Source organism: Comamonas testosteroni (assembly GCF_014076415.1).
GTDB lineage: Bacteria > Pseudomonadota > Gammaproteobacteria > Burkholderiales > Burkholderiaceae_C > Comamonas > Comamonas testosteroni_F.
Window position 1 is genome coordinate 793,169 of record NZ_CP043568.1, and the last position, 111,667, is coordinate 904,835.

Annotated in this window: 108 protein-coding genes and 1 pseudogene (1 of these 109 only partly in view); 59 read left to right on the top strand and 50 right to left on the bottom strand. The window is 62.1% G+C overall.

Annotation, left to right across the window (positions count from 1 at the left end; genetic code table 11):
- The 10 genes from F0P97_RS03540 to gspG all read right to left on the bottom strand — a co-directional run.
- Positions 1–722, bottom strand: partial view of a GspE/PulE family protein gene (locus F0P97_RS03540; protein WP_182285643.1) — the 5' portion only. Its footprint begins 640 nt before the window's first position; the window shows 722 of its 1,362 coding nt (coding positions 1–722); its start codon is at positions 720–722; its stop codon lies beyond the left edge, outside the window.
- A gap of 13 nt (positions 723–735) precedes the next feature.
- Positions 736–3,114: a type II secretion system secretin GspD gene (gene gspD, locus F0P97_RS03545; protein ID WP_182285644.1), complete on the bottom strand. Its 2,379-nt coding sequence runs from the start codon at positions 3,112–3,114 to the stop codon at positions 736–738.
- Between the two features lie 3 nt (positions 3,115–3,117).
- A complete protein-coding gene (gene gspN, locus F0P97_RS03550; RefSeq protein ID WP_182285645.1) occupies positions 3,118–3,948 on the bottom strand; it encodes a type II secretion system protein N in 831 nt (276 codons plus the stop codon).
- 9 nt (positions 3,949–3,957) lie between these two features.
- On the bottom strand, positions 3,958–4,500 hold the full coding sequence (gspM, locus tag F0P97_RS03555; RefSeq protein WP_182285646.1) for a type II secretion system protein GspM: 543 nt from the start codon (positions 4,498–4,500) through the stop codon (positions 3,958–3,960).
- Positions 4,497–5,723, bottom strand: a complete 1,227-nt coding sequence (gene gspL / locus F0P97_RS03560) for a type II secretion system protein GspL (protein WP_182285647.1) — start codon at positions 5,721–5,723, stop codon at positions 4,497–4,499. Before gspL ends, gspM begins: the two co-directional genes overlap by 4 nt.
- A gap of 45 nt (positions 5,724–5,768) precedes the next feature.
- Positions 5,769–6,827, bottom strand: a complete 1,059-nt coding sequence (gene gspK, locus F0P97_RS03565) for a type II secretion system minor pseudopilin GspK (protein WP_232538118.1) — start codon at positions 6,825–6,827, stop codon at positions 5,769–5,771.
- Positions 6,824–7,516: a PulJ/GspJ family protein gene (locus F0P97_RS03570; RefSeq protein WP_182285648.1), complete on the bottom strand. Its 693-nt coding sequence runs from the start codon at positions 7,514–7,516 to the stop codon at positions 6,824–6,826. The genes gspK and F0P97_RS03570 overlap by 4 nt, the downstream gene beginning before the upstream one ends.
- A 3-nt stretch (positions 7,517–7,519) precedes the next feature.
- Positions 7,520–7,885: a type II secretion system minor pseudopilin GspI gene (gene gspI / locus F0P97_RS03575; protein WP_034357356.1), complete on the bottom strand. Its 366-nt coding sequence runs from the start codon at positions 7,883–7,885 to the stop codon at positions 7,520–7,522.
- On the bottom strand, positions 7,882–8,289 hold the full coding sequence (locus F0P97_RS03580; RefSeq protein WP_182285649.1) for a type II secretion system protein GspH: 408 nt from the start codon (positions 8,287–8,289) through the stop codon (positions 7,882–7,884). The genes gspI and F0P97_RS03580 overlap by 4 nt, the downstream gene beginning before the upstream one ends.
- 232 nt (positions 8,290–8,521) lie before the next feature.
- Positions 8,522–8,950, bottom strand: coding sequence for a type II secretion system major pseudopilin GspG (gspG, locus tag F0P97_RS03585; protein ID WP_080554087.1), 429 nt, complete (start codon positions 8,948–8,950; stop codon positions 8,522–8,524).
- Positions 8,951–9,020: 70 nt separating this feature from the next.
- Between gspG and F0P97_RS03590 the strand changes: the two genes are divergently transcribed.
- Entirely contained in the window at positions 9,021–9,491 is a 471-nt protein-coding gene (locus tag F0P97_RS03590) for a general secretion pathway protein C (protein ID WP_182285650.1), read from the top strand.
- Here F0P97_RS03590 and F0P97_RS03595 read toward each other — a convergent pair.
- The 3 genes from F0P97_RS03595 to ilvA all read right to left on the bottom strand — a co-directional run bounded on the left by F0P97_RS03595 (position 9,484) and on the right by ilvA (position 12,535).
- On the bottom strand, positions 9,484–10,047 hold the full coding sequence (locus F0P97_RS03595) for a histidine phosphatase family protein (protein WP_182285651.1): 564 nt from the start codon (positions 10,045–10,047) through the stop codon (positions 9,484–9,486). The genes F0P97_RS03590 and F0P97_RS03595 overlap by 8 nt on opposite strands.
- Positions 10,044–10,877: an adenosylcobinamide-GDP ribazoletransferase gene (locus tag F0P97_RS03600; RefSeq protein WP_182285652.1), complete on the bottom strand. Its 834-nt coding sequence runs from the start codon at positions 10,875–10,877 to the stop codon at positions 10,044–10,046. Before F0P97_RS03600 ends, F0P97_RS03595 begins: the two co-directional genes overlap by 4 nt.
- Positions 10,878–10,981: 104 nt before the next feature.
- Entirely contained in the window at positions 10,982–12,535 is a 1,554-nt protein-coding gene (ilvA, locus tag F0P97_RS03605; RefSeq protein ID WP_182285653.1) for a threonine ammonia-lyase, biosynthetic, read from the bottom strand.
- A 383-nt stretch (positions 12,536–12,918) separates the two neighbouring features.
- Here ilvA and F0P97_RS03610 point away from each other — a divergent pair, with 383 nt between their 5' ends.
- Positions 12,919–13,371, top strand: a complete 453-nt coding sequence (locus tag F0P97_RS03610; RefSeq protein ID WP_012837016.1) for an OsmC family protein — start codon at positions 12,919–12,921, stop codon at positions 13,369–13,371.
- Positions 13,372–13,430: 59 nt separating this feature from the next.
- Here F0P97_RS03610 and coq7 read toward each other — a convergent pair whose 3' ends face one another.
- Positions 13,431–14,048: a 2-polyprenyl-3-methyl-6-methoxy-1,4-benzoquinone monooxygenase gene (coq7, locus tag F0P97_RS03615; protein ID WP_182285654.1), complete on the bottom strand. Its 618-nt coding sequence runs from the start codon at positions 14,046–14,048 to the stop codon at positions 13,431–13,433.
- Between the two features lie 330 nt (positions 14,049–14,378).
- Between coq7 and F0P97_RS03620 the strand changes: the two genes are divergently transcribed.
- The gene (locus tag F0P97_RS03620) at positions 14,379–15,437 is read left to right on the top strand and encodes a porin (protein ID WP_182285655.1); all 1,059 of its coding nucleotides are present in this window, start codon (positions 14,379–14,381) and stop codon (positions 15,435–15,437) included.
- Positions 15,438–15,667: 230 nt separating this feature from the next.
- Positions 15,668–16,837, top strand: coding sequence for a porin (locus F0P97_RS03625; RefSeq protein WP_182285656.1), 1,170 nt, complete (start codon positions 15,668–15,670; stop codon positions 16,835–16,837).
- A 163-nt stretch (positions 16,838–17,000) separates the two neighbouring features.
- Here the strand turns inward: F0P97_RS03625 and groL are convergent, their stop codons facing one another.
- Positions 17,001–18,644, bottom strand: coding sequence for a chaperonin GroEL (groL, locus tag F0P97_RS03630; protein WP_003061955.1), 1,644 nt, complete (start codon positions 18,642–18,644; stop codon positions 17,001–17,003).
- A gap of 94 nt (positions 18,645–18,738) precedes the next feature.
- Positions 18,739–19,029 (bottom strand): co-chaperone GroES, encoded by a 291-nt coding sequence (groES, locus tag F0P97_RS03635; protein ID WP_003058782.1) that lies wholly within the window; start codon positions 19,027–19,029, stop codon positions 18,739–18,741.
- A 261-nt stretch (positions 19,030–19,290) separates the two neighbouring features.
- On the opposite strand from groES, the gene F0P97_RS03640 reads away from it, so the two are divergent.
- Entirely contained in the window at positions 19,291–21,924 is a 2,634-nt protein-coding gene (locus tag F0P97_RS03640) for a chemotaxis protein CheW (protein ID WP_182285657.1), read from the top strand.
- A 14-nt stretch (positions 21,925–21,938) separates the two neighbouring features.
- Here the strand turns inward: F0P97_RS03640 and F0P97_RS03645 are convergent, their stop codons facing one another.
- The 6 genes from F0P97_RS03645 to F0P97_RS03670 form a co-directional block, all read right to left on the bottom strand.
- Complete coding sequence (locus tag F0P97_RS03645; protein WP_182285658.1) at positions 21,939–22,277, bottom strand: H-NS family nucleoid-associated regulatory protein; 339 nt, start codon at positions 22,275–22,277, stop codon at positions 21,939–21,941.
- A 188-nt stretch (positions 22,278–22,465) separates the two neighbouring features.
- Entirely contained in the window at positions 22,466–22,960 is a 495-nt protein-coding gene (locus tag F0P97_RS03650) for a GNAT family N-acetyltransferase (RefSeq protein ID WP_182285659.1), read from the bottom strand.
- A gap of 66 nt (positions 22,961–23,026) precedes the next feature.
- A complete protein-coding gene (locus F0P97_RS03655; protein WP_182285660.1) occupies positions 23,027–24,187 on the bottom strand; it encodes a bifunctional nicotinamide-nucleotide adenylyltransferase/Nudix hydroxylase in 1,161 nt (386 codons plus the stop codon).
- Between the two features lie 218 nt (positions 24,188–24,405).
- Positions 24,406–26,109, bottom strand: coding sequence for an NAD+ synthase (locus F0P97_RS03660; protein WP_182285661.1), 1,704 nt, complete (start codon positions 26,107–26,109; stop codon positions 24,406–24,408).
- Positions 26,110–26,125: 16 nt separating this feature from the next.
- The gene (gene pncB / locus F0P97_RS03665) at positions 26,126–27,331 is read right to left on the bottom strand and encodes a nicotinate phosphoribosyltransferase (protein ID WP_182285662.1); all 1,206 of its coding nucleotides are present in this window, start codon (positions 27,329–27,331) and stop codon (positions 26,126–26,128) included.
- A gap of 67 nt (positions 27,332–27,398) precedes the next feature.
- Positions 27,399–28,247: a cysteine hydrolase gene (locus F0P97_RS03670; RefSeq protein ID WP_182285663.1), complete on the bottom strand. Its 849-nt coding sequence runs from the start codon at positions 28,245–28,247 to the stop codon at positions 27,399–27,401.
- Positions 28,248–28,369: 122 nt separating this feature from the next.
- Here F0P97_RS03670 and F0P97_RS03675 point away from each other — a divergent pair, with 122 nt between their 5' ends.
- The gene (locus F0P97_RS03675) at positions 28,370–29,053 is read left to right on the top strand and encodes an NUDIX hydrolase (RefSeq protein ID WP_182285664.1); all 684 of its coding nucleotides are present in this window, start codon (positions 28,370–28,372) and stop codon (positions 29,051–29,053) included.
- Between the two features lie 90 nt (positions 29,054–29,143).
- On the opposite strand, the gene F0P97_RS03680 is transcribed toward F0P97_RS03675, so the two are convergent.
- Positions 29,144–29,317, bottom strand: coding sequence for a DUF1328 domain-containing protein (locus tag F0P97_RS03680; RefSeq protein WP_003058756.1), 174 nt, complete (start codon positions 29,315–29,317; stop codon positions 29,144–29,146).
- A gap of 187 nt (positions 29,318–29,504) precedes the next feature.
- Entirely contained in the window at positions 29,505–30,692 is a 1,188-nt protein-coding gene (gene metK / locus F0P97_RS03685; RefSeq protein ID WP_034357390.1) for a methionine adenosyltransferase, read from the bottom strand.
- Between the two features lie 126 nt (positions 30,693–30,818).
- Between metK and F0P97_RS03690 the strand changes: the two genes are divergently transcribed.
- Together F0P97_RS03690 and F0P97_RS03695 are read left to right on the top strand one after the other, a co-directional pair.
- Entirely contained in the window at positions 30,819–31,670 is an 852-nt protein-coding gene (locus F0P97_RS03690) for a lysophospholipid acyltransferase family protein (RefSeq protein ID WP_182285665.1), read from the top strand.
- A complete protein-coding gene (locus F0P97_RS03695) occupies positions 31,667–32,548 on the top strand; it encodes a lysophospholipid acyltransferase family protein (protein WP_182285666.1) in 882 nt (293 codons plus the stop codon). Before F0P97_RS03690 ends, F0P97_RS03695 begins: the two co-directional genes overlap by 4 nt.
- A gap of 52 nt (positions 32,549–32,600) precedes the next feature.
- Here F0P97_RS03695 and F0P97_RS03700 read toward each other — a convergent pair whose 3' ends face one another.
- Both F0P97_RS03700 and yihA read right to left on the bottom strand, forming a co-directional pair.
- Positions 32,601–33,515, bottom strand: coding sequence for an alpha/beta fold hydrolase (locus F0P97_RS03700; protein WP_182285667.1), 915 nt, complete (start codon positions 33,513–33,515; stop codon positions 32,601–32,603).
- Between the two features lie 44 nt (positions 33,516–33,559).
- Positions 33,560–34,330, bottom strand: a complete 771-nt coding sequence (gene yihA, locus F0P97_RS03705) for a ribosome biogenesis GTP-binding protein YihA/YsxC (RefSeq protein WP_232538119.1) — start codon at positions 34,328–34,330, stop codon at positions 33,560–33,562.
- A 77-nt stretch (positions 34,331–34,407) separates the two neighbouring features.
- Between yihA and F0P97_RS03710 the strand changes: the two genes are divergently transcribed.
- The 5 genes from F0P97_RS03710 to F0P97_RS03730 all read left to right on the top strand — a co-directional run bounded on the left by F0P97_RS03710 (position 34,408) and on the right by F0P97_RS03730 (position 40,492).
- Positions 34,408–35,031: a c-type cytochrome gene (locus F0P97_RS03710; protein ID WP_182285668.1), complete on the top strand. Its 624-nt coding sequence runs from the start codon at positions 34,408–34,410 to the stop codon at positions 35,029–35,031.
- Positions 35,032–35,161: 130 nt separating this feature from the next.
- Entirely contained in the window at positions 35,162–37,342 is a 2,181-nt protein-coding gene (locus F0P97_RS03715; RefSeq protein WP_182285669.1) for a cytochrome c biogenesis protein ResB, read from the top strand.
- Positions 37,339–38,673 carry a c-type cytochrome biogenesis protein CcsB gene (ccsB, locus tag F0P97_RS03720; RefSeq protein WP_003058739.1) on the top strand — a complete coding sequence of 445 codons (1,335 nt, stop codon included), beginning with the start codon at positions 37,339–37,341 and terminating at the stop codon, positions 38,671–38,673. The genes F0P97_RS03715 and ccsB overlap by 4 nt, the downstream gene beginning before the upstream one ends.
- A gap of 194 nt (positions 38,674–38,867) precedes the next feature.
- The gene (msrP, locus tag F0P97_RS03725; protein ID WP_182285670.1) at positions 38,868–39,860 is read left to right on the top strand and encodes a protein-methionine-sulfoxide reductase catalytic subunit MsrP; all 993 of its coding nucleotides are present in this window, start codon (positions 38,868–38,870) and stop codon (positions 39,858–39,860) included.
- Entirely contained in the window at positions 39,860–40,492 is a 633-nt protein-coding gene (locus F0P97_RS03730) for a sulfite oxidase heme-binding subunit YedZ (protein WP_182285671.1), read from the top strand. The genes msrP and F0P97_RS03730 overlap by 1 nt, the downstream gene beginning before the upstream one ends.
- On the opposite strand, the gene F0P97_RS03735 is transcribed toward F0P97_RS03730, so the two are convergent.
- The gene (locus tag F0P97_RS03735) at positions 40,456–41,283 is read right to left on the bottom strand and encodes an MBL fold metallo-hydrolase (protein ID WP_182285672.1); all 828 of its coding nucleotides are present in this window, start codon (positions 41,281–41,283) and stop codon (positions 40,456–40,458) included. The two genes, F0P97_RS03730 and F0P97_RS03735, sit on opposite strands and share 37 nt — an antisense overlap.
- 54 nt (positions 41,284–41,337) lie before the next feature.
- Between F0P97_RS03735 and F0P97_RS27950 the strand changes: the two genes are divergently transcribed.
- Entirely contained in the window at positions 41,338–41,484 is a 147-nt protein-coding gene (locus tag F0P97_RS27950) for a hypothetical protein (protein ID WP_420093917.1), read from the top strand.
- A 20-nt stretch (positions 41,485–41,504) separates the two neighbouring features.
- Here the strand turns inward: F0P97_RS27950 and lptM are convergent.
- Positions 41,505–41,606: pseudogene (gene lptM / locus F0P97_RS27955) on the bottom strand (LPS translocon maturation chaperone LptM); the annotation flags it as partial.
- 12 nt (positions 41,607–41,618) lie between these two features.
- Between lptM and cyaY the strand changes: the two are divergent.
- Positions 41,619–41,960, top strand: coding sequence for an iron donor protein CyaY (gene cyaY / locus F0P97_RS03745; protein WP_003061987.1), 342 nt, complete (start codon positions 41,619–41,621; stop codon positions 41,958–41,960).
- A 67-nt stretch (positions 41,961–42,027) separates the two neighbouring features.
- Here cyaY and F0P97_RS03750 read toward each other — a convergent pair whose 3' ends face one another.
- Positions 42,028–44,358, bottom strand: a complete 2,331-nt coding sequence (locus F0P97_RS03750) for a penicillin-binding protein 1A (RefSeq protein WP_182285674.1) — start codon at positions 44,356–44,358, stop codon at positions 42,028–42,030.
- Positions 44,359–44,706: 348 nt separating this feature from the next.
- On the opposite strand from F0P97_RS03750, the gene F0P97_RS03755 reads away from it, so the two are divergent.
- From F0P97_RS03755 to F0P97_RS03800, 10 genes are all read left to right on the top strand, one after another.
- Positions 44,707–45,789 (top strand): pilus assembly protein PilM, encoded by a 1,083-nt coding sequence (locus F0P97_RS03755; protein ID WP_371878519.1) that lies wholly within the window; start codon positions 44,707–44,709, stop codon positions 45,787–45,789.
- Positions 45,786–46,397: a PilN domain-containing protein gene (locus F0P97_RS03760; protein ID WP_182285675.1), complete on the top strand. Its 612-nt coding sequence runs from the start codon at positions 45,786–45,788 to the stop codon at positions 46,395–46,397. Before F0P97_RS03755 ends, F0P97_RS03760 begins: the two co-directional genes overlap by 4 nt.
- Positions 46,397–47,071, top strand: a complete 675-nt coding sequence (locus tag F0P97_RS03765; RefSeq protein ID WP_182285676.1) for a type 4a pilus biogenesis protein PilO — start codon at positions 46,397–46,399, stop codon at positions 47,069–47,071. Before F0P97_RS03760 ends, F0P97_RS03765 begins: the two co-directional genes overlap by 1 nt.
- Positions 47,068–47,619: a pilus assembly protein PilP gene (locus tag F0P97_RS03770; protein ID WP_182285677.1), complete on the top strand. Its 552-nt coding sequence runs from the start codon at positions 47,068–47,070 to the stop codon at positions 47,617–47,619. The genes F0P97_RS03765 and F0P97_RS03770 overlap by 4 nt, the downstream gene beginning before the upstream one ends.
- A complete protein-coding gene (gene pilQ / locus F0P97_RS03775; RefSeq protein ID WP_182285678.1) occupies positions 47,616–49,739 on the top strand; it encodes a type IV pilus secretin PilQ in 2,124 nt (707 codons plus the stop codon). Before F0P97_RS03770 ends, pilQ begins: the two co-directional genes overlap by 4 nt.
- A 114-nt stretch (positions 49,740–49,853) precedes the next feature.
- On the top strand, positions 49,854–50,390 hold the full coding sequence (locus F0P97_RS03780; RefSeq protein WP_182287098.1) for a shikimate kinase: 537 nt from the start codon (positions 49,854–49,856) through the stop codon (positions 50,388–50,390).
- A gap of 63 nt (positions 50,391–50,453) precedes the next feature.
- A complete protein-coding gene (gene aroB, locus F0P97_RS03785) occupies positions 50,454–51,551 on the top strand; it encodes a 3-dehydroquinate synthase (RefSeq protein WP_182285679.1) in 1,098 nt (365 codons plus the stop codon).
- A gap of 84 nt (positions 51,552–51,635) precedes the next feature.
- The gene (locus F0P97_RS03790; protein WP_182285680.1) at positions 51,636–52,814 is read left to right on the top strand and encodes a deoxyguanosinetriphosphate triphosphohydrolase; all 1,179 of its coding nucleotides are present in this window, start codon (positions 51,636–51,638) and stop codon (positions 52,812–52,814) included.
- Positions 52,815–52,969: 155 nt separating this feature from the next.
- Positions 52,970–53,587: a DUF1415 domain-containing protein gene (locus F0P97_RS03795; protein ID WP_182285681.1), complete on the top strand. Its 618-nt coding sequence runs from the start codon at positions 52,970–52,972 to the stop codon at positions 53,585–53,587.
- Positions 53,587–54,492: a class I SAM-dependent methyltransferase gene (locus F0P97_RS03800; protein ID WP_182285682.1), complete on the top strand. Its 906-nt coding sequence runs from the start codon at positions 53,587–53,589 to the stop codon at positions 54,490–54,492. Before F0P97_RS03795 ends, F0P97_RS03800 begins: the two co-directional genes overlap by 1 nt.
- Before the next feature lie 45 nt (positions 54,493–54,537).
- Here the strand turns inward: F0P97_RS03800 and pgi are convergent, their stop codons facing one another.
- On the bottom strand, positions 54,538–56,142 hold the full coding sequence (gene pgi / locus F0P97_RS03805) for a glucose-6-phosphate isomerase (protein WP_182285683.1): 1,605 nt from the start codon (positions 56,140–56,142) through the stop codon (positions 54,538–54,540).
- Positions 56,143–56,154: 12 nt separating this feature from the next.
- Positions 56,155–57,120, bottom strand: a complete 966-nt coding sequence (gene tal / locus F0P97_RS03810; RefSeq protein WP_182285684.1) for a transaldolase — start codon at positions 57,118–57,120, stop codon at positions 56,155–56,157.
- 244 nt (positions 57,121–57,364) lie between these two features.
- Between tal and F0P97_RS03815 the strand changes: the two genes are divergently transcribed.
- A complete protein-coding gene (locus F0P97_RS03815) occupies positions 57,365–58,210 on the top strand; it encodes an SIS domain-containing protein (protein ID WP_003058703.1) in 846 nt (281 codons plus the stop codon).
- A 212-nt stretch (positions 58,211–58,422) separates the two neighbouring features.
- On the opposite strand, the gene catC is transcribed toward F0P97_RS03815, so the two are convergent.
- The 10 genes from catC to F0P97_RS03865 all read right to left on the bottom strand — a co-directional run bounded on the left by catC (position 58,423) and on the right by F0P97_RS03865 (position 67,335).
- Positions 58,423–58,707 (bottom strand): muconolactone Delta-isomerase, encoded by a 285-nt coding sequence (gene catC / locus F0P97_RS03820; protein ID WP_003062020.1) that lies wholly within the window; start codon positions 58,705–58,707, stop codon positions 58,423–58,425.
- Positions 58,708–58,757: 50 nt separating this feature from the next.
- Positions 58,758–60,095 carry a short-chain fatty acid transporter gene (locus F0P97_RS03825; protein ID WP_182285685.1) on the bottom strand — a complete coding sequence of 446 codons (1,338 nt, stop codon included), beginning with the start codon at positions 60,093–60,095 and terminating at the stop codon, positions 58,758–58,760.
- A gap of 218 nt (positions 60,096–60,313) precedes the next feature.
- Complete coding sequence (locus tag F0P97_RS03830) at positions 60,314–61,051, bottom strand: SDR family oxidoreductase (RefSeq protein WP_182285686.1); 738 nt, start codon at positions 61,049–61,051, stop codon at positions 60,314–60,316.
- Between the two features lie 52 nt (positions 61,052–61,103).
- Positions 61,104–61,412, bottom strand: a complete 309-nt coding sequence (locus F0P97_RS03835) for a YciI family protein (protein ID WP_182285687.1) — start codon at positions 61,410–61,412, stop codon at positions 61,104–61,106.
- A 19-nt stretch (positions 61,413–61,431) separates the two neighbouring features.
- Complete coding sequence (locus F0P97_RS03840; protein ID WP_182285688.1) at positions 61,432–62,493, bottom strand: cyclase family protein; 1,062 nt, start codon at positions 62,491–62,493, stop codon at positions 61,432–61,434.
- A 68-nt stretch (positions 62,494–62,561) separates the two neighbouring features.
- Positions 62,562–63,359: a 3-oxoadipate enol-lactonase gene (pcaD, locus tag F0P97_RS03845; RefSeq protein WP_182285689.1), complete on the bottom strand. Its 798-nt coding sequence runs from the start codon at positions 63,357–63,359 to the stop codon at positions 62,562–62,564.
- Between the two features lie 156 nt (positions 63,360–63,515).
- Positions 63,516–64,511 (bottom strand): Bug family tripartite tricarboxylate transporter substrate binding protein, encoded by a 996-nt coding sequence (locus F0P97_RS03850; protein WP_182285690.1) that lies wholly within the window; start codon positions 64,509–64,511, stop codon positions 63,516–63,518.
- Between the two features lie 166 nt (positions 64,512–64,677).
- Entirely contained in the window at positions 64,678–65,889 is a 1,212-nt protein-coding gene (pcaF, locus tag F0P97_RS03855; RefSeq protein WP_182285691.1) for a 3-oxoadipyl-CoA thiolase, read from the bottom strand.
- A 71-nt stretch (positions 65,890–65,960) separates the two neighbouring features.
- The gene (locus tag F0P97_RS03860) at positions 65,961–66,602 is read right to left on the bottom strand and encodes a 3-oxoacid CoA-transferase subunit B (protein WP_182285692.1); all 642 of its coding nucleotides are present in this window, start codon (positions 66,600–66,602) and stop codon (positions 65,961–65,963) included.
- Positions 66,603–66,633: 31 nt separating this feature from the next.
- A complete protein-coding gene (locus F0P97_RS03865) occupies positions 66,634–67,335 on the bottom strand; it encodes a 3-oxoacid CoA-transferase subunit A (protein ID WP_003058692.1) in 702 nt (233 codons plus the stop codon).
- Positions 67,336–67,438: 103 nt separating this feature from the next.
- Between F0P97_RS03865 and F0P97_RS03870 the strand changes: the two genes are divergently transcribed.
- The 4 genes from F0P97_RS03870 to F0P97_RS03885 all read left to right on the top strand — a co-directional run bounded on the left by F0P97_RS03870 (position 67,439) and on the right by F0P97_RS03885 (position 75,539).
- Entirely contained in the window at positions 67,439–68,275 is an 837-nt protein-coding gene (locus F0P97_RS03870) for an IclR family transcriptional regulator (protein ID WP_182285693.1), read from the top strand.
- A gap of 88 nt (positions 68,276–68,363) precedes the next feature.
- A complete protein-coding gene (locus F0P97_RS03875; protein ID WP_182285694.1) occupies positions 68,364–69,071 on the top strand; it encodes a transposase in 708 nt (235 codons plus the stop codon).
- 182 nt (positions 69,072–69,253) lie between these two features.
- A complete protein-coding gene (locus F0P97_RS03880) occupies positions 69,254–73,990 on the top strand; it encodes a glutamate synthase-related protein (RefSeq protein WP_182285695.1) in 4,737 nt (1,578 codons plus the stop codon).
- A gap of 73 nt (positions 73,991–74,063) precedes the next feature.
- Positions 74,064–75,539, top strand: a complete 1,476-nt coding sequence (locus F0P97_RS03885) for a glutamate synthase subunit beta (RefSeq protein WP_012837053.1) — start codon at positions 74,064–74,066, stop codon at positions 75,537–75,539.
- Between the two features lie 144 nt (positions 75,540–75,683).
- Here the strand turns inward: F0P97_RS03885 and F0P97_RS03890 are convergent, their stop codons facing one another.
- The gene (locus F0P97_RS03890) at positions 75,684–76,133 is read right to left on the bottom strand and encodes a DUF3293 domain-containing protein (RefSeq protein WP_182285696.1); all 450 of its coding nucleotides are present in this window, start codon (positions 76,131–76,133) and stop codon (positions 75,684–75,686) included.
- A gap of 266 nt (positions 76,134–76,399) precedes the next feature.
- Between F0P97_RS03890 and F0P97_RS03895 the strand changes: the two genes are divergently transcribed.
- The 16 genes from F0P97_RS03895 to F0P97_RS03970 all read left to right on the top strand — a co-directional run bounded on the left by F0P97_RS03895 (position 76,400) and on the right by F0P97_RS03970 (position 89,430).
- Complete coding sequence (locus tag F0P97_RS03895; RefSeq protein WP_182285697.1) at positions 76,400–77,209, top strand: amino acid ABC transporter substrate-binding protein; 810 nt, start codon at positions 76,400–76,402, stop codon at positions 77,207–77,209.
- Between the two features lie 143 nt (positions 77,210–77,352).
- Complete coding sequence (locus tag F0P97_RS03900) at positions 77,353–78,006, top strand: amino acid ABC transporter permease (RefSeq protein WP_182285698.1); 654 nt, start codon at positions 77,353–77,355, stop codon at positions 78,004–78,006.
- Positions 77,987–78,763: an amino acid ABC transporter ATP-binding protein gene (locus F0P97_RS03905; protein WP_420093895.1), complete on the top strand. Its 777-nt coding sequence runs from the start codon at positions 77,987–77,989 to the stop codon at positions 78,761–78,763. Before F0P97_RS03900 ends, F0P97_RS03905 begins: the two co-directional genes overlap by 20 nt.
- A 221-nt stretch (positions 78,764–78,984) precedes the next feature.
- On the top strand, positions 78,985–79,797 hold the full coding sequence (locus F0P97_RS03910) for an ABC transporter ATP-binding protein (RefSeq protein ID WP_182285699.1): 813 nt from the start codon (positions 78,985–78,987) through the stop codon (positions 79,795–79,797).
- A complete protein-coding gene (gene mlaE / locus F0P97_RS03915; protein ID WP_182285700.1) occupies positions 79,794–80,570 on the top strand; it encodes a lipid asymmetry maintenance ABC transporter permease subunit MlaE in 777 nt (258 codons plus the stop codon). The genes F0P97_RS03910 and mlaE overlap by 4 nt, the downstream gene beginning before the upstream one ends.
- Before the next feature lie 29 nt (positions 80,571–80,599).
- On the top strand, positions 80,600–81,100 hold the full coding sequence (gene mlaD / locus F0P97_RS03920) for an outer membrane lipid asymmetry maintenance protein MlaD (RefSeq protein WP_182285701.1): 501 nt from the start codon (positions 80,600–80,602) through the stop codon (positions 81,098–81,100).
- Positions 81,097–81,900 carry a VacJ family lipoprotein gene (locus tag F0P97_RS03925; RefSeq protein ID WP_182285702.1) on the top strand — a complete coding sequence of 268 codons (804 nt, stop codon included), beginning with the start codon at positions 81,097–81,099 and terminating at the stop codon, positions 81,898–81,900. The genes mlaD and F0P97_RS03925 overlap by 4 nt, the downstream gene beginning before the upstream one ends.
- A gap of 80 nt (positions 81,901–81,980) precedes the next feature.
- A complete protein-coding gene (locus F0P97_RS03930) occupies positions 81,981–82,613 on the top strand; it encodes an MlaC/ttg2D family ABC transporter substrate-binding protein (protein ID WP_182285703.1) in 633 nt (210 codons plus the stop codon).
- A 19-nt stretch (positions 82,614–82,632) separates the two neighbouring features.
- Positions 82,633–82,959, top strand: coding sequence for an STAS domain-containing protein (locus F0P97_RS03935; protein WP_182285704.1), 327 nt, complete (start codon positions 82,633–82,635; stop codon positions 82,957–82,959).
- A gap of 74 nt (positions 82,960–83,033) precedes the next feature.
- On the top strand, positions 83,034–83,969 hold the full coding sequence (locus F0P97_RS03940; protein WP_182285705.1) for an ABC transporter ATP-binding protein: 936 nt from the start codon (positions 83,034–83,036) through the stop codon (positions 83,967–83,969).
- Positions 83,966–84,721 carry an ABC transporter permease gene (locus tag F0P97_RS03945; protein WP_003058656.1) on the top strand — a complete coding sequence of 252 codons (756 nt, stop codon included), beginning with the start codon at positions 83,966–83,968 and terminating at the stop codon, positions 84,719–84,721. The genes F0P97_RS03940 and F0P97_RS03945 overlap by 4 nt, the downstream gene beginning before the upstream one ends.
- A 73-nt stretch (positions 84,722–84,794) precedes the next feature.
- Positions 84,795–85,037: a BolA family protein gene (locus tag F0P97_RS03950; RefSeq protein WP_003062090.1), complete on the top strand. Its 243-nt coding sequence runs from the start codon at positions 84,795–84,797 to the stop codon at positions 85,035–85,037.
- Between the two features lie 91 nt (positions 85,038–85,128).
- The gene (murA, locus tag F0P97_RS03955; RefSeq protein WP_182285706.1) at positions 85,129–86,400 is read left to right on the top strand and encodes a UDP-N-acetylglucosamine 1-carboxyvinyltransferase; all 1,272 of its coding nucleotides are present in this window, start codon (positions 85,129–85,131) and stop codon (positions 86,398–86,400) included.
- Positions 86,397–87,059 (top strand): ATP phosphoribosyltransferase, encoded by a 663-nt coding sequence (gene hisG, locus F0P97_RS03960; protein WP_034364421.1) that lies wholly within the window; start codon positions 86,397–86,399, stop codon positions 87,057–87,059. Before murA ends, hisG begins: the two co-directional genes overlap by 4 nt.
- A 21-nt stretch (positions 87,060–87,080) precedes the next feature.
- A complete protein-coding gene (hisD, locus tag F0P97_RS03965; protein WP_182285707.1) occupies positions 87,081–88,397 on the top strand; it encodes a histidinol dehydrogenase in 1,317 nt (438 codons plus the stop codon).
- A 100-nt stretch (positions 88,398–88,497) separates the two neighbouring features.
- A complete protein-coding gene (locus tag F0P97_RS03970; protein ID WP_182285708.1) occupies positions 88,498–89,430 on the top strand; it encodes a hypothetical protein in 933 nt (310 codons plus the stop codon).
- 36 nt (positions 89,431–89,466) lie between these two features.
- On the opposite strand, the gene F0P97_RS03975 is transcribed toward F0P97_RS03970, so the two are convergent.
- Positions 89,467–91,032: a serine hydrolase gene (locus F0P97_RS03975; protein ID WP_182285709.1), complete on the bottom strand. Its 1,566-nt coding sequence runs from the start codon at positions 91,030–91,032 to the stop codon at positions 89,467–89,469.
- Positions 91,033–91,188: 156 nt separating this feature from the next.
- On the opposite strand from F0P97_RS03975, the gene F0P97_RS27430 reads away from it, so the two are divergent.
- The 7 genes from F0P97_RS27430 to F0P97_RS04005 all read left to right on the top strand — a co-directional run bounded on the left by F0P97_RS27430 (position 91,189) and on the right by F0P97_RS04005 (position 96,117).
- Positions 91,189–91,461 (top strand): hypothetical protein, encoded by a 273-nt coding sequence (locus F0P97_RS27430; protein WP_232538121.1) that lies wholly within the window; start codon positions 91,189–91,191, stop codon positions 91,459–91,461.
- A gap of 5 nt (positions 91,462–91,466) precedes the next feature.
- Positions 91,467–91,898 (top strand): PIN domain-containing protein, encoded by a 432-nt coding sequence (locus F0P97_RS27435; RefSeq protein WP_232538123.1) that lies wholly within the window; start codon positions 91,467–91,469, stop codon positions 91,896–91,898.
- A gap of 69 nt (positions 91,899–91,967) precedes the next feature.
- Positions 91,968–93,086, top strand: coding sequence for a histidinol-phosphate transaminase (gene hisC, locus F0P97_RS03985; RefSeq protein ID WP_182285710.1), 1,119 nt, complete (start codon positions 91,968–91,970; stop codon positions 93,084–93,086).
- Positions 93,083–93,706: an imidazoleglycerol-phosphate dehydratase HisB gene (gene hisB, locus F0P97_RS03990; RefSeq protein ID WP_003058637.1), complete on the top strand. Its 624-nt coding sequence runs from the start codon at positions 93,083–93,085 to the stop codon at positions 93,704–93,706. Before hisC ends, hisB begins: the two co-directional genes overlap by 4 nt.
- Before the next feature lie 81 nt (positions 93,707–93,787).
- Complete coding sequence (gene hisH / locus F0P97_RS03995; RefSeq protein ID WP_182285711.1) at positions 93,788–94,456, top strand: imidazole glycerol phosphate synthase subunit HisH; 669 nt, start codon at positions 93,788–93,790, stop codon at positions 94,454–94,456.
- Between the two features lie 58 nt (positions 94,457–94,514).
- Positions 94,515–95,258 carry a 1-(5-phosphoribosyl)-5-[(5-phosphoribosylamino)methylideneamino]imidazole-4-carboxamide isomerase gene (gene hisA, locus F0P97_RS04000; RefSeq protein ID WP_182285712.1) on the top strand — a complete coding sequence of 248 codons (744 nt, stop codon included), beginning with the start codon at positions 94,515–94,517 and terminating at the stop codon, positions 95,256–95,258.
- Positions 95,251–96,117: a D-hexose-6-phosphate mutarotase gene (locus F0P97_RS04005; protein ID WP_182285713.1), complete on the top strand. Its 867-nt coding sequence runs from the start codon at positions 95,251–95,253 to the stop codon at positions 96,115–96,117. Before hisA ends, F0P97_RS04005 begins: the two co-directional genes overlap by 8 nt.
- A gap of 134 nt (positions 96,118–96,251) precedes the next feature.
- Here F0P97_RS04005 and F0P97_RS04010 read toward each other — a convergent pair whose 3' ends face one another.
- The 7 genes from F0P97_RS04010 to glmM all read right to left on the bottom strand — a co-directional run bounded on the left by F0P97_RS04010 (position 96,252) and on the right by glmM (position 106,910).
- On the bottom strand, positions 96,252–97,121 hold the full coding sequence (locus tag F0P97_RS04010) for a DUF4434 domain-containing protein (RefSeq protein ID WP_232538124.1): 870 nt from the start codon (positions 97,119–97,121) through the stop codon (positions 96,252–96,254).
- Between the two features lie 47 nt (positions 97,122–97,168).
- Entirely contained in the window at positions 97,169–98,803 is a 1,635-nt protein-coding gene (locus tag F0P97_RS04015) for a DUF2334 domain-containing protein (protein WP_182285715.1), read from the bottom strand.
- 38 nt (positions 98,804–98,841) lie between these two features.
- Positions 98,842–99,159 (bottom strand): hypothetical protein, encoded by a 318-nt coding sequence (locus F0P97_RS04020; protein ID WP_182285716.1) that lies wholly within the window; start codon positions 99,157–99,159, stop codon positions 98,842–98,844.
- A gap of 102 nt (positions 99,160–99,261) precedes the next feature.
- Positions 99,262–102,012: an NfrA family protein gene (locus F0P97_RS04025; RefSeq protein ID WP_182285717.1), complete on the bottom strand. Its 2,751-nt coding sequence runs from the start codon at positions 102,010–102,012 to the stop codon at positions 99,262–99,264.
- Positions 102,013–102,022: 10 nt separating this feature from the next.
- Positions 102,023–104,245 carry a cyclic di-3',5'-guanylate-activated glycosyltransferase NrfB gene (gene nrfB, locus F0P97_RS04030; protein ID WP_182285718.1) on the bottom strand — a complete coding sequence of 741 codons (2,223 nt, stop codon included), beginning with the start codon at positions 104,243–104,245 and terminating at the stop codon, positions 102,023–102,025.
- On the bottom strand, positions 104,232–105,413 hold the full coding sequence (gene wecB, locus F0P97_RS04035) for a non-hydrolyzing UDP-N-acetylglucosamine 2-epimerase (RefSeq protein ID WP_182285719.1): 1,182 nt from the start codon (positions 105,411–105,413) through the stop codon (positions 104,232–104,234). Before wecB ends, nrfB begins: the two co-directional genes overlap by 14 nt.
- Before the next feature lie 162 nt (positions 105,414–105,575).
- Complete coding sequence (gene glmM, locus F0P97_RS04040) at positions 105,576–106,910, bottom strand: phosphoglucosamine mutase (protein ID WP_182287100.1); 1,335 nt, start codon at positions 106,908–106,910, stop codon at positions 105,576–105,578.
- A gap of 802 nt (positions 106,911–107,712) precedes the next feature.
- Between glmM and hisF the strand changes: the two genes are divergently transcribed.
- The 6 genes from hisF to F0P97_RS04070 all read left to right on the top strand — a co-directional run bounded on the left by hisF (position 107,713) and on the right by F0P97_RS04070 (position 111,588).
- Complete coding sequence (hisF, locus tag F0P97_RS04045; RefSeq protein WP_003058607.1) at positions 107,713–108,513, top strand: imidazole glycerol phosphate synthase subunit HisF; 801 nt, start codon at positions 107,713–107,715, stop codon at positions 108,511–108,513.
- 70 nt (positions 108,514–108,583) lie between these two features.
- A complete protein-coding gene (gene hisI / locus F0P97_RS04050; RefSeq protein WP_255538961.1) occupies positions 108,584–109,012 on the top strand; it encodes a phosphoribosyl-AMP cyclohydrolase in 429 nt (142 codons plus the stop codon).
- A 4-nt stretch (positions 109,013–109,016) separates the two neighbouring features.
- Positions 109,017–109,415 carry a phosphoribosyl-ATP diphosphatase gene (locus F0P97_RS04055; RefSeq protein ID WP_003062137.1) on the top strand — a complete coding sequence of 133 codons (399 nt, stop codon included), beginning with the start codon at positions 109,017–109,019 and terminating at the stop codon, positions 109,413–109,415.
- 11 nt (positions 109,416–109,426) lie between these two features.
- The gene (locus F0P97_RS04060) at positions 109,427–109,825 is read left to right on the top strand and encodes a DUF4870 family protein (protein ID WP_182285720.1); all 399 of its coding nucleotides are present in this window, start codon (positions 109,427–109,429) and stop codon (positions 109,823–109,825) included.
- Between the two features lie 252 nt (positions 109,826–110,077).
- On the top strand, positions 110,078–111,121 hold the full coding sequence (locus tag F0P97_RS04065) for a patatin-like phospholipase family protein (RefSeq protein WP_182285721.1): 1,044 nt from the start codon (positions 110,078–110,080) through the stop codon (positions 111,119–111,121).
- Between the two features lie 98 nt (positions 111,122–111,219).
- Positions 111,220–111,588, top strand: coding sequence for a histidine triad nucleotide-binding protein (locus F0P97_RS04070; RefSeq protein ID WP_182285722.1), 369 nt, complete (start codon positions 111,220–111,222; stop codon positions 111,586–111,588).
- The last annotated feature ends 79 nt before the right edge of the window (positions 111,589–111,667 follow it).

Below are 111,667 nucleotides of genomic sequence, written 5' to 3' on the forward strand. Positions count from 1 at the left end.
TGCGGCTGCGCCGTGAGATGGGTGAAGCGCCTGAGCGTCTCGCCGCCCATGCCCACGGCTTCCAGGCTGAGCTTGCTCTCGCTCTTGTCCAGCAGACGCAGCACGGCGCGCTCGCCGTGGGCACTGGGCAGAGTGGAGACGCGCACGTCAATGGCTCGCGTGCCCAGGCGCAGGCTGATGCGGCCGTCCTGGGGCAGGCGTTTCTCGGCAATGTCCAGGTCGGCCATGATCTTCAGGCGGCTGATCAGGGCGGCGTGCAGGGCGCGATTGGGTTGCACCACCTCACGCAGATCGCCGTCCACGCGAAAGCGCACGCTGGAATGGCGCTCGTAGGGCTCGATGTGGATGTCCGAAGCACCGTCGCGCGCCGCCTGCGTGAGCAGGGCGTTGAGCATGCGGATGATGGGGGCGTCGTCCGCGGTTTCCAGCAAGTCTTCCACGGCTGGCAGCTCCTGCATCATGCGTGTCAGATCGGCATCGGACTCGACTTCGCTGACCACCATGGCCGCGCTGGAGTCGCTTTGTGCATAGGCCGCGCTGATGCGGTGGGCCAGCGCGCCGCTGTCCAGTAGTTGCCAACGCTGCACCGCATGCTTGCGCTGCACTTCGGAGATGGCCGACCAGTCGGGTTGCGGACCATGCCAGAGCACGGGCTCCTGGCCGTCATCCTCGATCAGCAACTGGCTGCTGCGGGCAAAGCCATAGGGCAGGGGGTAGCGCATGCGTGGCCTTCGCTTACAGAGTGCCTGGAGGCAGGGTGGCGGGCGTCGCAGGCGTCACGGTCACGGGCTGGCCGTTCACCGTGGGCTGGCCCGGGCGCGTGAAGTCCACGATCTCGGGCTTGGCTCCGGGAACGATGGCCACATTGGACGCGCTTGACTGTGCAGCGCCGCTGGATGCGGGCAGCAAGGGCGCTGCATTGACATTGCGCATCAGCAGATTGGGGTCGGGCTGCACGGTTTGCTGCATGCCGCGAATGGACTCATAGCGGTCCTGCGAAAGCTGGCTGGTGGAGTTGGCGTCGCGCAGCACGGTGGGGCGCAGAAACACCATCAGATTGGTTTTCTTGCGCGCGCGGCTGGTGTTGCGGAACAGATTGCCCAGCAAGGGAATGTCGCCCAGCAGCGGCACGCGTTCCTGGCTCTGGCTGTATTCGTCGGCAATCAGGCCGCCCAGCACCACGATGGCACCGTCCTCGACCAGTACGTTCGACTCGATGGAACGCTTGGTGGTGGTGGCGCCGGACTGGGCGTTGGCTGTGCCCTGCTTGACTGCCGAGTTCTCCTGGTAGACGGCCATCTTGATGGTGCCGTTCTCGTTGATCTGCGGACGAATCTTGAGCAGCGTACCCACGTCCTTGCGTTCATAGGTGGTAAAGGGATTGACCGAGCCCGAGGTGCCCGCAGTGTTGGTATAGGAGCCCGTGGGGAAGGGGACGTTCTCGCCCACCATGATGCTGGCCTCCTCGTTGTCCAGCGTCATCAGATTGGGGGTGGAGAGGATGTTGGTGTCGCCGTCGCCCTGCATCAGGTTGACCAGGGCGCCCAGGCTGGTGTTGCCGTTGACGTTCTGGGTGAAGCCCAGGTTCATCCCCTTCATGCCGCCGATCGCCGAGGCCTGGCTGTCGGTCAGGGGCGTGCCGTTGACCAGATTGCCAACGGCCCCCGACAGGCCGAAGATGTTGGAGATGCCGCTGATGGAGGTGCCGTTGCCGAGCACGCCCAGCACGCGGCCGTTGTTGCGGATCACCGAGCTCCATTGCACGCCGAGCTGGGCCGCCTTGTCGGCGGAGACTTCGACAATCAGGGCTTCGATCAGCACCTGTGCGCGGCGGCCGTCGAGCTTGTCGATGACGGTGCGCAACTGACGGTACAGCGGGCCGGGGGCGGTGATGATCAGCGAGTTGGTCGTGGGGTCGGCCTGGATCATGCCGCCCGTGGAGGGTTGCTGGGCGGTGCCGAAACGGGAGCTGGGGCCGCTGTTGCCGCCGCCCAGGCCTACGGTTGCGCTGCCGTCCGTGCCGCGTGAAATCACGGGCTGGGAGCTTGCTGCATTGGTGGTCGAGCCGGCGGCTGCCGTCATGCCCGGCTGGCCACCCAGTGCGGTGCTGGCACTGGTCTGGGCATTGATGGCGGCACGCAGCGTGGCGGCCAGAGACACTGCGTCGGCGTTCTTGAGATACACCACATGGATATTGCCGTCGTCACCATTGCCCGTCATGGCCGGCTGGTCCAGACGCGCGATCAGCGAGCGGATCAGCGACAGCTTGGCCGGGTTGGCCGCACGGATCAGCACCGAGTTGCTGCGCGGCTCGGCCAGTATGGAGGTGCGGAAACTGGTGTCCGCCTGGCCTGTTGCCGCGCCGGCTCCTGCCTGGATCACGCCGCCGGCGGTGGCAGAGCCACCTTCCATCAGGCGATTGACCAGGGCCACCATATCGGCGGCCACGGCATGGCGCAGCGAGATGACTTCCACATCGGTGGCGTTGGAGACATCGGTGCTGGCGATGATGCGCGAGATGCGCTGCAGATTGTCGGCGTAGTCGGTGATGATCAGCGAGTTGTTGCCGGGGTTGACGTTGATGGTGTTGTTGGGGCTGATCAGCGGCCGCAGCACGGGCACCAGATTGTTGGCGTTCTCGTAGTTGAGCTTGAAGATCTGAGTGACGATCTGTCCGCCGCCCTGGCTGGCGCGTCCGCCCTGTCCCACGGAGACCTCGCTGGACTGTAGCTTGGCATCGGCTTCTGGAATCACCTTGAACAGTCCTGCCGACTCCGTCACCGTGAAGCCCTGCATGCGCAGCGCCGCCAGATATTGCTGGTAGGCCGTGGCAGGCGAGACGGCCTTGTCGGTCAGCAGCGTGATCTGGCCCTTGACGCGCGGATCCACCACCACGTTGCGATTGGTGATAGCGGCCATGGCGCGCGACACGGCCTCGATATCGGCATTGGTGAAGTTCAGCGTGACCGGCTCGCCGGGTCGCAAACTAGGAGTGGCATTCGCTTGTCCACTCTGGGTTTGAGCATGAATTGGTGCTGAAATGCAGACGGCAAGCGAGGCAACAGCTATCGAATGCAGTGTGTTTTGCCAGGCGGTGCGTGAACGCTGAGTCATGGGTCAACCAAAGGTGATGATGGAGCGCGCACCCTGGCGGCGCCCCAAGATATTGAGCAAATTCGACAGAGCGGCTTCGCGCTCGGGGCTGGCAGAGGCTTCGCCCCTGAAGTGCAGGCGCGAGCCCACCCATTGGCCCTGGCCGCTGAGCTGCAGGTCGCCGCCCAGCGTGGTCAGATTCAGCTGGGCATTGTCTCCGCCCTGTATATCGAGGCGGTAGCTGCCCAGGGGCTTGAGCGACGACAGTCTTGACGATACGGCCAATGCTTCCAGCCGCGTCAGGCCCTGGCTGGTGGCCCGGCCGGCGCGATATTGCAGTGTCAGCCCGACCGTGGACAGGCGCAACTGACCCTGCAGGGCCACTGTGTTCCAGGGCGTGCCAAGGCCGGCCAGCAGGTCGGCGGGCAGCTGCAGCACGCTGTCCTTGACGTGCACCGTCATGGCGTTCCAGCCCGGCTGCAGCTGCGCCAGCATCGGGGTGCTGGTGCAGCAATCGCTTTGAAGGCTGATGCTGGCGCCGCTCAGGCTGGGGCGCAGTGTCCAGTTCAGACGCGTGGGCAGGCTGCTCTGGTCCTGGCTGTCCTTGCCTCCCGTGAGCACCAGCCTGGCCGAGCCACGCCAGAGCGTGCCGCGCGGCTCCTGCAGCTGTACCTGGTTGGCGGTGATCGATTGCACGCCTGTGGCCAGCCAGGCCGCCGGAGCCTGGACCAGCACCGTCAGCAGAGCGCCCAGCAAGGCACCGCCCACTGCCCAGCGGCGCGGCGAACGCGGATCGCCCGCCTGGCGCGGTCTGCGCAGGGCTTGGCTGGCTGGGTGTGACCGGGACAGTTTCATGGCCTAGGCTCAGTTCTGCCCACCCGCGTTGCCGGGCAAATCGAGCAGCAGATTGCCGCTCCAGCGTGTAACGGCAGCGCCGTCGACACTTTCACCGAGGATGCGGTTGAGCTTCATCTCGGCCACCGAGGCATGGCTGTTATCACGCACCTGTGCCAGCCAGCGGGCCAGGGCGGGAGCGGCGGCATTGCTCAGGCTGACCTGGGCACGGTTGCCCAGCCACTGCAGCTGTGCGCTGCTGCCGAGTTCGGTCTTGAGCGACTGCTCCAGCTGCGTGCGTGTATCGGTGCTATTCCCCTGAGGCTGCTGGCGCAGCAGCTCGGCCTGGGCCTGCATCTGCAGCATGTTCTGCAGCTCGCGCTCCGCTGCCGCATGGCGCGCGGGGGCCGTGCGCAGGCTGTGCAGGGCCGGAGCCAGTGCCACCCACCAGAGCAGGGCCAGCAACACGACGCTGGCGGCGAGCAGCAACAGATTCTGTTCGCGCTGGGCCAGGGCACTCCAGCGCTGGCGCAGCGGAGCCAATGCGGTTTTCAAGGCGTTTTTCTGCTTCATGGGCTAGCCTTTGCACTCAGCACCAGATCTGTTCCTTCCGGTTGCAGCATATAGCCGTTGGCCTGCAGGCTTTGCTGTGCGTCGCCCAGTGCTTCGGGGCTCAGCTCCAGACCCGAGATGCGCAACTGCTTGTCCTGGTACTGCAGGCTCTTGGCATTCTGCACGCCCTGGATGCCGGCACTTGCTGCCAGAAGGGCCTCGAGGTCGTTGGCGGACAGTGCGCCGGAGTTGCTGCGCAGCAGATCCAGTTCGCGCTGCATCTGTACCGGAGCATCGATGATGACGGGCACGTGAGGGAAGGTGGTCTGAAGTACCTGCTTGGCCTGCTGCTGGCGCAGTTCGATGGCACGGTTTTCCCTGAAGGCCCAGGCGTTGAGCCCGGCCAGCTGGGCAAGGACGGCAATGCCTGCTGCCCAGCGCGCAGCGCGCCATTGCGGGGCCTTGGCAAAACCATACCAGGCATCGATCAGGCGGCGCTTGGCGCGGGTGCTGCCGCCCAGGTCCAGGTCGAACTGGGCCAGGTCGCCTGCGTAGCCATGACTTTGCAGCAGTCGCTGGGCGGCGGTGAAGATGCCGACCGGGCGCTGCAGCGCTTCCGCGCTGCGTGCCAGATGGGGTTCGGCCAGCACTGGCAGATCCTCGGGCAGGCGAGCCAGCAGTGGCTGCAACAGGCCGGCATCGGCATGCTGGGGCAGGACGACGAGGCAGGCCTGTGCATCCAGTCCGGTGGCGCTCAACTGGGGCAGCGTGCTGTCGCCCGACAGAAGCAGCTGGGCCTTGCTGCTGGGCCATTGTTCGGGCACCAGGCGGCTGGCGGCATGACCATGCTGCTCCAGGGCCTGGAGATGGGATTGCAGCCAGCCCTTGTCGCAGGCGGCTACCCAGCAGGTCTGACCTGCCGCCGAGCCAGCGTCCAGAGCCAGGTGCATGGCGGCCGGCTCATCGAGCAGCTTTTCTTCCAGCAAACCCTCGAGCACGGCGCGCAGACGCTGCTGACGCCGGCTTTGCACATTCAGTCCCAAAGGCAAGGTGACGGCATGCCAGGACAACTGAGCTGCCGGGATGACGGCAGTGACCTGGGTCGTACGGCCTGTGGCCGGCAGCAGGGATGCAGCAGCCTGGCCGCTGCGCTGAATGCTTTGACCATCGTCACTGAGGACGTAGAGATATTCCGTGGCGGAGTTGGCGGGCTTCGCCGACAGCTGTATTAGCAATGTGCTCATGAGGGAAGATGCAGCATTCTATGGGGGCAGTGTGACATCAGGGTGTCAGGGTCTGGCAACCGCGGGCATACCCCAGTCGGCATGCTCCTGCCACAGGGTAGTCACGTTCATGTCCTTGCGCTGAATCAGTGAGCGCTGACTCAAGACATTGTCCCCGAGGCGCAGGCGGCCGCGGGCTTCGAAATAGCTGGTGGTCACGGAGTGCATGGCACTGTTGAAGACGCCGCTCAGGCCTATGGCCGCAGCCGCTGCATTCAGGGACTTGAAAGGCGAGGCGTCGCGCAACTGCACCAGCTGGTTGGCGCGGGCCCAGTCCAGATCCTCGGTGCTGGCCCAGATGACCTCGGCGCTGGCCGTGTTGAGATTGACCATGGTGCGCTCGGGCAACAGCGAGACATAGGGTTCGATGCGGGCGATGATGCGCGGATCAATGCCCAGCCAGCCCAGTTGCCTGACGGTGCGAGGCATCAGCGGCGCAGTCTGGCTCTTGCCGCGCATGGCTTGCTGCAAGGCCGTGGCGATCTGCATGACGGAGCTGCCGGGCAGACCCAGGCGCTCGAACAGGCGCAGAAAAGGCTTGAGGTTTTCCTCCTTCACGCTGGAATCGGCCCCGCTGAGCAGATTGCGCAGATTCAGGCGCGACTGCAGATCCACGATCTCGCCCGAGAGAAAAGCGTCCTGCATGTCGGCAAGACCGTCATCGACCTGACTGACATTGTTCTTGGCTGCCAGAAATGTGGACAGGCGAGCCTCCTTCAGCGGCACCGCCCAGGGCTCACCCAGATGATCGACCGGGTTGCTGCGGTTGGCGCGCGAGTCCTCCTGCAGCACCACGCGCGACCAGTCCAGCGCACCCAGCAGCAACCAGTTGGCCTGAACTCTATTGCGTTCGGCGGTCTCGATTTCCACATCGCGCCATTGCTGCCAGAGCGCGGCCGAGGCCAGGGTGGCGACCAGCACCACCGTCAGCATGGCCGCCAGCAGCGCTGCACCGCGCTGGCGCCTGTGTCTGAAACTGGCGCTCCCCAAGCCGGCAGTCCCGAGCAAGGGCCGCCCCGCAGCGATGGGGTGGGAAGGCGCGAAGCGACTCTGGGGGGATTTCATGATCGTGAGTTGGAGCGCAGCGGGTTGACCCAGTCCACCGTCATCACGCCATTGAGCGCGCGGCCGGGCGGCAGGGTCAGCTCGATGCGTATGCCGTCGGGCACCGTGGGCAGCACGGGATTGCCGTCGCTGCCGACGCTGCTGCCGTCATCGCCGCCCTGATCGCTGGACTGGGGGTTGGTCCAGGCGTTGCTGCGGTAGTAGTAGACGCGCCACAGGTCGAGCGGTATCAGCACGGTTTCGCGGCGCATCTGGTCGCTGGAGGGATTGCGGCCCCATTGGGCCGCCTGGTTCCAGGCATCGTTCCATTCGCTGACCGTGCGTGCGGGCAGCGATTGCCAGCGCACCCATTGGAAGCGGCCATCCACATTGCGACGGCTCCAGGCCACGATGAGTGCCCCGTTGTCGACGGCTGCACTGGTCTTGCGCGTCAGGCGCAGCACCTGACCGTCCCAGTCCAGCACCTGGCGTCCCTGCAGCGGCATCAGCGCGTTGAGGTCGGCATTCCACTGAGCCAGCACGGTCTGCATGACGGCGTGTTGCTCACCTTGCTCGCGCGTCACTTCCTGCGCGCGCAGCATGCCGTCGATGCCGCGCCAGCTCATGATGGAAAGCAGGGCCATGGCGGCCAGGGCCACCAGCAGCTCGATCAGTGTGAAACCTTGGTTTCTGTTGCGCATGCTGATCATGATTCAGTAGCGACCGACGATGGTGGAGACGCGCAGCACCGCAGCAGCCTCGGAAAACACCTGGGCATCCACGCGCCTGAAGCTGGGGTTGGGCGTGGGGCGCACGCTGAGCTGTACCTGCATCTGTCTGCCGGCCTGCTGGCACTGGATGGTGGTGTCCCCGACGGCAGGCATCTGATTGAACAGCCGCAGTCGCACCAGTTCGTTCTGCGCGCAGAGCTGGGCCAGGATGACGTCGGACTGGCGCTGGGCATTGCGCGTCAGGGCGCTGCTGGCCTGAAGTCCAGCCAGCAGGGTGACGCCGACGATACCGACCGCGACCAGTACCTCGATCAGCGTGAAGCCGCGCTGCAGCAGGGCGGGCTTCATGGCGTCTCCTGCAGATTTTGAATGCTGAACGGGCGCAGCCCGTCGGTGGCCAGCCGCACTGGCGCGGAGCTGCTGCCGGGCAGCGACAAGGTAATGCTCTGCCTTGGAATCAGCGGCTCCGGCCCCAGCACCACGGGTGTATTGGGCTGCACCAGCACAGGAGTCTGCAGCCATTGCGTGGGCATCTTGACGTTGGGTGGCAGACCTTCAAACCGGAAGCCCTGCGGCATCGGGCGCCAGACCACCAGGGCGCCATTGGTACGGGCCTGGGCGCGTGCGGATTCGAGCAGCGTGGCCAGACGCTGGGCCTCGCGTTCGAGCTGCTGCTCGCCGCTGTCGCGTATGGCCAGGCTCACACCCGCCGTCGCCAGCGCCATGATTGAAATCACCACCAGCAACTCCAAGAGTGTGAATCCCCCCTGAAGCGCTGCGCGCCTTCCCCCCCGGGGGACGACAGCCTGTGCTGCGGGGCGGCCCTTGCTGGCTGTCCCTGTGACAGAGCGCACCAGTTTTACAGGCATTTGATGCGTTCGGGGTTGCCGCCGGGCCGCCCCAAGGCAAACCCCGGCGCCAGCCGCTCAGGGCCCCCTCGGGGGGCAGCGACCACACACAGTGAGGGAGCGTGGGGGCTCATTTCTATTGCCAGGAGCCAATATCCGCATCCTTGCCTTCGCCGCCGGCCTTGCCGTCAGCGCCTAACGACATGATGTCGATGGGGCCCTTCACGCCGGGGTTCAGGTATTGATAAGGATTGCCCCAGGGGTCATTGGGCAGCTTTTCCAGGTAGGGCTTCCAGTTCTGCGGAGCGGGGCCGGTGGTTGGTTTGACCACCAGCGCCTGCAGGCCCTGTTCGGCCGTTGGATAGCGCTGGTTGTCGAGGCGGTAGAGCTTGAGTGCCTGGTTGATATTGGCGATATCGGTCTTGGCCGCGGTCACGCGCGCATCGTCGGCGCGGTCCAGCACATTGGGCACGATAAGCGCTGCCAGCACGCCAATGATGACCAGCACCACCATCAACTCGATCAGGGTGAAGCCGCGTGATGCGGCGTGGCGAATAGCAGACATCGGATGACGGCAGTTGGTGCTCATTGGAAACTGTAGGAAAAATGCAGTATTGCACCATCATAATCGTCGAATGCGACTGCAATCTTTCAATACCGGTCAGGGCCTTTCCATGCCGGTCAAACTCACGACCCTGCTGCTGTGGGCGATTGCCGCTGCGGTGGTGGTGTTCTGGACACTCCGGTTCGTCGGCAGTGCCAGTGAGCAGTTACCCTTGGTCGTACCTGCTCAGCCGGTACAGGCCAATGCCCAGGCCATGGCCAAGGCTTTGGGGGCGGTCGCAGCGCCTGCCGCCGCCGTGGCCGCACCAGTGGCCAGCCGCTATGCGCTGCTGGGGGTTCTGGCAGGGCACGAAACAGGTGGCGGCGCCGCCGTGATTGCCGTGGAAGGCAAGGGCAGCAAGGCCGTGCGTGTAGGTGAAGCCGTGGAGGATGGTGTGATTCTGCAATCGCTGGCGGCGCGCGAAGCGCGACTGGGTCCTGCCAACGGGCCGACCAGCACGGTGCTGCAATTGCCCAGGCCGCCTATGGCCAGCTTCAACTGAGCTCTAGCTGCAGCCACCGCCCATAGGCGGGCGCCGGCAAGGTCCACTCATGGCTTTGCGGCAGCCGGTGGCCATGCTGCAGCAGCCATTGCGCGCAGCGTGCCACGCCGGCATGGCAGATCCACACCATATGCTCGCTGTGGCCGCTGAGCGCGTCCTGCAGAACCTCGTGGACGCGCTGCAGCATCTGAGCCAGGGATTCGCCGTCGCCGGGCGCGTGCAGCGCCAGATCCTGCGCCCAGGCGCTGATGGCGGCTTCGCCGATGTCATTCCAGCGCAGGCCTTCCCAATGTCCGAAGTCCATCTCCAGCAATCTGCCGTCGGGGGTGGAGACGAAATCCGGCTCCAGTACCTGCAGATCCAACGCCAGCTGTCTGCATCTCTGCAGCGGTGAATGCCGGATCTGCAGCTTGCCATGCAGGGGCTGCAGAGATTGCTGCAAGGCCTGGGCGGCTTGCTGTGTGGCCTCTGCATCAGCGGCGATATCGAGGCGGCCGTAACAGCGCTCGGTGTCGATCAAGGGACGTGCGTGGCGCACCAGCCATAGTGTTTTCATGCCTGAAGCAACTGGCGCAGATAGATGCAGCTGGCCAGCAGCAGGGCCAGTTCATTGAGCTGCTGGCAGGCGCCCAGGCAGTCGCCCGTCATGCCGCCCAGACGCTTGCGCAGCCAGCGCTGCAGCAGCCAGGTGGTGAGCAGCATGGCCGTCAGCAGGCTGGGCACAAAGCTCCAGACGCCGAGCCAGCCCAGAAGGCCCAGTGCCGGCAGGCACCAGAGGCCGCCGGTCAGCAGCTCTTGCCAGCCCAGTTGCCTGCCCGCGATATGCAGGGTCTTGCTGCTCGCGGCCAGGCCGACGTGGGGCAGGCTGCGCATCAGCACCAGCGGCGCAAAGCGCGACAGCACATGAATGCAGCACACGAGGATGAGCACCGGCACCGGCCCCCAGAACGGCTGTATCACGGACAGCAGCAGGGCGATCAGCACGACCTTGGTCAGCAGGGCCATGAGCAGTGCCATCACGCCATAGGCGCCGATGCGCGAGTCCTTCATGATCTCCAGCGCCCGCTCGGCTGGCACCAGGCCGCCCAGTCCGTCGGCAACGTCGGCCAGGCCGTCCTCATGGAAACCGCCGGTCAGCCAGACCGTGCCGGCGGTGCTGATGAGCGCCGCCGCCAGCGGCGACCAGGGGCTTGCCGGCAGCAGCCATAGCAAGGCTCCCAGCAGCAGCGCGGCCCACAGGCCCACCAGCCAGCCCACGCCCGGCAGATGCGCGGCGCTGGCGCGCTGCATCTCGGGGCTCCAGCCCACCCAGGCCGCCAGGCGTCCGGCCACGGGGATGCGGCTGAAAAACTGGACGGCCAGCAGATAGTGGCGCAGGGCTTGCATGGTGTTGTGAATAAAAAAGGAGCTGCTTTCGCTTTCTGTTCCTTGGTTTTAGATACTTTTCTATCTGAAATCAATGCTGGGAAAGCGGTAGCAGCTCCTGTTTTTTACTTCAGGAACAGCTGATACGCAGGATTGTCGGTTTCCTCCACCCAGGGATAGCCGAGGTTCTTGAGGAAGCTGTCGAACTTCTTGTGGTCCTTGGCCGGCACCTGCATGCCGACCAGAATGCGGCCGTAGTCGGCCCCCTGGTTGCGGTAGTGGAACAGGGAGATATTCCAGGTCGGCGCCATCAGGCTCAGGAACTTGAACAGCGCGCCGGGACGCTCGGGAAAGACAAAGCGCAGCAGGCGCTCGTCCTGTGCCAGCGGCGAGTGGCCGCCCACCATATGGCGCAGATGCTCCTTGGCCATCTCGTCAAAGGTCAGATCCAGCGCCTCGAAGCCGTTCTTCTGGAAGTTCTTGCAGATCTTCTCGGACTCGCCCTTGGTCGGCGTGGTCAGGCCCACAAACACATGGGCCTTGCTGTCGTGGCTGATGCGGTAGTTGAACTCGGTCACGTTGCGCGGGCCGCCGGGCAGCTTGCCCACCACCTCGCAGAAATGCCTGAAGCTGCCGCGTTCCTCGGGGATGGTGACGGCGAACAGGGCTTCGCGCTCCTCGCCGACTTCGGCGCGCTCGGCCACAAAGCGCAGGCGGTCGAAGTTCATATTGGCGCCGCTCAGTATGGCGGCGTAGGTCTCGCCCTTGGTCTTGTGCCTGGCCACGTACTGCTTGATGGCCGCAACGCCGAGGGCGCCCGATGGCTCGACGATGGAGCGGGTGTCGGTAAAGATGTCCTTGATGGCGGCGCAGACGGCATCGGTGTCCACGGTCACATAGTCATCCACCAGGCCCTGGGTGACGCGGAAGGTTTCCGCCCCCACCAGCTTCACGGCCGTGCCGTCGGCGAACAGGCCCACATCGGCCAGTTCCACACGCTCGCCCGCCTGCACGGACTGCATCATGGCGTTCGAATCCTTGGTGTGCACCCCGATCACCTTCACCTCGGGGCGCACGGCCTTGATGTAGTTGGCAATGCCGGCAATCAGGCCGCCGCCGCCGATGGGCACGAAGATGGCATCCAGGCGCTGGCTGCCCAGTTTTTGCAGCTGGCGCAGCAACTCCATGGCGATGGTGCCCTGCCCGGCAATCACATCGGGGTCGTCAAAGGGGTGGACAAAGGTCAGGCCCTCGGACTTTTGCAGCTTGACGGCGTGCTTGTAGGCGTCGGAGTAGCTTTCTCCGGCCAGCACCGCCTCGCCGCCCAGGGCGATCACGGCATCGATCTTCACCTGGGGTGTGGTGGTGGGCATCACGATCACGGCGCGGCAGCCCAGCTTCTTGGCGCTCATCGCCGTACCCTGGGCATGGTTGCCCGCGCTGGCGCAGATCACGCCCTTTTGCAGCTGCTCGGCCGTCAGATTGGCCATCTTGTTATAGGCGCCGCGCAACTTGAAGCTGAAGACAGGCTGCTGGTCCTCGCGCTTCAGCAGCACTTTGTTGTGCAGGCGGCGGCTGAGGTTCTTGGCAATGTCCAGATCGGACTCCACGGCCACGTCATAGACGCGTGCATTGAGGATGCGAGTCAGATAATCGGCAGGGGTCAGGGCTTGAGTCATGGTGCAAATCGAAAGCAGAGCACCAGAGCCAGGGTCATCAGCCTGCCGGGTGCATGGAAGCCGACCATGATAGGCGCTTGCTTGCCGTGCTGCAGTACTCGCTCAAGAGGTGCATGCTGTCGCTCTGAGAAGCGGGATGGGCAGGTACGAAAAAAAGCCCCTAGCTCAGGAGCTAGGGGCTGAATCCACCATTAGAGGAGGTGGAGGAGACAATCGGTGCGATACAGATCGGTGTTAACCAGTAATCTGCAGTCTGCCTGCGGGTTTGACCTCACAGGTAACGCTTGAGTTGTATTGTATGAGGCTTGTGTTTTCTGTGCATCAAAAGATTCGGGTTTTTATGTATTTGATGCAAAATTGCAACAGTTTCGAGAGGAAAAACAATGGAATGCACAGTTAGTTGGACAGGCGCGGCCACCGGAACGCGCTCGGGCATGGGTTTTGTGGCAGAGACCGGCAGCGGCCATGTGGTCAATATGGATGGCGCGCCGGACGAGAAGAACCCGGCCAACGGCGGTCGCAACCAGGCACCGCGCCCCATGGAGATGCTGCTGGCCGGTGCCGGCGGCTGCACGGCCTACGACGTGGTGCTCATCCTCAAGCGTGGCCGCCACGATGTGAAGGGCTGCAGCGTGCAGCTGACTTCCGAGCGCGCCGAGACCGACCCCAAGGTGTTCACCAAGATCCACATGCAGTTCACGGTCAGCGGCAAGAACCTGCCTGCCGGCGCCGTCGAACGCGCCATCGCCATGAGCCACGACAAATACTGCTCGGCCACCATCATGCTGGGCAAGACGGCAGAAATCACTACGGGTTTCGACATCGTCGAAGCCTGAACTGGACGTTCGGTCGAAAAACGGGCCTCAACGGCCCGTTTTTGTTGAACAGGCGCCAATCAGATGCGATGCGCTGTAATCGTCATGACTTTGGCTGCTGCACGCATCAGCCCCTGGGCAATCGGCGGCAGTTGGATTGCGCCTTCATCGATCGCTGCCGCGGCATGACGCTCTTCGTCATCCTTCATGCGTTCGACCACGGCACGCGAAGCCTCGTCCTCTTCGGGCAGGCGACCCAGATGGCTCGCCAGGTGGGCAGAAACCTGATTTTCTGTCTCGACCACAAAACCCAGGCTGGCGGCATCGCTGAATTTGGCGGCAATCGTGCCAATGGCAAAGGCGCCAGCAAACCACAGCGGGTTCAGCAATGAAGGTCTGTCACCCAGGGCATGCAGGCGCTCGCGGGTCCAGGCCAGGTGGTCCATTTCCTCGCGAGCGGCATGCAGCAGATGCTCGCGCAACTCCATGTCCTTGGTCACCATGGCCTGGGCGTTGTACAGGGCCTGCGCACAGACCTCGCCCACATGATTGACGCGCATCAAGGCTGCGGAGAGCCTGCGCTGTTCATCGCTCAGGTCGGCTTCGGCGATCCCTGCTGCAGGCGAGCGCTCTGCGGCCACCGGGTCGGCAAACAAAGTGCGAAGAGCTGCATCGGCAGCGGTCAGAAACTTGTCCATGGCTAAAAAGAACTCAGTGCGGCGCCTGTCTGGCGTCAATGCACATAAGGTACACCAGAGTGGCTCATCCGCAACTTGCGCTGGGGCAATCCTAGGCCGAAACCCCTAAGGGTGTGCCCGCTAGTGCGGCTTGGTGTTTGTTGCGGTGGTGCAACGAAAACGCGCCGAATCGAGCAGTTTTGGGTGAATTCCTTTGCGCTGGGCTCGGTGGTCTGGTGCAATAGACCCAACTTCCCCACCAGGAGGTTGGCGCGGGAAACCGGTGGAGCTCGAGGCTCAAGTCTCTCTCCCATAGAACCGGCGCCCTTCTAAACCTTGGAGTAACTCGTAATGAAAAAATCTCTGATCGCCCTGGCAGTGCTGGCCGCTTCCGGCGCCGCAATGGCTCAATCTTCCGTGACTCTGTTCGGTATCGTTGACACTGGCGTGTCTTACGTGGACAACGCTGATGGCAAGGATGCAAAGTACGGTGTTGGTACAAGCGGTAACGCTACCAGCCGTCTGGGCCTGCGCGGTACTGAAGACCTGGGTGGCGGTCTGAAGGCTGGCTTCTGGCTGGAAGGCGAAATCTTCGGCGACACCGGCAACGCTAACGGCTTCGACTTCAAGCGCGAATCCACCGTGCGTCTGTCCGGCAACTTCGGTGAAGTTCGCCTGGGTCGTGAAACAACCCCCACTTTCCGTGCTGGTCTGAAGTATGACCTGTTCGGCGCTACCGGTATCGGCCAAAACATGGGCTACAGCCGTTGGTCTACCGTTGGTGGTTTCGCCAATTCTGGCGACACAAACACCATCCGTGCCAACAACATGGTGTCCTACTCTTCGCCTAACTTCAACGGCTTCACTGGCAACATCAGCTACGCTTTCGACGAGAAGGCTGTTGCTGGTACTAAGTCTGGCCGCTACGCCGGTGGTAACGTTGGCTACGACAACGGTCCTCTGAGCGTGACTGCTGCATACGGCAACCTGAAGGGTGCTGCTGGCGACCGTGATGAAATGTCCATCGGCGCTTCTTACAACTTTGGCGTGGCCAAGGTGACAGGTCTGGCACAACAGATCAAGTACAAGCCCGATGCTGGCTCCAGCGCCAAGTTCCGTAACTACCTGCTGGGCGTGTCCGCTCCCGTGGGTGGCGTGGGTGAAGTGAAGGCTCAGTACGCTTACTACGACCAACAAGGTCCTGCCAAGGCTCACCAGCTGTCGCTGGGCTATGTGCACAACCTGTCCAAGCGCACTGCCCTGTACGGCACTGTGGCTTACCTGAAGAACCAAGACGGTTCCTCTATGGCTCTGGCTGCCAAGGGTGTGAGCGACACCGTTGGCATGAAGGCTAATGGTACTGGCATGAACCAAGCTGGCGTGCAAGTGGGTATCCGCCACGCTTTCTAATCAATTGCTGGCGTAAGCCAGTAACTGCTTAAAAGCCAAAGGCCTGTCGAAAGACAGGCCTTTTTTGTTTTTCCGGGTTAGACCTTAAAGGGTGATTGCTGAGAGGTTTGCCCCCCAGAGGGAAAGGCCTGTGTTGCGCTTGTGCCAATGCTCGCGCGGTTGAGGAAAGCATTTCTAGAATGAATTTTCCACCAACTGTTTGTGAATTGAATTAAGAGAGAGGCAACACAATGACATCTTCATTTGTGAAAAAAACATTGGCTTTGGCTGTGCTGGGTTCTCTGGGAACAATGGCTTATGCACAAAGCAGCGTGCAACTGTATGGCATTGTGGATGCAGCGATTCGTCACACGACTAATGAGGGTCCGAATAAAAGCGGTCTGACCAAAATGATCGGTGGTGGCATGTCCGAGAGCCGCTGGGGTATCAATATCAAGGAAGATTTGGGCGGCGGCCTGTCGGCGATTGCCAACCTGGAAAATCGTTTCTGGACGGATTCGGGTACGCCCAGCACTGCTCAGCCTTACTTTGCGCAGTCCTGGGTGGGCTTGCGCAGCACCAGTTTTGGTCAGGTGACCATGGGGCGCCAATACAACGTGCTGTTTGATCTGGTGACCTCTACCTATGCATCGTTCCCATATTCCCCTTATATGGATGCCTACAAGCCTGAAATCGGCATGTCTCTGGGCGCGCGTGCAAACAATATGCTCAAGTACGTTGCCGAGTTTGGGCCGGTTCGTGCGGGGTTGCAGTATTCTTTTGACGAGGGCAATACCTTTGCCAAGAAAGGCGGAAGTATTGATATGACACCAGGCGGTCTGGCATTGAAAACCGCGGGCGGCTATCTGCGATATTCTGCCAACGGCATTTCTGTGGGCGGTGCTTTCCAGCGCTCGACCTTGCCCGCCGGCACCGATGTGGATGCCTGGACACTGGGTGGCTCCTATCGCACCGGGCCTCTGTATCTGATGGCTGGCTACGGCCAGAACAAGGTCAAGGATAGTCTCGGTGCTGCAGGGGCTGGTGCCATTTTTGACGCCGGCCTGCTCAATGCATATTGGACAGGCTCTTCCAATGGTGGCTTTATCGCGGGTAATGCGCCCGGGAATTTTGCCAACAAGCGTGAGATGTTCAAGGTCGGCTTTGGCTACCAGGTCACGCCGCAGCTCAATGCAGGCATGCATTACTACCATGCCAAGCAATCGGGATCGGCGACTGGTGCTTTTAACGGCAAGGCAGACTTTATCGTTGCCGTTGCCGACTATGCCTTCTCCAAGCGTACCGATGCCTATTTCGCGGTGGATCACACCAAGACCAAAGGCGGTGCGGGCGTGATGCTCGATTCCAATGGCGCGAAAAAGCGTACCGGCATCACCATCGGTCTGCGTCATCGTTTCTAAGGCGAATCCTTGGACAAAAAAGCCAGCCAATATCGGCTGGCTTTTTTGTGTCCGAAGCCGAGCAGCTAGTGAAGCGCGACGCACAAAAGAAAAGGCCGCATCTGCGGCCTTTTCTTTTGTGCAAAACCGGATGGTGCAAACCACCCGGTCAGCAGCAGAGCAATTACATGCCCATGCCGCCCATGCCGCCCATACCACCCATATCGGGCATGGCAGGAGCTGCGTCAGCCTTGGGGGCTTCGGCGATCATGCACTCGGTAGTCAGCAGCAGGGAAGCCACGGAAGCGGCGTTTTGCAGAGCAGTGCGAGTCACCTTGGTGGGGTCCAGAATGCCCATTTCCAGCATGTCGCCGTAGGTGTCGTTGGCAGCGTTGAAGCCGTAGTTGCCCGAGCCGTTCAGCACGGCGTTCACGACCACCGAGGGCTCGCCACCGGCGTTGGCCACGATTTCGCGCAGAGGAGCTTCGATAGCCTTGAGCACCAGCTTGATGCCGGCGTCTTGTTCGGCATTGCCGGTAGCCAGGGCGCCAACGGCTTGCTTGGCGCGCAGCAGGGCCACGCCACCGCCGGCCACGATGCCTTCTTCCACAGCAGCGCGGGTAGCGTGCAGGGCGTCTTCCACGCGGGCCTTCTTTTCCTTCATTTCGACTTCGGTGGCAGCGCCAACCTTGATCACGGCAACACCGCCGGCCAGCTTGGCCACGCGCTCTTGCAGCTTTTCACGGTCGTAGTCGGAAGTGGCTTCTTCGATCTGGATGCGGATTTGCTTCACGCGGGCTTCGATTTCGTCAGCAGCGCCAGCACCGTCGATGATGGTGGTGTTTTCCTTGCCGATTTCGACGCGAGCAGCCTGGCCCAGATCTTCCAGAGTCACCTTGTCCAGAGACAGGCCCACTTCTTCAGCGATGACCTTGCCGCCAGTCAGGATGGCGATGTCTTCCAGCATGGCCTTGCGACGGTCGCCGAAGCCGGGAGCCTTCACAGCCACAACCTTCAGGATGCCGCGGATGGTGTTCACCACCAGAGTCGCCAGGGCTTCGCCTTCGACGTCTTCGGCAATGATCAGCAGGGGACGGCCGGCCTTGGCAACAGCTTCCAGCGTGGGCAGCAGGTCGCGGATGTTGCTGATCTTCTTGTCGAACAGCAGCACGAAGGGGTTGTCCAGAATTGCAGCTTGCTTTTCGGGGTTGTTGATGAAGTAGGGCGACAGGTAGCCGCGGTCGAACTGCATGCCTTCGACGACATCCAGTTCGTTGGCCAGGCTCTTGCCTTCTTCAACCGTGATCACGCCTTCCTTGCCGACCTTGTCCATGGCTTGAGCGATGATCTCGCCCACGTCGGAGTCGGAGTTGGCGGAGATCGTGCCCACTTGAGCGATTTCCTTGGAAGTGGTGGTGGCCTTGGATTGCTTCTTCAGCTCTTCCACCAGGGCGGCGACAGCCTTGTCGATGCCGCGCTTCAGGTCCATGGGGTTCAGGCCGGCGGCCACGTACTTGGAGCCTTCGCGCACGATGGCTTGGGCCAGCACGGTAGCGGTGGTCGTGCCGTCACCAGCGATGTCGTTGGTCTTGGAGGCCACTTCCTTCACGAGCTGGGCGCCCATGTTCTGCAGCTTGTCCTTGAGTTCGATTTCCTTGGCCACGGACACGCCGTCCTTGGTCACGGTGGGGGCGCCGAAGGAGCGCTCCAGCACCACGTTGCGACCCTTGGGGCCCAGGGTAACCTTGACTGCGTTAGCCAGGATGTTCACGCCTTCAACCATGCGTGCACGTGCTTCACCGCCGAAAACTACGTCTTTTGCTGCCATTTTTGGCTCCTAAAGAATGGGGTTCAAATGTTCTGCCGGCGCTTATCGATCAGTCGCCAGCAGTTGTATGAATAGGGGATGTGTTCGGGAAGGATTACTTCTCGACGACTGCGAACAGGTCGTCTTCCTTCATGACCAGCAGCTCGTCGCCGTGGATCTTCACGGTTTGGCCAGAGTACTTGCCGAACAGAACGCGGTCGCCGACCTTCACGTTCAGAGCGATCAGTTCGCCCTTGTCGTTGCGCTTGCCGGGACCCACAGCCAGCACTTCGCCTTGGTCAGGCTTCTCGGTGGCAGCATCAGGGAGCACGATGCCCGAGGCTGTCTTGGTTTCGTTTTCGAGGCGCTTGACGATCACGCGATCGTGCAGGGGACGCAGGTTCATACCAACTCCTAAATACATCAACAAAGTTGAAACAAGACTTGCCAGCCATCCTGGCCGACATTCGGAATATCTAGGGTCAAGCTGTTAGCACTCAACCCTATCGAGTGCTAATAATAAGGCAATTTCCTGAGCTTTCAAGACCTCTCCCCAGCCGATCAGAGGGCAAATTGGTCAAGGAGCAGGGTTTGTTCTGAGTCATATGTAACGTGTTTTTACAAATAGGCCTGGCTTTTGCTCTGCCAAAACATGCCTCCAGAAACCATGACTGCCCCGGCGCAGCGCGCCCAAGACCTGCTGCAGACAGATGTCTTCATTCCCCATATGCGCCAGGTCGGGCGCTGCGAGAGTTCGCTCGGGGAGCTGAATCTGATGTGGCGGCTCATAGAGTCCTCCGCCAAGATGAATTGCCCACAGGAAGCGCAGGCCTTGCTGCCCATGATGGCCGCCACGCGTGGCGGCTTCGAGCGCCTGGAGCAGGACCTGGTGCAGTCCATGGTGATGCAGGCTGTGACGGGGGTGACGGCGGGGCTGGCCAGTCAGGCACAGCATCTGATCGATACCCTGGTGCGCAATCTCTACGAGCGCACGGCCGACGTGGGGTTTCTGGCGACCGACGCCATGCTGTGCCAGTTCATGGCCGCAGCGGATGGCGACGGGGCGGCCATCACCCAGCGTCTGCGTGCCTACCGCAGCAAGTACACGGTCTACACGGACATTCTGCTGCTGGATGCCGAAGGCCAGGTGCGAGCGAGTGCGCGCGAGAGGAGTCAGGCCACAGATCAGCCATGCCGGGATGCATTGATTGCCCGCGCTCTGCAAAGCCCGGGTTTTGTGCAGAGTTTCGGCGCCACCGACCTGCTGCCGGGGCATGGCAGCGCGTTGATCTATGCGCATCGCATGCTGCACGCCGGCAACCGCCAGCCTATTGGCGTGCTGTGCCTGTGTTTTGACTTTGATGGCGAGATGCAAGGTATCTGGAGCAGCCGGGACCGGATAGACGGTAGCGGCGTGCCCGACGCTCAGACCAGCATCGCCCTGTTGCTCGATGATCAGGGACTGGTGCTGGCCAGCAGCGATCTGCACTGGATTGGTGTGGGGGCGAAGCTGCAGGCTCACCGTGATGGTGCGGGTCCGCTGTATGTACATGGCGGACGCACCTATCTGGTGCAATCGGCGGCCTCGGCAGGCTATCAAGGCTATATGGGCCCCCATGGCTGGCGGGCGCAGATCATGACACCGCTGGAGCTGGCCTTCGGGCTCCAGCAGCAGGCCGGACTGGATGGGCTGGACGCTGCCGTGGCCCAGGGCCTGCTGGCGCATGCACATCGCTTCTGCCCGCCCCTGCACGCCATACGCAGCGCAGCGGATACCATACGCCGCGTGGTCTGGAACGGCCGCGTCATGACGGCAGGCAAGCAGATGGACAGCACGCGGCTGCAGGCCGTCCTGGAGCAGATTGGCGAGACCGGGGCCAGGACCAACGAGGTCTTCTCCCGGTCCATCGATGCGCTCTACGGCACGGTGCTCAATACCGCACTGAGAGACAACAGCCTCTTGAGCAGTCTGCTGGTGGATCTGCTTGATCGCAATCTCTACGAGCGTGCCAACGACTGCCGCTGGTGGGCCTTGACGCCGCAGCTGTCCGAATTGCTCGAGGACCAGGCCTTGGGCGAGACGGCCCCAGATCAGGTGAGCGAGGCCTGTGCGCTGCTCACCGCCATTCACGACCTGTATACGGTCTACCAGCAAATCATGGTCTATGACGTCCGAGGCAGGGTCGTGGCCGTCAGTCAGCGAGGGCGCTCCGATGCAGAGGTCCGTGGGCTGCTGGATACCTATATAGAGACGGACAGCCTGCAGCAGGTTCTGGCGCTGGGCGGGACCCAGGCCTATCACGTCTCGCCATGGCGCCCTTGTGTTCAGCATGAGGAGGACGGCTCGACCTATGTCTATCACGCGGCCATACGCAACGCTGACGGGGTGGTGCTGGGCGGGATCGGCCTGGTGTTTCATGCACAGCGTGAGTTCACGGCCATGCTGGAAAGCGTGACCGGCGTGCAGGCAGGAGGCGCAAGCAGCAGACAGGTGGCCTACCTGAACCGTGCGGGCATGGTCATGTCCTCGTCGGATGTGCAACTGCAGCCGGGCATGCGGCTGGATCTGCCGCCGCAAATGCTGGCCCTGGCGCCAGGCCAGAGCATGGCCCGTGCCATGGTGTATCAGGGGCAGTATTGCGTGGTGGCGATCACGGCGGGCAGCGGCTACCGGGAGTTCAAGCGCAGCGACGGCTATCGCGAAGAGTTGCTTGCGCTGTCCGTGCAGGCTTTTGGTGCCGTGCAGGACGATGCCCAGGCGGCTGTCTGTCGCCGCAATACCAGGGTGCAGAGCCTGGCTGCGGCCAGCCGGGGCAGCGCGTACGGCATGGAGATGGCGACTTTTTTTGTCGGGCGCAGCGTGCTTGCCGTCGATGCGGCCTGCGTGCTCGAGGCCCAGAGTGCCTCGGCCATCGCTCCCGTTTCGGCCGGACGCTTGCCGCACTGCGTGGGAACGCTGGCGCGGCGCAGCCAGGGAGTCGTGGCCGGCTATGTCTGGGTCTTCGATCTGGGAGCGCTGCTCTTTGGCAAGCCCGTGACCAGGACGGCGCAAAGCCAGGTGATCGTGCTGGAGCACCAGGGGCTCAAGCCGGGCGTGCTGGTCAGCGATCTCGAGGGCGTGGTGCGCTTCGAGAGCGGGCAGTTGCGACTGGCCCCTGCAATGGCAGGTGCGGCAGGTCAGCTGGTGGACCGCTTGATCCGCGCCAATGACGGAGATCTGCTCATCCAGTGCCTGAACGTGACGGCACTGGTGCGCATGCTCAAGGCGCCACTGCCGACGGAGCAGGCTGCTGGCGGCTGAACGGGCCGGGGCGCTTACTGAACCGGGAACGGATTCTTTTCGTCGCGAGGGGCGTTGAAGTCCACGGTAGGCGTGGTCTTGATTTCGTACTGGCTGCGGTCCTTGCCTTCGATCCACTTCGGGGGCTTGCCGCGGCCAGTCCAGGTCGCGCCGCTTTCGGGGTCGTAGTACCTGGCCTCGATCTTTTTCTTTTCTTCAGGCCTCCAGGGGAAGACCTGCTGAGAGGTAAAGCCGAATGTGGCGATCAGTTGCTTGACGGTGGCCAGGGCTTCCTTGGCTTCGGTGCTGCGCGCTTCTTCGATGCGCTTGTCCAGCGCATTTTTCTGAGCGATGAGTTCTTGATAGCTTGGCATTCTGGATTCCAGAGATAGTGTGAAAGGTCAGCACTGATTGCCGCCTTTGTTATTGTTTTGCAAAACCATTCATTTTGGCGCAAGCGCGAACGCGCCGCATTGTTGATGTTGCGTACTCTCAATCTGCAAAGGGACGCACATCACTTCGAAGGGCTTCACACATCACTCTGGATGATCCGGATTGTGGCTCAAGCCTGTTTGTCACCCGTGGCCATGGCCTGCAGGGCTGAGCCCGTCATGCGATAGCGGATCCACTCGGTCTGCGGCAGGGCGCCCAGGCTGTCATAGAACTTGATGGAGGGGGTGTTCCAGTCCAGGCAGCTCCATTCAAAGCGACCGCAGTCCTTTTCCATGGCAATCCGGGCCAGATGCTGGAGCAGGGCCTTGCCGGCGCCGTGGCCGCGTGCGTCGGGCGTGATGTACAGGTCTTCCAGGTACAGGCCGTGCTGGCCCTGCCAGGTGGAATAGTTGAAGAAATACACGGCAAAGCCCACGGCCTTGCCCTCGATCTCGCAGATCAGGCCGAAGACGGCTGGGTTGGTGCAGAACAGCGTGCGGCGCACATGGTCTGGCGTGGCCTTGACCTCGTGCTCGGCCTTTTCATAGATGGCGAGTTCGCGCACAAAGTGCAGGATCAGGTCGATGTCTTGCTCGGTGGCGGGGCGGATATGGAGCTGGCTCATTAAATATCAGGAAAAAGTGGCTCCAGCGCTTGATGAGCAAGCGCTTGCAGCTATGGTTTTGATGTATCAGGCGACCTGACGCTCAGGCTCGCTCTGAGCCAGAGTCACGGGCAGGAACTGGCACAGGATCTGGAAATGGTCCTCGAAGAACTCGGCCTCCATGCGGGGCAGATCGGCAATCGGTACCCAGCGGGCCAGGGCGGCGTCGTCCGCGCCCTGTACCGGAGGCAGGCTGGGCTGTACGCCCAGATCCAGATAGTGCACATGGGTAATGGTACGCCCGCGCAGGCTGCGGTCCGGGTGATCGAAGACCTGCACGGCCTGCAGGGCTGCGAGCAGATCCGCCTCGCTGATGGAGGAGCAGGTTTCTTCACGCAGCTCGCGCATGCAGGATTGCCAGAGGCTGTCACGCTGCTCGAGAAAGCCGCCGGGCAGCGCCCACAGGCCCTGGCCCGGAGCATGGCCGCGCTGGATCAGCAGCACCTGGTCCTGGCCCTTGGCACGGCAGCGCAGCAGCGCATCCACGGTGACGAACACCGGTGCATAAGGTGCCTTGGCCCAGGCCCGCCTGTAGTCCTGCAGCATATGCCACTCTTTTTGCAGGCGCAGATACAGCGGTGTCTGGGCCCAGCGGCGCAAAAAGTCCAGCGTGCTCTCGGGCATCTGGGAGGAAAGCCTGGTCAGAGCGGCATCCATGGTCTCGGGCGATGCGCCTCCTTCACCGAAGAAGATTTCGCGCAGCGGAGTGGCATCGAACTGGCCCAGGCGAGGCAGGCTGATCAGCTCCCAGCCCGGAAAGCGGGCCAGATAGCTGCTGCTGGAGTCCTTGAAGTGCCCGACCAGGGCCACGCTAGCGCCTTCGGGTACATGGGCCTGCACGGCTTCGCGCACGGCATGTACCCACAGCGGCTCGTTGTAATAGTCGCGCACGGGCACGCAGCGCACGCGCTCGGCATCCTCTTTCGATAGCGCATTGCGCAACATTTGCGCGCGCTCCTGCCAGCTGAATGGGTTTTTGGGATTGGGGGCCTGCCAGGCGCTGCCCAGTACCACCACGACCTGGCGAGCCCGCTCCAGTGCAGCATGCAGCAAGGCCATATGGCCGTTGTGCAGTGGCTGAAAGCGGCCGATCAGCACAGCGGTATGCAGGGGCATGGAGGTGGGCAGAGTCTCGGGTGCGGCGGCGATGACACGCTTGCTGGAAGTGTTGGGACTGGCTTGAGGCATGAGAGCGAAACCCGTACAGAAATCGGTGCCCGCAAGGGCGAATATGGGTAAAAAACGCGCTAGACGCTTACTGGGTAAGCGGAAGTAGCTCACTTTTTAAATGGTAACCAGGCCCGGCACAGCCAAAATCGGCATTCGAGACAGGCCGCCAAGCGCTTTGCAGCACCCAAGATGCGGCAGGGCTTTGCCACCATGTCTCAAGCGGGTGTCGGGCATTGCTACTCGTAGTGTGCCGCAATCGGCATCTGCCGGCCCGTGCCAAAGGCCCGTGGGCGTACTCTGAGCATGGGCGGAGCCTGGCGGCGCTTGTATTCGCTGCGGAACACCAGCTTTTGCACGCGGGCAATGGTTTCGGGGCCGCCGGCTTCGGTGCGCAGCTTGGCCACAAAGGCTGCGGCCTGCGCATATTCCTTGCTGGACAGATGCTGGCCCTCGATATGCCATTTGAGAATCTCGTCGAGCACGGCATAGGGCGGCAGGCTGTCCTCGTCCTTCTGGCCGGGAGCCAGCTCGGCCGAGGGCGGCTTGTCGATGATGGCCTGCGGGATCAGCTCGCGGCCCGCATGGCGGTTGATATGGCGTGACAGCTCGAAGACCTCGGTCTTGTACAGATCGCCGAGCAGGCCCAGACCGCCGTTGGTGTCGCCATACAGGGTGCAATAGCCCACCGAGACTTCGGACTTGTTGCCCGTGGTCAGCAGCAGATGACCGAAGGCATTGGAAAACTCCATCAGCGTGGTGCCGCGTGCGCGGGCCTGCAGATTCTCCAGCGCCAGACCCTTGAGTGGTTCGCCAAAGCTGGCCTCGAACTGGCGTGCATAGGTGGTGACCAGCTCCTTGATGGGGTGCTCGTACAGTCTGATGTCCAGATTGCGGCACAGCTGCACCGAGTCGTCGACCGAGCCAGCCGAGGAGTAGCTGGACGGCATGGTGATGCCGACCACGTTGTCTGCTCCCAGGGCATCGACGGCCAGGGCCAGCGTCAGTGCCGAATCGATGCCGCCCGAGCTGCCCACCACCACCTGCTTGAAACCGCAGCGGCGCGCATAGTCGCGCAGGCCCAGCACGATCTGCTGGCGGTAGAACTCCATGGTGGGCAGGCCTTGCGCCGGCACGGTAGGCAAGGCCGTGCCGTCGCGGGCCTGAAACCGGCCCTGCGCATTCAGCTCCAGTGTGCAGACATCTTCTTCGAAGCGTCTGGCTTCAAACACCAGGCCGGCCTCGGGCTCCACGGCAAACGAGGCGCCGTCGAACACGATCTGGTCCTGGCCGCCGATCTGGTTGATGTAGAGGATGGCCAGCTTGTGGCGTGCCGCCGCCTGGGTGAATATCTCATGACGCTGCTCGCGCTTGCCCAGGTGGCTGGGGCTGGCGTTGATGCTGATGACCAGGTCGGGGGCCGCATCGCCCATGCGTACAAAGGGGTTGGTGGCGTAGTCGGCGCCCTGGTCGTTCCAGCCGTCCTCGCAGACCAGAAAGCCCACCTGGCAGTTGCCCACGCGCAGCACCTTGGCCGTGTCGGCTCCAGGCTCGAAATGGCGGCGCTCGTCAAAGATGTTGTACGTGGGCAGCAACTGCTTGTCGTACTGCAGGCGGATTTGTCCGTTCTTGAGCACCAGCAGGCTGTTGTGCAGCGGTTTGCCGGGGCCATCGTGGCGCGTGGGGGCGCCCACGACCCAGTGCAGATCGGGAAACTGGCGCGTGGCCTGCAGCAGCTCCTGAAGACCTGCATCCAGTCTTTGGAGAAAGCTGGGCTCGTCCAGCAGGTCGCCGGGGTAGTAGCCGCACAGCGACAGTTCGGAAAATACCACCAGGTCGGCCTGCTCGGCTGCGGCCCTGGTTGCGGCCTCTCTCATGCGGCGGATATTGCCGCTGATGTCGCCCACCATGTAGTTGAGCTGGGCGAGGGTGACTTTCAGCATGGTTGCCTCCGAAGATTCAAGCTGCCTTGGCAGCAGGCTCAGGGATGTTGAAGACCTGGCGCAGATAGGCCAGATAGGTCTCGTCGTTGCACAGCGTCTTGCCGGGCGAGTCCGAAATCTTGGCCACGGGCTGGCCGTTGGCATGAGTCAGCTTCATCACGATATTGATCGTGGTCAGTCCCATGTCATTGGTCAATCGCGTGCCTATGCCGAAGCCGCACTGGATGCGGTCGGCAAAGCGGTGGTAGAGCGCCAGGGCCATGTCCAGATCCAGTCCGTCCGAGAACACCAGACGCTTGCTCTGCGGGGCAATGCGCAGCTTGTCATAGTGGGCAATGGCCTTCTCGCCCCATTCGAACGGATCGCCGGAGTCATGGCGCAGGCCGTCGAAAAGCTTGGCAAAGTACATGTCGAAGTCGGCCAGAAAGGCGTCCATGCCCACGGTATCGGTCAGGGCGATACCGAGGTCGCCGCGGTATTCCTGCACCCAGTCCTCGAGGGCGGCTACCTGGAAGTCGCGCAGGCGCACTCCCAGGGCCTGATAGGTCTGCAGATACTCATGGGCCATGGTTCCAATAGGCACCAGATTCAGGTCGCGCGCCAGCAGCACATTGGACGTGCCCTTGAACCACTGCGCGGTTTCCTGCGCAAAAGCCTGCACCACCTCGCGTTGCCAGGCTCCCGAGAAGCGGCGACGCACGCCGAAGTCAAACAGCTCGAAGGGATTGTGCAGCTTGGCCTCGACAGCCAGGTGCTTGAGCTGGGCCAGCTTGACCTGCAGGCGCTTGCGGCCTTCGAGCAGGGCGGCCTCGGCATCGAAGCGGCGGAAGTACAGCTCGTTGACGATGGCCAGCACATAGATCTCGAAGCCCATCACATGGACTTGCGGGCCCCTGGCCACGATATGCAGCCGGTCGCCTTCGGCCCAGGCGCGGATGAAGGCACGCTGGAACTGGAAGATACGCAGAAAGTCGATGAAGTCGCTCTTCATGAAGCGCAGACCGGCCAGATAGTCCAGCTCGCCCTTGTCAAAGCGCAGACTGCACAGGGCGTCCAGCTCGCGCTCTACCTCGGGCAGCAACTCGGCCAGCGGGAAGGCCGTGGGCGTGCGACAGACAAATTCGTACTCGGCCTCGGTCTGGGGGTGGCGGTGCAGCATGGCCTGCCACATGGTGAACTTGTAGAGGTCGGTGTCCAGCAGGCTGGTGATGATGGGCTTCATGCCGTTCTTCTTTTCAAAAATATGAGCTGCTAGCGCTTTATCCATAAGTGCTAGAGGCTGATTTGTCTCATAAGCCAAAGCTGGCGCTGGTTTCGCAGCGTACACCGGTTGCACGCATGCGTTGCAGGAAGTCGTGGTGCGCGGCCTCGAATCCGGCGACCGGGCTCATGCAGTCCGTCAGCAGCACGATGCGCGAGTAGTCGCTGCTGCACCAGTGCTCCACGATGTGCTCGGTGGTGGCGCGCACGCAGTGGCTGCTGGCCTCGCCCGCGATCACCAGGGTGCTGCTCTGGCGCAACCGGGCCAGCAAGGCGGTGTTCAGGCCGGTCTCGCCATCCTGCGGATCGGGAACCTCGGCACGAATGGCGCTGTAGTGCTCGGTCCAGGGGTTCATGCCCTTGAAGACATGGCGGGTGGCACGGTGCTGCAGCTCCTGCCACTGGCGGCAGGCCGCGAGCACGCCGGCATGGATGCCATGGCCCCAGCTGCCTATCTCGCAGTGCAGCGGCCAGACCATCAGGGTGTAGCTGCCCTGGGCCTCCAGCTGGCCCAGGTATTGCAGCGTTCGTTCGCGCTCGCCAGCGTTGCGCGGCGCATAGTCGCCGGCACGCACCTGCGCCGCCGTGATCGGGGTGAATGGCAGGACGGCACGGCCATCGCGCTGCTGCCAGAAGGCGGGGTGGGCAATGTCATAAGCCTGGTGCGAGTCCAGAGTGATGGTGATCTGGTCCAGCTTGTCTGCCTGGGCTGCCATCCAGCTGCTCAGGCGCTGCATATCGGCATGAGCACCTGTCACCGGAAGGCTGGGTGCTATCAGCTGATTGTTGTCTGGTGAGCGGGGGCACCAGTCGGCAGGCAGATCGCAGAAGTCGTTTTGCGGGTCAATGATGAGCAGCTGGGCTTGTGGATGACTCATGGTGTTCAGCTTTCATGCTAGATGCAATGTCTGCAGTCTAAAACACTTAAAATATTTTTGCAACTAAGTATTTTTGAGTTGATGTGAAATAATCAGGCAAGAAAAACGAAGTTGGTAAAAAAATGAATCAAAGCGATGAGCGCAGGGAAGCGGTGCAGGTCAGTGTGGATGTGGTGCTGCTGACTCTGGTGGAGCAGCAGCTGCATGCCGTGCTGCTGCGTCGTCAGGCTGCGCCTTTTGCCGGGGTGTGGGCCTTGCCCGGCGGCTTTATTCATACCGATGAGGATGCGGACGCCAAGGCCAGTGCGGCGCGCGTGCTCAGAACCAAGGTGGGCATAGAAGGTGCGTATCTGGAGCAGCTGGCCACTTTCAGCGGCCCGGCACGCGATCCGCGCGGCTGGTCGGTGGCAATCGCCTATTGCGCTCTGCTGCCCGTGCAGAACCTGCCGCCCGATCGCGCCGACATCAGCGTGGTGCCGCTCTCGGCCCTGCCGCAGCTGCCGTTCGATCACCGTGCCATTCTGGACTCCGCCTTGGAGCGCGTGCGCAGCAAAAGCCTGTATTCCTCCTTGCCCGTGCATTTGTGCGGCGAAACCTTCACACTGCCGCAGCTGCAGCAGGTCTATGAAAACATTCTGGGCGAGCCGCTGAACAAGGTCAGCTTCAGGCGCAAGATGGACGAGATGGACTGGCTGGAGCCAGTGCCTGGGGCCATGCAGGGTGGCGGGGCGCACCGGCCCGCCCAGCTTTACCGCGCCAAGCCCGGCTTCAGCCAGACGCTGGCGCTGACTGCCCGGGGGCTTTGAGCTCGTAAGCGCGTTCCCAGGTCGGCCTGCATGAAAAATGCCTGCACAAGGCAGGCATTCGGGTTGGTGTTTCGGGTCGGGCCGCGTCGACTAGCTGACTGCGCCAATGCCCAGCAGGGCCAGAACCACGAAGATCACGGCAACGGCAATGAAAATAAAGAACAGGATCTTGGCTATGCCGGCTGCGCCTGCGGCTACGCCGGTAAAGCCGAAAACACCGGCTACCAGGGAAATGATGGCAAAAATAATGGCCCACTTGAGCATCGGAACTCCTTTGTCTGAAGTGATGTCTCAAGCCTAAGCCGCCGGGCGCAGGCTTGCGGTGCTCATTTGGGGAAAATCCTTGTCGGCTTGATCCGACAACAAAAAAAGCCACCGCAAATTCTTGCGGTGGCTTTTTCATGAAGGTCCGATGACTCGGGCGCTCAGTCCCGCCTGGCGGGCATGCTAATCACTTCAGACCGGCGGCGGCACGCAGCAGAGCTGCCTTGTCGGTGCGTTCCCAGGTGAACTCGGGCTCTTCGCGGCCGAAGTGACCGTAAGCCGCAGTCTTGCTGTAGATGGGGCGCAGCAGATCCAGCATCTGGATGATGCCCTTGGGGCGCAGGTCGAAATGCGCGGCCACCAGCTTGGCGATTTCCGCATCGGGAATCACGCCCGTGCCTTCGGTGTACACGGTGATGTTCATGGGGCGGGCCACGCCGATGGCGTAAGCGACCTGTACCTGGCACTGGCGCGCCAGACCGGCGGCCACCACGTTCTTGGCCACATAGCGGGCGGCGTAGGCGGCCGAGCGGTCCACCTTGGTTGGATCCTTGCCGGAGAAGGCGCCGCCGCCATGGGGGCAGGCACCGCCGTAGGTGTCCACGATGATCTTGCGGCCGGTCAGGCCGCAGTCACCCTGAGGGCCGCCCACGACAAAGCGACCCGTGGGGTTGATCAGGTACTTGGTCTCTTGCAGCCAGGCCGAAGGCAGCACGGGCTTGATGATTTCCTCAATGATGGCTTCGGTGAAAGATGCCTTCATCTTGGTTGCCGTTTCCGACTGATCGGGGCTGTGCTGGGTGGACAGCACCACGGTGTCGATGCTGTGGGGCTTGCCGTCCACATAGCGCAGGGTCACCTGGCTCTTGGCGTCGGGGCGCAGAAAGGGCAGGCGGCCATCCTTGCGCAACTGGGCCTGGCGTTCCATCAGACGGTGTGCGTAATAGATGGGCGCGGGCATCAGCTCGGGCGTTTCGTCGCAGGCGTAGCCGAACATCAGGCCCTGGTCGCCAGCGCCGGTGTTCAGCTCGTCATCGCTGGCCTTGTCCACGCCCTGGGCGATGTCCTGGCTTTGCTTGTCGTAGGCGACGAGCACCGAGCAACCCTTGTAGTCGATACCGTATTCGGTGTTGTCGTAGCCGATGCGCTTGATGGTGTCGCGTGCGACCTGGATGTAGTCCACATTCGCACCGGTGGTGATTTCACCGGCCAATACCACCAGACCGGTGTTGGTCAGTGTCTCGGCAGCCACGCGGCTGTGCGGGTCTTGGGTGAAAATAGCGTCCAGAATCGCGTCAGAGATCTGGTCGGCAACCTTGTCGGGGTGGCCTTCAGAAACCGATTCCGAGGTAAACAGAAAATCGCTGTTCGCCATTGATATAACTCCTTGTAGCTTGGGCAATTGCGTTGCCCGAGCTTCGAAGTCTGGCGAACGCTTTAGCAGTTTTGTTTTTACGTCGCCCTGCAAGTTGCTCTTTAACTCAGCGACCCCGCTATTCTAATGCCTTCCCTGTTTCGACTGTTTGCTGCACTGCCTTTATGGCTATTGCATGGCCTTGGCGCTGCCATGGGGTGGGTGACCTGGGCGCTATCTCCCACCTATCGGCGCCGATTTGCAGCCAATGCGGCGCAGGCTGGCTATGCCTTTGCTCAGGTCAGGGCAGCCGTGGGACATGCAGGTCGCATGGTGTTCGAGATGCCGCGCATCTGGCTGGGCCGTTTGCCGGATTGCGACATCGTCAATGGCGAATGCGCCGAACAGGCATATGCCAAGGGCAAGGGCATTGTCTTTCTCACGCCACATCTGGGTTGCTTCGAGATGTCCGTGCAGGCCGCAGCGCGGCGCTGGTCGGATCGGCATGGCGCAATTACCGTGCTCTATCGCCCCGCACGCCAGGGCTGGTTGGCCGAAATTCTGGAAACCGCGCGCAATCGTCCTGGCGTTCAGGCCGTTCCCACCACCCTGGCAGGCGTGCGTCAGATGATCAAGGCGCTGCGTCAGGGGGCAGCCGTGGGGCTGCTGCCCGATCAGGTGCCGCCCAATGGTCTGGGTATCTGGTCGCCTTTTTTCGGTCGTGATGCGTATACGATGACATTGGCAGCACGCCTGGTGCTGCAAACCGGGGCCACGGTGATCGTGGCGCGGTGCGAGCGCAAGTCCTGGGGGCGGGGCTACACGCTGTATCTAGAGGAATTGCCTGTGCCCGAATCTCAATCGCTGGAAGCCACCGTGGCGCTTATCAATCGCGCCATGGAAACCACCATTCGTCAGTCTCCGCAGCAATATCTGTGGGGCTATGGCCGCTACAAGCAGCCACGTGAAGACAAGCAACTCTCGGGGGAGAAGGCATGAGCGCCAGCAAGATCGCCATTGCCGGCATGCATGTGCTGGCCAAGCTGCCGCTGCCCGTGCTGCGTGGCCTGGGCAAGTTTGTGGGACGGGTGCTGTTTGTAGTGGCGGGCCAGCGCCGGCGCATTGCGCTGCGCAATTTCGAACTGTGCTTTCCCGATGTGCCTGAGGTGCAGCGCAAAGCCTGGGCGAAGGAGTCTTTTGAAGTCTTTTGCCAGACTTTTCTCGACAGAAGCTGGCTGTGGTTCGGCTCGGAGGAACTGGTGCGCAGCCGTGTCAAGCTGATCGGAGCCACGCATGAACTGGAGGGCGATACGCCCACCATCGTCTTTGCGCCGCATTTCTACAGCATGGATGCCGGCGGCCTGGCCCTGCCGCTCAATACCGGGCGCGAGTTCACCTCCATCTTTGCCACCAATCCCGATCCGGACCTGGATGCCTGGTTCATGAATGGCCGTCAGCGCTTCGGCAACGTGAAGATGCTCAATCGCGCCGATGGCGTCAAACCCATCATCCAGTGCCTGCGCAAGGGCGGGCTGCTGTATCTGCTGCCCGATATGGACTATGGCAAGAACGATTCGGTGTTCGTTCCCTTTTTTGCGGTGCAGAACACGGCCACGATTCCCTCGCTTTCGCGCTTTGCGCGCCTGGGCAAGGCCAAGGTGGTGGCACTCTACAACCGCATGACGCCCGAAGGCTATGTGGCCGAGCTGACGCCGGCCTGGGAGAACTTCCCGACTGACGACCATGTGGCCGACACTGCGCGCATGAACCGTGAGCTGCAGGCTGCCATCATGACCATGGTTCCGCAGTATTACTGGGTGCACAAGCGCTTCAAGACGCGGCCCGATGGCGAGCCATCGCTGTATTCCAAAGAATAAACATCAAGGCGGCTTGAAAGCCCAGGTGGAAGGAGGCCGGCTGCTTCTTTTTTCAGGAGCGACCTGGCGTCAGAAACTCCGTCAATGCGCGCTGCACGGCCTCAGGCCTCTCATGGACCACCCAGTGGCTGCAGCCTTGCAGATGCTCTATCTCAAGCTGCGACACCCATTGCTCCAGCCCATGCAGCAGAGCAGGTTGCAGTGCCAGGTCGCTATCCCCCCAGAGAATGCGCACCGGCACAGGGATGTGCAGCATTTCAGCGGGCAGACTGAGCTCGCGAATGTCCTGCAGCTCATCGGCGCTGCCGCCGGGCCGAGGCGGCACAAGCGGGCTGGCAGCGTAGAACATGCAGGCACCGTGTACGCCCAGGTCCCAATGCTCGCGGTATTGCTGCTGACGCTCGGGCGTCAGCCATGCGGGCGTGCTGCCGTCGGGGTTCTGAAAGAATCCCAGCATGCGCTGCCAGCCGTTTTCGGCCAGCAGCTCGGGCGCATCGGGCCGGCGCAGAAAATGCATGTACTGGCTGGCGGACTGCTGCACAGGGTTGGACTGAAGCTCGCGCAAGAAGCTGCCGGGATGCGGGGAATTCAGTATGAGCAGCCGCTCAAGCTGTTGGGGATAGCGGTTGGCCAGGCCCCAGGCCACGGCGCCGCCCCAGTCATGGGCAATCACGCAGGCAGCGCGCTTGTCACGGCTCTCCAGCGCAATCAAGGCCGCAAGATCCTCCACCAGATATTTGGCGCGGTAGTCGCTGATGGCCGTGGGCTGGCTGGAGCGGCCGTAGCCGCGCAGATTGGGCGCCACGCAGCGGTAGCGGCTGCCAAACTGCGCAAGCAGCCCATCCCAGATGAAGGCCCCTTCGGGAAAGCCGTGCAGAAACAGCAACAGGGGCTGACCCGGCTCGCCGCTGGTGCGGCATTCCAGTTCAACCCCTGTGGACAGGGTATGCATGCAAGTCGTGACCATGAAGCTCTCCTTTTTGTAGCTTCTGGCGCTTGCAAGATAAGCGCCTATGGCTGATTTTGCGCAGGTGTCTCGTCCGCGGGCGTCGCTTGGGTGACGGGAGCAGCCTGGGGCAATCCCGCCTGGGGCAAACCTGCCTGGGGCAACCCCTCGGGGTGGCACCAGTGCCACAGCAGCTGAGCCACATCGTCCACGCCCTGCTTTTTGAGGGCGGAGAACAGGCGCACCTCGCCACCGCCCGCATTGAGCTTGGTGATGGACAGGATCTTGGCCTGCTCGGCGCGGGTCAGCTTGTCGGCCTTGGTCAGCACGATGAGGAACTTCAGACCTTGCTCCACGCGTGGGCGGATGGCATCCAGCAGGGCTTCGTCGAGTTCGGTCAGGCCCAGACGCGGGTCGCACAGCAGCACCACGGCCGAGAGGCTTTCGCGGCTCATCAGATAGTTGAGCATGACGCGCTGCCAGCGCTCCTTGTCGGTGCGGGAGACGGCCGCGTAGCCATAGCCGGGCAAGTCGGCCAGCACGGCATCGGTCACGCCCTGCTTGCCCAGTGCGAACAGGTTGATGTGCTGGGTGCGGCCGGGCTTCTTGGAAGCGAAGGCCAGCTGCTTTTGCTGGGTCAGCGTATTGATGGCAGTGGACTTGCCGGCGTTGGAGCGGCCGACGAAGGCAATCTCGGGAACGTCAACCTTGGGCAGCTGGTTGAGCTGGGCCGCGGTCGTGAAAAAGCGTGCGGTGTGCATCCAGCCCATCGCAAGCTTGCTGTCGATCAAAGAAAGTGTTTTTCCGGTAGTGGTATCCGGGGAAGCATGGGTCATGACGGTAACTATTTCAGGGAGGCCCATTGTAGAATTTGACGGATTCGCGCTCTCAACAATAGACCCAGCCCCTTGATATGAAGTTGCTTGCCTCTTTGCTGACTGCTGCCATTTTCGCAGCACCTGCCTTCCCCGCATTTTCGGCGGGAGAAACACCTGTGAAGGCGGATGCTGCCAAAGGGCAAGCCAGTTATGGGGCGGTTTGCGCCGCCTGTCATGCCGCAGACGGCAATTCCACCATTCCCCTGCAGCCCAAGCTGGCCGGCCAGCACCCCGAGTATCTGGTCAAACAGCTGCGCGAGTTCAAGGATGGCAAGCGCAATGACCCGGTGATGAAGGGCTTCGCCGCCACGCTCAGCGATGGCGATATGCAGAACATTGCGGCCTGGCTGCATACCCAGGCACCCAAGAACGGCTTCTCCAAGGACAAGGACTCCATTGCCCTGGGCGAACGCATTTACCGCGGCGGCATTCAGGAGCGCCAGATTGCCGCCTGCGCGAGCTGCCACAGTCCCAACGGCTCCGGCATCCCGGCACAGTACCCGCGTCTGTCGGGGCAGCATGCGGAATACACCATGAAGTCGTTGACGGATTTCCGCGACGGCAAGCGCAGCAATAGCATTCCCATGGCCCAGGTTGCTGCCAAGCTTAATGATCGCGAAATCAAGGCCGTGGCAGACTATATAGCTGGCTTGCGTTAAAAATCCTTTTCATCAGATGCGCGGGTGACTCCGGGAACTTTCAGGCATCTGGCACCCCCCAAGTCAGGCGGGCCCATCGGCTAGTTCAGCAGATGGCCCGCCTTTTTGCGTTCGGCTCTATCTCATCCTCATGTCAGACCTTCCACTTCGCGATCGTGACTCCTCTCGCTCACAGGCAGTGCGCGCGACTCTGGAGTTGCTGGCCTCCATGCGCTTTGCGATTTCACTGCTCACGGTGATCTGCATCGCATCGGTCATCGGCACGGTGCTCAAGCAACATGAACCGCTGGTCAACTATGTCAACCAGTTCGGTCCCTTCTGGGCGCAGCTGTTTCTGGCACTCAAGCTCAATGCGGTCTATAGCGCCTGGTGGTTTCTGCTGATTCTGGCCTTCCTGGTCATCAGCACCTCGTTGTGCGTGAGCCGCCATGCACCCAAATATCTGGCCGATATCCGCAATTACAAGGAGAACCTCCGCGAGCAAAGCCTCAAGGCTTTCCACCATCGCGCCGAGGCCGATGTGGCTGGCAGCACCGAAGAGGCGGCCAAGCGCATCGGCCAGCAACTGGTGTCTGGCGGCTGGAAGGTCAAGATGCAGCAGCGCGACACGGCGGCCGGGCCCGGTACCGGCTGGATGCTGGCAGCCAAGGCCGGCGCGGCCAACAAGCTGGGCTATATCGCCGCGCATTGCGCGATCGTGCTGATCTGTATTGGCGGTCTGTTTGACGGCGATCTCATCGTGCGGGCCCAGATGCTGCTGGGCGGCAAAACGCCTTATACCGGTGGCGGCATGATCTCGGATGTGGCACCGGAGCATCGTCTGTCGATCAAGAATCCGACCTTCCGGGGCAACCTCATGGTGTCCGAAGGCACGCAGTCCGGTACTGCCATCCTGAATCAATCGGATGGCATCTTGCTGCAAGATCTGCCATTTTCGGTAGAGCTCAAGAAATTCATCGTGGAGTACTACTCCACCGGCATGCCCAAGCTGTTTGCCAGCGATATAGTGATTCACGACCGCGCCACGGGCGAGAAGCTGGAAAAGCGCGTGGAAGTGAACCATCCGGCCAGCTACAAGGGCATCGAGATCTACCAGAGCAGCTTCGATGACGGCGGCTCCAGCGTCAAGCTCCATGCCGTGCCCATGGATGGCGTCTCCCAGCCCTTCGACGTGGAGGGCGTGATCGGCAACTCCACCGAGTTCGTGCGCAAGCTGGCCGATGGCCAGCAGGACAAGGTGACGCTGGAGTACACGGCGCTGCGCACCATCAATGTGGAGAACTTCGGCGGCCAGGACAAGGGCGGCGCCGGCACCGATGTGCGCAAGGTCGACCTGAAGCAGGCCATCGACGAGCGTCTGGGCGCAGCCCACAAGACCACGGACAAAAAGGATTTGCGCAATATCGGCCCCAGCGTGGGCTACAAGCTGCGCGATGCCTCGGGTCAGGCGCGCGAGTTCCAGAACTATATGCTGCCCGTGGACACGGGCGAGGGCCAGCCCGTCTTCCTGCTTGGCGTGCGTGAGAACCAGGCCGACCAGATGCGCTATCTGCGCGTGCCTGCCGATCCTGAAGGCACGATGAACACCTTTATGCAGCTGCGTCAGGCCATGCAGAACAAGGCCCAGGCCGAGAAGGCGGCGCGCGCCTATGTGCAGCGTGCGGTCGATGTCTCCAGGCCCGAGCTGGCCGAGCCGCTGACGCAGTCCGCGCTCAAGGCGCTGGAGCTGTTCGCCGGTCAGGACCGCAAGCTCAAGGGTCCTGACGGCCGCCAGCTGGGTGGTCTGCAGGCGATATCGGACTTCATGGACAGCAATGTGCCCGAGGCCGAGCGCGAGCGCGCCGGCGAGGTGCTGGTGCGGATTCTGAATGGCGTGCTGTTCGAGCTGGCCCAGCAGGTGCGCCAGCAGGCGGGGCTCAAGCCTTTCGAGAACGACGAAAAGACCCAGGCCTTCATGACGCAATCGGTGTTCTCGCTCAGCGACGCGCAGTTCTACCCGGCGCCCGTGGTCTTCATGCTGCAGGACTTCAAGCAGGTCCAGGCCAGCGTGTTCCAGGTGGCGCGTGCCCCTGGTAAAAACATTGTTTACCTGGGTTGCCTCTTCCTGATCATCGGCGTTTTTGCCATGCTGTACGTGCGTGACCGCCGCATCTGGATCTGGCTGACCCCAGCGAACGGTGGCAGCCATGCGAACATGGCCTTGTCCACCAACCGCAAGACCATGGATGGCGACCGCGAGTTCGTCATGCTTGCCGACAAGCTGATCGGGGCCAAGCCCTTACAAAAGAAGACTCCCGGAGGTTCTGTATGAACACCGCAACCACGACATTGACTCTGAACGAAGGCTATTTTGCCCGCCGCAACTGGTTTGACTGGTTGTTCGCGGTTGTGGTGGCCGTGGGCCTGGGCTATGCGCTGCAGCGCTACGCCGCCTATATGGATGTGTATGAGAAGGGCATTTTGCTGGCGACCATCCCGGCCATGATCTGGATGGGCTGGTTCTGGCGCCCGCTGGCGGTGCTGATGCTGACCGTGGCCGGCTTCTCGCTGATGGCCATCGGTCTGTACCAGGGAGGAGATGGCGGCGAACTGGCACGATCGGAGACCGTCTTCGGCCTGAAGTACTTCCTCTCCAGCCAGTCCGCCATCCTCTGGATGAGCATGGTGTTCTTCATCAGCACGGCGTTCTACTGGATAGGCGTGTTTGCCAAGGGCGAGCGCTCGGTGATGTCGCTGCTGGGCTCGCGCCTGGCCTGGCTGGCCGTCGCCATGGCGCTGATCGGCACCATGGTGCGCTGGTACGAGAGCTATCTGCTGGGTCCGGACATCGGCCATATCCCTGTCAGCAATCTCTACGAAGTGTTCGTCATGTTCTGCTGGATGACGGCCATCTTCTATCTGTACTATGAGCAGCATTACGACACGCGTGCCCTGGGCGGCTTTGTGATGCTGGTGGTCAGCGCGGCCGTGGGCTTTCTGCTCTGGTACACGCTGGTGCGCCAGGCCCATGAGATTCAGCCCCTGGTGCCTGCTCTCAAGAGCTGGTGGATGAAGCTGCATGTGCCCGCCAACTTCATAGGCTACGGCACGTTCGCGCTGTCGGCCATGGTGGCGTTTGCCTATCTGATCAAGCAGCAGGCCACCGAGACCAAGTGGTACAAGCTTGCGCCGCTGTGGCTGCTGGGCGTGGTCCTGTGCTTCGAGCCCATCGTCTTTCGCAAGGGTGCGACCGAGAACGGCGGCAGCTACTGGATGGTGTACTTCGGCATCTCGGCCCTGATCGTGGCCGGCATCCTGCTCTCGCGCAAGCGTATTGCGGCCCGCCTGCCTTCGTTCGAGATCCTGGACGACGTGATGTACAAGGCCATCGCCGTGGGCTTTGCCTTTTTCACCATCGCCACCGTGCTCGGCGCTCTGTGGGCGGCCGAGGCCTGGGGCGGCTACTGGAGCTGGGACCCCAAGGAAACCTGGGCGCTGATCGTCTGGCTCAACTACGCCGCCTGGCTGCATATGCGCCTGATGAAGGGCCTGCGCGGCACGGTGTCCGCCTGGTGGGCGCTGGCGGGTCTGGCCGTCACCACCTTTGCTTTCCTGGGCGTGAACATGTTTCTGTCGGGGCTGCATAGCTACGGCGAGCTGTAGGCTTCGCACCAGGCGCTCCAAAATACAGGAGCTGCTTGCGCTGACTGAATAAGGATTTCAAGTTGAAAACAATCTGAAATCTTTGATCATCAAGCGTGAGCAGCTCCTTTTTTATTAAGAAGTTCGGAGGAACTTTGCTGACGCAGGGAGCGTCCAAATCGCACTACTCTTGATCGTCGTTTGGGAGCATTCCTATGCTGATACGTCACCGCAACCAAGGCTTCGAGCATCCACTGGGCAGCGAGATCACGCCTCGGACCCAATACCTGCAGCGTCGGGACTTTCTGCAGACCCTGGCCATGGGGGCGGCGGGTGCGACCCTGGCCGGCTGGGCCGGCCGTGACGCGCTGGCTGCGGCCGATCGCGTGCATCTGCCAGCCCTGAAGGGCGTGGCCAGCAAGGTGGCCGGCGCCATGACCGTGGAGGCGACCACCAGCTACCAGGATGTGACCAGCTACAACAACTACTACGAGTTCGGTCTGGACAAGGACGAGCCCGCACGCAATGCGCACACGCTCAAGACCCGGCCCTGGACGGTGCGCATAGAAGGTCTGGTGCAGAAGCCGCAGACCCTGGACATCGACAGCCTGCTCAAGCTCGCGCCCATGGAAGAGCGCATCTACCGCCTGCGCTGCGTGGAGGGCTGGTCCATGGTCATCCCCTGGGTGGGCTACTCGCTGTCCGAGCTGCTGAAGAAAGTGCAGCCGCTCTCAGGCGCCAAGTATGTGGAATTCGTCACCCTGGCCGACAAGGCCCAGATGCCCGGACTCAGAAGCGGTGTGCTGGACTGGCCGTATACCGAAGGCTTGCGGCTGGATGAGGCCATGCACCCGCTGACGCTGCTGGCCTTCGGCATGTATGGCGAGGTTCTGCCCAATCAGAATGGTGCGCCGCTGCGCCTGGTCGTGCCCTGGAAATATGGTTTCAAGAGTGCCAAGTCGCTGGTGGCGATCCGCCTGACCGACAAGGAGCCGGGCACGGCCTGGAACAAGGCGGCACGCAACGAGTACGGCTTTTATTCCAATGTGAATCCCGAGGTCGATCATCCGCGCTGGAGCCAGGCCACCGAGCGGCGCATCGGCGAGGGCGGGCTGTTCGCCAAGCGCCGCAAGACCCTGCTGTTCAACGGCTATGGCGATCAGGTGGCGTCGCTGTATGCGGGCATGGACCTGAAGAAGTTCTACTGATGCAGGCCTGGTTGCTCAGGCCCTGGGCCAAGCCGCTGGTCTTCACGCTGTGCCTGCTGCCTTGCGCATGGCTGTTCTATGCGGCGTTCACCGACGGGCTGGGGGCCAATCCGGCCGAAGCCCTGTTGCGCAGCACGGGTGACTGGACCCTGCGTTTTCTCTGCATCGTGCTGGCGGTGACGCCGCTGCGGCAGATCAGCGGCTGGAATCTGCTGGTGCGCTACCGGCGCATGCTGGGCTTGTACGTATTCTTCTACGCCTGCCTGCACCTGCTTTGCTATGCCTGGTTCGACATGGGGCTGGACTGGGGCGATATCGTGGCCGATATTCCCAAGCGTCCATTCATTCTGGTGGGTTTCAGCACCTGGCTGCTGCTGCTGGTGCTGGCCGTCACCTCGCCCAGGTTCATGCTCAGGGCTCTGGGCGGCAAGCGCTGGCAGTGGCTGCACCGCGCCATCTATGTGGCGGTGCCGCTGGCCTTGCTGCATTTTTTCTGGATGCGCGCCGGCAAGAACAACTTTGCCGAGGTGGCCGTCTATGCGGCCATTCTCGCTAGCTTGCTTGGCTGGCGAGTGCTGCGTGCACTCAGAGGCAATCAACCGGCCACGGCGCGCAAGGGCGGACGTACCTGACGCGATACCGGGTCGATCTCCGCTGAAGGCAGCTGGTAAGCGCGCTGGTCGAACAGGTCGATTCCGCATTGCAGGCCTTCGAGCCAGTTGAACAGATCGCCAATCGCCTGTTTGCCCATGATGGGTGCGCCATGCTGGGGCACGATCATGTCTATGGGCAACTGTCGTGCCATCTGCACCCACAGCCTCAGAATCTTGTTGGAGACCATGTAGCGACGGTGAAAGCCTTCCATGCGCGAGATATGGGGAGCGAGGTCGGTGACGGGCTTCTGCGCTTCTGCTCCGGTGGTCAGTGAGACGCCCAGATCGCCCGTGAACAGAATCTTGCTGATGGGGTCGTAGAAGTGGAAGTTGCCCTCGGCATGGAGAAAATGCGCGGGCAGCAGCACCAGCTCGGTATTGCCCAAGGGCAGGCGTCCGCCCGAGTCCGGTACGCCGATGACGCGGTTTTCCGTCTTGCCCACCTTGGTGAAGTGCGGTGCAAAGCGCTCCCAGATGCGCGAGATGACCAGTTGTGCGCGGGTGCTGCTCATCCAGCGATCCAGCGAGGCAATGATGTCCGGATCGGCATGCGAGGCAATCAGATAGGCCAGCTTCTGCGGTGGGAAATGCCGCGACATGCCCATGAACAGCTCGTTGAAAGCCAGGTTGCCACCGGGATCAATGATGGCGCCCGTGCCGTTGTCCACGATCAGGAACTGGTTGGCCTGAATGGCCTGACCGTCCTCCTCGATGAGGTCGGTGAACATCAGACAGACGTGGTTTTTGTCGCGATAGAGCTCAATGGACATGGCAGTTTGTCAAAGGACAAGATGCCATCACTCTAGAGAGTAAGTCCGGAGACCATGTTGACGTGCATCAAGCCTCAGGGCTTGGCATCGGTCTGGGGCATTTCGTCAGCCTCGATCGGCGTGGCTTTCGCTGCGGGTTTTGCGGCACTGGAAGGCTTGGTGGAAATGCCCAGTGTCTCGGGCAGCGTGGCGCGACCCTGAGCCGCAGGATCTGTAGGCAGATAGAGCGGGCCTTTTTGCCCGCAGGCGGAAAGTGCTGCCAGGGACGCCGCACAAGCCGCAAGGGCAATGCTCCTGACTAAAATTTGGTTGGCTTTCAACATGGGCAAATTGTAATGACTGACCTTGAATATCTGGACCGCGCCGACCAACTTCTGCTGGCTGTGGAGCAATGCTGTGATCGCATCAATGACGAAACCGATGCCGACCTTGATGCCCAGCGCGTGGGTGGCATGGTGACTTTGGTGTTTGCCAATCGCAGCCAGATTGTCATCAACCAGCAAAAGCCCCTGCATGAAATCTGGCTGGCGGCCAAGGCTGGCGGCTTTCACTATCGTTTTGACGAAGACAAGAAAGTCTGGCTGGACACCAAGGGGGCTGGCGAGTTCTTTGCCAATCTGACGCAATATGCGAGCGAGCAGTCGGGCATGGCTCTGGAGTTCAAGGCCCTGGCCTGAACATTCAGGGTGCTGGAATAAAAAAAGCCTGCCTCGATGAGAGGCAGGCTTTTTGTTGTTGGAGGACTTAGTTTCTGAACAGGTCCAGAATGCGGCTGCGCTCCTCTGCGGCCGGAGGCTGGGTGGCACCCGGGCCAGCGTTGCCAGGATCGGAGACGCCTTCCATGCCGAGGCTGGAGACGCCGCCGTTGCGAGCGTTCTCTTCGTAATACCAGTCGCCGCCCATATTGACCACGCCAGGCGGGGTTTGTACTTCGGCGACGGGGACGCCCTTGAGCGCATGCTGCATGAAATTGATCCAGATGGGCAGGCTCAGGCCGCCACCGGTTTCGCGCGAGCCCAGGTTGCGCGGGGTGTCGTAGCCAATCCAGGAGACAGCGGCAATGCTGGGCTGGTAGCCAGCAAACCAGGCGTCCACCGAGTCATTGGTGGTGCCGGTCTTGCCATACAGGTCGGGGCGCTTGAGTGTGGCCTGCGCACGTGCAGCCGTACCCACGCGTGCCACATCGTTGAGCAGCGTTCCGGTGAGGAAGGCATTGCGCTCGGGAATGGCCTGGGGCAGCTCTTTGACCGCAGGTGGAGTGAACTCGGAGAGGATGCGACCCTTGTGGTCGGTCACGCGGGCAATCAGCCAGGGGTTGATTCGATGGCCTCCGTTGGCAAACACCGAATAGGCTCCCGCCATCTGCAGCGGCGTGACCGAGCCGGCGCCAAGGGCCATGGTCAGGTAGGCGGGCTGCTTGGCGGCGTCGAAGCCAAAGCGCGTCGCCCATTCCTGCCCGGTCTTGGGGCCGATGGCCTGCAGCAAGCGGATGGAGATCATGTTCTTGGACTTGTTCAAGCCCGTGCGCATGGTCATGGGGCCGTCGTAGCGGCCGTCGTAGTTCTTGGGCTCCCAGGGCTGACCACCGGTGGTTGCTGCACTGAAGAAGATCGGTGCGTCGTTGATCATGGTGGAAGGCGAGAAGCCGTGTTCCAGCGCCGCAGAGTAGATGAAGGGCTTGAAGCTGGAGCCGGGCTGGCGCCAGGCCTGGGTCACGTGGTTGAACTTGTTCTTTTCGAAGTCGAAACCACCGATTAGCGCGCGGATGGCGCCGGTTTGCGTGGACATGGCCACAAAAGCGCCCTCGACTTCGGGTAGCTGGGTGATTTCCCAGGCTCCCTTGGAGTTCTTGATGGCGCGGATCACGGCGCCGGGGCGGATCTTGATATTGGGCGGTGCCTTGGGGCTGAGGCCTGATTCTGCGGGCTTGAGGTTGTCGCCGGTGATCTCGAAATGGGTACCGTCCGCACGGGCCGCGACGATCTTGCGAGGCGATGCTTCCAGCACCACGGCCGCAACCACATCGCCGTTGTCGGGATGGTTGGCCAGGGCATCGTCGATGGCGTCTTCCAGCTCCTGAGCGTTGCTGGGCAGAGTGATGAACTTCTCGGGGCCGCGGTACTTCTGGCGGCGTTCGTAGTTCATGATGCCTTCGCGCAAAGCCTTGTAGGCGGCCTCTTGTTCACCGGCATTGAGGGTGGTGTAGACGTTCAGGCCGCGGGTATAGGCATCGCTGCCGTATTGGGCAAAGATCAGTTGACGGGCCATTTCGGCCACGTACTCTGCATGCACGCGAGTCGAATTGGCGGCAGTACGCAGCTTGAGAGGCTCTTCGCGGGCCTGCTTGGCCTGCTCTGCGGTGATGAAACCGTTTTCCTCCATGCGCTCGATGATGTAGAGCTGGCGGATGCGAGCGCGTTTGGGGTTGCTGATCGGGTTGTAGGCCGATGGAGCCTTGGGCAGGCCGGCCAGCATGGCGGCTTCGGCCACCGTGATGTCCTTGAGCGGATGGCCGAAGTAGGCTTCGCAGGCAGCTGCAAAGCCATAGGCACGGTTGCCAAGGAAAATCTGGTTCATGTAGATCTCGAGGATCTGCTCCTTGGTGAGCAAGTGCTCAAGCTTGAAGGTCAGCAGGATTTCGTAGATCTTGCGGGTGTAGGTCTTCTCGGAAGAGAGGTAGACATTGCGCGCGACCTGCATGGTGATGGTGGAGGCCCCCTGGCTCTTGACCTTGCCCAGGTTGGCCAGCGCAGCACGCAGCATGCCCTTGTAGTCCACGCCGCCATGCTCGAAGAAGCGCGTGTCTTCGATGGCCAGCACCGCATCCGTCATGACCTTGGGGATCTCGTTGATGGGGGTCAGGGTGCGGCGCTCTTCTCCGAATTCGCCAAGCAGTGCTCCTTCGCTGGAATACACGCGCAGCGGCAGCTTGGGGCGGTAGTCTGCGAGCTCGGAGACATCGGGGAGGTTGGGATAGGCCATGGCCAGTGCCACGGCCACGGCCAGCAACACCGCCAGGGCCGCGGCGACGGCAAGTCCGATCAGCCAGAAAATGGAGCGCGGCAACCAGTGCATGCGTTTTTTAGGAGTTTGGGAGCCAGGCGCAGGAGCCTGGTGGGCAGAATGTTCTGATGGCGGCATTTCGCAGTATTGGCAAGGGGTAGGGCATTATAGAAATGCCGCCCAGAAAAGCATCGTGGCGGCCGGGTGGAGGCCGCGCTTTGGTCGAATCCTAAGTCACAGGGTAAGTACCACTGGGGGCAAAGGGTAGCTTTCTTGTTGTTTGACGTTACACAAGTTTGTCTTTTTTTGACCACGAAATATGGTGCAAAGCGCTGCTGCAAAGCATGTGCTGCTATAGCTTGCTGCTAGGATCCCAGGGTATTGCTGGCTTTTGTTTCCATTCTTACAAACCTGGGGGGCATGTTGATTGCTCTGAGTTCTTTATTCAGCCGTCAGCCTGCACCTTTGCTTGGCATTGATGTCAGCTCCTCCAGCGTGAAGCTGGTCGAGCTGGCCAAAAGCAAATCCGGCGAGTGGCAATTGGAGCGTTGTGCGATCGAGCCGCTTGAAAAAGGCTGGATCACCGACGGCAATATTGAGAAATTCGATGAAGTGGCTGAGGCGGTGCGCCGCCTGGTCAAGAAAAGCGGAACGCGTACCAAGCAGGTCGCCATGGCCTTGCCCGCCGCAGCCGTGATCACCAAGAAGATCACCCTGCCATCCGGTTTGACCGAGCTGGAAATGGAGGTCCAGGTCGAGTCCGAAGCCAACCAGTACATTCCGTTCTCGCTCGACGAAGTGAGTCTGGATTTCTGCGTCATAGGGCCTTCGCTGGTGTCGCCCGGCGACGTGGATGTGCTGATCGCTGCATCGCGCAAGGAAAAAGTGCAGGACCGCCAGGGCCTGGCCGAGGCGGCCGGTCTCAAGCCCATCGTGATCGATATCGAGCCCTATGCCGCCCGGATGGCTGCCACGCGTCTGGTGTCGCGTTTGCCCAATGCCGGGCGTGACGCCATTGTTGCGTTGTTCGAAGTGGGGGCCATGACCACCAGCATGCAGGTGCTTCGCAACGAGGAGGTGCTGTATGAGCGAGATCAGGCATTTGGCGGCGCGCAACTGACACAGCTGATTGCACGCCAGTATGGGTTTTCTCCGGAAGAAGCAGAGGCCAAGAAGCGCAGCGGCGAATTGCCGGACGACTACGCGGCTGGTGTGCTCAAGCCCTTCGTGCAAAGCCTGACCCAGGAGGTGGCGCGAGCATTGCAGTTCTTCTTCACGAGTACTCCCTATAACCGCGTCGATCATGTTTTGCTGGCAGGTGGATCGTCGTCCCTGCCGGGGCTGGTGGAGGCCGTCAGCCAGCAGACCGGATGTGCCTGCAGTCTTGCCAATCCTTTCGAAGGCATGGAAATTGGCAGCGGCGTGCGTCTGAAGAAGATGGCACGTGAAGCGCCGTCCTATCTGACCTCTTGCGGTTTGGCCATGCGGAGGTTTCAAGAGTGATACTGATTAACCTTTTACCGCACCGCGAAGCAGCCAAGAAGCGCCGTAAAGAAGCGTTTCAGGTGAATATGGTGCTGGGCGCACTGGGTGGACTGCTGATCGCAGCACTGATTTACTGGTACTTCCAGATGATGATCGAGGGCCAGCAGAACAAGAACAATCTGCTGCGCTCCGAAATCAAGGTCCTGGAAACACAGATCAAGGAAATCGAGGGGCTCGAGGCCGAAATCACCGCTCTGCGTGCACGACAGAAGGCGGTGGAGGATCTCCAGTCCGACCGCAATCTGCCGGTATACATGCTCAATGAGCTGGTCAAGCAACTGCCGGACGGTGTCTACATCAGCAGCATCAAGCAAGAAGGCCTGTCGGTGACCATGCAGGGAACTGCGCAGTCGAATGAGCGTATTTCCGAGATGCTGCGCAATCTTACGGATGGCTCGTCCTGGTTCTCCAAGCCTGAGTTGATGGAAATTGTGGCCAAGACGGTTGATGTGACTGCCAAGGATAAGCGCCGTGCAGCTGCATTCACATTGCGCTTCAATCTGACCAGGGCCAGCGATGCGGAGAAAAATCTGCTTGCTGCAAGCTCTTCTGTGAAGGCGCAGTAATGGCAAAAAAGAAGAAATCTCTGGACATCGACTTCGCTGCACTGCAAGAGAGAATTCAGCGCCAATTCCGGAATCTGGATCCCAATGACCCTTCGGTCTGGCCAGCCTTGCCCAAGGCACTGCTGTATGTTGCCGTTGCAGTCGCTGTCGCTGCCTTGCTGTGGTTCGTCATCCTGAAGGATTACGAAGCAGAGCTTGACGCCGAGCGTGCGACCGAGGTGACTCTGCGCGAAGACTATTCCAAGAAAATGGTCAAGGCAGTGAGCCTGGAGGGCTTGAAGAAGCAGCGCGAGCAGGTGCAGCAGTATGTGACGCAGCTGGAAAAGCAACTGCCCAGCAAGGCGGAGATGGCAGCTCTGCTTTCCGATATCAACCAGGCTGGCTTGGGACGTAGTCTGCAGTTTGAGGTATTCCGCCCTGGTGCCATGGTTACCAAGGAGTACTACGCCGAGCTGCCCATCACCCTGAAGGTGACGGGGCGTTATCACGACATCGGTGCTTTTGCCTCGGATATCGCTTTCCTGTCCCGTATCGTGACCTTGAACAATCTGTCCATCGCTCCGGGAAGCAAGGACACGGATGTGCTGTCCATGGATGCCACGGCACGCACATTCCGATATCTGGATGCGGACGAAGTCAAGGCGCAGCGCGACGCGGCCAAGAGGAAGAAATGAGCAGAGCATTCTTGAACCCTGTCTGGCTGGTCCTGATGAGCAGTGCTTTGCTGGCGGGCTGCACCTCCTCCGAGGAGGAGCAACTGCGTGAGTGGATGGCCCAGGAGCGAGCCAATGCCAGGCCTCGTGTGACTCCTCTGGAGGAGCCCAAGCCTTTCAAGCCTCAGGCCTATACAGGGGCTGATGGTATGGACCCCTTCAATCCTCTCAAGCTGATCCAGGTGCTGCGCAAGGAGTCTGCGCAATCCAACATCAGCACGGCTTTGCTCACGCCAGAGCTGAATCGCCGCAAGGAGCCGCTGGAGGCCGAGCCGCTGGACACCATGACCATGGTGGGCAGTCTCGACAAAAAGAACGTACCCACGGCCTTGGTCAAAGTCGGCGGTCTGCTCTATCAGGTGCGTGTCGGCAACTATCTGGGGCAGAACTACGGAAAGATCACCAAGATTACGGAAAACTCCATCCAGCTGAGAGAAATTGTCCAGGATGGCGGTGGTGACTGGATTGAAAGAACAAGCACTTTGGAGTTGCAGGAGGTTGGCAAATGATGGGTATTAATCGCAGCACTATGGCGAAGGCCCGTTGGGGTCTGACCCTGAGCGGCCTTTTGCTTTCTTCGGCAGCTTGGGCACAAGCCCGCATTGAGGCTGTTACAGGTGCTTTGCATTCAGGCTCCGAGGTCGTCCGTGTTGAGCTGTCCGAACCGCTGGCTGCAGACCCGACCGGATTCGTGGTTCAGTCTCCGGCGCGTATCGCTCTGGATTTTCCGGGTGTGAGCAATGGTTCGGGCAAGTCGTCGCTTGAATTCAATCAGGGCAATCTGCGTTCGGCAAATCTGGTGGAAGCATCGGGTCGCTCACGTCTGGTATTGAACCTGAAGACGGCTACGACCTATCGCTTGCAGCGCCAGGGCAAATCTCTGTTGATCTTGCTTGATCCCGCGGGTGCCGCGACAACTGCTGCAGCTGCGGCTCCTGTCATGGCTCCGGTGTTCGAGAACAAGACGGCCGCCTCTGATGCAGCTCCGATTCGCGGTATCGATTTTCGCCGTGGTAGCGACGGTTCCGGCCGGGTTGTTGTCAGCCTTGGCAGCAGCCAGGTGGGGGTGGATCTGCGACAGGAGGGCAAGGGCCTGACGGTGGATTTCCTGCGTACGGCCCTGCCTGAAGATTTGCGCAAGAAGCTCGATGTGGGAGATTTCGGTACGCCTGTGCAAACGATCTCGACCACCCAGCAAGGTGATCGTGTTCGGATGCGCATTGACCCTGTGGGTGACTGGGAGCACAGCGCTTACCAAAGTGACAATCAGTTCGTGGTGGAGGTGCGCCAGAAAAAGGTCGACACCAGCAAGTTGACCCAAGGCCCGGGCTACAGCGGCGAAAAGCTATCGCTCAATTTTCAGAATATCGAAGTGCGCTCTTTGCTGCAGGTCATTGCGGACTTCACCAACTTCAATATCGTCACCTCGGATACGGTGACAGGTGCCTTGACCCTGCGCCTGAAGGATGTGCCTTGGGACCAGGCACTTCAGATCATCATGGATGCCAAGGGGCTGGGCATGCGCAAGTCCGGCTCCGTGCTCTGGATCGCTCCCAAGGACGAGATTGACGCGCGTACCAAGCGTGACTATGAAGCGGCCATGGAAATCCAGAAGCTGGAGCCTTTGCGCACGCAAGGCTTTCAGCTCAACTATGCAAAAGCCGCAGACATTCTGCAGCAGATCACGACTTCGACAGGCGGCGGTGGTGCAGGCGGTACAGGATCCAGCACGCGCTTTCTGTCGTCGCGCGGCTCGGCCATTTCCGAGCCACGAACCAATCAGCTATTCGTGACGGACACGCCGACCAAGCTGGAAGAAATGAAGGCTTTGCTGGCAACGCTGGATGTGCCGGTACGCCAGGTCATGATCGAGGCCCGCATTGTCGAGGCGCGCGATACCTTTGGCCGTTCGCTGGGTGTGAAGTTCGGCGGAGGGGCTGTTGGCAGCAATGCCTCCATGACATCGTCTCAGTTTCTGCCTGGTAGTACTGGTAGTGGATCGGGATCAAGCACCAGATTCCCCAGTGGCAATTTTGTCAATTTGCCGGCCAGTATTTCAGGAATCAACACTGTGGGTCAGGTTGCATTCTCTGTCTTCAATAGCTCCATGTCGCGTTTTCTGTCCCTGGAGCTGTCCGCTCTGGAAGCCGAAGGCGATGGCAAGATCATCTCCAACCCCCGGCTGGTGACGGCAGACCAGAACAAGGCCTTGATCGAGCAAGGCACGGAATACCCATACTCCGTGACTGCGCCGAATGGCGCCACGACCATCTCGTTCAAGAAGGCCGTACTGAAACTGGAAGTGACTCCGCAGATCACTCCTGAAGGCGACATCATTCTGGATCTGGATGTGAACAAGGACAGCCGCGGCGAGACCACGACTCAGGGCGTCGCCATCGATACCAAGCATGTCAAGACCCAGGTGCTGGTCGAAAATGGCGGCACGGTGGTGATTGGCGGTATCTTTGAGATGGAGGAGACCAACCAGCTCAACAAGGTGCCGCTGTTCGGAGATCTGCCGGTATTGGGGCATTTGTTCCGCAGCAACACCAAGGCTTCGAGCAAGCGCGAAATGCTGGTTTTCATCACTCCCAAGATGCTGAGCCAGGTGCGCAGCACCAGCAAATAACTGTTATCAGTTTTTACATAGGGCCCGCACGAGTTGATGCGGGCCTTTTCATTTGTAATATCTGCGGGCTGCGAGAATCATGGGCTGGCCAGATTGGCGGATGACGGTAACGCGATGACTGTTCTAAAGAAATTTCATATTGCCCTTGTGGGCTTGCCAGGCTCCGGCAAATCCACCATCGGACGCTATTTGGCCAAGCGTTGGTCTATGCCTTTTGTGGATGTGGATACTGCCATTGAAGAGCATATTGGCTGCACGATCCGCGACTTTTTTGCCAAGGAAGGCGAGTCCAGATTCAGGGATGTAGAGCAGGAGGTGCTGGCGGCGCTGCTGGCGCGATCTGATAAAACGGTGGTTGCCACAGGTGGCGGAGCTGTGCTGAAGGCCGAGAACCGGCAAGCGCTGGCCGAGCATGCACAGGTGGTCTATCTGAGTGCATCACCGCATGAAATTGCCAAGCGCCTGCAGCGAGACACCCAGCGCCCCTTGCTGCAGGTGGACAATCCTTTGCAGCGCTTGCTGGATTTGCACGCCATCCGGGATCCGCTCTACAAGGAAGTGGCGGATTTTGTGGTGGCGGGCAGCGGCCTGTCCGCTACGCAGGTGGCTCAGCGAGTGGCCATGCAGATCGAGCTCGGTCAGCATTCCTGATTCCGTTGAAAGCTTGTTGTCCGGTGCACCGTATGCACTGCCTGCTATGTATTTTGAGAGAGATTGAACGTGGAAACAGTGCATATTGATCTGGATGAACGCAGCTATCCCATCGTGATTGCAGAGGGCTTGCTGGCCCAGAGCTCCACTTGGCGGACACTGCCCAAGGCTGCTGCGGCTCTGGTCGTGACGAATGATGTCGTGGCTCCGCTTTATCTGTCTGCGCTCAAGCAGGCCTTGAGCGGTCAATACGCGCAGGTTCACGAGGTGGTGCTGCCCGATGGTGAAGCCCATAAAGACTGGCAGACTCTGAACCTGATTTTTGATGCCCTGCTGCAACACGGCTGCGACCGCAAGACGGTGCTGTTTGCGCTGGGCGGTGGCGTGGTGGGAGATATGACGGGCTTTGCTGCCGCCAGCTATATGCGTGGCGTGCCTTTTGTGCAGGTGCCGACCACGCTGCTGTCCCAGGTCGATTCCTCGGTGGGGGGCAAGACTGCCATCAACCACCCACTGGGCAAGAACATGATTGGGGCCTTTTACCAGCCGCAGCTGGTGCTCTGCGATCTGGCCACGCTGGATACCCTGCCCGAGCGCGAGTTGAGCGCAGGTCTGGGGGAAATCATCAAATACGGCCCTATTGCCGATATGCAGTTCTTTGACTGGCTTGAACAGAACATGGATGGCCTGCTGCGCCGCGACCGCGACCTGCTCGCCCATGCCGTCAAGCGAAGTGTGGAGATCAAGGCCTGGGTCGTGGGGCAGGACGAGAAGGAAGCGGGTCTGCGCGCGATTCTCAATTTTGGTCATACCTTCGGTCATGCGATCGAGGCCGGCATGGGCTATGGCAACTGGCTGCACGGTGAAGGCGTGGCTGCAGGCATGGTGATGGCAGCGGAGCTGTCCCAACGTCTTGGCCTGGTGGAGGCGGGCTTTGTCTCGCGTCTGCGCAAGCTGATCGAGCGAGCGGGCTTGCCGGTGCGCGCAGCGGTCATCGATGCCCAGGACAATGCGGGTCGCTATCTGGAACTGATGCGGGTTGACAAGAAATCCGAAGCCGGTGAAATCCGCTTCGTGCTGATCGATGGTCCCGGCAAGGCCGTGATGAGGTCGGCACCCGACGCACTGGTGCGTGAAGTGATCGAGAGTTGCTGCGCTTGATGCATGGCGCTATGTGAGCAGACCCTGGGGGAAGCGAGTCCATAGCTGTTAGAGTCATTGCATCGAGTTGTTGAGGCGATTTGCATGACCGCTCTGGCTTCCTATGCCTGCCATCCCCAGCAAAGCCGCGGGCGTCGCTTTGCTGAGCCCCAGGCTCCCACGCGTAGCGACTTTCAGCGCGATCGGGATCGCATTGTTCACTCCTCGGCCTTCAGGCGACTGGTTTACAAGACCCAGGTCTTTGTGAACCATGAGGGCGATCTGTTCCGAACCCGGCTCACGCACTCTCTGGAAGTGGCGCAACTGGGGCGCTCCATCGCGCGTTCTTTGCGGCTGGATGAAGACCTCGTTGAAGCCATCTGTCTGGCGCATGATCTGGGGCATACACCTTTTGGACATGCGGGGCAGGATGCGCTCAATGAGTGCATGAAGCCCCATGGCGGTTTTGAGCACAATCTGCAAAGTCTGCGTGTAGTGGATAGGTTGGAGGAGCGTTATCCTGCCTTTGACGGTCTGAACCTGACTTTTGAAACACGCGAGGGAATTCTCAAGCATTGCTCGCTCAGCAATGCGCAATGGCTGAATGCACGTGAGCCCGGCGGCGTGGCTCAGCGTTTTCTGGACGGTACTCAGCCTTCTCTGGAGGCGCAGCTATGCAATCTGGCGGATGCGATTGCCTATAACGCCCATGATGTGGACGACGGCGTTCGATCGGGCTTGATCACCATGACCCAGTTGCGTGAAGCCGTGCCTTTGTTCGCCCGCTATTACACCTCGACATTGGCGGATTGGCCCGATCTGGCTCTGCCGGATGCTCAGCGCAAGCTGCTCTATGAAAGCATTCGCCGCATGCTCAGTGATCAGGTCTATGACGTCATCCGTCACTCACAGGCCGGTATTGAGCAGGCGGCTGTGCGCTCGGTGCAGGAGGTTCGCCAGCACGGGCGGACGCTGATCGGTTTCAGCGAAGAGATGAAAGCGCAGTCCCAGGTGCTAAAGCAGTTCTTGTTCAGGCAGCTCTATCGGCACCCTCGAGTCATGCAGACCATGGACAGTGCTCAGCAAGTCGTGAAAGAGCTGTTTGCCGCCTATATGGTGGAACCTGAGCGCATGAAGCCGCGCTTTGTTCAGCGTGCCCATATCGTCACTACCCTGCATGAACGTGCGCGAGTGGTGGCGGACTTTATTGCGGGTATGACGGATCGTTATGCGGCGCGCGAGCATGAACGCATCACCGGGTTGAGGCTGCTGGGCGAGGCCTGAGGGAAGCTCGCCAACGGTCTTGCTGCCAGTGGCGAGCATGGCACAGGCCGGATCGCTAAAATAGCGATTCTGTGTATCTAGAGCCGGAATATTTCCCGCCCAGTGCGCATTCTTTGGGGGCGATGGCCCCCGTTTGCATTTTGGAGGGCCCTGTCATGACCGAAACTTCAACCATCGCCGATCAGGCTTTCCCGCCAGAGCTTGTGATTGCGGATACCGTGCGCTGGCTGGAAAAGGCCGTGATAGGTCTCAACCTATGCCCTTTCGCCAAAGGCGTGCATGTCAAAGCTCAGATCCACTATGCCGTCAGCGATGCGACCGATGCGGAGGCTGTTGCCGAGGCCCTGCATCGCGAGCTTGAGGCCCTGGCCGAAGCCAGTGCGGAAAAACGTGACACCACACTGCTGATCCTGCCCCATGCCCTGCAGGATTTCCTGGACTTCAATGACTTCCTTGAAGTGGCCGATGCCATGGTCGAGGAGCTTGATCTGGGCGGTATTTTGCAGGTCGCCTCATTTCATCCTCAATTTCAGTTTGAGGGCACTGATGTGGACGACGTTACCAACTGCACCAACCGCTCTCCCTATCCCATATTGCACTTGCTGCGCGAAGACAGCATCGACAAGGCTGTGGAGGTGTTTCCGGAAGCCGAGACGATATACGAGCGCAATATGGAAACGCTGGAAAAGATCGGTATCGAGGGCTGGCTGGACCTGGATGTCGGGGCCCGCTGCCCCGTGACCGGCCATGCTCAGACGAAGGCAGAGAAGTGATGGGCAAGACCGATAAAAAGCAGAACCTGCAAAAGCCCGCCAAAACAGGGACGTCAGATATCGCCGAGCAACTGGGGCTCAAGCCCGGCCAGAGCCTTGAGCTGCTCAAGGCCCTGCATATTCTGACGCGCGAGGGCAAGCTCAACCAGGATTCGCGCCGCAAGCTCAAGCAGGTCTATCACCTCTATCAGTTCATCGAGCCTTTGCTGACAGAGCTATCCAAGGATGGGCATGCCGTGACACTGGCCGACCATGGCGCAGGCAAGTCCTATCTGGGGTTCATTCTTTACGACCTGTATTTCAAGGCCCTGGACCAGGGACGGATTTACGGCATCGAGACGCGTGCGCCGCTGGTCGAGGCATCTCAGAAGCTGGCGACTGAACTTGGCTTCGAGCGCATGGAGTTTCTCAATATGTCGGTGGCCGAGTCCACGCGAGCAGACTTCATGCCTTCGCAGTTCGATGTGGTCACGGCCTTGCATGCCTGTGATACGGCGACTGATGATGCGATCGCCTTCGGGCTGGAAAAGCAGGCCCGGGCCATGGTGCTGGTGCCTTGCTGTCAGGCCGAGGTGGCCGCATGTCTGCGCCAGACCAAGGCCATGAGCCTGGCGCGCACTCCGCTGGCCGAGTTGTGGCGTCACCCGATCCACACTCGCGAGATGGGCAGTCAGATTACCAATGTGCTGCGCTGCCTGTATCTGGAGGCTTGTGGTTACCAGGTCACGGTCACCGAGTTGGTGGGCTGGGAGCACAGCATGAAAAACGAATTGATTGTGGCCCGTTATACGGGACAGAAAAAGCGCAGTGCGGCGCAACGCCTGCGTCAGCTGCTCGCCGAGTTTGGACTGGAAGGTCTGGCGGGTGCACGCTATCCCCATTTGCCGGAAACCAGCGCGGTCTGAGCAGGCTTGAAGCATGAGCCCTGCCGGGCCCGCTGCTTGTGATGCTCAGTGACTTTCCATCAGGCGCTTCATCAGCTCCTGCGTCGACGCGTCCACTCCTGCCCAGTCATTGCGGTTCTGGCGAGCATGCAGCTGCTTTGCCAGCTTCTTGCCCAGCTCCACACCCCACTGGTCGAAGCTGTTGATGTCCCATATGGCGCCAGAGACAAAAATGCGATGTTCATACAGCGCAATCAAGGCGCCCAGAGAGGCCGGATCCAGTCTTTCAAGCATCAAGAAACTGCTGGGGCGATTGCCGGGACAGTCTTTTTCCAGACCTTCTCCACAGCGCCCCACCATCAGCGCCTGGGCCTGGGCAATCGCGTTGACCACCAGGCTTTGATGGTGCTCTCCCAGGTATTTGCCCCCGTCGCGCAGGACAATGAATTCGACCGGTATGACATCTTGCCCCTGATGCAGCATCTGAAAGAAGGCATGTTGCCCATTGGTGCCGGGTTCGCCCCAGATCACCGGCGCAGTGGGGACGGAGAGCCGAACGCCATTCTTGTTGATGCGTTTGCCGTTGCTCTCCATCTCCAGCTGCTGCAGATAGGCTGTCAGGCGGCGCAGCCCATGGCTGTAAGGCGCGATGCAGCGGCTGGAAAACTGGCAGAAATTGCGATACCAGATGTCCAGCAGGCCCAGGCGCACCGGGAGATTGTTCTCCAGAGGGGCTGTGAAAAAGTGGGCATCCATCGCGTGCGCGCCGCTCAGCAGCGCCCTGAATTGCGCCGAGCCTATGGCGATGGCAATGGGCAGCCCGATGGCGGACCACAGCGAAAAGCGTCCGCCCACCCAGTCCCAGAAGCCCAGAGTGCGCTGTATGCCGAACTCTGCGGCCGCCTGGGTATTGGTGGTTAGGGCCACGAAATGCCGGTCAATCGAGCATGGGGCCTGCGGATCTGCGCTGCCCCCATGGTCGAGAAACCACTGTCTGGCCGAGCGTGCATTCAGCATGGTCTCGGCCGTGGTGAAGGATTTGGAGGCAATCAGGAACAGCGTGCTTTCCGGTTTGACCCGGCGCAGCACATGCCCCAGTTCGTGCCCGTCCACATTGGAGACAAAGTGAAAGTTCTTGTCCTTGTCTATCCAGTCCTCAAGGGCATTGACCACGACTTCAGGACCCAGATGCGAGCCGCCGATGCCGATATTGACGATATCGGTGATCTGTTGACTGCCCCTGATCTGATCGGCCAGGGCGAGCATGCTATCCAGCGTGTCGTGAACGCCACGCAGAGCCGAATGCATGTCCTGGGGCCAGGACCGAAGCACAGGTGACTGGGCGAGCTGCCCGCCGTCTGCAGGAGTGCGCAGCAGCCAGTGCATCGCGCTGCGCTGCTCGCTGGGATTGATGACTGCGCCGGCCAGCATGGCATCGCGCTTGCTTGCGAGCTGGCTATCGACGGCAAGCTGTCTCAGCAAGGCCTCGGTCTCGCTAGTCCATAGGTTCTTCGACAGATCGGCGAATACATGCGGTGCCTGCATGCTCAGTGCATCAAGACGTTGTGGGTCTTGTGCAAAAGCCTGGCGCAAATCCAGATGCTGGATCTGCGACCGGTAGTGGGTTTGCAAAGCCTGCCAGGCAGGCAGCTCGTGACAAAGAGGGGTCAAAGGAAATGTCCGTCAATCTGCAGCCGCTTGCTGCATCAATGCTTCCAGCTTCAGGGTGTCTGCGGTGAAAGCGCGAATGCCCTCGGCCAGCTTTTCGGTGGCCATGGCATCTTCGTTCAGCGCAAAGCGAAACGAGGCCTGGTCATACAGAACGCGTTCCTGTGGCTGGGCTCTGGCCTTGTTCGGGTCCAGGGCGCGGGTCAAAGGCATGTCATCGTCCTGCTGTGCGCGGAGCTGGGCCAGCAGCTCAGGTGCAATGGTAAGCAGATCGCAGCCCGCCAGAGCCAGAATCTGGCCGGTATTACGAAAGCTTGCACCCATGACCTCGGTGGAAACATCGAAGTGCTTGTAATAGTCGTAGATTTTCTGTACGGAGCGCACGCCCGGATCATTGGTCCCGGCCATGGCGGCCTCATCCCACTGCGCGCCGGCCTGCTTTTTGTACCAGTCGTAGATGCGGCCCACAAAGGGTGAGATGAGCTGGACCTTGGCCTGACCGCAGGCAACGGCCTGGCAGAAGGAGAACAGCAGCGTCAGATTGGTGTGAATGCCGCGCTGCTCGAGAATGCGGGCCGCTTCAATCCCTTCCCAGGTGGCGGCGATCTTGATGAGCACGCGCTCGGTGTGGATGCCTGCGGCCTGATACAGCTCGATCAGTCGCTCGGCGCGCGTGACCGTGGCCACGGTGTCGAAAGACAGGCGGGCATCAACCTCGGTGGAGACACGACCGGGTATGGTGCTCAGAATCTCGCAGCCGAAGCGCACCAGCGTCCGGTCCATGATTTCGTCCAGCCCTCTGTCTTTGAATTGCGCCACGGTGGCGCGCATCAGCGGCGCATATTCGGTCTTTTGAACCGCTTTGAGAATCAGGGATGGATTGGTGGTGGCATCTTGCGGTTGAAACTGCGCCAGTTGATGAAAATCACCGGTGTCCGCGACCACGGTCGTGAATTGCTTGAGCGCCTCCAACTGATTCATGTCCATCCTTTGCTGTGTTTCAAACTAACCAGCAAGTGTAGAGCGTGAATCCCTGATTGAGAATGAGCTTGCAGATGCTCCGTTTGATGATGCATCAAGGCAAACCCTGTTGAATATGCGCGCTCGCCTATTTATTTGCGGAAATATGCAAGTTTTGCTGTCATTTTGCGAGGCGTGAGGCGCTTCGGTCTTATGCTCGCCTTTTTCTGCACTCATTCATTGCCTACACCTCATCTGCGCCAATATGCTTGATCGGATTACTGCCTCCCTTCCGTCCCTGGCGCCTGCAGAGCAGCGTGTTGCACGCCTGGTACTGGCCGATCCGCGGGCCTTCGCGCATCTGCCGGTGCGAGAGCTGGCAGTGCGGGCACATGTCAGCAAACCCACGGTGGTGCGCTTTTGTCGCAGCATGGGCTATGACGGCCTGGCGGACTTCAAGCTCAAGCTCGCGGGCAGCGTCAGCGAAGGCGTGCCCTTCATCCATCGCAGTGTGGACAGCGATGACAAGACCAGCGATGTCATGGTCAAGGTGGTGGACAACGCGGTTGCCGCTTTTCTGCAGTACCGCAATGCAGCCAGCACGGCGGCCATAGAGCAGGCTGCGCAGGCGATTGCAGCGACCTGGCAGACGGGCAAGCGCATCGAGTTCTACGGCGCCGGGAACTCGGGCATCGTGGCGCTGGATGCCCAGCACAAGTTCTTCCGCCTCGGTGTGACCAGCCTGGCCACCAGCGATGGCCATATGCAGGTCATGAGCGCCACCTTGCTGGGGCCGGGGGACTGCGTGGTCATTATTTCGAACTCCGGCCGAACGCGGGATCTGATGGATGCGGCGGATATCGCCCGCAAGAACGGGGCCACCACGATTGCCATCACGGCCAGCGGCTCTCCTCTGGCCTCGGCCTGCCAGGTGCATCTGGCGGCCGATCACCCCGAAGGCTACGACCGCTACAGCCCCATGGTGTCGCGGCTGCTGCACCTGCTCATCATCGATGTGCTGGCGACCTGTGTGGCTTTGCGCATCGGGCCTGCGCTGCAGCCGGCGCTGGAGCAGATGAAGAACAATCTGCGCGCCAAGCGCTATACCTGAAGACCTGCAAAGACGCGGCTTGGGGCAGGCAGCAGCGAAGGTGTGAATGCTCTTTTAATAGGAGCTTATACCGCTTTGCTGATAATGATTTCAGATATAAAACATATTGAAATCTTTTTTGAATAGTCGGCGATAGCTATCAAAAAAAGCCCATGCGGCCAGAGACTGCATGGGCTTTGTTGCGGACGGGCGCTGGCCCGCCGCTGTCGTGCTTACTCCTGCACGATGGAGGAGGGGTGGTTGGCCAGGGGCTTTACCTTGATCTGCATATAGGGGAACAGTGGCAGGCCGCTGAGCAGGCTGTGCAGTTCGTCATTGCTCTGGACGTCGAAGATGCTGACGTTGGCGTATTCGCCCACCACGCGCCAGATATGGCGCCACTTGCCTTCGCGCTGCAGCTTTTGCGAGTATTCCTTCTCGTCCTGCTTGATCTGCGCGACCAGTGCGGGGTCCAGCGAGTGGGGGATCTGGACAATCATTTCGACCATGTACAGCATGGGGTTCTCCTAGGTGAGGATGTGAACGGAAAAAGTACGCTGGCGCTCTGTTACAGATGAGGCCAGATCAGCATGGTGGTCGCGTAGATGACGCCGACCAGCATCATGGAAACCACGGTATAGCCCATGATGTCCTTGAGCTTGAGCTTGGACAAGGCCAGGGCCGGCAGGATCCAGAAGGGCTGGACCAGGTCGTTCCAGCCATTGCCCAGCATCACCGACATGGCGGTCTGGGCTTGCGAGGCCCCCAGAGTCTTGGCCGCGTCAATCATGAACGGGCCCTGCAGCACCCAGTGGCCGCCGCCCGAGGGCGCGAAGAAGTTGATCGCGAAGGAGCTGACCAGGCCCCACAGCGGCAGCGTGTGCTCGCTGGCGACGCTCACGAAGATGTGGGCGATGGACTCCACCAGGCCAGAGCCATGCATGATGGCCATGATGCCCGCGTAGAAGGGGAACTGCAGGATGATGCCGCCGATGGTCTTGACGCCTTCGTTGACCTTTTCCACGTAGAGCATGGGTGTTCTGAGCAGCAGCACGCCCAGGAACAGGATGAAGAAGTTGATCATGTTCAGGTCGAGGTTGCCGCCCTTGACGAAATGCAGCACCACATAGGCCATGCCGCACAGGCCGATCAGCAGATTGAGCACGCGGCTGTTGTTCAGGCGGTAGGCCAGGGTCTTCTGGTCGCCCAGCAGGTCGTGGCCTGCGCCGCCCTTGCCTTCGTCGGCGGCCACGGCGGGGTCCAGTTCCACGATCTTCTCGCCGGCCTTGGGATGCATGGCGGCATTGAGCAGCGGCAGGGCAATGAGCACGGCCAGACTGGTCAGCAGCATGGGTGCGGAGAAGATGGTCTGCGTCAGCGGGATCAGGCCCATGCTGCTCTCGAAGGTGTGGCCCTTGGTCGAGATCAGCACCGGAATCGTGGCCGAGAAGCCCAGGCTGTACATGGTGAAGCCGGTATAGGCCGAGGCGATGATCAGCGGATAGTGAACGCCCTTGACCTTGAGCGCCAGCTTGCGCGCCATGATGCCACCGATCACCAGGCCGAAGCCCCAGTTCAGGTAGCTGCCCACGCAGCCCACGATGGTGGCCACGATGATGGCCTGGCGCGGTGTGTGCACGTGGCTGGCGATGCGGTCCAGGAAGCGGTTGACCAGGGGCGCAGCCGCCAGCACATAGCCCATGACCAGGATCACGGCCATCTGCGTGGTGAAGGCCAGCAGGCTCCAGAAGCCCTTGCCCCAGTCCTCGACCACGAGGTTGACGGGCCGGCTTTCCACGGCAAAGGCCAGGACCATGGTCAGCAGGGTCAGCAGGATGGCAAAGACAAAGGGGTCGGGCAGATACTTGCGCATCAGCTCGGTGAAGAAGGCGGTGATTTTCGACATGGGTGCCGGTCTCCGGGGGTGGAATGATTTATGGGGAGAGGAAGGCGCCTGCGCCGCGGGGGCGCAGGGCAGGAACGTGGCTTTGCGGAAGTGGCCGGCAGGGCTCGCGTCAGAGACGCCGAGCCAGGGCCGTCCCGCAGCGAGGGCGTCGTCCCCTCCTGCGCAGCGAGAGAGGGCGCCGTGCATGCAGGCAAGCCGCAGCGCGGCTCAGGAGGCGTTTATACGGACGCCACGCCGACGGTCATCCCGCCGCAGACATAGAGCACCTGTCCGGTCACAAAGCCACTGCGCTCGTCGAGCATGTAGGACACGGCATGGGCCACATCCTCGGGAGTGCCCACGCGCTTGACGGGGACTGACTGGATGATCTTCTGCGTGCGCGGTGCATCGGGCGGGTTGGCCTTGTCGAACAGCTCGGTGCGGATGGGGCCGGGGCCTATGGCGTTGGCCGTGATGCCCCACTGTCCCAGCTCCAGCGCCCAGACGCGCGTCATGCCGATCAGGCCGGCCTTGGTGGCAGCGTAGGCGGTGCGCAAGTCCTTGCCCAGCGCGGCGCGCGAGGACATGTTGACGATGCGCCCGAAGCCCGCCTCCTTCATGCCGGGCAGCAGGGACTGCATGCACTGGAAGGCGCAGCGCAGGTTCAGCGAGACGGCCAGGTCGAACTCGGCCAGGGTCTGGGACGCGGCATCATTGGGCACGACCACGCCCACGTTGTTGACCAGGCGTGTGATGGGGCCGCCTTCCAGAGCCTGACGCAGGGCGCGGGCTGTGTCCTCGGTATTGCTGAGGTCAGCCTGGATGCCGCCCGGAACGTGATCGACCACGCGGTCGATGATGATGGGCTCGTAGCCATCGGCGCGGCAGCGCTCTGCAGCGGCGGCGCCGATGCCGGCACCGCCGCCGGTGATCAGCACACGGGGGCGGACGGGAAGGGAAGCGTTCTGGGAAGACATGGCAATACTTTCGGACGGAATGCGGGGAAAGGGCTGGGCTGCCGGGCGGGAGCTAGGCCGCCGCAGGCAGGTGGCTGGCGCCGGCCACATAGGCTTTGCGCCAGCGGGTGATGGACACGCGCTCGAACAGGCCGGCGGCGAAGAAGGGGTCGGACTCTATGAAGGACCGGGCTGCTTCGCGCGTGTCCAGTTCCACCACGTACAGGCCGCCGCCGAGGTCGCTGCCGTCGTCGGCCAGCTTGGCGCCGCAGGCCAGCAGCAGGTGCTTGTGGGTGTCCAGGAAGCCCAGGTGCGCGGGGCGATGGGCCTGGCGCACGGCCTGGTGGCCGGGCTTGTCGAAGGTTTCGATGATGAAGGGCATAAAGGCTCCGGCGTTGGGCTCAGACCGTGGCGACGGGCGTGACCGGCGAGGCGATGGCGCCCGGCAGGTTCAGCGGCGGTGCCGTGAGCAGGAAGCGGTGGCGACCGTGCTCGCGCAGCCAGTGCGCCAGCGGCGTCAGGTGCCACAGCTCGCCCAGGTGCACGCCCAGCTTGAACAGGCAATGCTCGTGCAGCGGCAGGGCCGCGCAGCAGGCAGCGCCGGGGCGCGCCGGGAAGGCCTCGACCGCGTAGTTGTCGGTGGCGATGACGGCGATCTGGCTGTCGGTGATCCACTGCAGCAGGCGCGCATCGCGCCCGTCGAGCACGGCGCAGGCGTGTTCCAGCACCTCGGGGTCGGGGTTTTTGTGCATGTCCAGCACCCGCTGGGCAAAACCCGTGTGCAGGCACAGCATGTCGCCGGGCTCGATTTGCACGCCGTCGGCGGCGATGGCCTGCATCAGCTGCTCGTAGCCGACCACGGTGCGGGCGTCGCCGAAGTGGGCGCGCAGGTCCACCATCACCCCGCGGCCCTGCACGCCGTTGCGGGCCATGCCTTCAATGCCCAGGGCTTTGGCGCAGCTGGTGCTGGCGTTGTCGTCCAGGTGCGCGGGAATGCCGGTGCCGCTCAGCTCGGCGGGGCCCACGATGTCGATACCCGCAGCAAAGCCGTTGTAGTACAGCGGCTCGGGCAGACCGTCGCCATTGGCATCGAACAGGGCGCCCACATGGGCCAGGCCGTCCCACTGCGTGGAGTACTGCAGCGACAGGATGACCATGTCGTCCGAGAGCACGTCGGTACGTCCCGGCTCCAGCTCCTGCAGCAGGCAGTTGAAATTGACGCGGCCCTTGCGCTGCAGCGGACGCAGCACCGGGGGCTTGCGGTTGGGATTGAGGGCGCTGCCGCCCGGGTAGTCCAGGGGCAGGCTCAGCGCAAAGCGCTGGCCGGTCTGCACTTCGGCCACGCCTTGGCGGACTTTTTCGGGGGTCAGCAGGTTCAGGCGGCCGAGCTGGTCGTCTTCACCGAAATCGCCCCAGGTCGAGCCTTCGGGGCGATGTCTCCAGCGGCGGAAGAGTGTGGGCATGGCGGTCTCCGTGTCACAGGCCGTGACGGCCGCTGCCACAGAAGGGCAGCCGGTCGTCGCGGCGTCGGTCAGTGCTGGCGTGCAAAGCCGGCCAGGGCTTGTTCGAAGGCCTCGGGCGCCTCCAGATTGGACAGGTGCGAGGCCTGCAGCTCGACCAGCTGCGAGCCGGCGATGGCGGCCTGCATGGCCTGGGCATCGGCCACCGTGGTCACGGGGTCATGCGCGCCGGCCACCAGCAGCGTGGGCGTGGCGATGGCGGCAATTGCTGCGCGCAGGTCCTCGCGGGCCAGTGCTTCACAGCAGCTGGCATAGCCTTCGGGCGCGATGCCGGCGATCCATCCCTGGGCGCGTTGCACCACGGCCGGCTGGGCAGCCGCAAAACCGGGCGTGAACCAGCGGCCCGGCGACGATTCGGCCAGGACCTGCATGCCGGCTGCGCCGTTGGCGCGCACCTGGGCGGCTCGCTCCAGCCAGGCCGACTCCACGCCGATCCTGGCGGCGCTGTTGGCCACGGTGAGACTGCGCAGGCGCTGGCCGGCATTGACACCCAGCCACAGGCCGGTCAGGCCGCCCATGGAGATGCCGCAGAAATGCGCCTGCTGTACCTGCAGCGCGTCGAGTATGGCCAGCACATCGTGGCCCAGCTGGTCAAAGTTGTAGGGGCCGTCGCTGCAGACGCTGGCGCCATGGCCGCGCGTGTCGTAGCGCAGCACGCGAAATTCGCTGCGCAGGGCAGTTGCCTGTGCATCCCACATCTCCAGCGTGGTGCCCAGGGAGTTGGACAGCACCAGCACGGGGGCGTCGTCAGGGCCTTGCAGATCAATGCGGAAATCGCCGCTGGCGGTGGAGAGCAGGGAGGTGGTCATACAGGCTCGTAAAAGGGGTGGAAAGAAGCGCGCCGCAGTGGTGCGTCCTGGGTCAGGGGGCAGCCGAGCAGGGGCCTTGCTGCCCGCAGCGACGGCTACGAGAGCGCGCCGTGCCACGGGGGAAGCCGCGCAGCGGCTCAGGGGGAGTGTTGGATCTCAAACGCTGGCGCCGGAGTCCTTGACCACCTTGCCCCACTTCTTGGCTTCGGCGTCGATGAACTTGGCAAAGCCTTCCTGGGTGTCGATCACGACTTCACCGCCCTGGTCGTTGATCTTCTTGATCACGGCGGGATCCTTGAGCACCTTGGCAATGGCGGCATGCAGCTTTTGCTGGATGTCGGCAGGTGTCTTGACAGGAACGAAGAGACCGAACCAGGAAGTGGCCTCGTAGCCGGGCACGCCGGCTTCGGCCACCGTGGGTACATCGGGCAGTTCGGGCGAGCGCTTGGCGGTGGTCACGGCGATGGGGCGCAGCTTGCCCGAACGCACATGCTGGATGGCCGAGGGCATGTTGTCGAACATGATGGCGATCTGGTTGCCCAGCAGATCGGTGATGGCCGGCGCACTGCCCTTGTAGGGCACATGCACCATGTCCAGATGGGTCATGGACTTGAACAGTTCGCCTGACAGGTGGATGGAGCTGCCCGAGCCCGAGGAGCCGAAGTTCAGCTTGCCGGGATTGGCCTTGGCGTAGGCCATCATTTCCTTGACGGTCTTGAATGGCTGGCTGGGGTGGGCCACCAGCAGATTCGGCACATTGGCAACCCGGGTCAGAGGGGCGAAGTCCTTGACGGGGTCGAAGGGCATCTTCTTGTACAGGGCTTCGTTGATGGCGTGCGTGCCCACAGTTCCCATGAACAGGGTGTAGCCGTCGCCGGCTGCACGGGCTGCTGCCTGGCCGCCGATATTGCCGCCCGCACCGGGACGGTTGTCGATGATGATGCTCTGGCCCAGTTCGGTGCTCAGGGCCTGACCCACCACGCGCGCCAGGATGTCGGTCGTGCCGCCGGCCGAGAAGGGCACGATCATGGTGATGGGCTTGCTGGGATAGGGCGTCTGGGCCATGGCGGGAGCCGTGCCCAGAGCGAACAGGGCGGTTGCTGCCAGGGTCTGCAGGCTGCGGCGGCGAGACAGGGAAAGGGAATTGGACATTGAGGTCTCCGGAAAAAGGCAAGACACCGCCGGCCAGTGGCCGGGGCGCGGGCTGCCGCGGTGGCACACCTGCGAGAGAAGGTGCACGCCAGCGGTCGTTGTTTTTGAGCAAGAGGCAAGGGGGCGGCAGCAGGCCGGGCGGGGCCCGTCTCTGCCGCAGTCGGGATCAGACGCGTTCGAGCACCACGGCAATGCCCTGGCCCACGCCGATGCACATGGTGCACAGCGCATAGCGGCCGCCCAGGGCATGGAGCTGGTTCACGGCCGTGGTGGCCAGGCGGGCGCCCGATGCGCCCAGGGGGTGACCCAGGGCGATGGCGCCGCCCCACTGGTTGACGCGGCGGTCGTCGTCGGCAATGCCCAGATCGCGCAGCACGGCCAGGCCTTGTGCGGCAAAGGCTTCGTTGAGCTCGATGACATCCATCTGCTCAAGAGTCAGCCCGGTCTGGGCCAGCACCTTGCGCACGGCGGGAGCCGGGCCGAAGCCCATGATGCGCGGCGCGACGCCGGCCACGGCCATGCCGACCACACGGGCGCGCGGCACCAGGCCGTACTGCTTGGCCGCTTCCTCGTTGGCCAGCAGCAGGGCGCAGGCGCCGTCGTTGACGCCGCTGGCATTGCCGGCCGTGACCGTGCCATCGGGGCGTACCACGCCCTTGAGCTTGCCCAGCGCCTCGATGGTGGTGGCGCGGGGGTGTTCGTCCTGACTCACGACAATGGGGTCGCCCTTCTTCTGGGCGATGGACACGGGCACGATCTCGCGTGCCAGATGGCCGGCGGCAATCGCTGCCGCTGCCTTTTCCTGGCTGGCCAGGGCCATTCGGTCCTGGGCTTCGCGTTCGATCCCGAAGTCGTCGGCCACGTTTTCGGCGGTCTCGGGCATGGAGTCCACGCCGTACTGGGCTTTCATCAGCTTGTTGACAAAGCGCCAGCCGATGGTGGTGTCGTAGACGGCATTGCTGCGGCTGAAGGCGGACTCGGCCTTGGGCATGACGAAGGGCGCGCGGCTCATGCTTTCCACGCCGCCGGCAATCATCAGGCGTGCTTCGCCGGACTTGATGGCACGTGCGGCGGTGCCGACAGCGTCCAGGCCCGAGCCGCACAGGCGGTTGATGGTGGCGCCGGGCACATCGATGGGCAGGCCGGCCAGCAGCGCCGACATGCGGGCCACATTGCGGTTGTCCTCGCCGGCCTGGTTGGCGCAGCCGTAGAGCACATCGGCCACGGCGGTCCAGTCCACATTGGGGTTGCGCTGCATCAGCGCCCTGATGGGCAGGGCGCCCAGATCATCGGTGCGCACGCCGGACAGCGCACCGCCGTAGCGACCGAAGGGGGTGCGGATGGCGTCGCAGATAAAGGCTTGGTTCTGGTTGCTCATGGCATGTCTCCGTTATGAAAATTGAGCTTGGGGTCTAGGCCGGATTGGCAAGAAAGCCGTCAGCGGGCCGTTCAGGCCGCGATGGGCAGGCCCACGATGCGTTCGAGTTCGGCGTGCTCCAGTCCTTCGACCTTGTCGATCAGGCGCAGCCCTTCGGCAGTGCAGGCCAGGGTGCACAGATCGGTGTAGATGCGTTTGACGCAGCCCAGGCCGGTCAGCGGGTAGCTGCACCGGGCCACGACCTTGCTCTCGCCCTTCTTGGTGAGCAGATCCATCATCACCCAGGTCTGCTTGGCGCCAATGGCCAGGTCCATGGCTCCGCCCACGGCGGGTATGGCGCCGGGCTCGCCTGTGCTCCAGTTGGCCAGGTCGCCCGTGGCCGAAACCTGGAAGGCTCCGAGCACGCAGATGTCCAGATGGCCGCCGCGCATCATGGCGAAGCTGTCGGCGTGGTGGAAATAGCTGCCGCCGGGCAGCAGGGTCACGGGCTGCTTGCCGGCATTGGTCAGGTCGTAGTCTTCGGAGCCGGCCGCCGGTGCCGGGCCCATGCCCAGAATGCCGTTCTCGCTTTGCAGCACGATCTCGCGTCCTGCGGGGATGTGGTTGGCCACCAGGGTGGGCTGGCCTATGCCCAGATTGACATAGGCTCCGTCATGAATGTCCTGGGCCACGCGCAGGGCCAGTTCGTCCTTGCTTCGTTTTTGATAGCTCACGCTTGTATCTCCTTGCTGGACCTTGGCTGGCTCAGGCCGCCTTCTTGAAGCCGCCGGCCTGGGTGGCCACGCGCTCGATCTTCACCACCTGGCTCACATAGATGCCCGGGGTGACCACGGATTCGGGGTCAAGCTGGCCGAGTTCCACGATGTCATGCACGGTGGCCACGGTGAACTTGGCGGCCGAGGCCATCACGGGGCCGAAGTTGCGCGCCGACATGCGGTAGGTCAGGTTGCCCCAGCGGTCGCCCTTTTCCGCCTTGATCAAGGCCACATCGCCATGGATCGGGTACTCCAGCACATAGTGCTTGCCGTTGATCTCGCGCGTTTCCTTGCCTTTGGCAAGTTCGGTACCGTAGGCCGTGGGGCAGAAGAAAGCGCCTATGCCTGCAGCAGCGGCGCGCATGCGCTCGGCCAGATTGCCCTGGGCCACCAGCTCGAGTTCGATCTTGCCGCTGCGGTACAGCTCGTCGAAGACCCAGCTGTCCACCTGGCGCGGGAAGCTGCAGATGATCTTGCGCACCTGGCCGGTCTTGAGCAGGGCGGCCAGACCGGTGTCGCCATTGCCGGCATTGTTGTTGACCACGGTAAGCTCGCGAGCACCCTGGGCGATCAGGCCGTCGATCAGCTCGCCGGGGATGCCCGAGGTGCCGAAGCCGCCGATGAGCACGGTGGAGCCGTCTTGAATGCCGGACAGGGCCTGAGCGACCGAGTCGGCGATCTTGTTGATCATGGGTGTCTCCAATTTTCTATACAAAGACTTGCGCCATTGGCGCTAAAATGTTCGCATATAGAACATTTGTTCGCTAAAAGAATTGTAGGAAAGGATGAAGAAAATGGAGACTGTAAAAACCACATCAGGGAAAACCCCTGTTGAGATCGATGCAGCCCCGCTCAAGCCCGGCGACAGCTATGTGCAGTCCTTTGCCCGCGGACTGGAAGTCATTCGTTCGTTCAGTGCCAGGGCGCCGGAGCAGACGCTCAGCGAGGTGGCTGCCGCCACGGGTCTGACACGTGCCGGTGCAAGGCGCATCCTGCTGACGCTGCAGACGCTGGGCTATGTGCGCAGCGACGGCAAGTACTACGCACTCACTCCGCGCATCCTGGATCTGGGCTTTGCCTATCTGAGCTCCACGCCGCTGTGGAATCTGGCCGAGCCGGCCATGGAGGCGCTGGTGGACGAGGTCAAGGAGTCATGCTCGGCCGCCGTGCTCGAAGGTCTGGACGTGGTCTATGTGCTGCGCGTTCACACGCACAAGATCATGAGCACCAATCTGGGCGTGGGCTCGCGACTGCCCGCCTTCTGGACATCCATGGGCCGGGTGCTGCTGGCGGCACTGCCCCCTGATGAGCTGCGGGCGCTGATGGCCCGGCGCGAACAGCGCGCCTTCACGCGCCACACGCTGACTGGCGACGACGAACTGTATGCCGAGATTGCACGTGTGCGTGAGCAGGGCTGGGCCCTGCTCAACCAGGAGCTGGAGGAGGGGCTGATCTCGATTGCGGCCCCCATACGCAATGCACGCGGCCAGACGGTGGCGGCGCTCAACATCAGTGGTCAGGCCAACCGCACCAGCGAGCAGATGATGCGCGAGAGGCTGCTGCCGCAGTTGCTGGCCGCTACGCGCCACATCAGCCAGTTGCTGAGTGCTTCGGGCCGCATGCATCTGTGATGTCTGGCGTTTGAGAGCGTGTCGGCTCTGGCGCGACGCTTCATAATGACCGAACGCCTTCCCTGTCGCCCCTGTCCAAGTCCGCTCCATGGCCCGTCTTCCCCGTCTCACGCTGGCAAACATGCCGCACCACATCATCCAGCGTGGCAACAACAGCGGCGAGATCTTTGTGGACGCGCAGGATCGCCTGGTCATGCTGGATCTGATGCGCGAGATGGCGCGGCGCTTCGATGTCGATGTGCATGCCTATGTGCTCATGCCCAATCACTTCCATCTGCTGCTGACGCCCAGGACGGAGCAGGGCGTGCCCCGGTTCATGCAGGCCGTGGGGCGCAGCTATGTGCGTTACTTCAACAACCGGCACGGGCGTACCGGCACCTTGTGGGAGGGACGTTACCGCTGTACCGTGCTGCAGGCCGAGCAGTGGCTGATGGCCACCATGGTCTCCATGGATCTCAACCCCGTGCGCGACGGGCTGGTGCAGCGCGCGGTGGACTGGCCCTGGTCCAGCTATGCGCACAACGCAGGCCTGCAAAGCGATGCGCTCATCAGCCCGCACGCGCTTTTCTGGGCCCTGGGCAACACGCCGTTTGCCAGAGATGCTGCTTATGTCAGGGCCGTGGAGGCCGGTCTGGATGCCGATACCCAGGCGCAGATCAGTCATGCAGCCCTGCGTGGCTGGGCTCTGGGCGAGCCCGATTTCATTGAAAATTTGCAACAAAAAACCGAGCGGCGCGTGAAGCGGCAGAAGGCCGGCAGGCCTGCAGCACGCACAGCTTCGGTGCACGAGGACTAGGCGGCTTTTCCAACTCCTTGTTTTTATTGGAAGACTTTGCTTGATTTTTATATGTCCCTAATTAAATGCAAATAAAAAAAGTTGGGAATTAATTAGAATCTGACCCCAATTAATACTTATTGCATAACTTCATGTCATGTCGTAATCTTGCGTTCCCCGCGATTGATATAAGAGGATTCCCCATGACGACTGCTGCCGAGATCAAGTATCTCCAGGACCACGGTCTGTACTCCAAGAGCAACGAACACGATGCCTGCGGTCTGGGCTTTGTGGCCCATATCAAGGGTCAGAAGCGCCATGACATCGTGCTGGGGGCACTGAAGATCCTCGAGAACATCGACCATCGCGGTGCCGTGGGTGCGGATCCCCTGATGGGCGACGGCGCCGGTATCCTGATCCAGATTCCCGACCAGCTCTACCGTGAAGAAATGGCCAAGCAGGGCGTGGCACTGCCTCCTGCAGGCGAGTATGGCGTGGGCATGATCTTCCTGCCCAAGGAACATGCTTCGCGCCTGGCTTGCCAGCAGGAGATGGAGCGAGCCATCAAGGCCGAAGGTCAGGTGCTGCTGGGCTGGCGCGATGTGCCGGTGAACCGCGATATGCCCATGTCGCCTACCGTGCAGGAAAAGGAACCCATCCTGCGCCAGGTCTTCATCGGCCGTGGTGCCGATGTCATCGTGCAGGACGCGCTGGAGCGCAAGCTGTACGTGATCCGCAAGACGGCCTCGGCCGCCATCCAGAACCTGGGCCTCAAGCACAGCAAGGAATACTACGTTCCCAGCATGAGCAGCCGCACCGTGGTCTACAAGGGCCTGCTGCTGGCCGACCAGGTGGGGGTGTACTACCGTGACCTGGCAGACGAGCGCTGCGTCTCGGCCATCGGCCTGGTGCACCAGCGCTTCTCCACCAACACCTTCCCCGAGTGGCCTCTGGCTCACCCCTATCGCTATGTGGCCCACAACGGTGAAATCAACACCGTGCGCGGCAACTACAACTGGATGCTGGCGCGCGAAGGCGTGATGGCCTCTCCCGTGCTGGGCGAAGACCTGCAGAAGCTCTATCCCATCAGCTTTGCCGGCCAGTCCGACACCGCCACCTTCGACAACTGCCTGGAGCTGCTGACCATGGCCGGCTACCCCATCAGCCAGGCCGTGATGATGATGATTCCCGAGCCCTGGGAGCAGCACGAAGCCATGGACGAGCGCCGCCGCGCCTTCTATGAATACCACGCTGCGATGATCGAGCCCTGGGACGGTCCCGCCTCCATCGTGTTCACCGATGGCCGCCAGATCGGCGCCACGCTGGACCGCAACGGTCTGCGTCCCTCGCGCTACTGCATCACCGATGACGACATGGTGATCCTGGCTTCCGAAGCCGGCGTGCTGCCCGTGCCCGATAGCAAGATCGTGCGCAAGTGGCGCCTGCAGCCCGGCAAGATGCTGCTGATCGACCTGGAGCAGGGTCGCATGATCGAAGACGAAGAGCTCAAGGCCAACGTCGTCAACACCAAGCCCTACAAGCAGTGGATCGAGAACCTGCGCATCAAGCTCGACGAGGTGGAAATCCCCGCCGATTTCAAGGCACCCGCAGCCAAGACCGAGCTGTCCCTGCTGGACCGCCAGCAAGCCTTCGGTTTCACGCAGGAAGACATCAAGTTCCTGCTGACCCCGATGGCTGAAAAGGGCGAGGAAGGCATTGGCTCCATGGGCAATGACAGCCCGCTGGCCGTGCTGTCCGACAAGAACAAGCCGCTGTACAACTACTTCCGTCAGATGTTCGCCCAGGTGACGAACCCTCCCATCGATCCGATCCGCGAAGCGATCGTGATGTCGCTGGTGTCGTTCGTGGGTCCCAAGCCCAACCTGCTGGACATCAACCAGGTCAACCCGCCCATGCGCCTGGAGCTGCAGCAGCCCGTGCTCGACTTCGAAGGCATGGCCAGGTTGCGTGATATCGAAAAGCACACCAACGGCAAGTTCAAGAGCTCGACGATCGACATCACCTACCCGCTGTCCTGGGGCAAGCAGGGTGTGGAAGCCAAGCTGGCTTCGCTGTGCGCCCACGCCGTGGACGAGATCAAGGGCGGTGCCAACATCCTGATCATCAGCGACCGCAACATGAGCGCCACGCAAGTGGCCATCCCCGCGCTGCTGGCGCTGTCCGCCATCCACCAGCATCTGGTGCGTGAAGGCCTGCGCACTACAGCCGGTCTGGTGGTGGAAACCGGCACGGCCCGCGAAGTGCATCACTTCGCCGTGCTGGCCGGCTACGGTGCCGAAGCCGTGCACCCCTATCTGGCGATGGAGACCCTGGTCGACATCTTCAGCCGCGAAGCTGCCCCCATCACTGCCGACAAGGCCATCTATCACTATGTGAAGGCCATCGGCAAGGGTCTGTCCAAGATCATGTCCAAGATGGGCGTGTCCACCTATATGTCCTACTGCGGCGCCCAGCTGTTCGAAGCCGTGGGCCTGAACAGCGAGACCGTGGACAAGTACTTCACGGGCACTGCCAGCCGCGTGGAAGGTATCGGCGTCTTCGAGATTGCCGAGGAAACCATCCGCAACCACGAGGCTGCCTTCAGCGACGACCCCGTGCTGGAAACCATGCTGGATGCCGGTGGCGAGTACGCCTGGCGTGCCCGTGGCGAAGAGCATATGTGGACGCCTGACGTGATCGCCAAGCTGCAGCACTCCACACGTGCCAACAACTTCAGCACCTACAAGGAATACGCTCAGCTGATCAACGACCAGACCAAGCGCCACATGACGCTGCGCGGCCTGTTCGAGTTCAAGTTCGATCCCGCCAAGGCGATTCCCGTGGACCAGGTCGAGTCGGCCAAGGAAATCGTCAAGCGCTTTGCCACGGGTGCCATGTCGCTGGGCTCCATCTCCACCGAAGCCCATGCCACGCTGGCCGTGGCCATGAACCGCATCGGCGGCAAGAGCAACACCGGCGAGGGCGGCGAAGATCCCAAGCGCTATCGCAACGAGCTCAAGGGCATCCCCATCAGCAAGGGCGAAACCCTGGCTTCCATCATCGGCAAGGACAAGGTCGAGTCCGATATCGAACTGCAGGCTGGCGACTCGCTGCGCTCCAAGATCAAGCAGGTCGCGTCCGGTCGTTTCGGCGTGACTGCCGAATATCTGGCCTCTTCGGACCAGATCCAGATCAAGATGGCCCAGGGCGCCAAGCCCGGCGAAGGCGGCCAGCTGCCCGGTGGCAAGGTCTCCGACTACATCGGTGCACTGCGTCACTCGGTGCCGGGTGTGGGCCTGATTTCGCCTCCTCCCCACCACGACATCTACTCGATCGAAGACTTGGCGCAGCTGATCCACGATCTGAAGAACGTGGCTCCGCACGCCAGCATCAGCACCAAGCTGGTGTCCGAAGTCGGTGTGGGCACGATCGCCGCAGGCGTGACCAAGTGCAAGAGCGATCACCTGGTGATCGCAGGGCACGACGGCGGCACCGGTGCCTCGCCCTGGTCCTCCATCAAGCATGCGGGCGGTCCCTGGGAAATCGGCCTGGCCGAAACCCAGCAGACCCTGGTGCTGAACCGTCTGCGCGGTCGTGTGCGTGTGCAGGCCGACGGCCAGATGAAGACTGGCCGCGACGTGGTCATCGGCGCTCTGCTGGGTGCTGACGAGTTCGGCTTCGCCACGGCTCCGCTGGTGGTGGAAGGCTGCATCATGATGCGCAAGTGCCACCTCAACACCTGCCCCGTGGGCGTGGCCACGCAAGACCCCGTGCTGCGTGCCAAGTTCACCGGCAAGCCCGAGCATGTGGTGAACTATTTCTTCTTCATCGCTGAGGAAGTGCGCCAGATCATGGCCCAGCTGGGTATCGCCAAGTTCGACGACCTGATCGGCCGCTGCGACCTGCTCGACACCCGCAAGGGCATCGAGCACTGGAAGGCTCAGGGCCTGGACTTCAGCCGTCTGTTTGCCCAGCCCGAAGTGCCTGCCGACGTGGCCCGCTATCACGTGGAAAGCCAGGATCACCTGCTGGACAAGGCGCTGGACGTCAAGCTCATCGAGCGCTGCAAGCCTGCCATCGAAAACGGCGAGAAGGTGCGCATCATGGAAGTGGCGCGCAACGTCAACCGCTCCGTCGGTGCCATGCTCTCGGGCGCGGTGACCAAGCATCACGCCGAAGGCCTGCCAGACGACACCATCCGCATCCACTTCGAAGGTACGGGTGGCCAGTCCTTCGGTGCCTTCCTGTGCAACGGCATCACGCTGAACCTCAGCGGCGAAGCCAACGACTACACGGGCAAGGGTCTGTCCGGCGGCCGTGTGGTGGTGCATCCCAGCCATGAGTTCCGTGGCTCGACGACGAGCAACACCATCGTGGGCAACACCGTGATGTTCGGCGCCACCAGCGGTGAGGCCTTCTTCAGCGGCGTGGCCGGTGAGCGCTTTGCCGTGCGTCTGTCCGGCGCCACGGCCGTGGTCGAAGGCGTGGGTGACCACGGCTGCGAATACATGACCGGCGGTACCGTGGTCGTGCTGGGCAAGACCGGCCGCAACTTCGCGGCCGGCATGAGCGGCGGTGTGGCCTATGTCTACGACGAGGACGGCAAGTTTGCCGAGCGTTGCAACACCGCTTCGGTGAAGCTGGAGAAGGTGCTGCCGCATGACGAGTTTGTCTCGCGTGTCGATCCCGGCATCTGGCACCGCGGCCAGAGCGACGATCAGCAGCTGCGCAATATGGTGGAGGCTCACAGCCGCTGGACGGGTTCCAAGCGCGCCCGTGATCTGCTGGACAACTGGGCCGCAGCGCGTGCCAAGTTTGTCAAGGTGTTCCCGACCGAGTACCAGCGTGCACTCGGCGAGATCTTTGAACGCAAACAGAAGGAAAAGCAAGCTGCGAAAGCGCCAGCAGCTCCTCAAAAAGAAGCAGTAGCCGCCAAGTAAACACGGCTCCAAGCGGTGGCGGCCAGGCGGCCACCGCACTGCAAGCGAACACAGATTTCAAGGATTAAAGATCATGGGAAAGACCACCGGCTTCATGGAATACGAGCGCATCGAAGAGGGCTATGCCCCCGTTGCGGAACGTCTCAAGCACTACAAGGAATTCGTCATCGGCCTGACGACCGATCAGGCCAAGGTGCAGGCTGCACGCTGCATGGACTGCGGCACGCCGTTCTGCAACAACGGCTGCCCGGTCAACAACATCATTCCGGACTTCAACGACCTCGTGTATCAGGGTGACTGGAAGAACGCCATCACCACGCTGCACAGCACCAACAACTTCCCCGAGTTCACGGGCCGCATCTGCCCCGCACCCTGCGAAGCTGCCTGTGTGGCCAATATCAATGGCGACGCCATCGGCATCAAGTCCATCGAGCACTCCATCATCGACCGTGCCTGGAGCGAAGGCTGGGTCAAGCCCCTGCTGCCCAAGCACAAGACCGGCAAGAAGGTGGCCGTGGTCGGTGCCGGCCCTGCAGGCATGGCAGCGGCCCAGCAACTGGTGCGCGCCGGCCACGACGTGACCCTGTTCGAGAAGAACGACCGCGTGGGCGGCCTGCTGCGCTACGGCATTCCCGACTTCAAGCTGGACAAGGGCCTGATCGACCGCCGTGTCGAGCAGATGGTGGCCGAAGGCCTGAAGATCCGCACCGGCGTGCTGATTGCCGGCAAGGACGGTCTGGGCAAGGATTCCAAGGTCACCAACTGGGCCAAGGAAACCATCAGCCCCGAGCAGCTCAATGCCGAGTTCGATGCCGTGCTGCTGACCGGCGGCTCCGAGCAGTCGCGTGATCTGCCCGTGCCCGGCCGCGATCTGGAAGGCGTGCACTTCGCGATGGAGTTCCTGCCCCAGCAGAACAAGGTCAATGCGGGCGACAAGCTCAAGGGCCAGATCCGTGCGGACGGCAAGCATGTCATCGTCATCGGCGGCGGCGACACCGGCTCCGACTGCGTGGGCACCTCCAACCGCCATGGCGCCAAGAGCGTGACCCAGTTCGAGGTCATGCCCATGCCGCCCGAGCAGGAGAACAAGCCCCTGGTCTGGCCTTACTGGCCGATCAAGCTGCGTACCTCGTCCAGCCACGACGAAGGCGTGGTGCGTGAGTTCGCGATCTCGACCAAGGAATTCGGCGGCGAAAAGGGCAAGGTCAAGAGCCTGACCACCGTGCAGGTCGAGTTCAAGGACGGCAAGCTGAGCGAAGTGCCCGGCACGGAAAAGGTCTGGCCTGCCGATCTGGTGCTGCTGGCCATGGGCTTTGTGAACCCGGTTGCCACCGTGCTCGAAGCCTTTGGCGTCGACAAGGATGCACGCGGCAACGCCAAGGCCAGCACCGACTTCATCGGCGGCTATGCCACCAGCGTGCCCAAGGTGTTCGCTGCCGGCGACATCCGCCGCGGCCAGTCGCTGGTCGTGTGGGCGATTCGCGAAGGCCGCCAGGCGGCGCGTGCCGTGGACGAGTTCCTGATGGGCGCCAGCGAACTGCCTCGCTGATCACTCACAGCGGGTCATCACACAAAAGGCATTCCCTGGAATGCCTTTTGTTTTTGATAGCTGCAAGCGCTTGCCTTAAATGGAATTCAGAGATATTTCAATAGTTCTTTGATTGCTGTAGAGCGCAAGGCGCTATCAAAAAAGTCAGCGCAGCCACAGAAGCCGGGGGCAGGCGTCGGCACCGCTCCACAGCACGGCGTTCTGCTGCCAGTGCCGCCCCCATTGCAGCGCCGTGTCGGCGCCCATGCCCCAGATCAGCACGCTGTCCTCTGCGGGCCACTGGCCTTGCGGGTCCTGGCCGCAGCCGTCCAGATACTGCCAGCCCTCGCTGTCCAGCGCATGGCGCAGGGCGCGCATGCGACGGGCGTTCTCCGCCGGCTCCAGGATCTGTCCCCAGGGATTGCAGGCCGTGAGATAGCAGGCGGCCTGGATGAGCTGCCGTCCCAGTTGTTGCCCGAGCCAGTCGTTGTGTTCACCTGCGCGTAGCGTCTGTGCGACAGCGCCCTGGGGTGCATCGACCCGGTAGAGCGCGTCGCGATAGGCCTGCTGCAAGGCGGCGGGGAGCTGGCTGGTGTCGGGTGACGCTGGTGACATGGTGTGGAGTTTGGCAAGCTTTCACTTGGTGAGGACTTGCGCAGACAAGAATGCAACAACGGCCTGCCCCCTGAGGCAGCCGTCTTGCCTGAACCTGTTTTGCGTAAGTCGTGATGGTTTTGCGACCGGCGAGTGACGCACTGGCCCGTCTGCGCGACAATAGCGGATTCGGCGCTGGCGGCAGCCCGGCTTCGGGGCGGCTGCGGTGGCCCCGGACGGGAGACAAAGCCCCTGCCTCCGCTTTTTCCACTTCATATTTTGACGCCATGAAAAAACGTACCCTGCTGGCCTCGGTGGCCCTGACTGCAATTTTGGCTGCCTGCGGCAAGAACGAGCCCGCAAGCAACACTGCTGCAGCTCCTGCGCCCGCTCCTGCGGCAGCTGCCGCCAAGCTGGTGGTGGGCCTGGACGACAACTTCCCGCCCATGGGTTTCCGTGATGACAAGAACGAGCTGGTCGGTTTCGACATCGACATGGCCCGTGAAGTGGCCAAGCGCGCCAATATCGAAGTGGAGTTCAAGCCCATCGACTGGAACGCCAAGGAAGCCGAGCTGCTGGGCAAGCGTGTGGACGCGCTGTGGAACGGCCTGACCATTCTGGAAGAGCGCAAGGAAAAGATCCTGTTCTCCGATCCCTACATGGTGAACAAGCAGATCATCATCGTGAAGGCCGGCTCTCCCATCAAGAGCAAGGCCGACATGGTTGGCAAGATCGTGGGCGCCCAGGAAGGCTCCAGCGCCGTGACCGCCCTGACCAAGGACAAGGAACTGTCGGACAAGTTCAAGGAAACCAAGCTGTTCGGCGACAACATCACGGCTCTGATGGATCTGGAAGCCGGCCGTCTGGACGTGGTGGTGGTGGATGAAGTGGTGGGCCGTTTCCTGGTCAACAAGAAGCCCGAAAACTACGTGGTGCTGGCTGATGACTTCGGTACCGAAGACTATGGCGTGGGCTTCCGCAAGGACGACGAAGCCACACGCAACAAGGTCAACGATGTGCTGACCGAAATGAAGAAGGACGGCAAGGCTGCTGAAATCGCCCAGAAGTGGTTTGGCGCTGACGTGATCAAGCACTAATCCCTTTTTCGTGTACTGCACCGGCAATGCCTGGCATTGCCGGTTTTTTTTGCGACGACAATGCGTGCAAACACTTCCTTTTGCGCACGCCCGTGCCTGTGGCGGGCTTTCGATAGCTGCAGCGCCACACTGAAGGCCATTTGATGGACTATGTAATCTCGCTCCTGGGGCCCATGTCGGCTGGTGCCCTTGTCACACTCAAGCTGTTTTTCATCACGCTGGTGCTTTCCATCCCTCTGGGGCTGGCGTTGGCGCTGATGCGCATCTCCAGCATCAAGCCGCTGAGCGGCGCCGTAGGCGCCTATATCTGGCTGATGCGCGGCACGCCGCTGATGCTGCAGCTGCTGTTTGTTTACTTCGCGCTGCCCTTTGTGCCCTACATCGGTGTGCGCCTGCCCGACTTTCAGGCGGCCGTGGTGGCGTTTGCGCTGAACTACGCGGCCTATTTCGCTGAAATTTTCCGTGCCGGCATCAAGTCCGTGGACCGCGGCCAGTACGAAGGCGCCAAGGTGCTGGGTATGACTTATGCCCAGACCATGCGCCGCATTGTGCTGCCCCAGATGTGGGCCCGCATCCTGCCGCCCGTCAGCAACGAGACCATTACCCTGGTCAAGGACACTTCGCTGATCTATGTGCTGGCGCTCAACGACCTGCTGCGCGTGGCGCGCGGCGTGGTGCAGCGCGACTTCAGCTTCACGCCCTTTGTCGTGGCTGCGGCCTTCTATCTCATCATGACCCTGGTGCTGACCTGGGGCTTCCAATACCTCGAGAAACGCTATGCCAAGTACGACGCCTGACGTGATGATTTCCGCCCGGGGCATCCACAAGGCCTTTGGCAGCAACGAAGTGCTGCGCGGGGTCTCTCTGGAGCTGTTGCGCGGCGAGGTGGTGGCCGTGATCGGCCCGTCCGGCTCGGGCAAGAGCACTTTTTTGCGCTGCCTCAACCACCTGGAGACGATTGACCGCGGCACCATCAGCATCGAAGGCGAGGTGTTGGCGCGCTCCGAGGGGGAGGCCAGGGCTCAGTATGTGAGCGATGCCGAAATCCGCAAGATCGGCCGCAAGATGGGCATGGTGTTTCAGTCCTTCAATCTGTTTCCCCATCTCACGGTGCTGGAGAACATCATTGAGGCGCCGCTCATCGTCAAGGGCATGAAGCGCGAAGACATCCTTCCCAAGGCCGAGGTTCTGCTTGCCAAGGTGGGGCTGGCCGCCAAGCGCGATGCCTACCCCAACCATCTCTCCGGCGGTCAGAAGCAGCGCGTGGCGATTGCCCGTGCGCTGGCCATGGAGCCGGACATTCTGTTGTTCGACGAGCCCACCTCGGCGCTGGATCCCGAGCTGACCGGTGAGGTGCTGCGCACCATGCGCGAACTGGCCGAGGAGCATATGACCATGCTGGTCGTGACCCACGAGATGGGTTTTGCGCGTGAGGTGGCCAACCGCGTGATCTTCATGGATGGCGGTCACATCGTCGAGCAAGGCCCGTCCGAAGCATTCTTTGTTGCGCCTCAGCACGAGCGCACCAAGGCGTTTCTGCAGAATATGTTGTAAATAAGTCGCAACTGCTGATGCGATTTCATATCGCAAAAAAAGCAGTTTGCGCATGCACAACAAGCGCTAAATGCTCCTGAAACAGGAGCGGAAGCTCTGCGATTCAAACCAGGTCTTGAAGAAACATTCGTGAATGTATGTTTACTTGGGACTAACCCGAGCTTTTTGCCGAGCTTGTCGGCACAATACCAGTTTGCTTTCTCTTGAGCGGCTATTCACGCATGTCACCCAACGCACCCTTTGTGGAACTGCGCAATGTCACCTTTGGCTATGGTGACCGCGTCATCCTGCGCGATCTGTCCCTGCAAGTGCCGCGCGGCAAGGTCACGGCGCTGATGGGCGCATCGGGCGGTGGCAAGACCACGGTGCTGCGTCTGATCGGCGGGCAGAACCGCGCCCAGCAGGGCCAGGTGCTGTTTGACGGCCAGGATGTGACCACCATGGATGCGCAGCAGCTTTACGCCGCGCGTCGCCGCATGGGCATGCTGTTTCAGTTCGGTGCGCTGTTCACCGACATGAGCGTGTTTGACAATGTGGCCTTTCCGCTGCGCGAGCACACCGATCTGCCCGAAGAGCTGATTCGCGACATCGTGCTCATGAAGCTGCATGCCGTGGGCTTGCGCGGGGCGCGCGATCTGATGCCTTCCCAGGTATCGGGCGGCATGGCCCGCCGCGTGGCACTGGCCCGCGCGATTGCGCTGGATCCCGAACTGATCATGTATGACGAGCCTTTCGCGGGCCTGGACCCTATTTCACTGGGCACCTCGGCGCAGCTGATCCGCCAGCTCAACGATGCCATGGGCCTGACTTCGATTCTGGTTTCCCACGATCTGGAAGAAACCTTCCGCGTGGCCGACCACGTGGTGATTCTGGGGGCCGGCAGCGTTGCCGCCCAGGGCACGCCCGAAGAGGTGCGCGCCAGCAGCGATCCGCTGGTGCAGCAATTCATCCATGCCAGACCCACGGGGCCTGTGCCGTTCCACTATCCCGGCGTCAGTGCCGATGAGGACTTCGGCAGCAGGAGGCGTGCATGAACTTTCTCGCACGCATTGGCCTGGCAGTGCGCTGCCAGCTGGTCAACATGGGGATCGGTGCGCGCCTGTTGTGGCGCCTGCTGGGCTTGATGGGGCCGGCACTCAGGCGACCGCGCCTGATCGGCGACCAGATTCACTTTCTGGGCAATTATTCGCTGGCCATCATCGGCGTCTCCGGACTGTTCGTGGGCTTTGTGCTGGGTCTGCAGGGCTATTACATCCTGCAGCGCTATGGCTCGGCCGAGGCGCTGGGCATGATGGTTGCCCTGAGTCTGCTTCGAGAGCTGGGACCCGTGGTCACTGCCTTGCTGTTCGCGGGCCGTGCCGGTACGGCCCTGACGGCCGAAATCGGTCTGATGAAGGCCGGTGAACAGCTGTCGGCCATGGAAATGATGGCAGTCGACCCCGTCAAACGCATTTTGGCGCCGCGCTTCTGGGCCGGGCTGATCACCATGCCCTTGCTGGCTGCAGTCTTCAGCGCCGTCGGCGTGCTGGGCGGCTGGCTGGTGGGGGTGGTGCTGATCGGCGTCGACAGCGGTGCTTTCTGGGGCCAGATGCAGCAGGGCGTGGATTGGTGGAGCGATCTGGGCAACGGCGTGCTCAAGAGCTTTGTCTTCGGCCTGGCCGTGACCTTTGTGGCCCTGCTCGAAGGCTATGCGGCCAAGCCTACGCCCGAAGGGGTTTCCCGGGCCACCACCCGTACCGTGGTCGTGGCTTCGCTAGCGGTGCTGGGGCTGGACTTCCTGCTCACCGCAACCATGTTCAGCATTTGAGGCTGCACAGCAGATAGAGGTAAAAAATCATGCAGCAAAAGAAAAGTGATATCTGGGTCGGCCTGTTTGTGCTGATCGGTGCTCTGGCCCTGGTGTTCCTGGCCTTGCAGTCGGCCAATCTGCTGAGTCTGAACTTCCAGAAGACCTATGTGATTACGGCGCGTTTTGACAATATCGGCGGGCTCAAGCCCAAGGCGGCGGTCAAGAGCGCCGGCGTGGTCGTGGGCCGTATCGAGTCCATCACCTTCAACGACCAGACCTTTCAGGCCGATGTGGCCATGAGCATGGAAACCCGTTACGCCTTTCCCAAGGATAGTTCGCTGAAAATTCTGACAAGCGGCCTGCTGGGCGATCAGTACATTGGTATTGAAGCGGGCGCCAGCGAAGAGAACCTCAAGGCAGGCGACCGCGTGACAGCCACCCAGTCTGCCGTGGTGCTCGAGAATCTGATCGGTCAGTTTCTCTACAGCAAGGCGGAGCAGGGTGGTGATTCCGGTGGTGCCGCAGCCAACGGGGGAGCGAAAGAATGATGACGACAACAAGCTCACCAACGAAATTGGTGTCAAACAAGGCGCAAGCGCTCAGGCGCAGTGCGCTGGTAGCTGGCGTTTCCGTAGCAGCTTTGCTGACCGGCTGCGCCACCACCACGGCCACAGGCCCCGCCAATCCAGCCGATCCGCTGGAGTCCATGAACCGCAGCATCTATTCCTTCAACGAAGGCGTGGACGAGGCGATCTTCAAGCCCGTGGCCACGGCCTATCAGACCGTGACGCCGCGCCTTGCCAGAGATGGTGTGACCAATTTCTTCGACAACCTTGGCGATGCCTGGTCCTTCGTCAACAATGTGCTGCAGGGCCAGGGTGGGGACGCTTACAACTCCATGGTGCGCTTCAGCGTCAACACGGTGTTCGGCATTGGCGGTCTGTTCGACATTGCCAGCGAGGCCGGCATCGAGCGTCGGAAGCAGGATTTCGGTCAGACCCTGGGCCGCTGGGGCGTGTCTACCGGGCCATATCTGGTGCTGCCGTTCTGGGGGCCTTCCACGGTGCGGGATTCGGCAGGCCTGCTGGTCGATGCCTTTGGTTATCCCGCCAACACCATGGATGATGTGCGCTGGCGCAACAGCCTGTTCGGTCTGCGCATGGTCAACAACCGTGCCAATCTGCTCAAGGCCGGTGATGTACTGGACTCCGTTGCGCTCGACAAATACAGCCTGGTGCGCGATGTCTATCTGCGCTCACGCATTGGCGGCGCGGCGTCCGGCGGCGATGGTCGTCTCGAAAACTATGATGACGACAACGCCGGCAAGCTGCCCCCGGAAGGCCAGTGAGCCGGTAGAGCTTGGTTACAAACATGATGCTCAGGCTGCGCGAGTGCGGTGACACTTGCGGGCCTAGGAGAAAAAACGCAATGAAGATTACTCGTCGCATGTGGGGCATGGCAGCAGGTGCCATGCTCGCTCTGAATCTGGGTCTGCCCGCCGCCCAGGCTGCTGAGGAAGCGCCTGACGCACTGGTCAAGCGCGTCTCTGCCGATGTGCTGGAGACCATCAAGAAGGACGCCTCGCTGCGCAACGGCGACGCCAGCAAGATCAATGCGCTGGTCAATGAGAAGGTCATGCCCTATGTGGACTTCCGCCGCATGACATCGGCCGCTGTCGGTCCGGCCTGGCGTCAGGCCACGCCCGAGCAGCGCCAGAAACTGCAGGACGAGTTCAAGGCCCTGCTGATTCGCACCTATGCGGGGGCCCTGTCCCAGGTCGGCGATCAGACCATTACCGTAAGGCCAGTGCGCATGGCTGCCGGCGACACCGACGTGCTGGTGCGTACCCAGGTCAACGGCCGTGGCGACCCCGTGCAGCTGGATTTCCGTCTGGAAAAGCAGGCCACGGGCTGGAAGCTCTACAACTTCAACGTGCTCGGTGTGTGGCTGGTGGAAACCTATCGCAACCAGTTTGCGCAGGAAATCAATGCCAACGGCATCGACGGCCTGATCAAGACCCTGGCCTCGCGCAGCTCCATGCCGGCGACGGCCACCAAGTAAGCAAAGCGCTTCAGACGTCATGACCCGCTCAGCTAGCAACCCTCTGCAACTGCCCAAGGAACTGACCTATCGTCAGGGGCGCGACTGTCTGCTGCGTCTGCGCCCGCTGGTCACGGGCCATGCGGATGCCCAGGTGGTGCTGGATGCCAGCGCCGTCAAGGTGTTTGACTCGGCGGCTCTGGCCGTGCTGCTGGCCTGCCGGCGTGCAGCCCAGGAGGTGGGCAAGCAGCTCATCGTCGAAGGCCTGCCCAAGGGGCTGCAGTCCATGGCCGCGCTGTATGGCGTGGACGGCTTGCTGATGCCCGCTCCCGTGCCCGATGCGGCCGCCACCGCTCAGCAGGGCTAGGCTGACGAATCACTGTGTCCGGCTAAGCCCCGCCAAGGCAGAGGCTGTGGGCAAGCCCTAGAATCATGGGCTCCATGTCCGCAGTCTCATTCCAATCCGTCTCCAAGACCTACCGCACCCCCAAGGGGGATTTTCAGGCCCTCAAATCGGTGAGCCTGGATATCGAGGAAGGTGAATTCTTCGGTCTGCTCGGCCCCAACGGTGCCGGCAAGACCACGATGATCAGCATCCTCGCCGGACTGGCGCAAGCCACGGGCGGGCGCGTGCTGGTGCAGGGCAGCGATGTGCAGGCCAATTACGCCGATGCACGCCGCAAGCTGGGCATCGTGCCGCAGGAGCTGGTGTTCGACCCCTTCTTCAATGTGCGCGAGGCCTTGAGATTCCAGTCCGGATATTTCGGCGTCAAGAACAACGACGACTGGATCGACGAGCTGCTCGACAGCCTGGGCCTGACGGACAAGGCCCACAACAATATGCGCCAGCTCTCGGGCGGCATGAAGCGCCGCGTGCTGGTGGCTCAGGCCCTGGTGCACAAGCCGCCCATCATCGTGCTGGACGAGCCCACGGCCGGTGTGGACGTGGAGCTGCGCCAGACGCTGTGGCATTTCATTGCCAAGCTCAACAAGCAAGGCCATACGGTGCTGCTGACCACTCACTATCTGGAAGAGGCCGAGGCGCTGTGCAGCCGCGTGGCCATGCTCAAGCGCGGCGAGATCATCAAGCTCTCGCCCATGAGCGAGCTGCTCAAGTCGGCTTCCAGCAATGTGTTGCAGTTCAAGACCGATAGCGCCCTGCCCAAGGCCGTGGCCGACAGGGCCCGGGTCACAGGTCGAATCGTGCAGATTCCTGCCGCCCATGCCGGCGATGTGGAGCAACTGCTGGCCGCTTTGCGCGAGGCGGGCGTGACCCCCGAGGATGTGGAAATCCGCCGTGCGGATCTGGAGGATGTGTTCATCCACATCATGAATGAAGGCTCCAGGACACAGGCTCCTGCAGGAGGTGTCCAATGAACGGCTGGCAGACCCTGCTCAAGAAGGAAGTACTGCGCTTCTGGAAGGTGAGCTTTCAGACCGTGGCTGCACCGGTGCTCACGGCCGTGCTGTATCTGCTGGTTTTCGGCCATGTGCTTGAAGGCCGGGTCATGGTCTATGACCGCATCCCCTACACCGCGTTCCTGATTCCCGGTCTGGTGATGATGAGCATGTTGCAAAACGCATTTGCCAACAGCTCGTCCAGCCTGGTGCAGAGCAAGATCATGGGCTCGCTGGTGTTCGTGCTGCTCACGCCGCTGTCGCACTGGGCCTGGTTCAGCGCCTACGTGGGCGCGGCGATTCTGCGCGGCCTGCTGGTGGGGCTGGGCGTGTTTGTGGTCACCTTGTTCTTTGCCGTGCCCGACTTTGCCGCGCCGCTGTGGATTCTGGTGTTCGGCTTTCTGGGCTGTGCCCTGATGGGCACGCTGGGCCTGATCGCCGGTCTCTGGGCCGAGAAGTTCGACCAGATGGCGGCTTTCCAGAACTTTCTGATCATGCCCCTGACCTTTCTGTCCGGCGTGTTCTATTCCGTGCACTCGCTGCCCGGCTTCTGGCAGGCGGTCAGCCATGTCAACCCGTTCTTCTACATGATTGACGGCTTCCGCTATGGCTTCTTCGGCCAGAGCGATGTCTCGCCCTGGCTCAGCTTTGCCATCGTGGGCGCTGCCTGGCTGGCCGTGAGCGCGCTGGCCGTGCACCTGCTGCGTATCGGCTACAAGATTCGTAACTGATTTTTAGAATTGACGCAGGGCTGCTTGCGAGACAATGACCGGTTTCGCCAGCTTTTGCGCATAAAGGTTCCCCATGACTGCAGACCAACTCAAAGACCTGATCGCCGCCGGCCTGCCCTGCGAGCATATTGCGCTGGAAGGCGATGGCCGACATTGGTTTGCCACCATTGTTTCTGCGCAGTTTGAAGGCCAGCGTCTGCTGGGCCGCCAGCGCCTGGTGTATGCGACGCTGGGCAACCGCATGGCCACCGATGAAGTCCATGCCCTGTCCATGAAGACCTACACCCCGGCAGAGTGGGCTGCGGCCCAGGCCTGATGCGAGTCGAGACGCAAGATTGATAGCTGTCAGCGCTTGATGCACAGGCGCTGAATGCATTTTTTATACATAACATTCAAGGCTTGAAGCCATGGACAAACTCAAGATCCACGGTGGTCGTCCCCTCAAGGGCGAAGTAATCATTTCCGGCGCCAAAAACGCCGCTCTGCCTGAAATGTGTGCCGCACTGCTCACGGCCGAGCCCGTGCATCTGCACAATGTGCCGCGTCTGCACGATGTGGCCACCATGCGCAAGCTGCTGGCCAATATGGGTGTGCAGACCGAAACCCATGGCGAACGCGGCGGCATGAGCTTTGTGGCACCCGACAGCCTGGTGCCCGAAGCGCCTTACGAGCTGGTCAAGACCATGCGCGCCTCGGTGCTGGCCCTGGGCCCGCTGCTGGCCCGCTTCGGCCACGCCAAGGTGTCGCTGCCCGGCGGCTGCGCGATAGGCTCGCGTCCCGTGGATCAGCACATCAAGGGCCTGCAGGCCATGGGTGCCATCATCACCGTGGAAAACGGCTACATGCATGCCAGCCTGCCTGAAGGTCGCAAGCGTTTGAAGGGCGCACGCATCACCACCGACATGGTGACCGTGACCGGTACCGAGAACTTCCTGATGGCCGCTGCGCTGGCCGAAGGCGAGACGGTTCTGGAAAACGCCGCCATGGAACCCGAAATCACCGATCTGGCCGAGATGCTGATCAAGATGGGGGCCAGGATCACCGGTCACGGCACCAGTCATATCGTGATTCAGGGCGTGGACAAGCTGCATGGCTGCGAGCACCAGGTGGTGGCCGACCGTATCGAGGCCGGCACCTTCCTCTGCGCCGTGGCGGCCACCAGCGGTGAGGCTCTGCTGCACCACGCGCGTGCCGACCATCTGGGCGCCGTGATCGACAAGCTCAAGGATGCGGGCGTGAGCGTGGACTGCGTGGACGGCGGCCTGAAGGTGGCGTCCTCCGGCAAGCTCAAGGCGCAGGGCTTTCGCACCACCGAATATCCGGGCTTTCCCACCGATATGCAGGCCCAGTTCATGGCGCTGAACCTGGTGGCCGAAGGCACCAGCATGGTGACCGAAACCATCTTCGAGAACCGCTTCATGCATGTCAACGAGATGGTGCGCCTGGGCGCGCGCATCACCACCGACGGCCGCGTGGCGACCATCGAAGGCGGCAAGCGCCTGTCCGGCGCCACCGTGATGGCGACCGATCTGCGGGCTTCGGCCAGCCTGGTGATTGCCGGTCTGGTGGCCGAGGGCGAGACCATCGTCGATCGCATCTACCACCTGGATCGTGGCTACGACCGCATGGAAGACAAGCTGCGCGCCCTGGGCGCCGATATCGAGAGAATTTCCGCATGAGCACCGCAACGCCTGTGACCATCGCCCTGTCCAAGGGCCGCATTTTTGAAGAAACCGTGCCCCTGCTGGCCGCTGCCGGCATCGAGGTGACCGAGGATGTGGAAAAGTCGCGCAAGCTGATTTTCGACACCAACCGTCCCGATGTGCGCGTGGTGCTGGTGCGCGCTTCGGACGTGCCGGTCTATGTGCAATACGGCGGGGCGGACCTGGGCGTCTCGGGCCTGGATTCGTTGATCGAGCATGGCGGCCAGGGCCTGTACCAGCCGCTGGACCTGCAGATCGCCAAGTGCCGCGTCAGCGTGGCCGTGCGTAACGGTTTTGACTACCAGCTGGCGGTCAAGCAGGGCGCGCGCCTGCGCATCGCCACCAAATACCCCGAGATCGCGCGCAATTTCTTCGCCAAGAAGGGCGTGCACGTGGACATGGTCAAGCTCTACGGCTCCATGGAGTTGGCGCCGCTGACCGGCATGGCCGATGCCATCGTCGATCTGGTGTCCACCGGCAACACGCTCAAGGCCAACGATCTGGTCGAGGTCGAGCCGATCATGGACATCAGCTCGCGTCTGGTCGTCAACCAGGCTTCGCTCAAGCTCAAGCAGGCTCCGCTGCGCCACATCATCGATGCGTTTGCGCAGGCCGTTGCCGCCAAGAACAACTGATTTTCCCCACAGGTAAATACTATGGAATTCGTAGCTGCTCCCGCCCGTCTTTCAACCGCTGATGCCCAGTTCGAGCATGATTTTGCCCAGCGTCTGCATTGGTCGGCGGACACGGACGCAGCCATCGAGCAGCGCGTGGCCGATATCCTGGCCGATGTACAGCAGCGTGGTGATGCCGCCGTGCTCGAGTACACGGCCCGCTTTGACGGCCTGCAGGCCGATTCCATGGCTGCGCTGGAGCTGACCAAGCAAGAGCTGAAAGCCGCTTTCGAGAGCCTGCCCGGTGCCGAACGTGAAGCGCTGGAGTCGGCGGCACGCCGTGTGCGCAGCTATCACGAGGCGCAGAAGAAGGCCAATGGCGAGAGCTGGAGCTACCGCGACGAGGACGGCACGCTGCTGGGCCAGAAGGTCACGCCGCTGGACCGTGTGGGCATCTACGTGCCCGGCGGCAAGGCCGCCTATCCGTCCAGCGTGCTGATGAACGCCATTCCCGCCCATGTGGCCGGTGTGCAGGACATCATCATGGTCGTGCCCACGCCGCAGGGTCAGAAGAACCCGCTGGTGCTGGCTGCTGCCTATGTGGCGGGCGTGCATCGCGCCTTCACCATTGGCGGCGCCCAGGCCGTGGCCGCTCTGGCTTACGGCACGGCCACCGTGCCCAAGGTGGACAAGATCACCGGCCCCGGCAATGCCTATGTGGCCAGCGCCAAGAAGCGCGTGTTCGGCATCGTGGGCATCGACATGATTGCCGGTCCTTCTGAAATCCTGGTGCTGGCCGACGGCACGACCCCGCCCGACTGGGTGGCCATGGATCTGTTCAGCCAGGCCGAGCACGACGAGCTGGCCCAGTCCATCTTGCTGTGCCCCGATGCTGCCTATCTCGATGCCGTTCAGGCCGCGATCGACCGCCTGCTGCCCGAGATGCCGCGCAAGGCCATCATCGCCAAGAGCCTGAGCGACCGTGGCGCGCTGATCCTGACCAAGGACATGGAAGAGGCTTGCGCGATCAGCAACCGCATCGCGCCCGAGCATCTGGAAGTCTCCAGCCGCGACCCGCATCGCTGGGAGCCTTTGCTGAGGCACGCCGGCGCCATCTTCCTGGGTGCCTATACCTCGGAGAGCCTGGGCGACTATTGCGCCGGCCCGAATCACGTGTTGCCGACCAGCGGTACGGCGCGCTTTTCCTCGCCGCTGGGGGTGTACGACTTCCAGAAGCGCAGCTCCATCATCGAAGTCAGCGAGGCCGGTGCCCAGATCCTGGGCAAGACCGCCGCCGTGCTGGCCTATGGCGAAGGCCTGCAGGGCCATGCCAGGGCTGCCGAAATGCGCCTGAAGTAAACCGGCGAGCACCTGCCCCCTGAAGCCGTGGCCTGTCCACGGCTTTTTTCGTTGCCAGGCAGATCCACATGTCCGTCGTCCCGGGGCAAATCGTCTCCATATGTTTCCTGGCGCGGGAAAGCGTGGATTTGCGGTGACACTCGGCGGGCTGCGTGGCAGCGCAGCATTCCATAGCCAATCACAACAAGGGAGCGTGAAGATGAATCAGGTCATGAGTTCCTGGCAGCAACGCGGCTGGCGGCTGCTGGGCGGACTGCTGCTGGTCGCCGGGCTGGCCGCCTGCGGTGCACCGCCTTCGGCGCAGGATGCCTTGCAGGTCGCCGAGCGCGGATCGGCAGCGCCGCGCACGCCCAGGGTCGAGTCCACACTGGGCACGCAATGGGGGGAAGGGCGAGAGTCGGTCACACGGACCGTGGAAGCTGCGCGCCTGGATCCTGAGCGCCCGCGCACCGTGGCACAGCTGCGCTACTCCGATGAGGCCAGCATCCGCCGCGCCCTGGGACGCAGCATTGATCAGCAGCTCAGCGTGCAGCTGGCCGACGGCGACGTGGAGTGGGTGGTGCAGGACGGGCAAGGCCGGCCGCTGCCCATCTACACCATGCGCGGAGCTCGGGACTATCAGCTGGCCGGCCGTCATGGCGAGCGCTACGAGCTGGTCTACAGCAACCGCAGCCAGCGTCACTATGAGGTCGTTGCCACGGTGGACGGCCTGGATGTGCTCACCGGCCAGGCCGGCAGCGTGCACAGCGCCGGCTATCTGCTGCGTCCCGGCGAGACCCTGCGCATCGAGGGTTTTCGCAAGAGCCAGCGTGAAGTGGCTGCCTTTCGCTTTGCCGGCAAGGAGCGTGCCTATGCCGGCAACACCCCGGCTGGCGACGCCCGCAACGTGGGCGTGATCGGAGCGGCCCTGTTTGAAGTCCGGCTGCAGGGGCGCGATGCCGCTCAGCCTGCGCCCGGGCGCCGCGGCGCGGCCGAGCCTGCGGCTTTTCCCGCCGACGGCAGATATGCCCCGCCGCCGCAGTACCGGCGCTGAGGTCTTTGGCGCTGCCGCCTGCAGCCGCAGCGCCTCTCAGGCCCGTCTGCTGAACTGGCCCAATCCGTCGTCGTCATAGAACTCCAGCCAGAGGCTTTGGGCCGGCGCTGCGTCACCTGCCTCGAAGACCGCCAGCGAAATGCTGTGCGGAGCTGCGCTTTCGTTGCCCGGGACAAAGCAGAACTGGCTGCCGTTCCAGTGCTGCAGCACATAGGTCTGGGCTTGCGGGCCTATGCTTAGCTGCAGCCGGTTGTCGACGAGGCTGACCTGCACCGGGCCGTGGTAGGCGTTGTCATAGCTTCCCGCATAGCGCTGCAGCGCGCCCGGCGGCTGGGGCGCAGACGGAGGCTGCTGGCCCAGCAGGGAGCCCGTGGGCGCCATCAGCGGAGCGATCTTTTCGCTGTACAGCGACCACCAGTCCTGCGTGAGGCGGCCGGTCTCCATCAGGTCCACGAACTGGCGACACAGGGTTTCGGGAACGCCGATGGGCATGCCGTTGGTGAGCACGATGACGGCGGCGTCCAGCGAGGGAATGAGCATGAAGCAGGTGGCCGCGCCCAGCATGAAGGCGCCCGAATGGCTGAGGAACTTGAGCCCGCCATCGGTCGCTGCGACATTGAAGCCGAAGCCGTAGTGCCCTCCCGGCGCCTGTGGCTGCCAGGCGGCTTGCAGGGCCGCTGGGGCGACCAGCTGCTGTCCCTGCCAGCGCCCCTGCGCCAGCAGCAAAGACAGCCAGCGCGCCATGTCGTTGACGCTGGAGCTGGCGCCGCCGGCCGGTGACTGGGGGTCGGCATTGCGCGGCGTGCCGCGCTGCCAGCTGCCGTCATCGACGCGCACATGCGGGCTGGCACGGTTGGCCTGCTGCATGAATTCGGCATAGACCGATGTGGTTCGCGTCATGCCCAGAGGCGCATACAGGGTCTGGCGAGACAGACTCGCCCAGTCGGTATTGGCAGCGCCTGCGACGCCCACGGCGGCGGCAGTCAGCCCGGCATTGGTGTAGGCGTATTCGCTGCGCAGCGGTTTGACGGGCAGCAGACGCAGCCGCTCCAGCACCACCTGCTGGTCATTGCCCAGCTCCTCGAGCTTGTCGCCCGCATGGTCGGGCAGGCCGCTGCGGTGGGCAAACAGATCGCCCACGGTCAGCACCGCGCTGCTGCCCGGATTGCGCAGCGCAAACCAGGGTAGCAAGTCCTGCATGCGGCTGTCCCAGGAGACCCGTCCCAGGCCGACCTGGCGCGCCACGACGGTGGCAGCCAGGGATTTGGAGACCGAGGCTAGCTGGAACACGGTGTCGGCATTCACGGCTGCACTGCCTCCGGTCTCGCAAAGCCCCAGGCCTTGGGCGACAAGCGTTTGCGCGCCCTGGACCACGGCCCAGGCCATGCCCGGAACACCGCTGACACGGCGCAGCGTCGCAGCCAGTTCGGGTAGTCGCCCGGCTGCCTCCGCGGCGCTCAGGCCTTTTGCTGGTACGTCGTCTCCGCCGCAGCCCGCCAGAGCCAGCCCGGAGCCGGCCGCGATGCCCAGACCGGCTCCGGCGCGGACGGTGCGATCGAGCATCTGGCGTCTGGTCCATGTGGTCTCGGATTGCTGGCTCATGATTTCTCCTCCCGGTTGGTGGGCCTGCGCTTGCAGAGGGGCAAGTTCCTGGCGAACTGTTTTTTGCTCTGCAGTATGGATTCCAGCAGGCCATTCTGGCAATTTGAAATTCAACACGAATTTCGTGTTGCACGAAATTCGTGTACCATGCAGGCCATGAAGAACGTCACCATCACCGTCGAAGACGGCGTGCTTGACTGGGCGCGCATTGAAGCGGCCAGGCGTGGCAGCAGTGTGTCGCGCATGCTGGGTGACTTCATGGCCGAGCTGATGCAGCGCGAGGACGCCTACGAGCGTGCCTACCTGGCCTGGCGCACGGACGAGCGGACCTGGCAAGCTGCCGGCCAGTCGGCCAAGTCCCTGGCGCGCAGTGCCAGCAGCAAGCGTGCTGCAGTACAAAGCAATGCCGAAACCGAGGTGGCCAGGTGAACCCCGTGTTTGTCGATACCTCGGTGCTGATCGCCGCGGAAGATGCGGCTGGCGGTGCGCTGTATGCGGCCACGCTGGAATGGCTGGATCTGCTGTGGCGCAGCCGTAGCGGCCGCACCAGCAACCAGGCGCTGGTGGAGTTCTATGACCAGGCCACCACTGCAGCCCTGCCCCTGCCGCAGGGCGATGCCCGCGCAGCCATCCGTCGCTACCAGACCTGGACGCCCTGGAAGACCGACGCCGCCACGCTGGAGACGGCCTGGGCCGTGCAGGCTCGCCATGCGCTGGACTTTGGCGACTGCCTGGCCGTGGCCTGCGCCCAGCACAGTGGCTGCAATCAGATGCTGAGCCTGCATTTGCCCCACGGGGCGGAGTTTGGCGGCGTAACCGTGGTGCATCCGCTGGAGCAAGCCGCCACGCAGAATCTTGAGGCTTGAGCGCCACAATCGCAGCGATCGGTATCGACTGCATTGGCCAACGCAAGCCTTGTGTGAAGGAGTGAACCCATGACTGCTCAAGACATCCAGACCAAAGCCCTGCAACGCATTCGCGCCGATGTACGCGCCATGCAGGGCTACCATGTGCAGCCCGCGCAGGGCCTGCTCAAGATGGACACGATGGAGAACCCCTACCGTCTGCCGCCCGAGCTGCAGAAAAAGCTGGGCGAGCATCTGGGCGGTCTGGAAATCAACCGCTACCCTGGCGAGCGTCAGGAGGTGCTCAAGCAGATGCTGGCCGACTACGCCGGTGCTCCGGCCGGTACCTCGGTGCTGCTTGGCAATGGCTCGGACGAAATCATCACCCTGCTGGCGCTGGCCACGGCCCAGCCCTGCAACAACGAGCGCGCCAAGATGCTGGCGCCCATGCCGGGCTTTGTGATGTATCCGCTGTCTGCCAAGCTGCAGGGCCTGGATTTCGTGGGCGTGAATCTGACGGGCGACTTTGACCTGGATGTGCCGGCCATGCAGGTCGCCATTGCCGAGCACCAGCCTGCCATCACCTATATCGCCTATCCCAACAATCCCACCGCCACGCTGTGGGCCGAGGACAAGGTGCAGGCCGTGATCGACGCCGTGGCCGAGGTTGGCGGTCTGGTCGTGATGGACGAGGCCTATCAGCCCTTCGCCAGCCGCAGCTGGATCACCCGCATGAAGGCCGACCCCGCGCGCAACGCCCATGTGCTGCTGATGCGCACGCTGTCCAAGTTCGGTCTGGCCGGTGCGCGCCTGGGCTATCTGATCGGCCCTTCGGCCATCGTCAACGAGATCGACAAGGTGCGCCCGCCCTACAACATCAGCGTGCTCAACTGCGAGACGGCGATTTTTGCGCTGCAGCACGAGTCCCTGTACGCCGAGCAGGCTGCTGCCATCCGTGCCGAACGCCAGCCGCTGATCGATGCCCTGGCCCTGCTGGATGGTGTGCAAAAAATCTGGCCTTCCGAAGCCAATATGGTGCTGCTGCGCGTGCGCGATGCCGGCAAGGCCCAGATCGAGATGAAGCAGCGCGGCGTGCTGGTCAAGAACGTATCGGCCATGCACCCCTTGCTGCACAACTGCCTGCGCCTGACCGTGGGTACCCGCGAAGAAAACGCCCAGATGCTGGCGGCACTGAAAGAAAGCCTATGAGCAATATCGTCCCCTCCATCGCCCAGAACCTGCCGCGCATTGCCGAAGTGCAGCGCAACACGGCCGAGACCCGCGTCGCCGTGCGCGTCAACCTCGACGGCACTGGCAAGGCCAGCCTGAACTCCGGCATCGGCTTTCTCGACCACATGCTGGACCAGATCGCGCGCCACGGCCTGATCGACATGGACATCGAATGTGCGGGCGATCTGCACATCGACGGCCACCACACGGTGGAGGACATCGGCATCACCCTGGGCCAGGCCTTCGCCAAGGCCATCGGCGACAAGAAAGGCATTCGCCGCTACGGTCATGCCTATGTGCCGCTGGACGAAGCCCTGAGCCGCGTCGTCATCGACTTCTCGGGCCGTCCCGGTCTGCACATGGATGTGAAGTTCACCGCCGGCAGCATCGGTCAGCTCGATACGCAGCTGGTTTTCGAATTCTTCCAGGGCTTTGTCAACCACGCCGGAGTGACGCTGCACATCGATAATCTCAAGGGCTTCAACGCCCACCACCAGTGCGAAACCATCTTCAAGGCCTTCGCCCGCGCCATGCGCTTTGCGCTGGAGCATGATGAGCGCATGGCAGGTGTGATTCCGTCCACCAAGGGTGCTCTCTAATCAGGAGCTGGTAGCGCTTGATATGCAGTGAATGCAAGGCGCTATCTTTAGAAAATCAAATCTCGACAAGCGGTAGCTGCTATGAGTTTGAAGAACAACACCGTAGCCGTGGTCGATTACGGCATGGGCAATCTGCGCTCGGTCTCGCAGGCGGTACGCACGGCCGCGGCCGATACCGGCTGGGACGTGGTCGTCACGGCCGATCCCGAGGTGGTCCTTGCCGCCAACCGCGTAGTCCTGCCCGGTCAGGGCGCCATGCCCGACTGCATGCGCGAGCTGCGCGAATCCGGCCTGCAGCAGGCCGTGCTCGATGCGGCTGCCAACAAGCCGCTGTTCGGCGTCTGCGTGGGCATGCAGATGCTGCTCGACCACAGCGACGAAGGCGATGTGCCGGGCCTGGGGCTGATTCCCGGCAATGTGCGCAAGTTCGATCTCGAAGGCAGGACGCAGGCCGACGGCAGTCGTTTCAAGGTGCCGCAAATGGGCTGGAACCAGGTGCAGCAGACGCAGCAGGGCGGCAAGCCCCATGCGCTGTGGGCCGGCATTCCCGACGGCAGCTTCTACTATTTTGTGCACAGCTTTTATGCGCAGGTGCAACAAAGCGCGCATTGCGCGGCCGAGGCCGACTATGGCGGCCTCTTTGCATGTGCCGTCGCACGCGATAATATTTTCGCAACCCAGTTCCACCCCGAGAAAAGCTCGGACCAGGGGCTGGCGCTGTTCCGCAACTTCCTGGGCTGGAAGCCCTGAAGTTTTTCTTTGTGCACTGGCCATTTCTGACGGCCAAACTTGCTAGCAGATCACCATCATGTTGCTCATCCCCGCTATCGACCTCAAGGACGGCCACTGCGTTCGCCTGATTCAGGGTGATATGGACCAGTCCACCACTTTCGGTGAAGACCCCGCAGCCATGGCCGCCAAATGGCTGGATGAGGGGGCCCGTCGCCTGCACCTGGTAGACCTGAACGGCGCCTTTGCGGGCCAGCCCAAGAACCTGTCGGCCATCAAGAGCATCCTCAAGGAAGTCGATGGCGAGATTCCCGTTCAGCTGGGCGGTGGCATCCGTGATCTGGACACCATCGAGCGCTACATCGATCTGGGCATCGAGTACCTGATCATCGGCACCGCTGCCGTGAAGAACCCCGGTTTCCTGCAGGATGCCTGCAGCGCCTTTCCCGGCCACATCATCGTGGGCCTGGACGCCAAGGACGGCAAGGTGGCGATCGACGGCTGGAGCAAGCTCACCGGTCAGGATGTAATCGAAACCGCCAAGCGCTTCGAAGACTGGGGCGTGGAATCCATCATCTACACCGATATCGGTCGTGACGGCATGCTCAGCGGCATCAACATCGACGCCACCGTCAAGCTGGCCCAGTCGCTGAAGATTCCGGTCATCGCCTCGGGCGGTCTGGCCGGCATGGCCGACATCGAAGCGCTGTGCAAGGTGCAGGACGAGGGCGTGGAAGGCGTTATATGCGGCCGCGCCATCTATACCGGCGATCTGGACTTCGCCGCTGGCCAGGAGCGTGCGGACGAGCTCACGGGTGAGTGACTTGACGTTTCAGGCCCAGGCCGTTGACTGGAAAGGACTCCCTGCCATTGCTTTGAAGCTGGGGCAGGGGGATTCGGTGCTGATCTGTCTGCAGGGCGCCCAGGTGCTGTCCTGGATCGGCCTGGGGCAGGAACGTTTGTTCCTCAGTCCCAGGGCGGCCCATGACGGCCAGAGCGCCATTCGCGGCGGCATTCCGGTCTGTTTCCCTCAGTTCAATCAACGCGGCCCCCTGGTCAAACATGGCTTTGCGCGCCTCAGTCGCTGGCAGGCCGATGCTGCGCAGCCATCGGGCGAGGGTGGTGTGCAAATCTCCTTGTGCCTGACGGACAGCGAGGCATCGCGCGCCGTCTGGCCGCATGCCTTTGAGGCCATGCTCAGGGTCGAGCTCAGGCCCGGCATGTTGCGCGTGGAACTGGCCGTGCATAACCGCGGCCGGCAGGACCTGTCCTTTACCGCGGCCTTGCACGGCTATCTGCGTGTGGCCCAGGTCGAGCAGGCCAGCTTGCATGGCCTCGAAGGTTTGAGCTACTGGGATGCTGCTGCGGCTCAGCCGGACACCCATGTCATGCAGGAGGGCCGCGTCAGCTTCGGTACGGAGACCGATCGCGTCTATCCCCGTGCTGCTGCAGCCGTGCAGCTGCAAAGCTCGGGCCTGCCCTGGCTGCAGCTTGCCCAGGATGCATCCTGGAGCGAAACCGTGGTCTGGAATCCAGGCCCTGCGCTGTGTGCCACGCTCAAGGACATGGAAGTCGACAGCTGGCAGCAGATGCTGTGCGTGGAGGCAGCGGCCATTGATGCGCCTGTGGTTCTTGGGCCTGATCAGCGCTGGAAGGCGGCGCAGACCTTCGAATGCTTTTGAAGCGCTGAACGGGCAGGGGTGAGGCCACCCCGAGTCTGGATCGGTCCACGTGCGCAGACCTGCAGGCCGCCGATCTGTTCAATCCTGTCGCCGGCTCCATGGGCCCAAGCCGCAGTAGCAGGGCGGAAGACGGCTCAGCGGGGTTTGCTGCCCAGGGCATCCGCCAAGGCATCGACCAGAGGCGGGTTCAGATAATGCGGGCCGTCGAAGGCGAAGACCGTCCAGCCTTGGTAGGCCGTCAGCTGCGGCAGAAACTCCTCTGCCATGGCACTGCGAAAGCCACCACCCGGCGCAGGCCGGAAAGCCTCGGCAATCACCCGTACCCGCGCCTGGCCCAGATGGGCGGTCAGCATTTGCAGGTATTCGCGTGCCACGCTGGGAGTGCGCGCGTGCACGCCGACTCCATCCTGGAAAAACACGCCCACATCTTCAGGTATCCAGCGCATGATCCAGTCAACCAGCGCCTGGGGACCCATGTTGGCATTGTCGTAGGCGCTGATCCACAGCGGACGCGGCAGCTTGTTGAGAACCTCGGTGAGAAGGCTGGGCGTAGCCCAGGTCGGATCGATTTCGACCGGGAAGTACCAGCCGGCAACCCGCAGTGGCAGCGCTGTGATCGCTGCTTTCAAGGCATATGACTGCATTGCCAGATCCGCGAGACTGGCGCGGGCCTTGGCCTCGTCATGCATGCCGGCCAGGCCGAGAATCAGCTCCTGCGCCCAGGGCTCGGCCGCGATGCGCTCCCAGTCCGGGAGATTGCGGCTCATGGAGGGCAGGTAAGTGCCGGGCACCAGGCTCAGATTGTCCACGGCCGTCCATTGCACCAGCAGGCGGCGGATGCCCAGACGCTGCCATGTTCCATGGGGCCGCAAAGTGTCGGCACTGGGCTGCCAGACCATGCCGGGCAGACGCAGGCCGGGCTTGGCCTGTGCCTCGGGCAGGCAGCAGCTCAGCGCCCAGGCCAGGCCCAGTGCCTCGCGTCTGTTGCATTGTTCCATCGTCATATCTATGGATCGAGCCGCTTTCTCCTTTCGGAGAAAGCGCTTTTCTTTCATGGCAGCTGGCTCGGAACCGTCCAGGTGAAGCCCAGATTGGAGATGCCACTGACAAGGCTCTTGAAGTCCGCCAGGCCAGGGGTTCCAACCTGCGGCTCCAGCCAGAACGGGTGGAAGAAGAACGAGGCATAACCGTCACGTACCGTCTTCACATACTGGGCATTGGTGAGAATGTCCTGCCATGTGTAGTTGAAGGAGGAAGTCGGGTCGATCTGATGAATGTCGTATTCGATGTTACCCAGGCTTTCCGGCAACACTTTCTGCCCGTAGTAGTCGGTCTGGATGGGGTAGGGGAAGATCTGGCCCACGGCAAAATCCTTCTCCACCGATGCAGTGAAATTGGGCTTGTCTGCGGTGTAGTACACCACGCGTTGATAAGTCTTGGGGAAGACCTGCGTACTGGCCTTGGATGCCAGCGCCGAGCCCTGGTAGTGCGGGGTTTCCCAGGCTGTCGCGCGATATCCATTGAGAGATAGCTCCAGCAGGCCGGCTCGATAACGTCCCAACGCCCAGGATGTCGAGTCTTCCGGCACGGGCTTGTTGTTGACAATGTCCCAGAACTCGTAGTCATCGCCACTCACGGCCGTATAGCGATTGCGCACATTGCTGTACTGGTGTGTGTAGCCATGCATCACGATTTCGCCGCCGCGCACCAGTGCGTAGTTGAGAGCTCTCTTCAGATTGGTCGCCAGTGACATGGGTACCTGCATCGGCACTCCCGAGTTGTAGACGCCAAGAGGATCCTTGTAGTACGGAATGGTCGCAATCGAAAACGGGATCCGTTGCTGGTAGAGGTAGTCCGTCAGTGATTTCATTGCCGTCACACTGACCAAGGCGCTCACATCTTCAAGACGGACCATGGCCTTGTGGCTTTCGGCATGGTTCACCCCCAGCATGTCATGCAGCATGTCTGCCAGCACGAGATAGCGATCGCGTGGTCCGATATAGCTGAAGGGCAGATCCGCCACATACCAGAAGTTGCCCGACCTCACCACATAGGGCGCCTGCTCGCCGGTCTTTGGATTGGACATGGAGACCAGGTTCTGGGCCTTGGTGGTATCGGTGATGGCCGTCAGCCCCACATCGGGATCCGCATTCACGGCTCCGGTACTGCTGTCGTATGCGTAGTATTTGACAAAGGGCAGGCTTTTGTAGGTGATGGTGTCGAAGAACCCCGGTGCGGTGTTGCTTGATGTCGGAGCTGCATTGAGTCCGCGCAGTGCCGTCAGGTTGAAGCCATAGCGGGACTGGAAGCCGTAGGTCGGATCCCAGGCAAACTGCCAGAGGTTGTACTTGAACCAGACTATGGTCTTGCTCGAGCTGGCAGCATCGGTCATGAAGGCGGCAGGAACCGGGTTGTCGTAATACGCGCCCAGATAGAACGTGGCGTCGTAGCCGCTGAGCTGCCCTGCCGTGTAGTTCTGCACCGCGACCATATCGACCTTGCTGTCGAAATGTCCCAGCAGATTGCGCAGCATGATGGCATAGCCCATGCCGAGCTTGGTGTAGGCCGTATTGGGCGGCGCGTCATAAAGGATCAGTGTGCGCGGACCTGTTTGCGCAAAGGCGCCAGGGCTCGCAAAGAGCATGGCCAGCAGCCATGCCCCAAGAAGGCGTCCTAGGGTTTTCATGAGACTCTCCTGAGATCATTACACGGTGAGGCTTATTGCTACTGGTCACGGAATGGACTGCCCGGATTGGGCTTGCCTTTCGGCGGATTGCCGGGGGAGGGGTTGCCGGGTTTGACAGGCGGCTCGTCCAGCGTGTCATCCCGTGTGAAATCCTTCTTGAAATGTCCTTTGTGGTGGTGCGCGCGTTCGTTGCGCTTGCGCTCTACGGGGGACGCACCGACATCCATGCGGATCTGGGAGGCCCCAGGTGGCAATGGCGGCGGCATGACGTTGGAGGCCTGGGTCCAGTTGGCCCAGGTCAGCAGCGCCAGCGCGAGCAGCGCGCGCGTGGCCTGCCTTTGATCATGGGAGTGCATGAGAGTCTCCTTTCTGGAGTGCAGAAAGAAAAAGTGTCGAACAACACCATCTCCATAAACTCTAAGAATGGCGATGGGTTCGGGCCTTAAAGGCGTGCCATCTCAAAACACCAAGGCGGCACGTAGAAACACGCCTTTCCCTCTGTCGTCCCCGGCAAGCCGGGCGCGATACTGCAGGGAGAGGTCGAGGTAGGAGCGGGGCGCATGGTCACGGTCCTCGCGGAACCAGAAACGCATGCTCACACCAACGCCAGCGCCAACCGAGCTTTGCTTGCCCGAGGCTGTGCGTTCAGAGTTGTAATCAGCGCCCAGGACTGCATGCGGAAACAGCACCAGTCTTGAGTCGCCCCCCCCCATTCGGAAACTGCGCCCTGCTTGGGCTTCGAACGTCGCGTAGTTCTGCTTGCGATGAATAAAACGGCCCACTTCGGCGTACATATTGAACGTGTTCCAGCTGGGCACATCCACGCGCAGGTCGGTGCCCATACCGCCCGAATATCCCATGCGCAGCAACCAGTCGTTGCTGGACAGCGAGCCGATGCGCACGCGCCGTTCGGCCGCGAGTATGAGGTTGTGATCGCTCAGCGGCTTGGCTCGAATACCGATGGCACCCTGGGTGGTCTCTCCGCCCGTGGGCACATCGTGGCGGCTGTAGACCGTTTGTGCAGCGCCTCCGTACACCTCCCAGAAGCGGCCGTCGCCGAACTTCTGCGGGCGCCAGTACACCTCGCTGACGAGCTGGGCCACGTCGCCATAGAGGCCGGGCTGGGCGCCCGCCGCGCCCAGGGAAATGCCCCGATAGCCTAGCAACGTGTTGATGCCCCAGGAGCGGTCCCGGTCGGCAACTTCACGCCGCGTCTCATATTGCTGCTGCGGCGTCATGGCGAGTCTGCCGTCATGTGCTGCGGCAATGGCCTGCTTGAAGTAGTCGATGGACTGATCGTTCTCGGCCAGCCTGCTGGCCGCGTAGGCTCCATCGCGCAGTGCCGTGTCAGGCAGGCGGCTCTGGTCACGTGCGCGGTTGAAGATGGACAAGGCACTGCGATCGTCCCCCACGCGGACGGCCAGATAGGCCAGATTGGGGTCGGCGCTTTGCTGCATCTCGGGCTCTGCGGTGGCCTGGGCAAAGCGTGCTGCCGCCTCGTCTCGCCGCCCTAGCTGAAGCAGCAGATCCACCTCGCTGGACAGGGACAGGCCGCCCATCTGCAAGGCCGTCTGTGCGTCGGCGTTGGCAGCCTCGGTCATACCCTGCTCGCGACGCAGACGACTGCGCAAGGCCAGCACTTCGACTGCATCGGGCTGAAGCTGCAGTGTTTGATCGGCCTCCTCAAGTGCCTGTGCCTTCTGGCCTGCAGCCAGCAATGCCTGCAGGCGCAACTGGCGATAGGGCAGTTGTCCGGGGTTGAGTTGTATGGCAGCAGCGGCCTTGTCTGCCGCCAAGGCATATTGCCCATCGCTGTAGGCTTGATAGGCTTCATGTGCGACTTTGTATGCCGGGTCCGGCGCTTGCTGACCGGGCCAGATTTCGCAGCCGGGCACATCGCCGGCGCTGAAGCAGTTGACCAGGGGCAGCGGCAGCTCGTAGCTGCGTGACATGGTTGAGGAGCGCAGCGTCTTGAGCTGTTCCCGGCGCCTGTTGACGTCGGCATTGCTGTCCGCCTCCAGCGCCTGCACCAGCCGCTGGGCTCGTTCTGTCTGGCCGGCGGCCAGCGCTGCATCCAGGGCTATCACGCCGTAGTTCTGCCGCTCCGACCGCGACAGATGGGGGGCGGCAAGCGCTGCGTCGAAAGCCTGTTCGGAGGCCATGCCGCGACCTTGGAGATGCAGGGCCACGCCCTGCAGTACCTGCAGTGCAGGATCATGCTGCAGCGCCAGCCCTTGCTCTGCCACACGCTGTGCCTGGGCCGCCTGCCCATCCTGAAGCAGCAGGCCCAGCCATTGCAGGCGCGGCGCCAGCGCCTGCGGTGCCAGACGCACGCTGGACTCGGCATGGCGCAGGGCCTTGGCCATGTCGCCTTGCTCGCGGGCCTGCAAGGCTTGCTCGAAAGGGCGCAGAGCCTGGCGCTGGCGTATGGAGGTACGCAGCATCTGCCAATCGGCGTCCGACTGCAGCTGTTTGACCTTGTCCAGTCTTGCTGCACGGGCTTCGGCCTCGTCGAAGCGCCCGTTCTCCACCAGCAGATAGACCAGCAGGCGCTGGTAGTCCAGACGCCCGGGGGCCGCAGCTACGGCCTGCCTTGCCAGAGGCAAGGCCGTCGCGAAGTCGCGCCGCTCGGTGGCGGCATAGGCCTGGCTGGCCTTGGCGTAACCAGCAGGCATTGCCTGTGCGGTCGGGCTCTTGCGCGGGCGCGGCGTGGTGTCCGCTGTCGATGCGGCCGCCTTTGCCGGCTCCGGTGTTGTCGCTGCTGAAGGCGTGGCCGTGCCTGGCGTCTTCGGCGGCTCCTTGGCCGCAGGAGCGGGCAGAGCTTGAGACTCGGGCTGTCTGGCTGGAACGGCTCCCTGATGCATGTCGCGCAGAGCCTGGGCCAGACGCGCATCGCCAGGGTGGCGCTGAAGCTGGGCTTTCAATACGGCTTCGGCCTGTGCGGGTTGGCCAAAGCGGCGATGGGCTGCCGCCAGTTGCAAGGCGATCTCGGTGTTGTCCGGTGCCAGACGCTGAGCCTGCTGCAGCTCGGAGATGGCGCGCTGGCCATCGCCGCGCGCCATGGCCTCATACGCCTTGTCGATCCGGGGGTAGACCTGAAAGCGCTGTCTGGGAGTGATATCCGGACCTAGATCCACCGTCTGCGCCAGACCATCGTATGGGGTGGCGCATGCCAGGGAAAGAACCAGAATAGGACGAGAAAGCTTCATATATTGGCACCTAAGCAGCAACAGATACGATCGGGGCGGCATCAAGGCGGCGCAAAAGTTGCGCCATGGTGACCTGCAGCTGTTGCTGCAGTCGCAGTGCTTCATCCAGCGTGGCCTGTGTCAACGCCCCCTGGTTCACCAGGAACTGGCCCAGGCTGTCATCGGCTTGCTCATGTCTGAGCAGCAAGGCATTCAGCACGGCCGTGTCGATGCGGCCCAGGGCTTGAAGCACTTCGCCCAGCATCAGCTGCCGCGACACATAGAATTTCCACAGCTCTTTCGCCTGTTCGGCGGATACGCGTTTGCGCTCCACGGCCCAGGCCAGCAGTTCGCGAGCCGGCTCCCCATGCTGTCTTGCATACAGACGCCGCAGCTCGACCGTGACCTCTCCCTTGGGGGCAATGAGGTAGCGCACAGGTCTCTCGAGCTTGCGCTCCAGGGCTGCATGCGAGACCGGGTCTATGACTGACTCGCTGGCCAGGACCAGCGTCTTTCCCTCCTCGCGCAGCGGCACCACGCTGTAATGCAGTGCCAGATGTGCCGGCAGCAGCGCCGCGATCTCGTCGGGGATCAGGCGCTCGCCCAGAAACTCCCAGGAAACCCCGGCCTGCTGGGCCACTGCAGCGGCCAGCTGTGCGGTGCTGATCAGGTCCTTGTGCACCAGCGCACTGCCCAGACGCAGGCCCGGAGTGGGTCGTACCAGGGCCTCCTGCAGCTGGCTCTCGGTCAAGGCGCCTTGCGCGATCAGTATCTGTCCCAGGGGCTGGCGCAGTCGGGGGCCCTCTCCCAGCATGGGGAAGTCATGGTCGGTCTTGGCCCAGGCCATGCGCCGGATATCCTTGGCCTGCAGCGCCTGGGCGATGGCCCGCCAGTTGGCCAGAAAGTTCACCAGATTGCCCCATAGCAGGCGCGGAAGCGACATCAATCCCTGGACGATGCCGTAGTAGCTGGTGACGAAGAACATGCGCTGGGCAATGCGGTTGAGCATCAGCACGAAGTTCGCGGCCAGCAGCGCGTACAGCCACCAGTCGCCCTGGAAGATGGATAGAAACCGGTAGCTGTCCGGTACCAGGCGCTGGTAGAGCCAGATGGCAATCAGCTGCATCGCCAGCAGCATGGCCAGAAAGCTGGCGAAATTGGTGAGAGCTCCCTTTCGGTCGCGCCAGAGAAAATAGTTCAGCACGCCGCTCTTGGTCCAGCGCAGGGTCTTGAAACCCTGGATCACGATGCCGGTGATCCAGCGGGACTTCTGTCGCACCGCCGCATTCAGCGTATCGGGGAAGAACTCCCGCACACAGATGACGCTGGCTTCGCGTGCGCTGCGTCCGTGTCGGCGCGGCTGGTCGGGGTCGGCCGGCTGGTCTGCATCGTGCACGGGAAAGCGCACGAAGATCTCGCGCATACCCAGCTGCTTGAGCCGGAAACCGATGTCGTAGTCCTCGGTCAGGCTCTGGGTGTCGAAGGCCACGCCGTCGCCCATCTCCAGCAGCGCCGTGATGGCGCGGCGGCTGAAGCAGGTGCCGACCCCGGCGCTGGGCACCTGACCCACCAGGGCCTCGCGCACCACGATGTCCTTGGCATGCAGCTCGGCAAACTCGTCCAGATAATGCCCGCCGGTGAATTCGCGCAGCGGCCGCTCCAGGGGGTAGACCGGCAGCTGGATCAGATCCTTGCGATCCACGAGAAAGTTGAACAGTCTCAGCTCCAACCTGGACAGCACGTCTTCCGAGTCGTGAAGGATGAAACCTGCAAACTCGATGCCCGAGCGCTGCTCGAACTGGAAGATGGCATCGAGCACGTTGTTGAGGCAGTCGGCCTTGCTGGTCGGCCCGGGGCGTGCGCAGACCACGCTGTGCACATTCGGGAAATGGGCTCTTACCTGCTCCACATCGGCGTGGGTCTGGGGGTCGTTGGGGTAGGTGCCGATGAAGATGTGGTAGTTCTCATAGTCCAGCGTGGTTGCCGCCAGCTGCGCCATCTTGCCGATCACGCCATGCTCCTGCCAGGCGGGCACCATGATGGCCAGCGGCTTCTCGTCCACCCCGAGCAAGGCCTTGTGATTCATCTGCTCATGGCGCGAGTACACGGTCAGTGCACGCCAGGTGCGTCGCCCCCAGTAAAAGAGGTCGATGAACAGATCGTCCAGTCCGCTGATGAAGATCACTACCGCAATGACGATGGCGATGCTCTTGAGGACATAGAGGTATCCGGTGAACAGGTCAAGCCAGGACATGAGGCGTCCTTTCTGCGGCTTTCTGTGCCAGGCCAGCTTGATCAGGCCTGAGCATCTGGTGCAGTCTTTTTACGGTGCGCTGTGCTGCAGTCCCGTCACCAAACGGGTTGCTGCTGGCCTGCATGCTCCGATAGGCCGCATCGTCATGCATCAGGTGGCGCACGGACTGAACGATCCTGCCTCTGTCGGCTCCAACCAAGGCGGCGCAGCCGGCTTCCAGCACCTCGGGACGCTCGGTCTCGTCGCGCAAGACCAGCACAGGTACCTTGAAGGTCGGCGCCTCCTCCTGCAGTCCGCCGGAATCGGTCAGCACCAGCCAGGCATCGGCCAGGGCCTGCTGCATGGCCAGGTAATCCAGCGGTTCTGTCAGCTTGACATTGGGCAGTCCGCCCAGCAGCCGGTATACGGGCTCCTTGACCACCGGATTGAGGTGGACCGGAAACAGCACCGGCATCTGGGGAAACTCGCGCGCGATATCGGCAATGGCTTCGCACACATGGTCCACATCGGGGCCCCAGTTCTCTCGCCTGTGCATGGTCACCAGGATATGGCCCCGGCCTTGCATGCGGCGACGGATGTGGTGATGCTGGCTGGCCCAGAGCTGGGCATCGACGACGGTGTTGCCCGTCATCTCGATGTTTTCCTTGGCCACGTTTTCGCGCTCCAGTGCCTGCTGGGCTCTCAGGGTGGGGGCCAGATGCAGGCTGGCGATGCGCCCTATCATCTGCCGCAGACCTTCTTCCGGAAAAGGTCGGTGCAGGTTGTAGGTGCGCAGGCCGGCCTCGACATGGACGACGGGCACCTTGAGGTAGAAGCCGGCCAATGCACCCTGAAACGCGCTCTCTGTATCTCCCTGCACGATCACTGCCTCACAGCTCGTAACCGTGAGCACGGACTCCAGTTGAGTCCGGCAGCCTGTAGCGAATTCCAGCAGCGAGCCTCCTTGCCTTTGCAGCACATGATCGGGCTGGATATGAAAGCAATCCAGCATTTGTGCGGCCATGTCGCCATGCTGGCCGGTGTGCAGCCAGATGGGGCGGGCCCAGTGCGTCTCCTGCAGTGCGTGATAAACAGGGGCCAGCTTGATGATTTCGGGCCTGGTCCCGGACACGATGAGCAACTGCGCGATGTCTGGCTTGGCGTGAAGAGCCTCGGAGTCCTGATTCATTGTGTTCTCCCTTTGAGTCAATTGGTATCAGACGTTCTTCATTCGTACCTGCTCAAAATCATCTTTCACGCTCCGCTTCGGGTATGTCAGCCAGCTCCTCATGCTGGCCGCCATTGGTGCCGGCTCTATCTGCTGCATGAGCGGCGCAGCCGCATCAGCGGGCTAACCATCTCTGGCAGCCGTGACCAGTCGCTCGGCACAGCGGCTGGCCTGATCGCCATCCTGAGCCTCCACCATCACATGCAGCAGCGGCTCCGTGCCGCTGTGACGCACCAGCACACGCCCGGTAGAGCCCAGCTCGGCCTCGACCTGTGCCTGCACTCGTGCCAGCAAGGCATTGCTGCGCCAATCCCGGTCTGGCGACCAGTGCACATTGAGCAAGGCCTGGGGATAGAGCTGCACCGGCAGCAGCCATTGCGACAGCGTGCGGCCGGTGCGCACACAGGCCTGCAATATCTGCAGCGCATTCACCAGACCGTCGCCCGTGCTGTGGCGGTCCAGTATCAGCAGATGGCCTGACCCCTCGCCACCGAAGGTCCAGCCCCTGCGGCTGAGCTCTTCAAGCACGTAGCGGTCACCGACCTTGGTGCGCATGAAGTCCACATCCAGCACCCCGAATGCCCGCTCCACCGCCATATTCGTCATCAGCGTGCCGACGGCACCCGCAATGCTCTCGTCATGCTCCAGGCGGTCGGCGACAATCAGATACAGCAGTTCGTCCCCGTTATAGAGCCTTCCGGCGGCATCGACGACCAGCAGGCGATCCGCATCGCCATCCAGTGCGATGCCGAAATCCGCACCGCAGCCGGAAACAGTCGTGGCCAGGAGCTCAGGATGTGCGGCTCCGGCCCCCTGGTTGATATTCATGCCATCGGGTGCGCAGCCTATGGCAACCACTTCAGCCCCGAGTTCATGCAAGACCATGGGCGCTATCTGATAGGCCGCACCATGGCCGGCATCGACCACGATCTTCAGTCCTCGCAAGGTGAACGCATGGTCGCAAGTGCTCTTGCAAAACTCGATATAGCGACCGGCGGCATCATCCAGGAGCTGGGTCTTTCCGAGTGCGATCGCCGGGACCCAATGCGGCTCATCCAGCAGCATCTGCTCGACCGCTACCTCCCAGACGTAGGGCAGCTTGGTGCCTTTGGCACTGAAGAATTTGATGCCGTTGTCCTCGAAGGTGTTGTGGCTGGCGCTGATGACCACTCCCAGACTGGCCCGCAAGGCCCGCGTGAGATAGGCCACCCCCGGTGTAGGCAGCGTTCCAAGCAGCAGCACATCCACGCCAGAGGAATTGAAGCCCGACACCAGGGCGCTTTCGAGCATGTGCCCCGAGATGCGCGTGTCCTTGCCGATCAGCACCGTCGGGCGCTCTTCGTTGCGATGAAGCATTCGTCCGACGACATGGGCAAGATGCAGAGCGAAGTCCGGCGTGATGGGGAAATACCCAGCCCGCCCACGGATTCCGTCGGTACCGAAATATTGGCGTCTCATATCCATGATGATCACCTATGCCTGAATACATTCATCGAACGGGATGGGTTTCCGGGTCCGGTCAATTATTTATGGGGACAACACTGTCGAAGTATTAAAAACTATTGATTTATTTTTTTCATAGTTTCACTAGCAAAAACAATCCGAACAAGAATGCAGCGTAAAAAGAAACATCTTTTTACGCCATGAATATTTGGATGCCGAATTGGGGTTTTATACACAATATTTAAGGTATTTCGCTTCCCGGTCGGGACTGTTTGCATTGCTGTCAGCCCAAGAGTCCAGGCGTCCAGGCGGCTTGCCGAAGCCCAATCTGCCTGCAATAGCTTTGCTTGTCACGCAGTCGCATGCCGCTCTCGACGGTGCAGCTTTTCGCTGGCCTGGAGGCCGCTTATCGAGAATATCAGCGCCTGTATTTTTCGGATCGCTCGCGGCATGCCCGGTCAGGAGTGGGCGATGCTCCTATGTGTGCCAGTTAATCGCAGCCGGAATATTGATGCAGGAAAGAAATTGCGGCGGAAAACAATAAATTCCGAGGCCGGCTCTGTGTTTACTGTTATTCAATTGGGAGCACAGGGATTTTGTGCTGCTCTTTATGGGTTGAGGCAGCGGTTGAATTGAATCGTTTCAGCTCGCGCAGGTTTGATTCGCGATGCGATGGCTGTGGCCGGGCTGCGTGCCGCCGAAGCCGGGTGGCAATGCCATGGCAGCAGCAAGGGGGCGCCGTTGGCAGATGCCGGAGGCAGCGGCGAGGCCGTGGTATCTTCGGCCTTCTTGTTCGTAGATATTCCGAGACTGGTCCATGCTTGCCAAACGCATCATTCCCTGCCTTGACGTGACCGGCGGCCGCGTGGTCAAGGGCGTCAATTTTCTGGAGCTGCGCGATGCGGGCGACCCGGTGGAAATTGCCGCACGCTACAACGCCCAGGGTGCGGATGAGCTGACTTTTCTGGACATCACGGCTACCAGCGATGGCCGTGACCTGATTCTGCCCATCATCGAAGCCGTGGCTTCGCAGGTCTTCATTCCGCTGACCGTGGGCGGTGGCGTGCGCAGCGTGGAAGATGTGCGTCGTCTGCTCAATGCCGGAGCCGACAAGACCAGCTTCAACTCCGCCGCCATTGCCAACCCGGACACCATCAATGCCTGCAGCGACAAGTACGGCGCGCAATGCATTGTGGTGGCCATCGACGCCAAGCGCCGCACGCCCGAGGACGAGCAGCGCATCGGCCCCGGCGGCACGCCCATGGGGCCGGGCTGGGATGTGTACAGCCATGGCGGCCGCAAGAACGTGGGGCTGGACGTGGTGCGCTGGGCCGAAGAGATGGCCAGGCGCGGTGCCGGCGAGATCCTGCTGACCAGCATGGACAAGGACGGCACCAAGAGCGGTTTCGACCTGAAGCTCACGCGTGCCGTGGCCGATGCCGTGGCCGTGCCGGTGATTGCATCGGGCGGTGTCGGCAATCTGGAGGATCTGGCCGATGGCGTGACCATTGGCGGCGCCGATGCCGTGCTGGCCGCGAGCATCTTCCACTATGGCGAATACACCGTGCAGCAGGCCAAGGAGTGCATGCGTGCACGCGGCATTCCCGTGCGCCTGTAAAAGTTAATTTGAGAGCGGCTTGCGCAGGCTACAAGCAGCTTTCCATATGTTTTGTGGTTGATGTTGTCTGCTGGCCTGCGCTGGCAGCTATACAAAACAAAGGTCTGCAATGAGCTGGCTCGATCAAGTCAAATGGGATGCGCAGGGACTGGTGCCCGTGATTGCGCAGGAGCAAAGCAGCGGCGACGTGGTCATGTTCGCCTGGATGAACCGCGAGGCACTGGAAAAGACCGCCGAGCTGGGGCGTGCCGTCTACTTCAGCCGCTCGCGCAACAAGCTGTGGTTCAAGGGCGAGGAGTCAGGCCATGTGCAGACCGTGCACGAGATGCGCATCGACTGCGACAACGACGTGGTTTTGCTCAAGATCACGCAAGAGGGGCATGATCCCGGTATTGCCTGCCATACCGGTCGCCACTCCTGCTTCTATAGCGTTTTCAAGGACGGACAGTGGCTCGCTGTCGATCCGGTCTTGAAAGATCCTGCTTCCATCTATAAATAAAGTCATGTCTGAACAAAACACCGCGTCGGTCGAGGGCGCACTGGCCCGTCTGGCCGCCGTGATCGAAAGCCGCAAGGTCGCCAACGGTGGCGATCCCGAGAAAAGCTATGTCGCGCGCCTGCTGCACAAGGGGCCCGACGCCTTTCTGAAGAAGATCGGCGAAGAGGCAACCGAAGTCGTCATGGCCGCCAAGGATGTCGATCATGGCGCGGACAAGGGCAAGATCCTCTATGAAGTGGCGGATCTGTGGTTTCACTCCATGATTGCGTTGTCGCACTACGGATTGACGCCTGCAGAGGTGGTGGCCGAGCTGGAGCGCCGCGAGGGCACCAGCGGTCTGGAGGAGAAAGCCCTGCGCAAGGCCCAGGAACGCGCTGCTCAGGAAGGGGCGGCCAAGCAATAAGGAGGAAGCGCATGAATGACGATCGCGACATCATCGATGTAAACAGCAGCAGCTCTACCGAGGTCGAGGGCCTGAAGGCCTGGGGCTGGGTCAGCTATCTGCTGCACCTGATCGTGGCCGTGGCTGCGGTGCTGCCGGGCGCGCAGGTCAGTGTGCTGCTGTTGCTGATTGCAGTCGTCATCGATCTGGTCAAGCGCGACGATGCGCGCGGCACCTGGCAGGAGAGCCATTTTTCCTGGCGCCTGCGCAGCGTGCTCTGGGCCATCGTGCTCTATGCCGTGACCTTCCCGTTCTTCCTGCTGGGCCTCCTGATCTTCAACCCCGCCTGGGTGCTGATCTCCATCTGGTTCCTCTACCGGATCGTCAGTGGCATGATCGCCATGAACAAGAATCGCGCGATCCAGCCCTGAGCCGAACTTGCCAGACACCCAAGCCCCTGCTTTACGGCCGGGGCTTTTTTGTTTTGGCAAGCGGTTTTGTTGCACTGCAACAGATTCGAGGTCGCAGGCTGACACGGGTGCAGGGCCTGTGCAATGCTCGCGGTGCTGGATAAGCTTCAGGACTTGTGCAAGCCAGGATCGGGCATGACATCCGTCCTGCCTTCTGGTTTTCATGAGTCGCTGGCTCCTCACTTGGTTCATCAACCTTCACAGGATCGTGCCATGGCTGCAGAGACTTCCCATACCCTCAACCTGGCCTTGCAGGGCGGGGGATCGCATGGTGCGCTGACCTGGGGCGTGCTGGACGCATTGCTGGACGATGACGGCCTGATCTTCGAAGGCATCAGCGGCACCAGCGCCGGTGCCATGAATGCCGTGGCGCTGGCCCATGGCTTCGCGCAGGCGGCCGCGCAGGAAAAAAAGGCGGACGATGCCCGTTACCTCGGGCGGCAACTGGCGCGCCAGTCTCTGCGCGAGTTGTGGGAGGGCGTGGGCACCATGGGCAGCGTGGGCAAGATCTTCTGGGCCGCGCCGTTGCCGGGCAGCAAGCAGTTCATGGGCGTGCTCAATCAGTTTCTGTCGCCCTATCAGACCAATCCGCTCAATATCAACCCGCTGCGACAGTTGCTCACCCGGGTGGTGGACTTCGAGGCGCTGGCACATCCCGAGCACCCCAGCGTGGTGCCCAAGCTTTTCATCTGCGCCACCAATGTGCGCACGGGCGCCGGCAAGATCTTCAAGGGCGAGCAGGTGACGGCAGACGCCATCATGGCCTCGGCCTGCCTGCCGCAGCTGTTCAAGGCGGTGGAGATTGACGGGGAGTGCTACTGGGATGGCGGGTTCTCGGGCAATCCGGCCCTGTATCCGCTGATCTACGAGACCCGGAGCCGGGACATCCTGCTGGTGCAGATCAATCCCAAGGAGTCCGATGTCTCGCCCGACACGGCACGCGAGATCATGGACCGCATGAACGAGATCACCTTCAACGCCAGCTTGCTGGCCGAGCTGCGGGCCATCGAGTTCGTGGTCAAGCTGCTGGAGCAAAAGCGCCTGGACCCCGAACGCTACAAGCATGTGCTGATGCACCGCATCGATGGCGGCTCCGTGCTCAAGCCCTTCGGTGCCTCGAGCAAGGTGCGTGCAGACATGGGCATGGTGCGCAAGCTGTTCGAGCTGGGGCGTGAGCGCGGCCAGCAATGGCTGCAGCTCAACCGCGAGCACCTTGGCGTCAAGCAGACGCTTCGATTCAACGAGAATAGGGGATAGCCTCCGCAGGGGGGGCGACGCCATTGCCTGCTTTCTGGCTTCCCGGGTCATGGGCAGGGCAGGGCGTTGGGAGTACTGAACCGTAGATACAAGAGACCATGCACGACCACGATTACGACGCCAATTGCATTTTCTGCCGAATCGCCAAGGGGGAGATTCCTTCGCGCAAAGTCTATGAGGATGAGGAACTGTTCGCCTTCCATGACATTCACCCCGGTGCGCCCGTGCACTTCCTGGTGATTCCCAAGAAGCACATTCGCTCCATGGCCCAGGTCGGCGCCGAGGATGCGCCCCTGCTGGGCCGCATGATGGCGCTGGCTCCCCGGCTGGCGATGGAGCAGGGCTGCAACCCTTATCCCGATGGCGGTTTCCGCATCGTGGTCAATACCGGCAGCGAAGGCGGGCAGGAAGTGCACCATCTGCACCTGCACGTCATGGGCGGCCCGCGACCCTGGCTCAAGGGCTGATCAGGCCTAGCGCAGGCCTGCACCCGGCGATAGAGCTGTGCGCTGCAGGCTTTTTGGGTGATTGATTCGTATCTGTCAC

Excerpts from the sequence above, each read along its gene's own strand:
- gspD (WP_182285644.1), bottom strand. The coding sequence starts at position 3,114 with ATGACTCAGCGTTCACGCACCGCCTGGCAAAACACACTGCATTCGATA.
- gspN (WP_182285645.1), bottom strand. The coding sequence starts at position 3,948 with ATGAAACTGTCCCGGTCACACCCAGCCAGCCAAGCCCTGCGCAGACCG.
- gspM (WP_182285646.1), bottom strand. The coding sequence starts at position 4,500 with ATGAAGCAGAAAAACGCCTTGAAAACCGCATTGGCTCCGCTGCGCCAG.
- gspL (WP_182285647.1), bottom strand. The coding sequence starts at position 5,723 with ATGAGCACATTGCTAATACAGCTGTCGGCGAAGCCCGCCAACTCCGCC.
- gspK (WP_232538118.1), bottom strand. The coding sequence starts at position 6,827 with ATGAAATCCCCCCAGAGTCGCTTCGCGCCTTCCCACCCCATCGCTGCG.
- F0P97_RS03570 (WP_182285648.1), bottom strand. The coding sequence starts at position 7,516 with ATGATCAGCATGCGCAACAGAAACCAAGGTTTCACACTGATCGAGCTG.
- gspI (WP_034357356.1), bottom strand. The coding sequence starts at position 7,885 with ATGAAGCCCGCCCTGCTGCAGCGCGGCTTCACGCTGATCGAGGTACTG.
- gspG (WP_080554087.1), bottom strand. The coding sequence starts at position 8,950 with ATGTCTGCTATTCGCCACGCCGCATCACGCGGCTTCACCCTGATCGAG.
- F0P97_RS03590 (WP_182285650.1), top strand. The coding sequence starts at position 9,021 with ATGCGACTGCAATCTTTCAATACCGGTCAGGGCCTTTCCATGCCGGTC.
- F0P97_RS03595 (WP_182285651.1), bottom strand. The coding sequence starts at position 10,047 with ATGAAAACACTATGGCTGGTGCGCCACGCACGTCCCTTGATCGACACC.
- F0P97_RS03600 (WP_182285652.1), bottom strand. The coding sequence starts at position 10,877 with ATGCAAGCCCTGCGCCACTATCTGCTGGCCGTCCAGTTTTTCAGCCGC.
- ilvA (WP_182285653.1), bottom strand. The coding sequence starts at position 12,535 with ATGACTCAAGCCCTGACCCCTGCCGATTATCTGACTCGCATCCTCAAT.
- F0P97_RS03610 (WP_012837016.1), top strand. The coding sequence starts at position 12,919 with ATGGAATGCACAGTTAGTTGGACAGGCGCGGCCACCGGAACGCGCTCG.
- coq7 (WP_182285654.1), bottom strand. The coding sequence starts at position 14,048 with ATGGACAAGTTTCTGACCGCTGCCGATGCAGCTCTTCGCACTTTGTTT.
- F0P97_RS03620 (WP_182285655.1), top strand. The coding sequence starts at position 14,379 with ATGAAAAAATCTCTGATCGCCCTGGCAGTGCTGGCCGCTTCCGGCGCC.
- F0P97_RS03625 (WP_182285656.1), top strand. The coding sequence starts at position 15,668 with ATGACATCTTCATTTGTGAAAAAAACATTGGCTTTGGCTGTGCTGGGT.
- groL (WP_003061955.1), bottom strand. The coding sequence starts at position 18,644 with ATGGCAGCAAAAGACGTAGTTTTCGGCGGTGAAGCACGTGCACGCATG.
- groES (WP_003058782.1), bottom strand. The coding sequence starts at position 19,029 with ATGAACCTGCGTCCCCTGCACGATCGCGTGATCGTCAAGCGCCTCGAA.
- F0P97_RS03640 (WP_182285657.1), top strand. The coding sequence starts at position 19,291 with ATGACTGCCCCGGCGCAGCGCGCCCAAGACCTGCTGCAGACAGATGTC.
- F0P97_RS03645 (WP_182285658.1), bottom strand. The coding sequence starts at position 22,277 with ATGCCAAGCTATCAAGAACTCATCGCTCAGAAAAATGCGCTGGACAAG.
- F0P97_RS03650 (WP_182285659.1), bottom strand. The coding sequence starts at position 22,960 with ATGAGCCAGCTCCATATCCGCCCCGCCACCGAGCAAGACATCGACCTG.
- F0P97_RS03655 (WP_182285660.1), bottom strand. The coding sequence starts at position 24,187 with ATGCCTCAAGCCAGTCCCAACACTTCCAGCAAGCGTGTCATCGCCGCC.
- F0P97_RS03660 (WP_182285661.1), bottom strand. The coding sequence starts at position 26,109 with ATGCTGAAAGTCACCCTCGCCCAGCTCAACTACATGGTGGGCGACATC.
- pncB (WP_182285662.1), bottom strand. The coding sequence starts at position 27,331 with ATGAAGCCCATCATCACCAGCCTGCTGGACACCGACCTCTACAAGTTC.
- F0P97_RS03670 (WP_182285663.1), bottom strand. The coding sequence starts at position 28,247 with ATGAGTCATCCACAAGCCCAGCTGCTCATCATTGACCCGCAAAACGAC.
- F0P97_RS03675 (WP_182285664.1), top strand. The coding sequence starts at position 28,370 with ATGAATCAAAGCGATGAGCGCAGGGAAGCGGTGCAGGTCAGTGTGGAT.
- F0P97_RS03680 (WP_003058756.1), bottom strand. The coding sequence starts at position 29,317 with ATGCTCAAGTGGGCCATTATTTTTGCCATCATTTCCCTGGTAGCCGGT.
- metK (WP_034357390.1), bottom strand. The coding sequence starts at position 30,692 with ATGGCGAACAGCGATTTTCTGTTTACCTCGGAATCGGTTTCTGAAGGC.
- F0P97_RS03690 (WP_182285665.1), top strand. The coding sequence starts at position 30,819 with ATGCCTTCCCTGTTTCGACTGTTTGCTGCACTGCCTTTATGGCTATTG.
- F0P97_RS03695 (WP_182285666.1), top strand. The coding sequence starts at position 31,667 with ATGAGCGCCAGCAAGATCGCCATTGCCGGCATGCATGTGCTGGCCAAG.
- F0P97_RS03700 (WP_182285667.1), bottom strand. The coding sequence starts at position 33,515 with ATGGTCACGACTTGCATGCATACCCTGTCCACAGGGGTTGAACTGGAA.
- yihA (WP_232538119.1), bottom strand. The coding sequence starts at position 34,330 with ATGACCCATGCTTCCCCGGATACCACTACCGGAAAAACACTTTCTTTG.
- F0P97_RS03710 (WP_182285668.1), top strand. The coding sequence starts at position 34,408 with ATGAAGTTGCTTGCCTCTTTGCTGACTGCTGCCATTTTCGCAGCACCT.
- F0P97_RS03715 (WP_182285669.1), top strand. The coding sequence starts at position 35,162 with ATGTCAGACCTTCCACTTCGCGATCGTGACTCCTCTCGCTCACAGGCA.
- ccsB (WP_003058739.1), top strand. The coding sequence starts at position 37,339 with ATGAACACCGCAACCACGACATTGACTCTGAACGAAGGCTATTTTGCC.
- msrP (WP_182285670.1), top strand. The coding sequence starts at position 38,868 with ATGCTGATACGTCACCGCAACCAAGGCTTCGAGCATCCACTGGGCAGC.
- F0P97_RS03730 (WP_182285671.1), top strand. The coding sequence starts at position 39,860 with ATGCAGGCCTGGTTGCTCAGGCCCTGGGCCAAGCCGCTGGTCTTCACG.
- F0P97_RS03735 (WP_182285672.1), bottom strand. The coding sequence starts at position 41,283 with ATGTCCATTGAGCTCTATCGCGACAAAAACCACGTCTGTCTGATGTTC.
- F0P97_RS27950 (WP_420093917.1), top strand. The coding sequence starts at position 41,338 with ATGTTGACGTGCATCAAGCCTCAGGGCTTGGCATCGGTCTGGGGCATT.
- cyaY (WP_003061987.1), top strand. The coding sequence starts at position 41,619 with ATGACTGACCTTGAATATCTGGACCGCGCCGACCAACTTCTGCTGGCT.
- F0P97_RS03750 (WP_182285674.1), bottom strand. The coding sequence starts at position 44,358 with ATGCACTGGTTGCCGCGCTCCATTTTCTGGCTGATCGGACTTGCCGTC.
- F0P97_RS03755 (WP_371878519.1), top strand. The coding sequence starts at position 44,707 with ATGTTGATTGCTCTGAGTTCTTTATTCAGCCGTCAGCCTGCACCTTTG.
- F0P97_RS03765 (WP_182285676.1), top strand. The coding sequence starts at position 46,397 with ATGGCAAAAAAGAAGAAATCTCTGGACATCGACTTCGCTGCACTGCAA.
- F0P97_RS03770 (WP_182285677.1), top strand. The coding sequence starts at position 47,068 with ATGAGCAGAGCATTCTTGAACCCTGTCTGGCTGGTCCTGATGAGCAGT.
- pilQ (WP_182285678.1), top strand. The coding sequence starts at position 47,616 with ATGATGGGTATTAATCGCAGCACTATGGCGAAGGCCCGTTGGGGTCTG.
- F0P97_RS03780 (WP_182287098.1), top strand. The coding sequence starts at position 49,854 with ATGACTGTTCTAAAGAAATTTCATATTGCCCTTGTGGGCTTGCCAGGC.
- F0P97_RS03790 (WP_182285680.1), top strand. The coding sequence starts at position 51,636 with ATGACCGCTCTGGCTTCCTATGCCTGCCATCCCCAGCAAAGCCGCGGG.
- F0P97_RS03795 (WP_182285681.1), top strand. The coding sequence starts at position 52,970 with ATGACCGAAACTTCAACCATCGCCGATCAGGCTTTCCCGCCAGAGCTT.
- F0P97_RS03800 (WP_182285682.1), top strand. The coding sequence starts at position 53,587 with ATGGGCAAGACCGATAAAAAGCAGAACCTGCAAAAGCCCGCCAAAACA.
- tal (WP_182285684.1), bottom strand. The coding sequence starts at position 57,120 with ATGAATCAGTTGGAGGCGCTCAAGCAATTCACGACCGTGGTCGCGGAC.
- F0P97_RS03815 (WP_003058703.1), top strand. The coding sequence starts at position 57,365 with ATGCTTGATCGGATTACTGCCTCCCTTCCGTCCCTGGCGCCTGCAGAG.
- catC (WP_003062020.1), bottom strand. The coding sequence starts at position 58,707 with ATGCTGTACATGGTCGAAATGATTGTCCAGATCCCCCACTCGCTGGAC.
- F0P97_RS03825 (WP_182285685.1), bottom strand. The coding sequence starts at position 60,095 with ATGTCGAAAATCACCGCCTTCTTCACCGAGCTGATGCGCAAGTATCTG.
- F0P97_RS03830 (WP_182285686.1), bottom strand. The coding sequence starts at position 61,051 with ATGTCTTCCCAGAACGCTTCCCTTCCCGTCCGCCCCCGTGTGCTGATC.
- F0P97_RS03835 (WP_182285687.1), bottom strand. The coding sequence starts at position 61,412 with ATGCCCTTCATCATCGAAACCTTCGACAAGCCCGGCCACCAGGCCGTG.
- F0P97_RS03840 (WP_182285688.1), bottom strand. The coding sequence starts at position 62,493 with ATGCCCACACTCTTCCGCCGCTGGAGACATCGCCCCGAAGGCTCGACC.
- pcaD (WP_182285689.1), bottom strand. The coding sequence starts at position 63,359 with ATGACCACCTCCCTGCTCTCCACCGCCAGCGGCGATTTCCGCATTGAT.
- F0P97_RS03850 (WP_182285690.1), bottom strand. The coding sequence starts at position 64,511 with ATGTCCAATTCCCTTTCCCTGTCTCGCCGCCGCAGCCTGCAGACCCTG.
- pcaF (WP_182285691.1), bottom strand. The coding sequence starts at position 65,889 with ATGAGCAACCAGAACCAAGCCTTTATCTGCGACGCCATCCGCACCCCC.
- F0P97_RS03865 (WP_003058692.1), bottom strand. The coding sequence starts at position 67,335 with ATGATCAACAAGATCGCCGACTCGGTCGCTCAGGCCCTGTCCGGCATT.
- F0P97_RS03870 (WP_182285693.1), top strand. The coding sequence starts at position 67,439 with ATGGAGACTGTAAAAACCACATCAGGGAAAACCCCTGTTGAGATCGAT.
- F0P97_RS03875 (WP_182285694.1), top strand. The coding sequence starts at position 68,364 with ATGGCCCGTCTTCCCCGTCTCACGCTGGCAAACATGCCGCACCACATC.
- F0P97_RS03880 (WP_182285695.1), top strand. The coding sequence starts at position 69,254 with ATGACGACTGCTGCCGAGATCAAGTATCTCCAGGACCACGGTCTGTAC.
- F0P97_RS03885 (WP_012837053.1), top strand. The coding sequence starts at position 74,064 with ATGGGAAAGACCACCGGCTTCATGGAATACGAGCGCATCGAAGAGGGC.
- F0P97_RS03890 (WP_182285696.1), bottom strand. The coding sequence starts at position 76,133 with ATGTCACCAGCGTCACCCGACACCAGCCAGCTCCCCGCCGCCTTGCAG.
- F0P97_RS03895 (WP_182285697.1), top strand. The coding sequence starts at position 76,400 with ATGAAAAAACGTACCCTGCTGGCCTCGGTGGCCCTGACTGCAATTTTG.
- F0P97_RS03900 (WP_182285698.1), top strand. The coding sequence starts at position 77,353 with ATGGACTATGTAATCTCGCTCCTGGGGCCCATGTCGGCTGGTGCCCTT.
- F0P97_RS03905 (WP_420093895.1), top strand. The coding sequence starts at position 77,987 with ATGCCAAGTACGACGCCTGACGTGATGATTTCCGCCCGGGGCATCCAC.
- F0P97_RS03910 (WP_182285699.1), top strand. The coding sequence starts at position 78,985 with ATGTCACCCAACGCACCCTTTGTGGAACTGCGCAATGTCACCTTTGGC.
- mlaE (WP_182285700.1), top strand. The coding sequence starts at position 79,794 with ATGAACTTTCTCGCACGCATTGGCCTGGCAGTGCGCTGCCAGCTGGTC.
- mlaD (WP_182285701.1), top strand. The coding sequence starts at position 80,600 with ATGCAGCAAAAGAAAAGTGATATCTGGGTCGGCCTGTTTGTGCTGATC.
- F0P97_RS03925 (WP_182285702.1), top strand. The coding sequence starts at position 81,097 with ATGATGACGACAACAAGCTCACCAACGAAATTGGTGTCAAACAAGGCG.
- F0P97_RS03930 (WP_182285703.1), top strand. The coding sequence starts at position 81,981 with ATGAAGATTACTCGTCGCATGTGGGGCATGGCAGCAGGTGCCATGCTC.
- F0P97_RS03935 (WP_182285704.1), top strand. The coding sequence starts at position 82,633 with ATGACCCGCTCAGCTAGCAACCCTCTGCAACTGCCCAAGGAACTGACC.
- F0P97_RS03940 (WP_182285705.1), top strand. The coding sequence starts at position 83,034 with ATGTCCGCAGTCTCATTCCAATCCGTCTCCAAGACCTACCGCACCCCC.
- F0P97_RS03945 (WP_003058656.1), top strand. The coding sequence starts at position 83,966 with ATGAACGGCTGGCAGACCCTGCTCAAGAAGGAAGTACTGCGCTTCTGG.
- F0P97_RS03950 (WP_003062090.1), top strand. The coding sequence starts at position 84,795 with ATGACTGCAGACCAACTCAAAGACCTGATCGCCGCCGGCCTGCCCTGC.
- murA (WP_182285706.1), top strand. The coding sequence starts at position 85,129 with ATGGACAAACTCAAGATCCACGGTGGTCGTCCCCTCAAGGGCGAAGTA.
- hisG (WP_034364421.1), top strand. The coding sequence starts at position 86,397 with ATGAGCACCGCAACGCCTGTGACCATCGCCCTGTCCAAGGGCCGCATT.
- hisD (WP_182285707.1), top strand. The coding sequence starts at position 87,081 with ATGGAATTCGTAGCTGCTCCCGCCCGTCTTTCAACCGCTGATGCCCAG.
- F0P97_RS03970 (WP_182285708.1), top strand. The coding sequence starts at position 88,498 with ATGTTTCCTGGCGCGGGAAAGCGTGGATTTGCGGTGACACTCGGCGGG.
- F0P97_RS03975 (WP_182285709.1), bottom strand. The coding sequence starts at position 91,032 with ATGAGCCAGCAATCCGAGACCACATGGACCAGACGCCAGATGCTCGAT.
- F0P97_RS27430 (WP_232538121.1), top strand. The coding sequence starts at position 91,189 with ATGAAGAACGTCACCATCACCGTCGAAGACGGCGTGCTTGACTGGGCG.
- hisC (WP_182285710.1), top strand. The coding sequence starts at position 91,968 with ATGACTGCTCAAGACATCCAGACCAAAGCCCTGCAACGCATTCGCGCC.
- hisB (WP_003058637.1), top strand. The coding sequence starts at position 93,083 with ATGAGCAATATCGTCCCCTCCATCGCCCAGAACCTGCCGCGCATTGCC.
- hisH (WP_182285711.1), top strand. The coding sequence starts at position 93,788 with ATGAGTTTGAAGAACAACACCGTAGCCGTGGTCGATTACGGCATGGGC.
- hisA (WP_182285712.1), top strand. The coding sequence starts at position 94,515 with ATGTTGCTCATCCCCGCTATCGACCTCAAGGACGGCCACTGCGTTCGC.
- F0P97_RS04010 (WP_232538124.1), bottom strand. The coding sequence starts at position 97,121 with ATGACGATGGAACAATGCAACAGACGCGAGGCACTGGGCCTGGCCTGG.
- F0P97_RS04015 (WP_182285715.1), bottom strand. The coding sequence starts at position 98,803 with ATGAAAACCCTAGGACGCCTTCTTGGGGCATGGCTGCTGGCCATGCTC.
- F0P97_RS04020 (WP_182285716.1), bottom strand. The coding sequence starts at position 99,159 with ATGCACTCCCATGATCAAAGGCAGGCCACGCGCGCGCTGCTCGCGCTG.
- F0P97_RS04025 (WP_182285717.1), bottom strand. The coding sequence starts at position 102,012 with ATGAAGCTTTCTCGTCCTATTCTGGTTCTTTCCCTGGCATGCGCCACC.
- nrfB (WP_182285718.1), bottom strand. The coding sequence starts at position 104,245 with ATGTCCTGGCTTGACCTGTTCACCGGATACCTCTATGTCCTCAAGAGC.
- wecB (WP_182285719.1), bottom strand. The coding sequence starts at position 105,413 with ATGAATCAGGACTCCGAGGCTCTTCACGCCAAGCCAGACATCGCGCAG.
- glmM (WP_182287100.1), bottom strand. The coding sequence starts at position 106,910 with ATGAGACGCCAATATTTCGGTACCGACGGAATCCGTGGGCGGGCTGGG.
- hisF (WP_003058607.1), top strand. The coding sequence starts at position 107,713 with ATGCTTGCCAAACGCATCATTCCCTGCCTTGACGTGACCGGCGGCCGC.
- F0P97_RS04055 (WP_003062137.1), top strand. The coding sequence starts at position 109,017 with ATGTCTGAACAAAACACCGCGTCGGTCGAGGGCGCACTGGCCCGTCTG.
- F0P97_RS04060 (WP_182285720.1), top strand. The coding sequence starts at position 109,427 with ATGAATGACGATCGCGACATCATCGATGTAAACAGCAGCAGCTCTACC.
- F0P97_RS04065 (WP_182285721.1), top strand. The coding sequence starts at position 110,078 with ATGGCTGCAGAGACTTCCCATACCCTCAACCTGGCCTTGCAGGGCGGG.
- F0P97_RS04070 (WP_182285722.1), top strand. The coding sequence starts at position 111,220 with ATGCACGACCACGATTACGACGCCAATTGCATTTTCTGCCGAATCGCC.